The sequence below is a fragment of the Stenotrophomonas sp. NRRL B-14846 genome (genome assembly GCF_050473585.1).
Lineage (GTDB): Bacteria > Pseudomonadota > Gammaproteobacteria > Xanthomonadales > Xanthomonadaceae > Stenotrophomonas.
This window is the reverse complement of the sequence record NZ_JBFLUN010000022.1, coordinates 57,152-171,557: the sequence shown is the minus strand read 5'-3', so window position 1 is coordinate 171,557 and position 114,406 is coordinate 57,152. Positions and strand designations below refer to the sequence as shown.

General features: G+C 66.3%; 99 protein-coding genes, 12 tRNA genes and 1 other RNA gene (2 of these 112 cut by a window edge). 41 read left to right on the top strand and 71 right to left on the bottom strand.

Annotated elements, in window-relative coordinates:
- The 13 genes in view from AB1281_RS02880 to AB1281_RS02820 are tightly spaced (at most 15 nt apart) and all read left to right on the top strand, a layout consistent with a single transcriptional unit that may run on beyond the window.
- Positions 1-1,181, top strand: partial view of a pilus assembly protein TadG-related protein gene (locus AB1281_RS02880; protein ID WP_430345002.1) — the 3' portion only. The gene continues 349 nt to the left of window position 1, outside the view; the window shows 1,181 of its 1,530 coding nt (coding positions 350-1,530); the start codon falls outside the window, past its left edge; it ends in the stop codon at positions 1,179-1,181.
- A complete protein-coding gene (locus AB1281_RS02875; RefSeq protein WP_430345001.1) occupies positions 1,178-1,963 on the top strand; it encodes a hypothetical protein in 786 nt (261 codons plus the stop codon). The genes AB1281_RS02880 and AB1281_RS02875 overlap by 4 nt, the downstream gene beginning before the upstream one ends.
- A gap of 15 nt (positions 1,964-1,978) precedes the next feature.
- On the top strand, positions 1,979-2,794 hold the full coding sequence (locus tag AB1281_RS02870; protein ID WP_014036173.1) for a TadE/TadG family type IV pilus assembly protein: 816 nt from the start codon (positions 1,979-1,981) through the stop codon (positions 2,792-2,794).
- Positions 2,778-3,446 (top strand): hypothetical protein, encoded by a 669-nt coding sequence (locus AB1281_RS02865; RefSeq protein WP_430345000.1) that lies wholly within the window; start codon positions 2,778-2,780, stop codon positions 3,444-3,446. Before AB1281_RS02870 ends, AB1281_RS02865 begins: the two co-directional genes overlap by 17 nt.
- Before the next feature lie 10 nt (positions 3,447-3,456).
- Positions 3,457-3,642, top strand: a complete 186-nt coding sequence (locus AB1281_RS02860) for a hypothetical protein (protein ID WP_014036171.1) — start codon at positions 3,457-3,459, stop codon at positions 3,640-3,642.
- Positions 3,639-4,433 (top strand): Flp pilus assembly protein CpaB, encoded by a 795-nt coding sequence (gene cpaB, locus AB1281_RS02855; protein WP_014036170.1) that lies wholly within the window; start codon positions 3,639-3,641, stop codon positions 4,431-4,433. The genes AB1281_RS02860 and cpaB overlap by 4 nt, the downstream gene beginning before the upstream one ends.
- The gene (locus AB1281_RS02850) at positions 4,420-5,916 is read left to right on the top strand and encodes a type II and III secretion system protein family protein (RefSeq protein ID WP_014036169.1); all 1,497 of its coding nucleotides are present in this window, start codon (positions 4,420-4,422) and stop codon (positions 5,914-5,916) included. The genes cpaB and AB1281_RS02850 overlap by 14 nt, the downstream gene beginning before the upstream one ends.
- 13 nt (positions 5,917-5,929) lie before the next feature.
- Positions 5,930-7,654 carry an ATPase, T2SS/T4P/T4SS family gene (locus tag AB1281_RS02845; protein WP_014036168.1) on the top strand — a complete coding sequence of 575 codons (1,725 nt, stop codon included), beginning with the start codon at positions 5,930-5,932 and terminating at the stop codon, positions 7,652-7,654.
- A complete protein-coding gene (locus AB1281_RS02840; RefSeq protein ID WP_014036167.1) occupies positions 7,647-8,501 on the top strand; it encodes a type II secretion system F family protein in 855 nt (284 codons plus the stop codon). Before AB1281_RS02845 ends, AB1281_RS02840 begins: the two co-directional genes overlap by 8 nt.
- Positions 8,498-9,388: a type II secretion system F family protein gene (locus AB1281_RS02835; RefSeq protein ID WP_430344999.1), complete on the top strand. Its 891-nt coding sequence runs from the start codon at positions 8,498-8,500 to the stop codon at positions 9,386-9,388. Before AB1281_RS02840 ends, AB1281_RS02835 begins: the two co-directional genes overlap by 4 nt.
- A 10-nt stretch (positions 9,389-9,398) precedes the next feature.
- The gene (locus tag AB1281_RS02830; RefSeq protein ID WP_430344998.1) at positions 9,399-9,782 is read left to right on the top strand and encodes a DUF192 domain-containing protein; all 384 of its coding nucleotides are present in this window, start codon (positions 9,399-9,401) and stop codon (positions 9,780-9,782) included.
- A complete protein-coding gene (locus AB1281_RS02825) occupies positions 9,779-10,465 on the top strand; it encodes a TadE/TadG family type IV pilus assembly protein (protein WP_197586992.1) in 687 nt (228 codons plus the stop codon). Before AB1281_RS02830 ends, AB1281_RS02825 begins: the two co-directional genes overlap by 4 nt.
- 1 nt (position 10,466) lies before the next feature.
- On the top strand, positions 10,467-11,093 hold the full coding sequence (locus AB1281_RS02820; protein WP_188488043.1) for a hypothetical protein: 627 nt from the start codon (positions 10,467-10,469) through the stop codon (positions 11,091-11,093).
- 82 nt (positions 11,094-11,175) lie between these two features.
- Here AB1281_RS02820 and AB1281_RS02815 read toward each other — a convergent pair whose 3' ends face one another.
- On the bottom strand, positions 11,176-22,056 hold the full coding sequence (locus tag AB1281_RS02815) for an autotransporter-associated beta strand repeat-containing protein (protein WP_430344997.1): 10,881 nt from the start codon (positions 22,054-22,056) through the stop codon (positions 11,176-11,178).
- A 358-nt stretch (positions 22,057-22,414) separates the two neighbouring features.
- The gene (locus AB1281_RS02810) at positions 22,415-22,732 is read right to left on the bottom strand and encodes a DMT family transporter (RefSeq protein ID WP_010483859.1); all 318 of its coding nucleotides are present in this window, start codon (positions 22,730-22,732) and stop codon (positions 22,415-22,417) included.
- A 300-nt stretch (positions 22,733-23,032) separates the two neighbouring features.
- On the opposite strand from AB1281_RS02810, the gene ffs reads away from it, so the two are divergent.
- Positions 23,033-23,129, top strand: an RNA gene (gene ffs, locus AB1281_RS02805) — signal recognition particle sRNA small type.
- A gap of 87 nt (positions 23,130-23,216) precedes the next feature.
- Here ffs and AB1281_RS02800 read toward each other — a convergent pair.
- The 3 genes from AB1281_RS02800 to AB1281_RS02790 are packed head-to-tail and all read right to left on the bottom strand — an operon-like array spanning position 23,217 to position 25,119.
- Positions 23,217-23,606 (bottom strand): DUF4440 domain-containing protein, encoded by a 390-nt coding sequence (locus AB1281_RS02800; protein WP_430344996.1) that lies wholly within the window; start codon positions 23,604-23,606, stop codon positions 23,217-23,219.
- Positions 23,603-24,370, bottom strand: a complete 768-nt coding sequence (locus tag AB1281_RS02795) for an MBL fold metallo-hydrolase (protein ID WP_049446661.1) — start codon at positions 24,368-24,370, stop codon at positions 23,603-23,605. The genes AB1281_RS02800 and AB1281_RS02795 overlap by 4 nt, the downstream gene beginning before the upstream one ends.
- A complete protein-coding gene (locus AB1281_RS02790) occupies positions 24,370-25,119 on the bottom strand; it encodes a 3-deoxy-D-manno-octulosonic acid kinase (RefSeq protein ID WP_032958195.1) in 750 nt (249 codons plus the stop codon). Before AB1281_RS02790 ends, AB1281_RS02795 begins: the two co-directional genes overlap by 1 nt.
- Before the next feature lie 20 nt (positions 25,120-25,139).
- On the opposite strand from AB1281_RS02790, the gene AB1281_RS02785 reads away from it, so the two are divergent.
- Positions 25,140-26,186, top strand: a complete 1,047-nt coding sequence (locus AB1281_RS02785; protein ID WP_430344995.1) for a glycosyltransferase family 9 protein — start codon at positions 25,140-25,142, stop codon at positions 26,184-26,186.
- 18 nt (positions 26,187-26,204) lie between these two features.
- On the opposite strand, the gene AB1281_RS02780 is transcribed toward AB1281_RS02785, so the two are convergent.
- Together AB1281_RS02780 and AB1281_RS02775 are read right to left on the bottom strand one after the other, a co-directional pair.
- Positions 26,205-26,609, bottom strand: coding sequence for a DUF6165 family protein (locus tag AB1281_RS02780; RefSeq protein WP_430344994.1), 405 nt, complete (start codon positions 26,607-26,609; stop codon positions 26,205-26,207).
- A gap of 281 nt (positions 26,610-26,890) precedes the next feature.
- Positions 26,891-26,981, bottom strand: a tRNA-Ser gene (locus AB1281_RS02775).
- A gap of 164 nt (positions 26,982-27,145) precedes the next feature.
- Here AB1281_RS02775 and AB1281_RS02770 point away from each other — a divergent pair.
- On the top strand, positions 27,146-27,850 hold the full coding sequence (locus AB1281_RS02770; RefSeq protein WP_014036153.1) for a PP2C family protein-serine/threonine phosphatase: 705 nt from the start codon (positions 27,146-27,148) through the stop codon (positions 27,848-27,850).
- A 110-nt stretch (positions 27,851-27,960) separates the two neighbouring features.
- On the opposite strand, the gene dnaQ is transcribed toward AB1281_RS02770, so the two are convergent.
- From dnaQ to AB1281_RS02755, 3 genes are read right to left on the bottom strand one after another with little or no spacing between them, the layout of a single operon-like run.
- Complete coding sequence (dnaQ, locus tag AB1281_RS02765; protein ID WP_197587001.1) at positions 27,961-28,692, bottom strand: DNA polymerase III subunit epsilon; 732 nt, start codon at positions 28,690-28,692, stop codon at positions 27,961-27,963.
- Between the two features lie 4 nt (positions 28,693-28,696).
- On the bottom strand, positions 28,697-29,149 hold the full coding sequence (gene rnhA / locus AB1281_RS02760; RefSeq protein ID WP_046982837.1) for a ribonuclease HI: 453 nt from the start codon (positions 29,147-29,149) through the stop codon (positions 28,697-28,699).
- Between the two features lie 12 nt (positions 29,150-29,161).
- The gene (locus AB1281_RS02755) at positions 29,162-29,806 is read right to left on the bottom strand and encodes a methyltransferase domain-containing protein (protein ID WP_014036150.1); all 645 of its coding nucleotides are present in this window, start codon (positions 29,804-29,806) and stop codon (positions 29,162-29,164) included.
- An 11-nt stretch (positions 29,807-29,817) separates the two neighbouring features.
- Between AB1281_RS02755 and gloB the strand changes: the two genes are divergently transcribed.
- Together gloB and AB1281_RS02745 are read left to right on the top strand one after the other, a co-directional pair.
- Positions 29,818-30,582 (top strand): hydroxyacylglutathione hydrolase, encoded by a 765-nt coding sequence (gloB, locus tag AB1281_RS02750; RefSeq protein ID WP_430344993.1) that lies wholly within the window; start codon positions 29,818-29,820, stop codon positions 30,580-30,582.
- Positions 30,579-31,781, top strand: coding sequence for a transglycosylase SLT domain-containing protein (locus tag AB1281_RS02745; protein WP_430344992.1), 1,203 nt, complete (start codon positions 30,579-30,581; stop codon positions 31,779-31,781). The genes gloB and AB1281_RS02745 overlap by 4 nt, the downstream gene beginning before the upstream one ends.
- A 226-nt stretch (positions 31,782-32,007) precedes the next feature.
- Here AB1281_RS02745 and AB1281_RS02740 read toward each other — a convergent pair whose 3' ends face one another.
- From AB1281_RS02740 to AB1281_RS02655, 18 genes are all read right to left on the bottom strand, one after another.
- A complete protein-coding gene (locus AB1281_RS02740; RefSeq protein WP_430344991.1) occupies positions 32,008-33,963 on the bottom strand; it encodes a peptidyl-prolyl cis-trans isomerase in 1,956 nt (651 codons plus the stop codon).
- A 182-nt stretch (positions 33,964-34,145) separates the two neighbouring features.
- A tRNA-Asp gene (locus AB1281_RS02735) sits at positions 34,146-34,222 on the bottom strand.
- A 106-nt stretch (positions 34,223-34,328) separates the two neighbouring features.
- Positions 34,329-34,405 (bottom strand) — tRNA-Asp (locus tag AB1281_RS02730).
- Between the two features lie 87 nt (positions 34,406-34,492).
- Positions 34,493-34,569 (bottom strand) — tRNA-Asp (locus AB1281_RS02725).
- Between the two features lie 83 nt (positions 34,570-34,652).
- Positions 34,653-34,729: transfer RNA gene (locus tag AB1281_RS02720), tRNA-Asp, on the bottom strand.
- 26 nt (positions 34,730-34,755) lie between these two features.
- Positions 34,756-34,830, bottom strand: a tRNA-Val gene (locus AB1281_RS02715).
- Between the two features lie 11 nt (positions 34,831-34,841).
- On the bottom strand, positions 34,842-35,114 hold the full coding sequence (locus AB1281_RS02710) for an HU family DNA-binding protein (RefSeq protein ID WP_004146343.1): 273 nt from the start codon (positions 35,112-35,114) through the stop codon (positions 34,842-34,844).
- A 219-nt stretch (positions 35,115-35,333) separates the two neighbouring features.
- On the bottom strand, positions 35,334-37,784 hold the full coding sequence (gene lon / locus AB1281_RS02705) for an endopeptidase La (RefSeq protein WP_430344990.1): 2,451 nt from the start codon (positions 37,782-37,784) through the stop codon (positions 35,334-35,336).
- Between the two features lie 142 nt (positions 37,785-37,926).
- Complete coding sequence (gene clpX / locus AB1281_RS02700; protein ID WP_004154600.1) at positions 37,927-39,216, bottom strand: ATP-dependent Clp protease ATP-binding subunit ClpX; 1,290 nt, start codon at positions 39,214-39,216, stop codon at positions 37,927-37,929.
- 126 nt (positions 39,217-39,342) lie between these two features.
- The gene (clpP, locus tag AB1281_RS02695; RefSeq protein WP_004146318.1) at positions 39,343-39,969 is read right to left on the bottom strand and encodes an ATP-dependent Clp endopeptidase proteolytic subunit ClpP; all 627 of its coding nucleotides are present in this window, start codon (positions 39,967-39,969) and stop codon (positions 39,343-39,345) included.
- A gap of 76 nt (positions 39,970-40,045) precedes the next feature.
- Positions 40,046-41,341, bottom strand: a complete 1,296-nt coding sequence (gene tig, locus AB1281_RS02690; RefSeq protein ID WP_014036145.1) for a trigger factor — start codon at positions 41,339-41,341, stop codon at positions 40,046-40,048.
- 189 nt (positions 41,342-41,530) lie between these two features.
- Positions 41,531-41,615 (bottom strand) — tRNA-Leu (locus AB1281_RS02685).
- 139 nt (positions 41,616-41,754) lie between these two features.
- Positions 41,755-42,123, bottom strand: a complete 369-nt coding sequence (locus tag AB1281_RS02680) for a hypothetical protein (RefSeq protein ID WP_430344989.1) — start codon at positions 42,121-42,123, stop codon at positions 41,755-41,757.
- 415 nt (positions 42,124-42,538) lie between these two features.
- A tRNA-Lys gene (locus AB1281_RS02675) sits at positions 42,539-42,614 on the bottom strand.
- Between the two features lie 196 nt (positions 42,615-42,810).
- Positions 42,811-42,886: transfer RNA gene (locus tag AB1281_RS02670), tRNA-Lys, on the bottom strand.
- Between the two features lie 79 nt (positions 42,887-42,965).
- Positions 42,966-43,042: transfer RNA gene (locus AB1281_RS02665), tRNA-His, on the bottom strand.
- A gap of 162 nt (positions 43,043-43,204) precedes the next feature.
- Positions 43,205-43,281: transfer RNA gene (locus AB1281_RS02660), tRNA-Arg, on the bottom strand.
- A 39-nt stretch (positions 43,282-43,320) separates the two neighbouring features.
- Positions 43,321-43,397, bottom strand: a tRNA-Pro gene (locus AB1281_RS02655).
- Positions 43,398-43,577: 180 nt separating this feature from the next.
- Between AB1281_RS02655 and AB1281_RS02650 the strand changes: the two genes are divergently transcribed.
- Positions 43,578-44,336, top strand: a complete 759-nt coding sequence (locus AB1281_RS02650) for a Bax inhibitor-1/YccA family protein (RefSeq protein WP_049446684.1) — start codon at positions 43,578-43,580, stop codon at positions 44,334-44,336.
- Between the two features lie 130 nt (positions 44,337-44,466).
- Complete coding sequence (locus AB1281_RS02645; protein WP_430344988.1) at positions 44,467-45,087, top strand: flavin reductase family protein; 621 nt, start codon at positions 44,467-44,469, stop codon at positions 45,085-45,087.
- A gap of 11 nt (positions 45,088-45,098) precedes the next feature.
- On the opposite strand, the gene AB1281_RS02640 is transcribed toward AB1281_RS02645, so the two are convergent.
- The 6 genes from AB1281_RS02640 to grxC form a co-directional block, all read right to left on the bottom strand.
- The gene (locus AB1281_RS02640; RefSeq protein ID WP_430344987.1) at positions 45,099-45,851 is read right to left on the bottom strand and encodes a sulfite exporter TauE/SafE family protein; all 753 of its coding nucleotides are present in this window, start codon (positions 45,849-45,851) and stop codon (positions 45,099-45,101) included.
- Positions 45,852-45,876: 25 nt separating this feature from the next.
- The gene (locus AB1281_RS02635; protein ID WP_430344986.1) at positions 45,877-46,785 is read right to left on the bottom strand and encodes a LysR family transcriptional regulator; all 909 of its coding nucleotides are present in this window, start codon (positions 46,783-46,785) and stop codon (positions 45,877-45,879) included.
- 53 nt (positions 46,786-46,838) lie between these two features.
- Positions 46,839-47,582 carry a cysteine hydrolase family protein gene (locus tag AB1281_RS02630; RefSeq protein ID WP_430344985.1) on the bottom strand — a complete coding sequence of 248 codons (744 nt, stop codon included), beginning with the start codon at positions 47,580-47,582 and terminating at the stop codon, positions 46,839-46,841.
- A gap of 254 nt (positions 47,583-47,836) precedes the next feature.
- Entirely contained in the window at positions 47,837-48,841 is a 1,005-nt protein-coding gene (locus AB1281_RS02625) for an isocitrate dehydrogenase (RefSeq protein ID WP_014036138.1), read from the bottom strand.
- 319 nt (positions 48,842-49,160) lie between these two features.
- Positions 49,161-49,553: a carboxymuconolactone decarboxylase family protein gene (locus AB1281_RS02620; protein WP_032129080.1), complete on the bottom strand. Its 393-nt coding sequence runs from the start codon at positions 49,551-49,553 to the stop codon at positions 49,161-49,163.
- Positions 49,550-49,840: a glutaredoxin 3 gene (gene grxC / locus AB1281_RS02615; protein ID WP_004154541.1), complete on the bottom strand. Its 291-nt coding sequence runs from the start codon at positions 49,838-49,840 to the stop codon at positions 49,550-49,552. Before grxC ends, AB1281_RS02620 begins: the two co-directional genes overlap by 4 nt.
- Positions 49,841-49,928: 88 nt before the next feature.
- Here grxC and AB1281_RS02610 point away from each other — a divergent pair, with 88 nt between their 5' ends.
- From AB1281_RS02610 to lpxH, 9 genes are all read left to right on the top strand, one after another.
- Entirely contained in the window at positions 49,929-51,629 is a 1,701-nt protein-coding gene (locus tag AB1281_RS02610; RefSeq protein ID WP_430344984.1) for a M48 family metalloprotease, read from the top strand.
- 116 nt (positions 51,630-51,745) lie between these two features.
- Complete coding sequence (gene phoB, locus AB1281_RS02605) at positions 51,746-52,435, top strand: phosphate regulon transcriptional regulator PhoB (RefSeq protein WP_005408258.1); 690 nt, start codon at positions 51,746-51,748, stop codon at positions 52,433-52,435.
- Positions 52,436-52,541: 106 nt separating this feature from the next.
- Complete coding sequence (phoR, locus tag AB1281_RS02600) at positions 52,542-53,873, top strand: phosphate regulon sensor histidine kinase PhoR (RefSeq protein ID WP_005415460.1); 1,332 nt, start codon at positions 52,542-52,544, stop codon at positions 53,871-53,873.
- A 4-nt stretch (positions 53,874-53,877) separates the two neighbouring features.
- A complete protein-coding gene (ppk1, locus tag AB1281_RS02595; RefSeq protein WP_430344983.1) occupies positions 53,878-55,965 on the top strand; it encodes a polyphosphate kinase 1 in 2,088 nt (695 codons plus the stop codon).
- Between the two features lie 315 nt (positions 55,966-56,280).
- Positions 56,281-57,807, top strand: coding sequence for an exopolyphosphatase (gene ppx, locus AB1281_RS02590; protein WP_049446703.1), 1,527 nt, complete (start codon positions 56,281-56,283; stop codon positions 57,805-57,807).
- A gap of 317 nt (positions 57,808-58,124) precedes the next feature.
- Positions 58,125-61,067, top strand: coding sequence for a TonB-dependent receptor domain-containing protein (locus AB1281_RS02585; protein WP_430344982.1), 2,943 nt, complete (start codon positions 58,125-58,127; stop codon positions 61,065-61,067).
- A 172-nt stretch (positions 61,068-61,239) separates the two neighbouring features.
- Entirely contained in the window at positions 61,240-62,385 is a 1,146-nt protein-coding gene (locus AB1281_RS02580; RefSeq protein ID WP_075675256.1) for a glycosyltransferase family 4 protein, read from the top strand.
- Positions 62,366-62,905, top strand: a complete 540-nt coding sequence (locus AB1281_RS02575) for a phosphatase PAP2 family protein (protein ID WP_014036131.1) — start codon at positions 62,366-62,368, stop codon at positions 62,903-62,905. The genes AB1281_RS02580 and AB1281_RS02575 overlap by 20 nt, the downstream gene beginning before the upstream one ends.
- 93 nt (positions 62,906-62,998) lie before the next feature.
- A complete protein-coding gene (lpxH, locus tag AB1281_RS02570; RefSeq protein ID WP_075675258.1) occupies positions 62,999-63,745 on the top strand; it encodes a UDP-2,3-diacylglucosamine diphosphatase in 747 nt (248 codons plus the stop codon).
- A gap of 87 nt (positions 63,746-63,832) precedes the next feature.
- On the opposite strand, the gene AB1281_RS02565 is transcribed toward lpxH, so the two are convergent.
- Complete coding sequence (locus AB1281_RS02565; protein WP_430344981.1) at positions 63,833-65,086, bottom strand: zinc-dependent metalloprotease; 1,254 nt, start codon at positions 65,084-65,086, stop codon at positions 63,833-63,835.
- 225 nt (positions 65,087-65,311) lie between these two features.
- On the opposite strand from AB1281_RS02565, the gene AB1281_RS02560 reads away from it, so the two are divergent.
- Positions 65,312-66,769 carry a DUF2235 domain-containing protein gene (locus tag AB1281_RS02560; protein ID WP_430344980.1) on the top strand — a complete coding sequence of 486 codons (1,458 nt, stop codon included), beginning with the start codon at positions 65,312-65,314 and terminating at the stop codon, positions 66,767-66,769.
- Between the two features lie 68 nt (positions 66,770-66,837).
- Here AB1281_RS02560 and AB1281_RS02555 read toward each other — a convergent pair whose 3' ends face one another.
- The 7 genes from AB1281_RS02555 to AB1281_RS02525 form a co-directional block, all read right to left on the bottom strand.
- Positions 66,838-67,662, bottom strand: coding sequence for a ferritin-like domain-containing protein (locus tag AB1281_RS02555; protein ID WP_430344979.1), 825 nt, complete (start codon positions 67,660-67,662; stop codon positions 66,838-66,840).
- A 9-nt stretch (positions 67,663-67,671) separates the two neighbouring features.
- Positions 67,672-69,138: an amidophosphoribosyltransferase gene (gene purF / locus AB1281_RS02550; RefSeq protein WP_032129068.1), complete on the bottom strand. Its 1,467-nt coding sequence runs from the start codon at positions 69,136-69,138 to the stop codon at positions 67,672-67,674.
- 30 nt (positions 69,139-69,168) lie between these two features.
- A complete protein-coding gene (locus AB1281_RS02545) occupies positions 69,169-69,948 on the bottom strand; it encodes a CvpA family protein (protein WP_164119159.1) in 780 nt (259 codons plus the stop codon).
- Positions 69,949-69,994: 46 nt separating this feature from the next.
- The gene (locus AB1281_RS02540; RefSeq protein ID WP_430344978.1) at positions 69,995-71,032 is read right to left on the bottom strand and encodes an SPOR domain-containing protein; all 1,038 of its coding nucleotides are present in this window, start codon (positions 71,030-71,032) and stop codon (positions 69,995-69,997) included.
- Positions 71,033-71,112: 80 nt separating this feature from the next.
- A complete protein-coding gene (gene folC, locus AB1281_RS02535) occupies positions 71,113-72,384 on the bottom strand; it encodes a bifunctional tetrahydrofolate synthase/dihydrofolate synthase (RefSeq protein ID WP_430344977.1) in 1,272 nt (423 codons plus the stop codon).
- 41 nt (positions 72,385-72,425) lie between these two features.
- Positions 72,426-73,070, bottom strand: coding sequence for a histidine phosphatase family protein (locus tag AB1281_RS02530; protein WP_010483945.1), 645 nt, complete (start codon positions 73,068-73,070; stop codon positions 72,426-72,428).
- 250 nt (positions 73,071-73,320) lie between these two features.
- Positions 73,321-75,483, bottom strand: coding sequence for a S46 family peptidase (locus tag AB1281_RS02525; protein ID WP_430344976.1), 2,163 nt, complete (start codon positions 75,481-75,483; stop codon positions 73,321-73,323).
- Between the two features lie 432 nt (positions 75,484-75,915).
- Between AB1281_RS02525 and tdh the strand changes: the two genes are divergently transcribed.
- Positions 75,916-76,938, top strand: coding sequence for an L-threonine 3-dehydrogenase (gene tdh / locus AB1281_RS02520; protein WP_032955954.1), 1,023 nt, complete (start codon positions 75,916-75,918; stop codon positions 76,936-76,938).
- A 140-nt stretch (positions 76,939-77,078) separates the two neighbouring features.
- On the opposite strand, the gene AB1281_RS02515 is transcribed toward tdh, so the two are convergent.
- On the bottom strand, positions 77,079-77,774 hold the full coding sequence (locus AB1281_RS02515) for a TorF family putative porin (RefSeq protein ID WP_430344975.1): 696 nt from the start codon (positions 77,772-77,774) through the stop codon (positions 77,079-77,081).
- Between the two features lie 200 nt (positions 77,775-77,974).
- On the opposite strand from AB1281_RS02515, the gene kbl reads away from it, so the two are divergent.
- A complete protein-coding gene (gene kbl, locus AB1281_RS02510; RefSeq protein ID WP_005415440.1) occupies positions 77,975-79,183 on the top strand; it encodes a glycine C-acetyltransferase in 1,209 nt (402 codons plus the stop codon).
- Between the two features lie 84 nt (positions 79,184-79,267).
- Here the strand turns inward: kbl and AB1281_RS02505 are convergent, their stop codons facing one another.
- From AB1281_RS02505 to AB1281_RS02490, 4 genes are all read right to left on the bottom strand, one after another.
- On the bottom strand, positions 79,268-79,603 hold the full coding sequence (locus tag AB1281_RS02505; protein ID WP_049446728.1) for a hypothetical protein: 336 nt from the start codon (positions 79,601-79,603) through the stop codon (positions 79,268-79,270).
- An 84-nt stretch (positions 79,604-79,687) separates the two neighbouring features.
- On the bottom strand, positions 79,688-80,494 hold the full coding sequence (locus AB1281_RS02500) for a pseudouridine synthase (protein WP_014036119.1): 807 nt from the start codon (positions 80,492-80,494) through the stop codon (positions 79,688-79,690).
- Positions 80,495-80,514: 20 nt separating this feature from the next.
- Positions 80,515-81,021, bottom strand: a complete 507-nt coding sequence (locus AB1281_RS02495; RefSeq protein ID WP_049468334.1) for a hypothetical protein — start codon at positions 81,019-81,021, stop codon at positions 80,515-80,517.
- Positions 81,022-81,239: 218 nt separating this feature from the next.
- A complete protein-coding gene (locus AB1281_RS02490) occupies positions 81,240-82,331 on the bottom strand; it encodes an OmpA family protein (RefSeq protein ID WP_014036117.1) in 1,092 nt (363 codons plus the stop codon).
- A 357-nt stretch (positions 82,332-82,688) separates the two neighbouring features.
- Between AB1281_RS02490 and AB1281_RS02485 the strand changes: the two genes are divergently transcribed.
- The 5 genes from AB1281_RS02485 to AB1281_RS02465 all read left to right on the top strand — a co-directional run bounded on the left by AB1281_RS02485 (position 82,689) and on the right by AB1281_RS02465 (position 88,342).
- A complete protein-coding gene (locus AB1281_RS02485) occupies positions 82,689-83,726 on the top strand; it encodes a zinc-binding alcohol dehydrogenase family protein (protein ID WP_430344974.1) in 1,038 nt (345 codons plus the stop codon).
- A 128-nt stretch (positions 83,727-83,854) separates the two neighbouring features.
- Positions 83,855-84,484: a YczE/YyaS/YitT family protein gene (locus tag AB1281_RS02480; RefSeq protein ID WP_075675267.1), complete on the top strand. Its 630-nt coding sequence runs from the start codon at positions 83,855-83,857 to the stop codon at positions 84,482-84,484.
- A gap of 375 nt (positions 84,485-84,859) precedes the next feature.
- Positions 84,860-86,890, top strand: a complete 2,031-nt coding sequence (locus AB1281_RS02475) for an FAD-dependent oxidoreductase (protein WP_430344973.1) — start codon at positions 84,860-84,862, stop codon at positions 86,888-86,890.
- Positions 86,891-87,187: 297 nt separating this feature from the next.
- Positions 87,188-87,646, top strand: coding sequence for a cell wall hydrolase (locus tag AB1281_RS02470; protein ID WP_004154513.1), 459 nt, complete (start codon positions 87,188-87,190; stop codon positions 87,644-87,646).
- 84 nt (positions 87,647-87,730) lie between these two features.
- Positions 87,731-88,342, top strand: coding sequence for a glutathione S-transferase N-terminal domain-containing protein (locus AB1281_RS02465; RefSeq protein WP_014036113.1), 612 nt, complete (start codon positions 87,731-87,733; stop codon positions 88,340-88,342).
- Positions 88,343-88,465: 123 nt separating this feature from the next.
- Here the strand turns inward: AB1281_RS02465 and AB1281_RS02460 are convergent, their stop codons facing one another.
- The 6 genes from AB1281_RS02460 to AB1281_RS02435 form a co-directional block, all read right to left on the bottom strand.
- Positions 88,466-89,521 carry a suppressor of fused domain protein gene (locus AB1281_RS02460; protein ID WP_430344972.1) on the bottom strand — a complete coding sequence of 352 codons (1,056 nt, stop codon included), beginning with the start codon at positions 89,519-89,521 and terminating at the stop codon, positions 88,466-88,468.
- 46 nt (positions 89,522-89,567) lie between these two features.
- Positions 89,568-90,071 (bottom strand): hypothetical protein, encoded by a 504-nt coding sequence (locus tag AB1281_RS02455; RefSeq protein WP_075675270.1) that lies wholly within the window; start codon positions 90,069-90,071, stop codon positions 89,568-89,570.
- Between the two features lie 215 nt (positions 90,072-90,286).
- The gene (prpE, locus tag AB1281_RS02450; protein WP_430344971.1) at positions 90,287-92,167 is read right to left on the bottom strand and encodes a propionate--CoA ligase; all 1,881 of its coding nucleotides are present in this window, start codon (positions 92,165-92,167) and stop codon (positions 90,287-90,289) included.
- 701 nt (positions 92,168-92,868) lie between these two features.
- Positions 92,869-93,483, bottom strand: coding sequence for an RluA family pseudouridine synthase (locus AB1281_RS02445; RefSeq protein ID WP_430344970.1), 615 nt, complete (start codon positions 93,481-93,483; stop codon positions 92,869-92,871).
- A gap of 123 nt (positions 93,484-93,606) precedes the next feature.
- Positions 93,607-94,593 carry a malate dehydrogenase gene (locus AB1281_RS02440; RefSeq protein ID WP_004153634.1) on the bottom strand — a complete coding sequence of 329 codons (987 nt, stop codon included), beginning with the start codon at positions 94,591-94,593 and terminating at the stop codon, positions 93,607-93,609.
- Between the two features lie 117 nt (positions 94,594-94,710).
- Entirely contained in the window at positions 94,711-95,202 is a 492-nt protein-coding gene (locus tag AB1281_RS02435; RefSeq protein WP_004153629.1) for a peptidylprolyl isomerase, read from the bottom strand.
- A 272-nt stretch (positions 95,203-95,474) separates the two neighbouring features.
- Between AB1281_RS02435 and typA the strand changes: the two genes are divergently transcribed.
- Genes typA through AB1281_RS02420 form a run of 3 tightly spaced genes read left to right on the top strand, consistent with a single transcriptional unit; the run spans position 95,475 to position 99,465 of the window.
- Positions 95,475-97,322: a translational GTPase TypA gene (gene typA, locus AB1281_RS02430; protein ID WP_042358544.1), complete on the top strand. Its 1,848-nt coding sequence runs from the start codon at positions 95,475-95,477 to the stop codon at positions 97,320-97,322.
- An 11-nt stretch (positions 97,323-97,333) separates the two neighbouring features.
- Positions 97,334-97,801 (top strand): DUF2127 domain-containing protein, encoded by a 468-nt coding sequence (locus AB1281_RS02425; protein ID WP_005415426.1) that lies wholly within the window; start codon positions 97,334-97,336, stop codon positions 97,799-97,801.
- 41 nt (positions 97,802-97,842) lie between these two features.
- Positions 97,843-99,465 carry an amidase gene (locus AB1281_RS02420; RefSeq protein WP_430344969.1) on the top strand — a complete coding sequence of 541 codons (1,623 nt, stop codon included), beginning with the start codon at positions 97,843-97,845 and terminating at the stop codon, positions 99,463-99,465.
- Between the two features lie 56 nt (positions 99,466-99,521).
- Here the strand turns inward: AB1281_RS02420 and AB1281_RS02415 are convergent, their stop codons facing one another.
- Positions 99,522-100,709, bottom strand: a complete 1,188-nt coding sequence (locus tag AB1281_RS02415; protein ID WP_430344968.1) for a mechanosensitive ion channel family protein — start codon at positions 100,707-100,709, stop codon at positions 99,522-99,524.
- A 529-nt stretch (positions 100,710-101,238) separates the two neighbouring features.
- The gene (locus tag AB1281_RS02410) at positions 101,239-102,630 is read right to left on the bottom strand and encodes a class II 3-deoxy-7-phosphoheptulonate synthase (RefSeq protein ID WP_430344967.1); all 1,392 of its coding nucleotides are present in this window, start codon (positions 102,628-102,630) and stop codon (positions 101,239-101,241) included.
- Between the two features lie 217 nt (positions 102,631-102,847).
- Between AB1281_RS02410 and AB1281_RS02405 the strand changes: the two genes are divergently transcribed.
- Positions 102,848-104,968 carry a TonB-dependent receptor gene (locus AB1281_RS02405; protein ID WP_430344966.1) on the top strand — a complete coding sequence of 707 codons (2,121 nt, stop codon included), beginning with the start codon at positions 102,848-102,850 and terminating at the stop codon, positions 104,966-104,968.
- A gap of 105 nt (positions 104,969-105,073) precedes the next feature.
- Here AB1281_RS02405 and AB1281_RS02400 read toward each other — a convergent pair whose 3' ends face one another.
- The 16 genes from AB1281_RS02400 to rplX form a co-directional block, all read right to left on the bottom strand.
- Complete coding sequence (locus tag AB1281_RS02400) at positions 105,074-105,580, bottom strand: disulfide bond formation protein B (protein ID WP_005415421.1); 507 nt, start codon at positions 105,578-105,580, stop codon at positions 105,074-105,076.
- A 241-nt stretch (positions 105,581-105,821) separates the two neighbouring features.
- Positions 105,822-106,205 (bottom strand): 50S ribosomal protein L17, encoded by a 384-nt coding sequence (gene rplQ / locus AB1281_RS02395; RefSeq protein ID WP_005408217.1) that lies wholly within the window; start codon positions 106,203-106,205, stop codon positions 105,822-105,824.
- Between the two features lie 191 nt (positions 106,206-106,396).
- Entirely contained in the window at positions 106,397-107,395 is a 999-nt protein-coding gene (locus AB1281_RS02390; RefSeq protein WP_005408216.1) for a DNA-directed RNA polymerase subunit alpha, read from the bottom strand.
- Between the two features lie 56 nt (positions 107,396-107,451).
- The gene (rpsD, locus tag AB1281_RS02385; RefSeq protein WP_004145446.1) at positions 107,452-108,081 is read right to left on the bottom strand and encodes a 30S ribosomal protein S4; all 630 of its coding nucleotides are present in this window, start codon (positions 108,079-108,081) and stop codon (positions 107,452-107,454) included.
- A gap of 15 nt (positions 108,082-108,096) precedes the next feature.
- Positions 108,097-108,486 (bottom strand): 30S ribosomal protein S11, encoded by a 390-nt coding sequence (gene rpsK, locus AB1281_RS02380; RefSeq protein WP_004145443.1) that lies wholly within the window; start codon positions 108,484-108,486, stop codon positions 108,097-108,099.
- Between the two features lie 11 nt (positions 108,487-108,497).
- A complete protein-coding gene (gene rpsM / locus AB1281_RS02375) occupies positions 108,498-108,854 on the bottom strand; it encodes a 30S ribosomal protein S13 (protein ID WP_004154500.1) in 357 nt (118 codons plus the stop codon).
- 347 nt (positions 108,855-109,201) lie between these two features.
- Entirely contained in the window at positions 109,202-110,569 is a 1,368-nt protein-coding gene (gene secY / locus AB1281_RS02370) for a preprotein translocase subunit SecY (protein WP_049446762.1), read from the bottom strand.
- Positions 110,570-110,576: 7 nt separating this feature from the next.
- Complete coding sequence (gene rplO, locus AB1281_RS02365) at positions 110,577-111,020, bottom strand: 50S ribosomal protein L15 (protein ID WP_004154498.1); 444 nt, start codon at positions 111,018-111,020, stop codon at positions 110,577-110,579.
- Between the two features lie 6 nt (positions 111,021-111,026).
- On the bottom strand, positions 111,027-111,218 hold the full coding sequence (gene rpmD / locus AB1281_RS02360) for a 50S ribosomal protein L30 (RefSeq protein WP_004154497.1): 192 nt from the start codon (positions 111,216-111,218) through the stop codon (positions 111,027-111,029).
- Positions 111,211-111,753, bottom strand: a complete 543-nt coding sequence (rpsE, locus tag AB1281_RS02355; protein ID WP_004154496.1) for a 30S ribosomal protein S5 — start codon at positions 111,751-111,753, stop codon at positions 111,211-111,213. The genes rpmD and rpsE overlap by 8 nt, the downstream gene beginning before the upstream one ends.
- A 161-nt stretch (positions 111,754-111,914) precedes the next feature.
- Positions 111,915-112,268, bottom strand: a complete 354-nt coding sequence (gene rplR / locus AB1281_RS02350) for a 50S ribosomal protein L18 (RefSeq protein ID WP_005408212.1) — start codon at positions 112,266-112,268, stop codon at positions 111,915-111,917.
- A gap of 31 nt (positions 112,269-112,299) precedes the next feature.
- Positions 112,300-112,824, bottom strand: coding sequence for a 50S ribosomal protein L6 (gene rplF, locus AB1281_RS02345; protein ID WP_075675277.1), 525 nt, complete (start codon positions 112,822-112,824; stop codon positions 112,300-112,302).
- An 18-nt stretch (positions 112,825-112,842) separates the two neighbouring features.
- On the bottom strand, positions 112,843-113,241 hold the full coding sequence (gene rpsH, locus AB1281_RS02340) for a 30S ribosomal protein S8 (RefSeq protein WP_005408210.1): 399 nt from the start codon (positions 113,239-113,241) through the stop codon (positions 112,843-112,845).
- Between the two features lie 259 nt (positions 113,242-113,500).
- On the bottom strand, positions 113,501-113,806 hold the full coding sequence (gene rpsN, locus AB1281_RS02335) for a 30S ribosomal protein S14 (protein ID WP_075675278.1): 306 nt from the start codon (positions 113,804-113,806) through the stop codon (positions 113,501-113,503).
- 18 nt (positions 113,807-113,824) lie between these two features.
- Entirely contained in the window at positions 113,825-114,367 is a 543-nt protein-coding gene (gene rplE / locus AB1281_RS02330; protein WP_004154491.1) for a 50S ribosomal protein L5, read from the bottom strand.
- A gap of 11 nt (positions 114,368-114,378) precedes the next feature.
- Positions 114,379-114,406, bottom strand: the 3' end of a protein-coding gene (rplX, locus tag AB1281_RS02325) for a 50S ribosomal protein L24 (protein WP_004154490.1). The gene runs 290 nt beyond the window's last position; 28 of the gene's 318 nt are visible here — the last part of the coding sequence; its start codon lies beyond the right edge, outside the window; it ends in the stop codon at positions 114,379-114,381.

Here is a 114,406-nt window from a genome sequence, read left to right as displayed (position 1 = left end):
TGGATGTGCTCTCCGCCATTCCCTACATCGGCGTGGTGTTCAAGGCACTGGCAACCGCCTTCAAGGTCGCCGAACGCATTCTCAAGGGCACCCGCCAGGCGTTCCAGCCTGTCGCGCAGGCGGCCATCATCGCCATCGACAAGCTCAACATGATGTTCGCTGCTTCGGTGCAGCTCGTCATTGAAGGCGTATCGCGGCTGGACAGCTACACCATCGCCAAGGATGTGCTGCAGCGGAACTCACCGCAGGCGCAACTGGGCACCATCGGAACCGCGGTGCTGGGCACGCAGCTGGCCACGGCCGAGAACCGGCTGCTGCAGCGCTACAGCATTCCCCGCACCGCCAACGGTGGCTCGGCCACGCAGCGCCAGGGTGCCGACCGCTTCCGCAATGTGGTGATGCAATCGCGTGATGGCTTCAGCAAGAGCCGCAGCGATGATTTCCTCGGCTTCCTGGTGCAGTCCGGCGGCACCGACATGGTCGACTACAACCGATGGGCGGCGCTGGACACCATGGCGGTCGAGCTTCCGCTGCCATGGCCGCTTCCTGATATCGACATTCCGGTCGGCTGGGGCGGTGCGCAGGCCGTGGAAAGCTATCGCAACCAGCGCTTCCTCAATGGCTTCGGCAACGGCAACGGCTGGTACTCGGACTGGGACCGCCGCCGCTACCGCCCGTATGGCGAAGCGGTGCGCCGCAATCGTGGCGCGGCGTGGATTGTCGACCGCAGCCAGGATGCCAACGTGCGCTTAGCCAATGGCCAGCATCGCAAGGCCTTCTTCACCGGCTACAACGGCCTGCGCGACTATCACGACGTCAAGGCCGGGCAGGCGCTGCAGCCCTACGCCGAGAATGATCGTGACCGCGACAAGGTCGGCCCGGTCTTCACCATCTATGCCGAGACCGCCGGCACCAGCGCGCGCACCACCTCCGGCGCCGGCATCGGCACTCCGGCGGGCTCGCAGATGGAACTGCCGGACAAGATGGCCAACAACAAGATCGCCGCACTTTCCTCCGCGCAGGTGTTCTTCGACCGTCCGGTGCAGCTGCGCATGTTCAGCCGCGATGACCGCAAGCGTGAAACCGGAAACCTGTTCAGTCCTTACTGGCAGGCACGACTGGTCAAGACCGATGCCACCACCAAGGCTGCCCTGGCGGCAGCCGGAGCCCTGATGCCATGACGTTTGCTGTATTCAATCGCCTGCACCTGTCGATCGCCACACTGCTGATCAGCGGCTGTGGCAGCGCGGCGGACAACGGCGAGCCGGCCGCAGCCAAAAACATGCCCGGCATCCATCTTGACCAGATTGCCGAGACCCTGGTGGATGGCCGCAATGCGGCACGCACCAGCTACCAGCAAGCACTGAGCGACTGCCAGGCGGCCGGGCTGCCGACTCGCGCGCTGGATGACGCCGACGTCGCCCGCCTCGGGACCGTCCGTTACGAAGCCTGGCTTTCCAGCAAAGAGGAAGTGTTCCGTACCCGCGAGTGGCGCCTGCTCAACGATGGCCCGTCGACCAGTTGCCAGTTCCGGCTGGAAGCCACCGGCCTGCAGGAGACCCAGAGCGCCTCCGGCCTGGAGCAGGTCGATCTGGCAACGGGAGAGCGCAGCCAGTCCCCTGCCGACAGCGACGGGCTCGCCCGCTTTGCCGCCGAAGCCGACGAAGGCACCGCCTCGCCGGGCTTCCAGCGCGCGGGCAACCGCAGGGTCGCCGGCCAGCCGTGCAACGCGTGGAAAGACGAGAACGGACGGTTCAGCCAGTGCGTGTGGTCGGCCGGTGCCGGCTGGGGCTTCACCCCCGGCGCGCTGAACGACTACCGGCCAAGCCGCTACGCCATTGTCCTGGAACAGGAACCCCTGGACGGCAATGGCACCCGCCTGACCACGCAGCGCATGACGGTGGGCCAACCCTTTGAACGCGGCGACCTCGAGGTACCGCGCGAACCTTCCTCCCAACGATGACCTGCTGAGGTAGCCATGGACAGGGAACGCCCATTCCGAGGCGCGCGGCGCCAGCGCGGCCAGAGTCTCACCGAAGTCGCCGTGCTCTGCGCCGTGCTGGTGCCGATCTTCCTGCTGATCCCGATCCTCGCCAAGTACATCCACGCCCGCCAGGCCACCCAGCAGGCCGCGCGCGCGATCGCCTGGGAAGCCACCGTATCGCCGGACTACAAACTGCCGGCCAGCGGACGCCAGCGTGATCTCGCCGTCGACCGCTACTTCGGGCGTGCCAACGACCCCATCGTCAGCCAGGCGCAGACCGGCGCACGCGATGCCGCCGTCGGCGACGTACTGATGAACACCTTCTCCAACCAGCCGCTGGTGCGGCGCGGTGACCTTGCACTGGTCTCCTACACCAGCACGTCGGCAGGCGGCATGATGAAGAAGATCGGCGACGTGACCTCGATGTTCGGTTCGTTCCCGCCCAACCGCAACGGCCTGACCCAGGCCCAACTGCGGCTGGATGTGCAGGACCTGAAAAGTGCCAACGGCAGTGCGGCCGCGTACCTGGAACCCTTCGATTCCCTGGGCCTGAAGCTGCAGGCCACCCATGTGGTGCTGGCCGACCCCTGGAATGCCGCCGGTTCAGGGCTCAAGGTCAACTCGTCACGCTCGGTGATCGCGCAGGTCAAGCCGTTGGTGCCGTCCCAGCACATGGCGGGCATCGCCAAGGCCTTTGACGGCCTCTCCGGCATCCCGATGATCGGGACGCTGAGCAGGCTTGATCCCGGTTACATCGCACCCGACGTGGTGCCCGTCGACAAGTTGCCCGCCTATGCGCCGTCGCGTTGACCTGCTGGCGGCACTGGCCGCGCTGCTGTTCGCCTGGCCTGCGCTGGCCGCGTCCTGGCCCGACATCCCCGAGCCCGGGGGCGCGCAGAGCGAGTGGGTGGCCAAGGACATGCTCTACAACGGCCTGCCCATGCGCATCTCGCGCTTCACGTCCACGTTGCCGGTGTCGTCCATCGTCAGCTACTACAACCGCGAATGGCCCGGGCAGACCGTGATCAACGAGGTCGGTGGCAAGACCGTGATCGGCCATGCGCACGGCGAGTACTACGTGACCATCGAGGTATCGGCCAAGGGCAGTGGCAGCCAGTCGCAGATCGGCATTACACGCCTGCTCAAGCGCAAGCCCGATGCGGCGGCCGGCGCTGATTTTCCGAAGCCGTCCGGCACCCAGGTGATCAATGACATCTCCTACCTGGATACGCCCGGGCGCAGCCTGTCCATGGAAAGCACGCTGTCTCCGTTCCAGACCGATGCCTTCTACGCCAGCCGCCTCCCCGCGGACGGCTGGAGCCGCAGTTCCGGCCCTGCCGGGTGTTCGATGATCGCGCTGCAGTGCGTGGTCCGCTACAGCAAGGGCAACCAGGAAATGACCATGACCTTCAACCGGCACGAGCAGGGAACCTCGATTGTCGTCAACCAGTCGCAGCACTGAGACCACCGCCATGAGAAAACGCATTCCACCGTCCCTACGCCGCCAGCGCGGGGCCGCACTGATCGAGTACGCCGTGGTCGCTTCCGTCGGTGTCCTGGTCCTGGTCGCCGAGCCGAACATCGTGCTCGAGCTGATCGCTTCACTGCGCAAGGCGTACCAGGGGTTCACCTACATGCTGTCGATGGGAGTCGTATGAAGGCGCTCCCGCTGAAAGCCAACCGCAACGTCGTCTTCATCATCATCGCCCTCGCCCTTGGGCTGTTCGCGGCCCTGGTCGCCGTGCGCTACGTGCAGAAGGCGGTGAACGAGCGTGCCGCGCCGCCGGTGGAAATGGTGCCGGTGGCCGTGCCCAAGACCGACATGGAACCGGGCAGCATCGTCACCGTTGCCGACCTTGCAGTGCGCGAAGTCCCCGCCGACCTGCCGCCTGCCGATGCGATCACGCCGGACAATGTGTCCGAGTACAGCGGCCGCATGCTGCGCGCGCCGATCCGCGAAGGTGCACCGCTGGGTGCCAGTGCACTGGTACCGCTGTACGACCAGTTCTCACGCGTGATCGCCAAGGGCAACGTGGGCTACACCCTCCAGGTGGACGAGACGAACTCGATCTCCGGCATGATCGCCCCCGGGGATCACGTCGACATCCTGCTGACCGTCGAGCAGGAACAGACCGGCGCCCGGGTGCTGCCGCTGCTTGAGGACATCAACGTACTTGCAACCGGCAACCGCGTCGGCGAGACGCCGGCCTCGGAAGACCAGCAGGGCTATTCGAACATCACCCTGGAACTGACACCGGCGCAGGCGCAGCGACTCACGGTCGCCGCCAAGGCGGGTTCGATGCGGGTGATGCTTCGCCAGGTGGAGGATCGTGGTGCGTTCGGCCTCAGTGGCATGACGCAGAGGGAACTGCTCGGCAACGGCACGCAGGGTCGTGCTGGCGTGCAATTCATCATTGGGGGCAAAGGGTCGACGAATGCGCAGCAATAATGGAATCCGCAGCCTCATCGCCGCCACCGCGGCCATCGCTGTTGCCACCGCACCACTACTCGCCGTGGCACAGACCACTGGCACCCAGCTGACCCCGGTACCGATTACGGTCGCACCGCGCCCCGCCGTCCAGGCACAGCCGCAGGCAAGCACCAACCATGCACCGGTACCGGGCGGGCAGAGCGCCTTCCCGGCGCCGGTTGCCGATCCCGCCTATCGCACCAGCGCATCGGCCATGCCTGCGGTGCCGCTGCCCACCCGCGCCCGGATCTATGCCGGCCAGGCTGCGGTCTACACGCTGCCCAGCGGACTCAAGCGCGTGGCCGTCGGTAGTGGCGAGATGCTCGAAGTCACCAACGTCGGCCCGCGTGACCTGATCATGATGGGCATGAAGCCCGGCTCCACCACGGTTCACCTGTGGCTGCAGAACGGCAAGCAGCTGCAGGTGCAGGTGGACATCTCCGAGAACGATGCGGTCAGCCTGGCCGAAACCATCCGCACCCTGCTGGCCGATGTGGAAAAGATCAACGTGCATGCGGTCGCCGACCGTGTGGTCATTACCGGCCAGGACATCAACCCGGGCATCGGCAGCCGCATCGATGCGATCCAGAAGATCTATCCGACGGTGCTGAACTTCACCACCGCCGACCCGGTCGGCATGCGCCCGATGGTGCAGATGGACGTGAAGATCATGGAGTTCGACAGCAATGCGCTGGAAGAACTCGGCATCCAGTGGGACAACGTGATCCGCGGCCCGGTGGCCGGCATCGTCAAGGATTTCACCAACAACAACTACTACCGCATCAACCCCGAACAGAGCCCGGCCAACGGCGTGCTGTTGCCGAACAAGCTGCAGGGAACCCAGGCCTTCTTTGGCATCGCCACGCAGATCGGCTCGGCGATCAACCTGATGATGAACAAGGGCAAGGCGTTCCTGCTGGCCTCGCCTCAACTCAGTGCGCGCAGCGGCGGGCAGGCGAAGTTCCTGGCTGGCGGCGAAGTGCCGATCCCGGTTCCGCAGGGCTTCGGCCAGGTCACCGTCGACTACAAGGAATACGGCATCAAGCTCGACATCGAGCCACTGGTCAACTTCAACGAGGACATCTCCACCCGCATCCTGGCCGAGGTCAGCCGTGTCGATCCGACAGTGACCGTGCAGGGCGTTCCGGGCTTCACCACCCGCCGCACCGAGTCGGAAATCAACGTCCATGCTGGGGAAACCATCGTCATCTCCGGGCTGATCGACTCCAGCGCGCAGCAGGATGCCAAGCGCCTGCCGCTGCTGGGCGATATCCCGATCCTGGGAAAGCTGTTCCGCTCCGATGGCTTCCGCGGCAACCGTACCGAGCTGGTGATGTTCGTTACTCCGCGCGTTGTGACGCCGGGCTCGCAGGAAAACCTCGATGGCCTGGAGCGTGCGCGACAGATCCAGGAACGCGGCCAGCAGGCCATGCCGCGCCGGAACAAAGATTTCGTGCAGTAACCGGAGCCGTCGCATGTTCAACATCCTCATCGACACACCCAACCGCGACCAGCGACGTGTCCGCTGCCTGCACCGTGAATGCGGGATCGGCCGTGGCGACGGCAACCTGGTGGTGCTGCAGGGTTGGAGCATCGCCCAACGCCATGCGGCGCTGAAGCGCGAGGACCAGGGCATCTTCATCGAGAGCCTGGGAGGCCGCTCGCCGGTACTGGTGAATGGCGAACAGGTCAAAGGCAGCCGTGGCCCGCTCACCAGCCGTGACCGCGTGCAGATCGGCGACTACCTGCTGCAGGTGGTGGACGACGACCCGCCGGCCGAGCCCACCGCCGACGCCGGCAGTTTCAATGCGGGCGCGGCCAACGATGCGCCGGTGGACTCCACGCCCGCACCGGCACCCGCACCGGCGCAGCCATCCAGCGAACGCCAGTTGGCACGACCGGAGCAGCTGCCGCCGGACATGGCCGTCTATCGTGCAAAGCTGCATGCCTCGCTGGTCAAGCAGATGGACCTGCGCCGGCTCGACGTGCGCAGCATGGACGATGAGTCACTGCGCAACGCCACCATCAAGCTGATCGATGAAGTGATGCAGCGGGAGTTCTCTGAGCTGCCCAAGACGATCAACCCGCGCAGGCTGGCCAAGGAAGTGCTCGATGAGGCCATCGGCCTGGGCCCGCTGGAAGACCTGATCGACGATGCGACGGTGACCGAAATCATGGTCAACGCGCACGATCAGATCTTCATTGAACGTGCAGGCCGGATCGAACGGTCCCCGATTGTTTTCACCAGTGACCGCGCGGTGCTGTCGGCCATCGAACGCATCGTGACGCCCCTTGGTCGCCGCATCGACGAAAGCTCGCCGATGGTCGATGCGCGGCTGAAAGATGGCTCCCGCGTCAACGCCATCATTCCGCCGGTGGCGCTGCGCGGCCCGAGCATCAGCATCCGAAAGTTCGCCAAGCGCAAACTGGAAGGAAAGGACCTGCTCACGTTCGGCTCGCTCAGCCAGCCGATGCTGGAGTTCCTGATCGTTGCGGTGCGCGAACGGCGCAACATCGTCGTTACCGGCGGCACCGGCTCCGGCAAGACCACCCTGCTCAACATCCTTTCCAACTTCATTCCCGATACCGATCGCATCGTCACCATCGAGGATGCGGCCGAACTGAAGCTCGTGCAGCCCAACCTGGTCGCCCTGGAAGCGCGTCCTCCCAACATGGAAGGCAAGGGCCATATTTCCATCCGCGACCTGGTGCGCAACGCGCTGCGCATGCGCCCGGACCGCATCGTGGTCGGCGAGTGCCGCGGCGGCGAAGCACTGGACATGCTGCAGGCCATGAACACCGGCCACGAAGGATCGCTGACCACCGCCCATGCCAACAATCCACGCGAGGCGCTGTCGCGCCTGGAAGTGATGGTCATGATGTCCGGCATGGAGCTGCCGATGACGGTGGTGCGCGAACAGATCTCGTCCGCAGTGGACCTGATCGTGCACCAGAAGCGCTTCCCCTGCGGTTCGCGCAAGGTCAGCCACATCACTGAGCTGACCGGCATGGAAAGCGGCACCATCCAGCTGCAGGATGTGTTCCTGTTCAAGGCCCGTTCCAGTGCCGGACGCGATGGCAAGGTGGTGGGCGAATTCGTCGCGACCGGTGCAGTGCCGGAGTTCTATGAAGAGCTTGCCGAGCGCGGCGTCGCGGTTGACCTGGACATCTTCCGCACCGGGGGACGGCGGAATGAGTGACATCCTGCTGATCGCCCTGCTGTGTTTTGCCTGCGTGACAGGCTCGGTACTGCTGCTGGCGCGTGCCAGCTCCGGCTTCATGGACCGCTACCGCGCCAACTTCATGGACCAGGCGCGGGTCAATCTGGCCGACATGTTCCTGTTCGTCGATCCGCGCGTGCTGTTCAGGACCAATGTCCTGATGCTGCTGGCGATTCCCGTGCTGCTGTGGATCGTCACCGGCGGCAACCTGCTGCTGCCGATCCTGGCCCTGATCCTGCTGGCCGTAGCGCCCCGCAAGATCTACCTGTGGCTGAAGCAACGCCGCCTCGACCAGATCCAGCAGCAGTTGCCCGACGGCCTGCTGATGCTGGCCGGCAGCCTCAAGGCCGGCGTCGGCTTCAATCCCGCGCTGGAAGCACTGGCCCATGATGGCCTGCCTCCGCTGGCCCAGGAGCTGGCACTGGTGCTGCGCGAGCAGCACATGGGCGTGCGCACGGAGGAGGCGCTGGACAACTTCGCCGCCCGTGTACCCATCGCCGACGTGAAGCTGTTCGTGGCCGCCGTCAGCATTTCGCGCGAGGTCGGTGGCAATCTCGCCGAAAGCCTGTCCACGCTCGCCGAAACGCTGCGGCGCAAGCTCATCATGGAAGGCAAGGTCAAGGCGCTCACTGCGCAGGGGCGCCTGCAGGGCATCGTCATGGCGATGCTGCCCGCCGGCCTTGTCGGCTTTCTCGTGCTGTTCTATCCGGAAACGATGAACCCCATGTTCCACACCTTCATCGGCTGGTGCGTCATGGGCCTGATCGGGGTACTGGAATACCTCGGCTACCGCATGTGCCGCAAAATCATGACGATCGACATATGAACGCCCTGCTCATCCTGGTCGCACTGCTTGCCGCTGCCGCTGTAGGGCTGCTTGCATTCGCGCTGCGCGGACTGGTGCAGTCGGTCGAGGTGGACCAGCGCAACTACCAGGATCCGCTGCCGCTGCTGCTGCGCATCCTGTGGCCATTGATCACGGTCGCTACGCGCCTGGCCGGGCCGCGCCTGTCCTCGGCGCAGCTGGAGCGCGCGCACCGCAGCCTGCAATCGGCCGGCCAGGACTTCGTGCTGTCGCCGGAAGAACTGTATGGCGCGCGCATCGTTTCCGCCGCCGTGGCCAGCTCATTCCTCTTGTTCACCATCATCCTGCTGGGCCGGTTCGGATTCGGCTCCGTGCTGATGGCCCTGGCGTTCGGCGCGCCCTTCGGTTGGATGTATCCCACGTTGTGGCTGGGCGAACGGCGGAAGGCACGCTCCAAGCACGTGGTCCGCGACCTGCCCATCTTCCTCGACTTCATCACCATGGCCGTCGAGGCGGGCCTGAACATCACCGGTGCGATCGAGCAGTCCGTCGACAAGGGGCCGCCCGGACCACTGTCACAGGAGTTCTCGCGCATGCTGCGTGATCTGCGTGCGGGTCTTCCGCGCGCCGAAGCACTGCGACGCATGTCCGATCGCGCCGACATCTCCCAGTTGACCAGCTTCACCAGCGCCTTGATCCAGGCCGACCGGGTGGGTGCCAGCCTCAGCGACACACTGCGCTCGCAGGCCATGCAACGCCGCGAAGAGCGCTTCCTCCGCGCCGAGAAGCTGGCGCTGGAAGCACCGGTGAAGATGATGCTTCCGCTGGTGCTGTTCTTCTTCCCGCTGATCTTCGTCGTCCTGGCCTACTTCATCTTCCTGCAGATGAAGCAGCAGGGAATCCTGTGAGGCCCCGCGCATGAGAACCGGCGCCCTGATCCGCGACCAGCAGCAACTGCTCAGCTGCGTCTGGCATGCCGATCGCTGGCACCAGCGGCTGCGCGGCCTGCTGTTGCGCGCGCCACTCCAGCCCGGGCAGGGCCTGCTGATAACCCCCTGCTCGAGCGTGCACACGCTGGCGATGGGGTATCCGCTCGACCTGTTGTTCCTGGACCGCGATCAGCGCGCCGTTGGCTGGCGCGAGGCCGTGCGCCCCTGGCGCGGCGCCTGGTGTCGCGGCGCCTACTCCACGCTGGAAATGCCGGTGGACAGCCTCAGGCATATCGCTCCGGCGCTGGGCGAAACGTTCCAATGGTGCCCTTCTCCACCTGCGGCACCGCCACCCACGAGGGCGTTGCAATGAAGCACATTCGCTCGTCCATCCGCGGTCAGCGCGGCCAGTCGCTGCTTGAGTTCTGCATCGTGGTTCCGGCCTTCATCTTCCTCATCCTGGTCATCTTCCAGTTCGTCCTGATCTATCGCGCCAAGTCGCTGCTGGATTTCGCCACGCTGCAGGCCGCACGTGCCGGCGCGGTCAGTGGTGTCAGTCATTCGGAGATGCGCAGCGCGCTGGAAATGGCAATGGCTCCGTTGTACGCCACCTCACCGGATGCCGCCGGTGCCGTCGCCGCCCGCGCCAAGGTCGCCCTGCTGTGGAAGAACCCGTTGCTGTCGCCGAAGATCGAGGTCATCTCGCCCAGCCGCGCCGCGTACAACGAATTCCGCGAGCGCCAGTTCGATGGGCGCTATGCATTGCCGAACGACAACCTTGCCTTCCGCGATGCGCGCGTCGGCAGCAGCCGTGTCAGCGTGCAAGACGCCAACATCCTCAAGATCAAGGTCACCTATCCGATGCCCCTGATCGTTCCCTTTGCCGACCGGGTGATCGCCGGTCTTTCGGATCTGGTCAGCGAAGGCGACAGTTTCCGCCCGGCCTCGATGCTGATCGAGGACCCGATCACCGGCCATCGACGCATGCCGATCGAGTCCTATGCGATCGTCCGCATGCAGAGCCCCGTGCATGACAGCAACAACCTGGCGCGCTGACATGCGGATGCTGCTGGCCAGCCTGTTGATGGCAGCAACCTGGACCACGGCCGCGCAGGCCACGGACGCAGCAGACAGCGAACCTCCACAGGCGCGATTGCTGGCGCGCGCCTACGGCCTGGGCCCGCTCGGTCCCAGCGCGCCTGGCGGTGAGGTCGAGGTCGAGATCCGCTTGCGCGGGCCGGCCATCCGCATCGACTTCCGCGGCAGCAATGCGCCTGATGCATGGCTGACCACTCAAGGCCAACGCGGCCGGGCATGGTTGGTAAGCGAACGTGGCAACTACACGCTGCCGGTCGCCGACGCCAGTGGGCCCTACTGGTACGACCCCGCCGCCCCATGCCAGACGATCGGCGGGCGCTGCTCACCGGCTCCGGGCGAGTTCATCCTGGGCCGCCTCGCTGCCGGCTGGCGCTATGACAACGCGCACGGCCCCGATGGCACCACCTCCGGCACGTTGTGGATCGATACCCGCACGGGCCTGCTGCTGGGCTACCGCGGACGCACCGGCAACCAGCGTACCGAGCGCGGCCTGCGTGTTACCGAGGTCGCTTTCGATGAAGTGCCCTCGAGCCTGTTCGACCCGCCCGCCGGGTTGCGTCGACGCAAGCAGGATGCGGCGAACTGAGTGGCCTGAGCGACGCGGCGGCACCGTCGCGCCGCAACGGTAGATCCACGCGGCGCGTGGATCTACCGCTGGCCCGCTCCCCTTAGAAGCCTACCCGCAGGTTGATCTGCCCACCCACATCGCGGCGGCCATCACCATGCTGGCCCTGCACGAACATCGACAGCTGGCTGTTGCGACCCAGGCCGACCGCCACACCCACCTGGCTGACCAGTGCGTTGCGTGCCATCACTGCGCTGTAGACATCGAAGGCATCGCCACCGACCGCGAAGCGGTTGCGGCTGGCCACATCGGTGTCACCCGACGCATGCTGCCAGCCCAGGCCGACGGTCAGCTGCGCCGGGAAGCGCTCGCCGCTACCCACGTCCCAGCGGCCGCGCACGCCCACCGTGCTGACGTTGAGCGTGTCCTTGCCGCCTTCCATCACCAGTGCGGCACTGCCGCCCTGCTCCAGCGCACGATCACTGTCGACCCAGTGCTTGGTGAACTGCACGTACGGCTGCAGCTGGGTCCTGCCGTGGGTCCAGGTCCAGCTGCCCTCCACCTGCGCGATGGTCACGTCCGAATCCTGGCGGCTGTACAGGGTCTGGCCCAGCAGTGGCACTTCACGCGTGGTGCGCGTGCGGTAGTCGCCGCGCGACACGCTGCCACCGACCGCGAAGCCGTTGTTCCACTGTCCCTGTGCATACAGGCCGAACGTGTTGCCACGCAGGCGGGCGCGCGAACTGCGATCGTACAGGCGCGTATCCAGCCGTTCGTTGCCGGCCGCTGCACCCAGCACCACGTGTTCACCCAGCTGCCAGTCCACGCCCGCCATCACCGCATTGCGGTTGGAACGGATCTCATCACCGTTGCCATCGCCATCCTGCTTGAACACCTTGCCACTGCCGGCCAACCAGGCCGAGGCACGCTCGCCACGCACGGTCGGCAGCTCACTGCCCAGGCGCTGGCGGATGCCCTCTTCCAGGTAGTTGTCGTACAGCAACACCGCGCGACTGGCCGCGTGCACTTCACCGGAGAGCTGGTCGAATGCGCTGCGCGCAGTGCCGGCGTCATACATCAGCACCGTGTTGTACAGGCCCAGCGCCGCACCACTCTGCGGCAGGCTGTCCAGCGCCGCAGCAGTGTTGTACTGGTTGCGCGTGTTGGCCACGGTGGTGAACGCTGCGGTCTGCGCCACGTCGATCTGCAGGTTGGCCGTGTTGGCGGTGTAGACCGGGGTGATGGTCAGGAAGGCCGACGGCGAGGTCGCCGAGGCGAACTGCCCGCTTACGCCACCGCCCGCATTGACCACGGTGTACTGCTGGCCCTGCTGGTAGCTGGTACTCGGCGAAATGGTGTTCACCTGCACCGTGCTGCCACCCACGTTGGCGCTGCCGCCCACCTGCACCGTGTCGCTGCCGGTGGCGCCCAGATCAATGCCCAGCGTGCTGCCCGGCGACAGGGTCAGGTTGCCACCCACCGTGATCGTGCCGGTGCCATTGCCTGCGCCGCTGCCGTTGCCCGGACCATTGCCCGGCGACAGCACGCCACCACTGGACACCGTCACGCCGCCGCCGGTGCCACCAATGGTGCCGGTGCCGGACAGTGTGGTACCGCTGCCGATGGTCCACTGGCCGCCGATGGTGCCGGTGACATTCAGGCCACCACCGGTGACCTGGCCGGTGCCGTTGAAACCACCACTGTTGCCGCCGAGATTCAGGCCACCCGGGCCGGCCTGCACGATGCTGCCGCCGCCGCTGATGCTGCCGCCCAGTGTGGTGGTGCCGCCGGTGTTGATCACCAGGCCACCGTTGTTGGTGATGTTGCCGGTGATCGAGCCGCTGGCCCCGCCGTTGCCGACCTGCACGGTGCCACCGGCATTGATGGTGGTGCCGCCGGTGTAGGTGTTGTTGCCGGTCAGGGTCACGGTGCCGGTGCCGGCCTGGGTCAGGCCGCCGCTGCCGCTGATGGTGCCCCCCACCGTGGTGTTGCCACCCACGTTGAACACCAGGCTGCCGTTGTTGCTGACGTTGCCGGTGATCGCACCGCTCGCGCCACCATTGCCGACCTGCAGCGTGCCACCGGCGTTGATGGTGGTACCGCCGGTATAGGTGTTGTTGCCGGTCAGGGTCACGGTACCGGCGCCGGCCTGGGTCAGGCCGCCGCTGCCGCTGATGGCGCCACCGACGGTGGTGTTGCCCCCCACGTTGAACACCAGGCTGCCGTTGTTGGTCACACTGCCGCCGATCGCACCGCTGGCGCCGCCATTGCCGACCTGCAGGGTGCCACCGGCGTTGATGGTGGTCGGGCCGGTATAGGTGTTGTTGCCGGTCAGGGTCAGCGTGCCGCTGCCGGCCTGGGTCAGGCCGCCACTGCCGCTGATGGTGCCGCCCAGCGTGGTGTTGCCGGCCACGTCGGACAGCAGCGTGCCATTGTTGGTCACATCGCCGACGATCGAGCCCGTCGCACCGCCATTGCCCAGCTGCAGCGTGCCGCCGGCATTGATGGTGGTACCGCCGGTGTAGGTGTTGTTGCCGCTCAGCAGCAGCGTACCGCTGCCGGCCTGGGTCAGGCCGCCACTGCCGCTGATGGTGCCGCCCAGCGCGGTGTTGCCGGCCACGTTGGAAATCAACGCACCATTGTTGGTGATGTCGCCGGCGATGGCGCCGGTCGCCCCGCCATTGCCCACCTGCAGCGTGCCGCCGGCATTGATGGTGGTACCGCCGGTGTAAGTGTTGTTGCCGACCAGGGTCAGCACGCCGCTGCCGGCCTGGGTCAGGCCACCACTGCCACTGACCGCGCCGCCGACGGTGGTGTTGCCGGCGACGTCGAAGACCAGGCTGCCGTTGTTGGCGACATTGCCGGTGATCGCACCGGTCGCACCGCCATTGCCCACCTGCAGCGTGCCACCGGCATTGATGGTGGTACCACCGGTATAGGTGTTGTTGCCGGTCAGGGTCAGCGTGCCACTGCCGGCCTGGGTCAGGCCACCACCGCCGCTGATGGTGCCACCCAGCGTGGTGTTACCGGCCACGTTGGACACCAGCGCGCCGTTGTTGGTGATGTCGCCAACGATCGCACCGGTCGCACCACCGTTGCCGACCTGCAACGTGCCGCCGGCATTGATGGTGGTGCCGCCGGTGTAGGTGTTGTTGCCGGTCAGCACCAGCGTCCCGCTGCCGGCCTGGGTCAGGCCGCCGCTGCCACTGACCACCGCGCCCACGGTTGCCGTCGTGCCCAGGTTGTAGACCAGGCTGCCATTGTTGGTGATGTCGCCCAGCACCGAACCGGTGCTGCCGCCGTTGCCGATCTGCAGCGTGCTGCCACCATTGATGGTGGTGCCGCCGGTATAGGTGTTGGCGCCGCTCAGGGTCAGCGTGCCGGTACCGCTCTGCACCAGGCCGCCGGTGCCACTGAGCACGCCGCCGAAGACGGTGTTGCCATTGTTGCCGCCGGTGGTCAGGGTTGCACCGCCCAGCACCACGCTGGATCCGGTCACACCCGCCAGGCCGCCGATGCTCTGGCTGCCACCTGCGCTGATATCCAGCGTACCGGCACCGGTCAGGTTGACCGTGCTGGCAGCGGACAGGCTGCCACCGGCCGCCACCGCCAATGTACCGCTGTTGATGGTGGTGGTGCCGGTGTAGGTGCTGGCACCGCCCAGGGTGACCGTTGCTGCGCCATCCTTGAGCAGGCCGCCGGCACCGCTGATTGCACCATTCAACGTCAGCGGATTGCTGCCCGCCAGGGTCAGCGTGCCGCTGCTCAACTGCACGGTGTTGGCCAGCGTCAGCGCGCTGGTGGCGTCCAGGCTGGCGTCGCCGCCCACGATCAGCGTGCCGGTGCCCAGTGCAGCATTGTCGCCCAGGGCAAGGCCACCGGCGTTGAGTGCCACGCCGCCGCTGAAGGTGTTGCTGCCACTCAGGGTCTGCACACCTGCGCCGTTCTTCACCAGTCCACCCGTGCCACCAATGGTGCCGGCGAACGTCGTATTGCCGACGCCGCCGAGGGTCAGCGTGCTGGTGCCCAGCGCCACGGCCGAGCCAGCCACGCCGGCCAGTGAACCGATCGTCTGCGCGCCCCCTGCGCTGATGTCGAAGGCGGTACCGGCATTGGCCAGGTTCACCGCGCCGGTTGCCGCCAGGCTGCCGCCTGCACCGATTGCCAGCGTGCCGGCGTTGATGGTGGTACCCCCTGTGAAGGTGTTGGTGCCGGTCAGCGTCTGGGTCCCCGAACCTTCCTTGATCAGGCCGCCGGAGCCGGCCACCGAACCACTGAACGTGCCGTTGGTGGCGTCTCCGATCGTCAGCGTGTTGGCGCCCAGGTTCACCGTGCCGTTGCCGATCAGGGTGCCGAACTGCTGCGTGCCGCTGCCCGCCGACAGGTCGAAGGTCGCCCCCGAAGCCAGGTTGACGATGCCGCTGGCGTGCAGGCTCGCGCCCGCGCCCAATGCCAACGTACCGGCATTGATGTTGGTGCCACCGGTGTAGGTGTTGATGCCGTTCAAGGTCAGCGTTGCGGCACCCTCCTTGGTCAAGCTGCCGGTGCCACTCAGGCTGCCGTTGAGGGTGAGGTTGTTGCTGCCGAGCACGGTCAGCCCGGCGTTGAGGACGAAGTTGTTGGCCAGCGTCACCGCGGTGTTCGAATCGAGCGTGGCATTGCCACCCACCGTTACCGCGCCGGTGCCCAGCGCAGCATTGTTGCCGACCACCAGGCCACCGGCATTGAGCGTTACCCCACCACTGAAGGTGCTCGCACCATTGAGCGTCTGCACGCCGGCGCCGTTCTTGATCAGGCCACCGTTGCCGCTGATCGCGCCGTTGAAGCTGCTGTCCACCGTGCCGCCCAAGGTCAGCGTGCTGCCACCGAGTGCCACCGTGCTGCCGGCCACGCCGGCCAGCGAACCGATGGTCTGGTTGCCCGCGGAGATATCGAGGGTACCGGCACCTGCCAGGTTCACCGCACCGGTCGACGCCAGGCTGCCACCGGCGCTGATCGCCAGCGTGCCGTTGTTGATGGTGGTACCACCGGTGTAGGTGTTGGCACCGCTCAGGGTCACGGTGGCTGCACCGTCCTTGATCAGGCCGCCGGTACCGGAAATCACACCGCCCAGCGTCAGCGCCTGGCTGCCGAGCAGGTCGAGGTTGGCGCCCGCTGCAAGCCCGATGTTGTTGGCCAGGTTGACGCCTGTCGATGCATCCAGCGTCGCGTTGCCGCCCACCGTCAGCGCACCGCTGCCGAGCGCAGCGTTGTTGCCGACCACCAGGCCACCGCCGTTGAGTGCAACGCCACCACTGAACAGATTGGCACCACCCAGCGTAAGGATGCCGGCGCCATTCTTGACCAGGCCACCGGTGCCGGAAATCGCACCGTCGAACACGCTGTTGGTGATGCCGCCGAGGATCAGCGACTGCGCGCCCAGGCTGACCGTGGAGCCGCTCACGCCGGCCAGCGAACCAATCGTCTGGCTGGCGCCGGACGACGAGATGTCGAAGCCGGTTCCCGCCGCAGTGAGCGTCACCGCCCCGTCCGCAGCCAGGCTGCCACCCGGACCAATCGCCAGCGTGCCGGCGTTGATGAAGGTGCCGCCGGTATAGGTATTGGTGCCGGTCAGCGTTTCGATGCCCGAACCGACCTTGGTCAGGCCACCCGTGCCTGCGATCGAGCCACTGAACGTGCCATTGGTGGCACCGCCGACTTCGATCGAGTTGGCACCGAGGTTCACCGTACCGTTGCCGACCAGGGTGCCGAACACCTGCGTGCCGCTGCCGGCAGACAGATCCAGCGTGGCACCGGTGGCGAGGTTCACGGTACCGCTCGCCGCCAGGCTGGCACCGGCACCCAGCGCCAGCGTGCCGGCGTTGATGTTGGTGCCACCGGTGTAGGTGTTGATCCCGTTCAAGGTCAGCGTCGCGACGCCATTCTTGGTCAGGCTGCCAGCGCCGGAAAGGACACCGTTGAGTGTCAGCGCATTGCTGCCGAGTACGGTCAGCCCGGCATTGAGGGCGATGTTGTTGGCCAGCGTTGCCAGGCCGGTGGTGTCCAGCGTGGCGGCACCGCCGACGGTCAACGCCCCCGTACCCAGCGCCGCGTCATTGCCGAGCACCAGCCCGCCTGCGTTGAGCGTCACGCCGCCACCAAACGTGTTGGCACCGGACAACGTCTGCACCCCGGCGCCCACTTTCACCAGGCCGCCGCCACCACTGATCACGCCATCGAACGCGGCGTTGCTGGCGGTTCCGAACGTCAATGAATTTCCGCCCAGCGCCAGCGTGCTTCCGCCCACGCCACTGAGTGCGCCGATGGTCTGGCTGCCACTGGCACCGGAGATATCGAAGCCAGCGCCTGCACCCAGCGTGACATCACCCGCCGCAGCAAGGCTGCCACCTGTTCCCAGTGCCAGCGTACCGGCGTTGATGGTGGTACCGCCGGTATAGGTGTTGGCACCGGACAGCGTCAGCGTGGTGGCACCGTTCTTGATCAGGCTGCCGTTGCCACCGATCACACCCGACAGCGTCAGCGCATTGCTGCCCGGCAATGTCAGTGCGACACCCGAGCCCAGCGTGACCGCGTTGCCGAGCGTCGCTGCAGCACCCGCGTCCAGCGTGGTGCTGGCATTCACCGCCAGCGCGCCGGTACCGAGCGCACCATTCGCGCCGACCACCAGGCCACCACCGTTCAAGGTCAGGCCGCCGCCGAAGGTATTGGTGTTGTTGAGGGTCAGCAGGCCCACACCATTCTTGATCAAGCTGCCGTTACCAGCGATCACCCCGCCCAGCGCGACGTCATTGCTGCCGCCCAGCGTCAGCTGCGTACCGGCACCGAAGTTCACTGCGTTGGCCAGGTTCAGCGCCACGGTGCTGTCCAGCGTGGTGGTGCCGCCGATGCCCAACGCACCGGTACCGAGGGCGCCTGCATTGCCCAGCACCAACCCACCCGCATTGAGCGCTAGGCCACCACTGAAGGTATTGGCTCCGGACAGCGTCTGTACGCCAGCACCGACCTTGATCAGCCCACCGCTGCCATCGATGACACCGGCGAAGCTGCCATTGCTGGCGCCACCGAAAGTGAGGGTCTGCGTGCCCAATGCCACATGGCTGCCGGCGATGCCGTTCAACGCGCCGATCGTCTGCCCGGCCCCGGCCGCGGAGAGGTCCAGCGTCGCTCCGGCACCGGCGAGGTCCACCGCACCGGTTGCGGCAAGGCTGCCACCGGCGCCAAGCGCGAGCGTGCCGGCATTGACCGTGGCACCGCCCAGGAAGGTGTTCGCACCGGACAGCGTCAGCGTCGAGGCGCCGTTCTTGATCAGGCCACCGGTTCCTCCCACCACACCGGTCAGGGTGAGGTTGTTGCTGCCCGGCAGGGTCAGCGTGTTGGCGCCCAGGTTCACCGCATTGGCCAGCGAAACCGCGGCGCCCGCATCCAGCGAAACATTGCCGCCGATGTTCAGCGCCCCCGTGCCGAGCGCACCGTTGGCGCCGACCGACACGCTGCCCGCGTTCAACGCAAGGCCACCGCTGAAGGTATTGCTGTTGTTCAATGACAGAACGCCGCTACCGGTCTTGACCAGGCCACCGGTGCCGGTGATCAGTCCACCCAACGCGACGTTCTGGTTGCTGACCAGGCTCAGCTGCGCACCGGTGTCGAGATCGATGGCGTTGCCCAGGTTCAATGCCACCGAACTGTCGAGGGTGGCGTTTGCACCGACTGCAAGCAGTCCGGTTCCCAGCGCGCCGGCATTGCCCAGCATCAGGCCGCCGCCATTGAGCACCAGGCCGCCGGTGAATGCATTGGCACCGTTGAGCGTGAGCGTGCTGGCACCGTTCTTGACCAGGCCGCCCGCACCGGAAACCACCCCGCCGAGCGTGATCGCCTGCGACCCCGGCAGCGACAACACGGCCCCACTGCCCAGGGTCACGTTGTTGGCCAGGCTCAGCGCCGCGCTGCCATCAAGCGACGCACTGCCGCTCACGTTCAGCGCACCACTGCCAAGCGCGCCGCCATTGCCAAGCAGCACCCCGCCCGCGTTGAGATTCACTCCCCCGCTGAAGGTGTTGGTGCCATTCAAGGTCAGCAGCGAGGCACCGTTCTTGGTCAGGCTGCCGGTGCCGGTGATGTTGCCGCCCAGGGTGAGGTTCTGGGTGCCCGGCAAGGTCAACGCCGCCCCCAGATTGATGGCATTGGCCAGGTTCAATGCCGCGCTGCCATCGAGCGAACTATTGCCGCTGACCGTCAACGCCCCGCTGCCGATTGCACTGTTGTTGCCCAGCAGCAGGCCGCCCGCCGTCAGATTCACGCCGCCGCTGAAGGTGTTGGTGCCGCTCAGGGTCTGGATGCCCGTCCCCTGCTTGACCAGGCCGCCGGTACCACCGATCACGCCCGCGAACGTCTGGTTGGTGGCATCACCAAAGGTGAGCGTGCTGCTGCCCAGTGTCACCGTGCTGCCGGCGATACCGGACAGCGCGCCGATGGTCTGGTTGCCGCCGAGCGAGATGTCCAGGTCCGCGCCAACGCCGGCCAGGCTGACCGCACCGCCGGCCGCCAGGCTTCCGCCGCTGCCCACCGCAACCTTGCCGGCATTGATCGCCAGGCCGCCGGTGAAGGTATTCGCGCCCCCCAGCGTCAGCGTGGCGGCACCGTTCTTGACCAGGCTGCCGGTGCCACCGATGGCGCCGCCCAGCGTCAGTGCATTGCTGCCCAATACATTCAGCAGGCCACCTGCACCGAGGTTGATGCCATTGCCCACGCTCAGCGCCGCGCTGGCATCGAGCGTTGTCGCACCGCCGACATTCAGCGCGCCGGTTCCGAGCGCGCCGGCATTGCCCAGGACCAGGCCACCGGCATTGAGCGCCAGCCCACCACCAAAGGTATTTGCACCGTTGAGTGTCAGCGTGCTCGCTCCACTCTTCACCAGGCTGCCGGTGCCACCGATCACGCCGTTGAACGTCAGCGCCTGGTTGCCGAGCAGATTCAGGCTGGCACCCGAACCGAGGTTGACTGTATTGGTCAGCGCCAGCGCCGTCGTGCCGTCGAGTGTCGTGCTGCCCCCAACGGAGAGCGTACCGCTGCCCAGCGCAGCAGCATTGCCCAGCAGCAGACCACCGGCGTTGAGTGCTACGCCGCCACTGAGGTTGTTCACGCCCGACAAGGTCTGCACGCCGGTGCCCAGCTTGACCAGGCCCCCCGTGCCTGCGGCGAACGTGCCGCTGTAGCTGGTATTACCCAGTCCGGCGAGGGTGAGCGTGTGGCTGCCCAAATTGACCGAACCGCCGAGGCCCGCCAGCGAACCGATGGTCTGGTTGGCGGCTGCCGAGAGGTCCAGGGTGGTGCCGACGCCGACCGTGATCGCACCGGTGGGCGACAGGCTGCCGCCCGCGCCCAGCGCCAACGCGCCTCCGGCCAGGTTGAAGTTGCCGGTCAGCGAATTGGCGCCGTTCAAGGTCAGCGTGCCGGCACCGTTCTTGGTCAGGTTGCCGGCACCCGAGATCGAACCGTTCAAAGACAACGCGTTGCTGCCCAGCAGGTTCAGCGAGCCCCCGCCATTGATCACCAGATTGTTGCCCAGGGTGAAGCCCGCCGTCGTATCCAGCGAAGCGCTGCCACCGACGGTCAGGTTGCCGCTACCGAGTGCACCGGCATTGCCCAGCACCAGGCCGCCAGCATTGAGGTTGACGCCACCGGAGAACAGGTTCGCACCGCCGAGAGTAACGATGCCGGTGTTGTTGACCGTCAGCCCGCCGGTACCGGACAGCACGCCCCCCAGGCCGAACGCATTGGTCCCTGCCAGGGACAGATTGCCACCGAGGCTGAAAGCGTTGGCCAGGTTCAGACCCGCCGTGGAGGAGGCAATGGCACCGCCGTTGGCGGTGAGCAGCCCTGTGCCGAAGGAAGCGGCATTGTTGAAGTTGATCAGACCATCGTTGAGCGTCGTCGGCCCGGTTCCGCCCCATGCACCCTGCAGGTTCCACGTACCGCTGTTGACGGTCAGCCTCTGGAAGTTGAGGTACTGGTTCCAGCCCAGCGTGGTCACTGCACCGCCGGTACCGGCCCCCGGACCGCTGACCACGTTCTGCAGCACCAGCGTGTTGCTGGCGGCGCCGGCGCCCACGCCGGCATTGACCGTGCCTGCGGCGGCGAGCGAAACCGAAATACCACCCAGTACATCAATTCCCGCCGAGGCCCCGGCCCCGTTCGCCACACTGGACCCGGACACGGCGGTAAAGGTATTCCCCTGCGCTGAATCACCGAGGTAGACACTGCCGGTGATCGTGCCACTGTTGTTGACCGAGTTGCCCAGCGTCGAGCCGGCCAATCCGACCCGCCCGGTAATCCCGCCGCTGTTGCTCAGGACCGTCTGTGCGCCACCGTAGCTGACGATGGCCGGCGCGTCGGCCGTGCCGAGCCCGCCCAGCAGGAAATTCATGTTGACGGTGCCGGCATTGTTGATCGTGGTGACACCGCCTGCGCCATTCTGCACGGACAGCGCGCGGCCATTCGCGCCCAGCAGGGAGCCAATATCAATGAAGCCCTGAAGCGTGCCGGTCGCGCTGTTGGTAACGCTGATCGCCTGGCCACTGGCATTGCCCAGCACCGCGCCGGAGGCAGCAAAGAGGCCGACATTGGTGCCGATCGTGCCGTTGTTGGTGAGCTGGATGCCATTGCCGCTCAACGTCATCGAATTCCCCAGGCCAGCGGTACTTCCTACGTTCGCGCCAGGTGCCACGGTCACCTGGACACCATTGGTGGCGTCGACGAAATTGTTGGTGGTTCCGGTGCAGGTGATGGTCGGGCCCGGTGTCGTGCACGCCGCGAATGCCGATCCACTGGCCAGCGTGGCCGCCAGTGCCACCGCCAACTGATGCGCCCGCAGTCGCGGTGGCCGCTTCGCGGTAGCCGCACTTCCGCCGGGATTCTGGGCGACCTCCGAAGCAACCTGCATTACGCCGAGGGCGCGATTGAAAACCAGACGGTAAATGCGGTTCATCGGTAAATCTCCCTGAAAAGACCGGATGGCACTGCGGGCAGTTTTTTTGGAGACGATGCAGCCCATCCCGGCTCCCGACACGGAAACAAGGCCTGGCGGCATTAACTCCTGAAAATCTTCACATCTTCACGCGACGCCCCTTGAAAAGGGTGCGCCGGCGTGTCCGTCAGAGCGAAAACTCCCCGGTTTCGCCTGACGAATGGCGGCACTGTGCGACCGATGGCGCCAGCGGCATGTGAATCACGCTCGTTATTTTTATGACGTACGTCAAATAAAACCGGCGGACAAAATGGTTTTGCCGAAAATGCATATACCTGCAGCAAGCGGAGATTCCCTTCCCCGCCATAAGTAAATGGATTCAGCTGCTGGAGAGTTTCATCAGCACCAGGCCGGAAACGATCAATACCGCTGCACCGATCCGCATCGGGCTGACCTGCTCGCCGAGAAACACGATGCCAACCACGAACGCCCCGACCGCGCCGATGCCGGTCCAGATCGTATAGGCGGTGCCCAGCGGCAGGCTGCGCATGGCCACCGCCAGCAACCAGAAGCTGGCGATCATGCCGATGATGGTGACCACGGTGGGAGTGAGCTTGGTGAAGCCTTCGGACTGCTTCATGGACACGGCCCAGACGATTTCCAGCAGGCCGGCGAACAACAGATAGATCCAGGCCATGACGGCCCTCCTCTTGGTAGGGCCAGGCCGTCCTGGTCTTTGATTCCCGATGTGGGGGAGGTCGTTCCTCCTGGCCGGCATTCTAGCAACGGGGGCAGCCCCCGGCCGCCGCCGCCGGCAACGGGTTACAGCCGATTCAGTGCGCGAAGCTGGCGTCGATGGGCCTGCCTGCGCTAGAATGCGCGTCTGCCATCGGCCAGCCGATGTGCAGTCCGGCTGTGGTCTCCGGCGCAACGCGCGCTGCTTCCCCTGATCCGTGAACTGGCCGCCCAATGGGCGGCCGACGTCTCTATGGTGGCCCCGTCGGCCCCTCGCGACGCTAGGTCGAAAACCCCGCCAGGGCCGGAAGGCAGCAACGGTATCGATCGACGCGGGCGCCGAGGTCAGCCGGCGGGGCCACCGCCTTTTCCGCGCTGGGGTCAGATCCCTTTGCCCGGCAAAGGGCTCTGACCCTTATGCCGTTCGTACCGGGCAACGCCCGCCGCTACCCTGCCTCTGGCGTGCCCTGGTGGAACACCATGCGCCATCCCTCCCCGTGCCGGCGCCACAGCGAACTGCGCAGCACCCAGCGTTGCGGCCGCCCATCGAGGTGATGGCGACTGCGATAGCGCACCTGGGCCAGGTCCTGCGACAGTAGCCAGATCGCGTACTGCTCCGATTCGATCTGCACCTGCGCACGCTCCAGCGGAATCTCCTCCAGCGCGGTCGCACGGCCATAGCACTGCCCTGAACTGCCGATCTCGCTGAAATCCTCATCCAGCAACGCCGCCAGGTGCTCACGGTCGACCCGCACGTTTGGCGCATGCAGTGCACGCTCCAGCGCCTCCAGTTCGGCAGCCAACGCCGCATCTGCGGGCTGGCCGGCACCGCTCACGGCGGGTCCTGGGCCAGCACGTGCGGGGCGGTCGGGCTCGCCAGCGGCACGCACTGCCCCGGCTGCGCCACGCGGTGCCCACGCGCAGCCAGCGCCAGGCCATCGGCCGCGCTGGCGTAGTGGTACAGCATCATCCGTGCCTGCAGTTCGGCGCTGTACTCACGCTCCAGATCGTCCACGCCGGTATGCGACGGATTGCCGTGCAGGCCGCAGTCGTGGGCGATCAGTTCGTTGTCGTTGGCGAAGCGGGCCAGCATCTCCGGAATCGGCCGGGTATCGCCGCTCCAGGTCAGCGCGCCCTGCAGGCGCAGGCCATAGGCCGTCTCCGGCCAGTGGTGGCGCACCGGGAACACTTCCAGGCGCACGCCCTCGTGCCAGAACGCCTCACCGACCACGATCAACTGGAAGGCATCCCAGAAGTTCGCACCGCCCTCGGCCAGCACGTTCGGGTAATCCCCGATGCGCTTGTGCAGCAGCGGCACCACCGTGGCGGGCACGTACAGGCGCACCTTGCCGCGCCGGTGCGCATTGAAGAAGGTATCCACGAACAGGCGCTCGAAGCCGGCCACGTGGTCCAGGTGCACATGGGTGACGAACAGCGCCTGCGGCATGTGCCCGTAGTGCGCCTTGAACGCGGTCAGGCCTTCACCACCACAATCGATGGTCAGCCACGGGCGCCCCTCCCGCTCGATCACCGACATCGGCGACCCCAGCTCGACCGCGGACGCATTGCCGACGCCGAGGAAACGCAACGACCAGTCCATCAGGTGCCCCGGTTCCAGGCCATGTCATAGGCGCGGCGCAGCCGCGCGTAGTCCTTCTGCACGTCTTCCACGCTGCGCTCGCCGCGCAGCTTGATCAGCGAGCGCAGCAGGCGCTTGAGGTTGCGCTCGCGCCAGGCGGTCGCCGGGATGCGGATCACGCCGCGATCGAAATCGATCAGCCAGCCATGGCCGCTGCCATCGAACAGGATGTTGTGCGCGTTGAGGTCGGCATGGTCCAGCCCGGCACGGTGGAAGCGGGCGATCAGGCGCCCGGTCTCCTCCCAGGGAGCACCCCGGCCGGCCACCAGTGCGCGGTCGGCCAGCGAGCGCACGCCCTCGATCCGCTCCATCAGGATCGCCGCCCGGTAGCGCAGGCCCTCGCGCATGTAGAACGCGGCGATCGGCCGTGGCACCGGCAGCTTTTTCTCGCGCAGGGCGCGCATCAGCCGGAATTCGGCGAAGCTGCGGGTCCGGTCCGAGCCGCGCCAGAGGTACTGGTCATGGCTGATACGGGCCGCCATGCCGCCGCGCAGGTAGTGGCGCAGCACGCTGGCACCGAACGGCGCATCGACGAACCAGGCACTGCCACGGCCGCCCTCGCCCACCGGCCGGGCCCTGCTGCCCCAGTGCTGGGGCGAGAACAGGCCGATCTCTGCTTGCCGCAGCCGCTCGCGGTCGAACAGAATGGCCCCGATGCCGCGACCCTCGCGGCATGGCGTCAGCGCTTCATTGGCGTCGAATGCGACCATTTCATTGAGTCTAACAACACATGGCATCAGCGTCCTCCTCCTTGTGCCTCCTGCGCCTGTCCGCACTTGGCGATGTCACCCACGTGGTGCCCCTGGTGCGTACCCTGCAGGCCGCGCGCCCGGACACGCCGATCCACTGGATCATCGACAAGGTCGGCCACAAGCTGCTCGACGGCCTGCCCGGCGTCACCTTCCATGCCTACGACAAGAAGAGCGGCATGGCCGGGGTCAAGGAACTGCGCAGGCAGCTGCCGCCGGGGCGCTTCGAAGCGCTGCTGCAGATGCAGGTCGCGTTCCGCGCCAACCTGCTGTCGGCCTTCATTCCGGCCGAGCGCCGCATCGGCTACGACCGCAGCCGCTCGAAGGACCTGCATGGGCTTTTCATCAACGAACGCATTCCCGACCGTCCCGGCATCCACGTGCTCGATGCCATCGGCAGCTTCTGCGAACCGCTGGGCCTGCGCCAGACCGAGGTCAGCTGGGACCTGGCCGTGCCGCAGTCCGCATATGAGTGGGCCGCCGCGCAGTGGCAGGACGATGGTCGCCCGGTGCTGATGATCTCGCCGTGCTCCAGCCACGTGCGCCGCAACTGGTATGCCGACCGCTACGCCGCAGTGGCCAACCACGCGGTCACGCGCGGCTGGCAGGTGGTGCTGTGCGGTGGCCGCAGCGAACTGGAGCGCAGCATGGCCGACGCCATCCAGGCGCAGCTGCACACGCCGGCACTGGACCTGGTCGGCAAGGACACGCTCAAGCAGCTGCCTGCCCTGCTGGCCCGCGCCAACCTGGTGATGACACCGGACTCGGGCCCGATGCACATCGCCAACGCGATGGGCGCCAAGGTGCTGGGCCTGCATGCGGCCAGCAATCCGAACCGCAGCGGTCCGTACTCGGACCGTCGCTACTGCGTGGACCGCTACGATGATGCTGCACGCAAGTACCTCGCCAAGCAGGCCGCCGATCTGAAGTGGGGCACCAAGATCGAGTTCGACGATGTGATGGAACTGATCACCGTTGAAGACGGTATCGCTGCCTTCGAACGCTACGTCGCCGACCATCTGGGGTGAGCGGCAGGCTGCCCGGGATTACGCGCGCTGCGCGTAATCCTGATACGACTTCTCTTCCACGTACGCCGAACCCAGCGCCAGGTTGATCGCCTTCTTGATGCGCGCGCGTTCGTCGTTGCGCAGGTAGACGCTGCGCGCCAGGTCGATGAAGCCCTGGTCGAACGCCTGCGCCTTCTCCTTCAGCCGGATGTCGTCCTCGATCTCCCACAGCTGCTCGTTGACCGTCTTCAGCTCGGCACGCAGCTTGGCGATGTCCTTGACCGCGGCCGGGTGTGCCATCCAGGTCTGCTCCAGCGCGGACAGCTCCTTGCGCACATTGGCCAGCTTGCCCTCGTCGCTGATGCGCTCGGACTTGATCTGCAGGATCGAGATCTTGTCCAGCAGCTCGCCGAAAGATACGGGGACGAGGATTTCAGCGGTCATGGGGAAAGCTCCAGCAGGTGATGCGTACATGGTAACCCGCAGCGTCCGGACGGATATGCCGGGTAGATCCACGCCATGCGTGGATGAGCCTGCCAGCAGGAACAGCATCCACGCATGGCGTGGATCTACTGATGCACCTGCCCCAACAGGGGCGGGGAGAGGCCGGCAAAGGGAGGGGCCCACGCGTTGCGCAGCAACGTGTGGGGCGACGCGCAGAGCGCGGCGCGTCCCGCGCCAGATAAAGAAAAAGGGCTGCCTTTCGGCAGCCCTTTTTCTTTATCTGGCGGAGAGGGGGGGATTCGAACCCCCGAGGCGCTATAAACGCCTGCCTGATTTCGAGTCAGGTACATTCAACCACTCTGCCACCTCTCCGGGTGGTCCCCGGCGGACCGGGGACGCGCATCATACGAGGAAGTGAGGCCGACGACAAGTCATTCCGGTCAATGAAGTGAAAATTTCCTGGGTGCATGCCTTGCCGGATGCCTGCAGCCCCCCGATGATGCCTGTCTCCCCAGCAATACCCCGCCCCGCACACCATGATCGAATTCGGACACCTCACCCACCCCGGCCTGCGCCGCGAGCTCAACGAAGACACCTACTACGGTGACAGCGAGCTGGCCCTGTGGCTGGTGGCCGATGGCATGGGCGGCCACGCCTGCGGCGAGGTGGCCAGCGCGCTGGCGCGCGAAACCATCGTGCGCGAGATCCGCCGTGGCGCGCCGCTGGCCCAGGCCATCCGTACCGCCGACGAAGAGATCATCCGCGCCTCGCGGCGGCGCAACGACACCCTGCCGATGGGCACCACCGTGGTCGCCGCACGCGTGCAGGGCAATCGCTATGAAGTGGCATGGGTCGGCGACAGCCGTGCCTATCTGTGGCGTGACGGCCAGCTGGCCCAGCTCAGCCAGGACCACAGCGTGGTGCAGGAACTGGTCGCGCAGGGCAACCTGACTGCCGAACAGGCACGCGCGCATCCGCATCGCAACGTGGTCACCCAGGCGCTGGGCGTAACCGATCCGGCACATCTGAACGTGGCCACCACCAGCGGTGAGCTGCGCCCCGGCATGCAGCTGCTGCTGTGCAGTGACGGCCTGACCGAGGAAGTGGACGACCGCGGCATCGCCCGCACCCTGGCGTTCGAGGATGCAAGCGCGCAGGAATGCGTGGACACCCTGGTCGCCGCCGCGCTCGACGGCGGTGGCCGCGACAACATCAGCGTGATCCTGGTGCGCTGCCATTAACCCGTAGATCCACGCCATGCGTGGATGCGGCAGTGCCGGCCGCTGGCCGGCTCACCGGGAAACCGCGTATCACGCAGAGGCCGGCCAGCGGCCGGCACTACCCCGGTGTATTACGCGCTGGCGGCTTCTTCCGCCTTCGGGCCATCCCACAATGCGTGGCCGGCCTTCTTGCGCAGCCGCTCCAGCCGCGCGGCATGCGCTTCCAGCTCCGACGGCGTCGCCACCACGCGCGGGCGCGGCAGCAGCTTGCTGGTATCGAAGGCCTGCAGCGCCGCACCGGCGCCACCGCCATCGTCATCACCCAGGCCGAATCCGATCTCTTCCTGCCCCGAGGTCAGCGCGATGTAGACGTCGCCCAGGATCTGCGCATCGAGCAGGCCGCCGTGCAGCGCACGGTGCGAGTTGTCCACGCCCAGCCGCTTGCACAGCGCATCCAGCGAATTGCGCTGGCCCGGGAAGCGCTCGCGCGCCATCACCAGGGTATCGATCACCGTGCAGCGGTCAGTGATCTTCCCGTACTGCGGGCCCAGCAGCGACAGCTCGTTGTCGAGGAAGCCGAGGTCGAATGCCGCGTTGTGGATGATCAGCTCGGCGCCATCGATGAACGCCAGGAACTCATCGGCGATCTGCGCGAAGTCCGGCTTGTCAGCCAGGAACTCCAGGGTCAGGCCGGTGACTTCCTGCGCGCCCTGTTCGAACTCGCAGTCCGGCTTGATGTACTGGTGGTAGTTGTTGCCGGTCGGGCGGCGCTTGAACAGCTCCACACAGCCGATTTCGACGATGCGGTTGCCCTTCTTCCATTCCAGGCCGGTGGTTTCGGTATCGAGGATGATCTGACGCATGGGCTCAGTTTACCGGGCTCGAGTCGCGGATCTGGATGGCTGCGTTGCGCGCCAGCGTATCCACCCGTTCGTTGTCCGGGTCACCGGAGTGGCCCTTTACCCAGCGCCAGTCGATCTGGTGCCGCAGCGTCGCCGCCTGCAGGCGCTCCCACAGCTCGCGATTCTTCACCGGGTCGCCACCGGCGGTCTTCCAGTTCTTGCGGATCCAGCCGGGCAGCCACTGGGTCAGGCCCTGCCGCACATACTGCGAATCGGTATAGAGCACGATGTTGCATGGCTCGGTCAGCGACTCCAGGCCGGAGATGGCTGCCATCAGCTCCATCCGGTTGTTGGTGGTGTGCGCTTCGCCGCCGCTCAGTTCACGCTCGTGGCCCTTGTAGCGCAGCAGCGCAGCCCAGCCGCCGGGGCCGGGATTGCCAAGGCAGGAACCGTCGGTGTGGATTTCGATGGTTTTCAATACAACTCCAGATCAGGTAGCAACGGTGCCGTGCCAACGCACCGGCAACGGTTTCGGCCCGGGCAGGGCCAGCGTGCGCTTTTCAGCATGGAACAGGCAGGCCGCACGCAGCGGCGCCCAACCGCCCGGGCGGCGGCTGCCGGCGCCGCGCCAGAGCGGGCCGAGGTAACGCATATCGTCGCACTCCAGCCCGTGGCGGCCGAGCAGCAGGCGGATCCGCTGTGGCGTGCGCACTACCAGTCCGTGCTGGCGCCAGTGCGTGCGGTAAGGGCTGAACGGGTTGAGGCTGCTCAGCCACAGGTGGCCACCCGGCATCAGCACGCGTTCGCACTCGTCCAGCAGCTGGTCGGCATCACCCGTGGTGACATGCTGCAGCACGACCGCGTTGACGCTCTCGTTGGCCAGCGGCAGCGGCAGCGCACAGCGGGTGTCACCGGCATAGCCCTGCCCCTGCCGGAACAGGCGCAGGCCACGCCCGCCCAGCTGCGCATCGTCCAGCCAGGCCGCACTTGGCGCGATCCACAACCAGGGCTGCGTCGGCAGCACCGACAGCTGCGGCAGCAGCAACTGCCGCTCCAGCACGCGCAAGGACTCCGCCGGTTCAGTGTCGAACCACGGGGTCTGGCTCGCTTGACGGGTGCTCTGCAGCGCGGGCATGGTCCAATTCTATGCGACTGACTGCCCTGCCCGCATTTGCGGACAACTACATCTGGACGTTGATCGACGACGCTGACGCCGCCGTGGTCGTCGATCCCGGCGATGCCGCGCCGGTGCTTGCGCTGGCCGATCAGGGCCTGCGCGTGGACACGATCCTGCTCACCCATCACCACGATGACCACATCGGTGGCGTGCCCGCGCTGCAGGCACGTTTTCCCGGCGTCCGGGTCATCGCGCCGGTCGAAGAGCGCATCCCCACGGCAACCGAGCGGGTCAGCGAAGGTGAACGCGTTCAGGCACTGGGCCGGACGTTCCACGTACTATCCGTGCCCGGGCATACCCGCAGCCACATCGCGTTTCACACTGCTGAACATCTTTTCAGCGGAGATTCGTTGTTCAGCCTGGGCTGTGGACGCCTGTTCGAAGGTACGCCGTCCCAGCTTCTGGCATCGATGCGCAAGCTGGGTACCTTGCCCGCGCAACTGCTGCTTTGTTGCGCCCATGAGTACACCGTGTCAAATGCCGTCTTCGCGCGGCATGTCGACCCCGCCAACGCTGCCTTGTGGCAGCGCCAAGAGGAGGCTTTGGCCATGCGCCGCGATGACCGTTCCACCCTGCCGGTAACCCTGGCCAACGAATTCGACTGCAATCCGTTCCTGCGTGTGCACACTGCGCCGATCCGCGCAGCAGTGTCGGCGCACCTGGGTCGCGACGTCGTTGACGACGTCGACGTCATGGCCGGCCTCCGGCACTGGAAAGACGGCTTCCGCGCATGATGCGCCGAAGTCTGCCGCTGGCCCTGGGCCTGGTCCTGGGGCTGGCCGGAACCGCCGGTGCCCAGTCGCTGGGCGCCGGCATCAGCCAGAACCTGACCGCCGCCGCGGCCCTGCCACTGGATCCGGCCGCGTTGCCGGCTGCCTCGGTGCGCAATGGCCAGGAGATCTTCTCCAGCTTCCGCGACGGCCTGGCCGAGCCCACCTGCGACGCCGAGGCCACCAGCCCGCGCTGGCAGAAGCAGTTCGCCCACGCTCCGTCGCGCCTGGCCAACCAGGATGACGATGCGCTGGTGCTGTTCGGCTACGTGGTCGAAGAGCTGCGCAAGGCCAACCTGCCTACCGAATTCGCACTGATTCCGTTCGTGGAAAGCGGCTATCGGCCCAACGCCCGCAACGGCAGCGGCCCGACCGGCCTGTGGCAGTTCATCGCCACCACCGCACGCAACCACCGCGTGCCCATGGCCAACGGCTACGACGGTCGCCTGTCGGCGGTCGATTCGACCCAGGCCGCAGTGCGCTACCTGAAGACCCTGCACGGCATGTTCGGCGGCGACTGGCGCCTGGCCACCATGGCCTACAACGCCGGCGAGTACCGCGTGCTGCAGTCGCTGCGCAAGGCCGGCATGAACGCACAGAACGCCAAGCCGTCGGCGCTGCCCGGCCTGTCGCCGGTCACCTACGCCTACGTCGAGAAGCTGCATGCCCTGGCCTGCGTGCTGGAAGACGTGGAAGACCAGCCGGGCGTGATGGCCTCGCTGGACCGCACCGTGCCGGTACTGAAGGACCACACCCTGCCGGCTGGCACCAGCGTCCAGCAGTGGGCCGCACAGCGCGCCCTGGACCCGGCCAGGATCGCCCGCCTGAACCCTGCCCTGGCGGGCGGTGGCCGCGCCTCGTCGGGCACCACCCGCGTGCTGGCGCCGGTCTCGGCCGCCAATGCGACAGTCGCGGAAGCGGCCACTGTGCTGGTGGCCAGCGCCGCACCGGCTGCCGCCGCCACGCCAACGCCGCAGGTCGCCAAGACCGTCGCCGCGATTGCCGATCGTCCGCGCAGCCGCCGCCACACCGTGCGTGATGGCGAGTCGGCCTGGACCATTGCCCGCCGCTACGGCATGCCGGTCAAGGCCCTGCTGTCGCTGAACGGCCTGAGCGGCAGCAGCGTGCTGAAGCCGGGCGCCGTGCTGCGCGTGGAAGACTGAGTCAGGCGCGGCACCACCGCGCCCTGCCCTGTTTCCTGTAGAGCCGAGCCCATGCTCGGCTTTTTCATGCCTGCGCCCAGCAGACGCAGTCGAGCATGGCTCGACTCTACAAAAGGCGGTCGAGCAAGCTCGACCACTACCAAAGCTCAAGCGCGCCACAAACGAGGCGAAGGCACAAAAAAGGCCCGGCATTGCCGGGCCTTTTCGTACCTGCTGCCGGCGAGGCTTACAGGTTCGCTTCGGTGGTCTGGACCACGAACTTCTTGCGCATCGCCTCGATGTAGGCCTTGGCCGCTGCCATGCCGTCGATCTGGCTCAGCTGTTCCTTCAGCTGCTTCTGCTGCTCGGCGGTCACTTCCTTGACGTCGCCTGGATTGACCTTGTTCACCGCGAACAGCAGCGCGTGGCCATTGACGTCGACCTTGCCATAGCTCGGCTTGCCTTCGGCCGGCACCGGCGCGCTGAAGATCGCGCGGTTGATTTCCGGGGTCGGCACCGGCTGGCTGCGCGGCAGGCCCGGCATCGGGCTCAGTTGCAGCTTCTCGCTGGCAGCCAGCGACTGCAGGGTGGCGCCCGCCTTCAGCTTGGCCAGGATGGCATCGGCGGCCTTGTCGCTGGCCTGGCGCTGGCGGTCAGTGCGGATCGCGGCGATCACCTGCTCACGGGCCTTGTCCAGCGGCAGGGCCTGTTCCGGAGTGTGCGCAGCCACGCGGATGACCACGCTGTGGTTGGTCGCGCCACCCAGGGCGATCGGGTCGCTGGCGGTACCGTCCTGCACCAGCACGTCGGAGAACGCAGCACGCAGCACAGCCGGGTCAGCGGCGATGCCACTGGCGGTCGCGCGGGTGATCGGGCCCAGCGTCTGCAGCGGCAGGTTCACTTCCTTGGCCGCAGCGGCCAGGTCGCTCGGGCTCTTGTTGATGGCATCGACCAGGCGGCCGGCCAGCTCGTTGAAGCCACGCTCACCGTCAGCCTTCAGCTGCTCGGCGGCCAGCGTGTCACGCACTTCCTCGAACGACTTGCCCTGGCCACCGCGCACAGCGGCCACCTTGATGATGTGGTAGCCGAACTCGGTCTTCACCGGGCCGATCACGTCACCGGCCTTGGCCGCAAACAGCGCGTCCTCGAACGGCTTCACCATCGCACCGCGCTCGACCCAGCCCAGGTCACCGCCCTGGTCCTTGGAGCCTGGATCTTCCGAATTGGCCTTGGCCAGCGCGCCGAAATCGGCACCGGCAGCCTTGGCTTCGGCAGCGATCTTGTTCGCCTTGGCTTCGGCGCCGTCACCGGTGATCAGGATGTGCGAGGCCTGGCGCTGCTCCGGCGAGGTGAACTTCGCCTTCTCGTCTTCATAGCGCTTGCGCAGGGTCGCTTCATCGGCCGCGGTCGGTGCCGGCAGGTTCGCGCCGTTGATCTCGACGTACTCCAGCGACACGCTCTCGGCCTGGCGGAAATCCTTGCCGTGGCTGTCGTACCACTTCTTGATCTGCTCATCGGTGACCGGCGCGGTATCGGCCGGTACGGGCGGCAACGCGGCCAGCTCGACGTCGCGGGTTTCGCCCAGCAGCTTCAACAGGCGCTCGGTCTCGGCCTGGGTGACGAAGCCGGAGCTCTGCAGGCCCGACGGGATCACCGACTGCTGCAGGCTCTCACGCACCAGTTCCTGGAACTGGGTCGGCGTACGCGGCGGGTTGCTGCCGGCCAGCGCCAGGCGATAGTTGTTCTCGTTGAACTTGCCGTTCGAATCGAGGAACGCCGGCATGGTCGCGATGTACTCGCGCACCGCGCCGTCGCCGATCACCACGCCCGCCTGTTCTCCGACCAGGCGCACGACCTGCTCGTCGATCAGCTGGTCGAGCACGGCCATCTTGTTCTCGGTGCTCTCGAACGCGCGCGGGTCGAAGTTGTCGCCCTGCTGCTGGCGCTCACGCATGCGCTCCTGCTCGAAACGCGTGCGGAAATCCTGCGAGCTGATCTCGTGGTGCTGCCACAGCATGCGCACCGGCCACCACGACGGCGCCGAACGCCACCAGGTCGGCGGCGCGGAAACCTTGGCCACGTTCTGTGCGCCAACGCCACCGAGGTAGCTGTTGTCGATCACGAACAGGAACGGAATCATCAGCAGCCCCAGGATCACGGTGACGATCCAGCCTGAGGTCTTGTCGCGGAGTTTCTGCAGCATGGTGAGGAATCACAAGGCCTGATTGGCGAGCCCGGCAGTGTAACCCGCTTCGCCGCAGGGACCAAAAGCAGCACCGGCGCGGCCTGCGCCACCTCCGCCGGCGATGTGCCACGCACGGCATCGGCAACGTTCGGCGCGCCACAAAGAAAAAGCCCCCGGCTTGCGCCGAGGGCTTTTGAAGTTGGCGGAGCGGACGGGACTCGAACCCGCGACCTCCGGCGTGACAGGCCAGCATTCTAACCAGCTGAACTACCGCTCCGCGCTGAAACTTTGCAGGCGCCCAGTATATCCGAAGATTCCCTGGAAACCCAGCCCGATGAACACTTTTTTCAAAGTTTTTTCACAGGGACTTAAGAATTCTGCAATGGCGGAGCGGACGGGACTCGAACCCGCGACCTCCGGCGTGACAGGCCAGCATTCTAACCAGCTGAACTACCGCTCCGTTCTTGCAAAAACCTTTTCGTCTTCCTCCCGAACCTGTCGGTGAGAAGACAAGGCCCCCAGCTTTAGGCCGGGGGCCTCGATGTAATGGCGGAGCGGACGGGACTCGAACCCGCGACCTCCGGCGTGACAGGCCAGCATTCTAACCAGCTGAACTACCGCTCCGCGTTGTTGCTTTTTTTGCTTTCAGCCGGCCTGGACCGGGGAGAAAACAAAGCCTCCAGCTTTTGGCCGGAGGCCTCGTTGAATGGCGGAGCGGACGGGACTCGAACCCGCGACCTCCGGCGTGACAGGCCAGCATTCTAACCAGCTGAACTACCGCTCCACACTCAAACTTTTACCGCGGTGCTGTGGTGGGTGCTGAGGGTTTCGAACCCCCGACCCTCTCCGTGTAAAGGAGACGCTCTACCGCTGAGCTAAGCACCCCAGCGAGCCGCTTAGTTTACAGCATCCTTCAGGGCCTTACCAGCCTTGAACGACGGATTCTTCGAAGCAGCGATCTTGATGGTGTCGCCGGTCTTCGGGTTGCGGCCGGTGCGGGCAGCACGGTCGCGGACCTGGAAGGTACCGAAGCCAACCAGGGTGACCGCATCGCCGTCCTTCAGCGCCTTGGTGACGGCAGCAACGACGGCATCGACAGCGCGGCTGGACTCGGCCTTGGTCAGGTCTGCAGCTTCAGCAACGGCATCGATCAATTCGGTCTTGTTCATTCTCTACAACTCCTTTGGCGGTGGGTTCCGCTTATTCGACAGGGAAGCAACCGCACGCGCTCTGCATGCGGCCGCCATGTGGAAACGGTTCGCCGAATTCAGCGATCGCCAGACTGCGATCACTCATTCGCGAGTGCTGCTTTTATACCAGCGGCCCTACCCCCACGCAAGCTGGAAAGCCAGCAACGACGCGGGTTTCGGGCCATTGGACAGCGCGCGTCAATGCTTGACGCGCGCGTTTCCACTCGGTTTGGCCTTGCTGCGCACCGTGACACGTTGCGCACTCTTGCGCGCCTTCTTCGGTGCCAACGGACGCTCCAGCGCCAGGTCCAGGACTTCTTCAATGTACTTCACCGGCACGATCTCAAGATCGCGGGTGACGTTGGCCGGGATGTCGGCCAGGTCCTTGCGGTTCTCTTCCGGGATGATGACCGTGCGGATGCCACCACGCAGTGCAGCCAGCAGTTTCTCCTTCAGGCCACCGATGGCGGTGACGCGACCCCGCAGGGTGATCTCGCCGGTCATCGCCACGTCGGCGCGCACCGGCACCTTGGTCAGCATCGACACCAGCGACGTCACCATCGCCGCACCGGCACTCGGGCCGTCCTTCGGCGTAGCGCCATCGGGCACGTGCAGGTGCACGTCGTGCTTCTGCAGGAAGTCGCTGTCGATGCCAAAGCCCACGGCGCGCGAACGCACCACCGACAGCGCCGCCGACGCCGATTCCTTCATCACGTTGCCGAGCTGGCCGGTCAGGATCAGCTGGCCCTTGCCCGGCACCAGCGTCGATTCGATCTGCAGCAGATCGCCACCGACTTCAGTCCAGGCCAGGCCGGTGACCAGACCGATCTCGTTCTCTTCCTCGGCACGGCCGAAGTCGAAGCGACGCACGCCCAGGTACTTGTCCAGGTTCTTGCTGGACACGCTCACCAGCGCCTTGGACTTCTTCGCGCCCTTCTTCGCCTTCACCGGCTGCGGCCCGGCCAGCGCGATCTCCTTCACCACCTTGCGGCAGATCTTGGCGATCTCGCGTTCCAGGTTGCGCACGCCCGATTCGCGCGTGTAGTAGCGCACGATGTCCTGGATCGCATCACTGCCGATCTCAAGCTCTTCCGGCTGCAGGCCGTTGGCCTTGATCTGCTTCGGCACCAGGTAGCGGGTGGCGATGTTGAGCTTCTCGTCCTCGGTGTAGCCGGGGATGCGGATCACTTCCATGCGGTCCAGCAGCGGGCCCGGAATGTTGAGCGAGTTCGAGGTCGCCACGAACATCACTTCGGACAGGTCCAGGTCCACTTCCAGGTAGTGGTCGTTGAACGCGTTGTTCTGCTCCGGATCGAGCACTTCCAGCAGCGCCGAAGACGGATCGCCACGGAAGTCCATCGACATCTTGTCGATCTCATCGAGCACGAACAGCGGGTTCTTGCTGCCGACCTTGTTGAGGTTCTGCACGATGCGGCCCGGCATCGAACCGACGTAGGTACGACGGTGGCCACGGATCTCGGCCTCGTCGCGTACGCCGCCCAGCGACATGCGCACGAACTTGCGGTTGGTGGCCTTGGCGATGGACTGGCCGAGCGAAGTCTTGCCCACGCCCGGCGGCCCGACCAGGCACAGGATCGGGCCCTTCATCTGCTTCACGCGCGACTGCACCGCCAGGTATTCAAGGATGCGTTCCTTGACCTTCTCCAGGCCGTAGTGGTCGGCATCGAGGGTGTCCTGCGCGGCCTTCAGGTCCTTGCGCACCTTGCTGCGCTTCTTCCACGGCACGCCCAGCAACCACTCCAGGTAGTTGCGCACGACGGCCGCTTCGGCCGACATCGGCGACATCTGCTTGAGCTTGTTCAGTTCGTTGCGCGCCTTGGCTTCAACGGCCTTCGGCATGCCGGCTTCGGCGATCTTGCGGGCCAGTTCTTCCAGCTCGCCCGGCGCGTCGTCCAGGTCACCCAGTTCCTTCTGGATGGCCTTCATCTGTTCGTTGAGGTAGTACTCGCGCTGGCTCTTCTCCATCTGCGACTTCACGCGGCCGCGGATGCGCTTCTCCATCTGCTGCACGTCGATCTCGCCGTCGACCAGGCCGACCAGCATCTCCAGGCGGTCACCGACGGCCAGCGTTTCCAGCAGGCGCTGCTTGTCGGCCAGGCGCACGCTGATGTGCGCGGCGATGGTGTCGGCCAGGCGCGCCGGCTCATCGATGCCCGACAGCGTCTGCAGCAGTTCCGGCGGCAGCTTGCGGTTGGTCTTCACGTACTGCTCGAACAGCGACATCAGCGAGCGGGCGATCGCCTCGACCTCGCGCGCTTCGCGCTCGTCGCTGGTGTCGATCTCCACGGCCTGGCCGTGCAGCGAGCCGTTGCGCTCGTCGACGTGGGTGACCTGCACGCGCGACAGGCCTTCGACCAGCACCTTGATGGTGCCGTCGGGCAGCTTCAGCAGCTGCAGCACCTGCGCCAGCGTACCGACCTGGTAGAGGTCGGCCGCATGCGGGTCGTCGGTCTCGGCCGACTTCTGCGCCAGCAGCAGGATGCGCTTGTCCGCTTCCATTGCCTGTTCGAGCGCGTGCATGGACTTGTCACGGCCGACGAACAGCGGGATGACCATGTGCGGGAACACCACTACGTCGCGCAGCGGCAGGACCGGCAGGTCGAGGGTTTCACTTGGGGAACGGGCCATGGGGGCTCCAGGGAAGGGGAAAACCGCCTCCGGGAGGGCATCTTCCGGAGACAAAAAAAGCCGATGGCCCCGTTATGGGGCCATCGGCTTTCAGATGCAAGGCATTCCTTGAAAATCCTTTCCAATCAACAACCTGGAAGGATCACTCGGCGCCTGCGGCCTTCTGTTCAGGGGCCGCCGGGGTCTGGTAGATCAGGTACGGCTCGGACTTGTGCTCGATCACCGACTCGTCCACCACCACCTTGCTGACGTTTTCCTGCGACGGCAGATCGTACATGGTGTCCAGCAGGACCGATTCGACGATGGTGCGCAGGCCACGGGCACCGGTCTTGCGCTTGAGCGCCTTCCTGGCGATGGCCGACAACGCGTCCGGACGGAACTCCAGTTCCACGTTCTCCATCTCGAACAGCTTCTTGAACTGCTTGGTGATGGCGTTCTTCGGCTCGGTCAGGATCTTGATCAGGGCCGGCTCGTCCAGCTCCTCCAGGGTCGCCACCACCGGCAGGCGGCCGACGAACTCCGGAATCAGGCCGAACTTGATCAGGTCTTCCGGCTCGACTTCGGCCAGCACCTTGCCCACTTCCTGCTTGCGCTCGCTGCTCTTCACCTTGGCGCCGAAGCCGATGCTGCCGACGTCGGTGGAACGGGCCTGGATCACCTTGTCCAGCCCGGCGAACGCGCCGCCGCAGATGAACAGGATGTTCTTGGTGTCCACCTGCAGGAATTCCTGCTGCGGGTGCTTGCGGCCGCCCTGCGGCGGAACGCTGGCCACGGTGCCTTCGATCAGCTTCAGAAGGGCCTGCTGCACGCCTTCGCCGGACACATCGCGGGTGATCGACGGGTTCTCGCTCTTGCGCGAGATCTTGTCGATTTCATCGATGTAGACGATGCCCTGCTGTGCCTTCTCGACGTCGTAGTCGCACTTCTGCAGCAGCTTCTGGATGATGTTCTCCACGTCCTCGCCCACGTAACCGGCTTCGGTCAGCGTGGTGGCGTCGGCCATGGTGAACGGCACGTTGAGCAGGCGGGCCAGGGTCTCGGCGAGCAGCGTCTTGCCCGAACCGGTCGGGCCGACCAGCAGGATGTTCGACTTCGCCAGTTCGACGTCGTCGTTCTTCTGCCGGCTCTCGATGCGCTTGTAGTGGTTGTACACGGCCACGGCCAAGGTGCGCTTGGCGCGGTTCTGGCCGATCACGTACTGGTCGAGGACCTCGAGGATCTCGCGCGGCTTGGGCAGCGAACTGCGCGCCGACTGCGCCTTTTCCTCGAGTTCCTCACGGATGATGTCGTTGCACAGCTCCACGCACTCATCGCAGATGAATACGCTCGGACCCGCAATCAGCTTGCGCACTTCATGCTGGCTCTTGCCGCAGAAAGAGCAGTAGAGGATCTTGCCGGTGTCCGTGGAACGACCTTGGCGGTCTTCGCTCATGCTTCGCTTACCCAGTTACCCCACCCGCTGAACGGGGGTTCGATTCGAGAATAGCACAGGGCCGAGGGGACGCCAGTCCCGCCCGACCCTGCAGGAACGGGGCCTCCCTGGCCCCGTGAAGGCCGGTCAACCGGCCTGGATCGACTCATCCGGACGACGCTCCAGGACCTGGTCGACCAGACCGTAGGCCTGCGCCTCGAAGGCGCTCTTGAAGTTGTCGCGCTCGGTGTCACGGGCGATCGTCTCCAACGACTGGCCGGTGTGCTTGGCCAGCACCTCGTTCAGGCGCGAACGCAGGGTCAGGATCTCGCGCGCGTGGATGTCGATGTCGGTGGCCTGGCCCTGGTAGCCGCCCAGCGGCTGATGGATCATCACGCGCGAGTTCGGCAGCGCATAGCGCTTGCCGGCTTCGCCCGCGGCCAGCAGCAGGGCGCCCATCGAGGCGGCCTGGCCGATGCAGGTGGTGCTCACATTCGGCTTGATGTACTGCATGGTGTCGTAGATCGCCATGCCGGCGGTGACCACGCCACCCGGCGAGTTGATGTAGATGTTGATGTCCTTTTCCGGGTTTTCCGATTCCAGGAACAGCAACTGCGCCACCACCACGTTGGCCATGTGATCGTCGATCGGGCCCACGAGGAAGATCAGGCGCTCCTTCAACAGGCGCGAATAGATGTCGTAGGCACGCTCGCCGCGGCTGGTCTGCTCGACCACCATCGGAACCAGGTTCAGGGCTTTGGTTCGGTTGTCCATTACGTGAGGTACCTATCTTGGGGGGCAACAACCCCGCGCCGGCAAAGGCGCGGGGCATCCGGTGATCCGCCCGGGCTTACTGGCGGATCGCGTCCTGGAACGACAGCTTCTCTTCGGTGTGCTGGGCACGCTCGGCGATCCAGTCGATCACCTGCTCTTCCATCACGCGGTTCTGCAGGCCAGACATCAGCTGGGGGTCGTTGCGGTACATCTCAATGACCTGTTCCGGCTCTTCGTAGGTCGAAGCGATCAGACGCATCGTTTCGTTCAGGCGCTTGGCTTCCAGGCGCAGGTCGTTGATGCGGGCCACTTCACCGACCAGCAGGCCGACCAGCACGCGCTTGGCGGCGGCGTCCTTGAAACCTTCATGGGCATCTGCCGGGATTTCGCCGACGTTCTGGCCATTGCGGCGGATCTGCTCGACCTGCTGGGCCAGCATGGCGCGGGCTTCGTTCTCGACCAGGCGCGGCGGCATTTCCACCGAGGCGTAGGCGGCGATCAGCTGCTCGCCCACTTCACGGCGCAGGCGGTTCATCAGCGCGCCCTTCAGCTCGCGCTCCAGGTTGGCGCGGATGTCGCTACGGAACTGTTCGACGTCGCCGCCCTTCACGCCGAAGCTCTTGATGAAGGCTTCGTCGACCGCCGGCACGACCGGCTCGGACACTTCGGCGACCTTGACGGTGACCTGCACGGTCTTGCCGGCCAGCACCGGCACGCGCCAGTCAGCCGGGAACTCGACGTCCAGGGTCTTTTCTTCGCCCTTGGCCAGGCCGACCAGGCCCTTCTCGATGGTGTCGAACATCATGCCCTGGCCGAGCACGATCGAACCCTTCTCGGTGCCTTCGGCCGGCAGGCGCTCTTCGCCGGCCTGCGACCAGGTTTCCACCGCGACCAGGTCACCGTCCTGCGCGCCACGGCTGACCGGGGCCCAGGTACGACGCTGGTTCTGCAGGTTCTCGATCATCTGGTCGATGTCGGCGTCGGTGATCTCGGCGCTGTGGCGCACGACGGTCAGCTTGCTGACGTCGATGTCGCCGAAGTCCGGCACCACTTCCACGGTGGCCACGAAGGAGAACTCACCCTCGTCGCCCTTGTCAATGCGCGGGCTGCCGACGATGCGCAGGTCGTGCTCGCGCACGGCGGCATCGAAGGTCTCGCGCAGCAGGCCGTCCAGCGCCTCGCCACGGACCTGCGCGCCGAAGCGCTGCTCGATCACCTTGGCCGGCACCTTGCCAGGACGGAAACCCTTGATGCGGGTGGTACGGGCGATTTCGCCCAGGCGGCCGACGATGTGGCTCTGCAGACGCTCTTCCGGCAGCGAGAAGCTCAGGCGGCGTTCCAGGTTGCCGGTGGATTCGATCGAAGCTTGCATGTTGACTCCTGCCACCGGTGGCCCAGGCCCCCGGCTCGATGATTGGGATGAAACGGTTGTAAGGACACGACGTCTGGGACGCGCCTGCTTGCCGCAGCCCTTTAGTTTCGCCCAATTCGGCCTGCACTGCCAGCGCGTGCCGGTCAAGGGGGCGCCGATGGCCCGATCAGGGCGGGGACAGGCCGGCACTGGTGCGAAAGGGGGGACTCGAACCCCCACGCCTTGCGGCACTGGAACCTAAATCCAGGGCGTCTACCAATTCCGCCACTTTCGCGTGGCCGGCACAGGTGTTCATTGTCGCAGGCGGCGACTGGAATCGGAAGGCCTGCACAAAGCTGAATCCACGACGCTCCGCGCCATCGCTGCGTCGCAGCCACCCCGGCGGGCGCGCGGCCCGCCGGGGCGACTGCAGCTCACTGCTGCGGGACGGCGCGGGCCGGTGCCACGCCTGCGCCAGAGTCGACGGCCGCATCCACCTTCCGGACCTCCACGCCCCCATCGTCGGTACGACGCAGGGCCACCGACTCCGGCGCAGCCTTGCGCACATCCACCGAACCGTCCGCATTGCGCTGCATGTCCACCGCATCGGGCAGAACCTCCCCCTCCGCGGGCTGGGCCGGCTTCATCTGCATGGCGTCACCGACCGGGCGCGCCGGAATGCTCTCCGCGCCCGCATCGCGCTCGACGGTCTGCGCGGGATCATCGCCCGGCGTGCAGGCCGCCAGTGCCATCAACGCGAAGGGAACCCACAGCGTGCGGTGCAATCGAGTGATCTCAGCCATCAACATCTTCCTTCGTGCATGCGCCATCGGCGCGGAAGGTCCATTGGGTGCGATGCAGGACGCGTGCGGTGAGAAGCAGCGCACAGCATTGAAAACACTGATGACGCGTATGCCCCTGATTTCAGCACCGCTTCAGTAGATCCACGCCATGCGTGGATGACGCGCAACCCGGCGCACAGGCAAGAAAAAAGCCACTTGGCGAACCAAGTGGGAAGCTGCCGCGCATTCGCGCCGCAGCCCCACGCTTTGCGCGGCAAAGCGCGGGCCCCACTTCATCAGCCCCCACATCCCCGCGGCTTCGCCGCGCCCCCTTGACTCAAGGGGGCTCCACACCAGCCAGCGCACTGACATCCGCACGCTCAACCCGGCGCGCAGGCAAGAAAAAAGCCACTTGGCGAACCAAGTGGCTTTCGTCTGGTGGGCTGTCAAGGATTCGAACCTTGGACCTATTGATTAAGAGTCAACTGCTCTACCAACTGAGCTAACAGCCCGAAATCGGGGCGCGAATTATGACCCGATCCGCTCGGTGGGTGCAAGCACTTTCTTCAACATCGTTGAAACCAGCACTGCGATCCCGATACGTTGCAGATCCACGCCAGGCGGGGCCCTGCAACGTGTGACCCATCGAAACGAAAGGGTCACACTTATAAGAAAAAAGCCACCTGGCGTACCAGATGGCTTCCATCTTGGTGGGCCGTCAAGGATTCGAACCTTGGACCTATTGATTAAGAGTCAACTGCTCTACCAACTGAGCTAACGGCCCGTGAAACTCAGACGCACATTGTAGCGTGCTTTCTGCTTATTGCAATACCGTTTCGGCTGCGCCGATGCGGTTGAATCAGTGGGGTGGCTGAGGGGATTCGAACCCCCGACCACCGGAATCACAATCCGGTACTCTAACCAACTGAGCTACAGCCACCACTGAAACTTTCGTTCCCCGCCGATGCCGCTGGCGATGGAACCTCAAACCTTTGCCTGGAGACTGTCACCGAAGTTCCGGTCCGCCGAAGCGAGTCCGATATTCTGGTGGAGTCTTTACGCTTTTGCAAGCACTTCTTCACATCCGCCGATGCGATCCCGATGGCGCGCCCGACAGGAATCGAACCTGTAACCGCCGGCTTAGAAGGCCGGTGCTCTATCCAGTTGAGCTACGGGCGCCCGAACCGGAACGGTGTCCAATCCGACGTGACGTGGGATTGGTCGGGGTAGAGGGATTCGAACCCCCGACATCCTGCTCCCAAAGCAGGCGCGCTACCAGACTGCGCTATACCCCGGTCTTGCAATCCCCTCGGGCCAGGCCCGGGGAGTCGTTCATTGTCGCCAAGCACATCGCGAACTGTCAACGCGGGCGGCTACAACCTGAAGTCTGCCACAGCGCCGTGCGTGGTCATCCGCTATGCTCGCGGTCATCGGCCGGATGGCCGTCCCGACAATCATTCGCACGGAGAACACGCATGCGCAGCGGCAACCCGGCTCTTTCCGAGTCGACCTTCCTCGACCTCGCCAGCGGTTCGGTGGTGACCAGCCCCGACCAGGTGATGACCCTCAACGGCACCGCCAACAAGACCGGCATCCTGCTGCTGTTGACCGTGCTGACCGCGGCGTTCGCCTGGAGCCAGTCGGTCGACGAGTACGGCCAGATTTCCGGCAGCGCGAGCCTGTACGCCATTGGTGGCGCGATCGGCGGCCTGGTGCTGGCGCTGATCACCATCTTCAAGAAGGAATGGTCGCCGGTCACCGCGCCGATGTACGCGCTGGTCGAAGGCCTGTTCCTGGGCGCCGTGTCGGCCCTGTTCAACATGAAGTATCCGGGCATCGTGTTCCAGGCCGTGCTGCTGACCTTCGGCACCCTGGCCGCACTGCTGTTCGCATACCGCAGCGGCGTGATCAAGGCCACCGAGAACTTCAAGATGGGCGTGGTCGCTGCCACCGGCGGCATTGCCCTGCTCTACCTGGCCTCGTTCGTGCTGGGCTTCTTCAACATCAATGTGCCGGTGATCCACGACTCCAGCTGGCTGGGCATCGCCTTCAGCCTGTTCGTGGTGGTCGTGGCCGCGCTGAACCTCGTGCTGGACTTCGACTTCATCGAAACCGGCGTGGCCCAGCGCGCGCCGAAGTACATGGAGTGGTATGGCGCATTCGGCCTGATGGTGACCCTGGTCTGGCTGTACGTGGAATTCCTGCGCCTGCTGTCGAAGATCCAGCAGCGCTGAGTCCAGCCACGCCGAAAACGACAAGCCGCGATCCACAAGGGTCGCGGCTTTTTTTGTGGGCCGCGCCTGCTCGGCTGTTTCAGGCGGTAGAGTCGAGCACGCTCGACGCTACGGAACGCGCCCCCCCCCCATGACCGACACCTTCCACAGCTACCGCCCGGCTGAAGGCCACCGCCTGCCGCATGACCCGTTCAACGCCATCATCGGCCCGCGCCCGATCGGCTGGATTTCCAGCTGCGACGTGCAGGGCACGTTGAACCTGGCGCCCTACAGCTTCTTCAACGCCTTCAACTACACCCCACCGATCATCGGTTTCTCCAGCCAGGGCCGCAAAGACTCGCTGCGCAACATTGAAGCCACCGGCGAGTTCGTCTGGAACCTGGCCACGTTCGACCTGGCCGTGGCCATGAACGAAAGCTGCCGCGCGGTCGCACCGGATGTCGACGAGTTCGCCCTCGCCGGCCTGACGCCGCTGGCATCCACGCAGGTCGCACCCCCACGTGTTGCACAGAGCCCGGTGAGCATGGAATGCCGCTGCACCCAGATCGTGCGCCTGCGCGATGCCGCCGGCCAGGACACCAACGGCTGGCTGGTGCTGGGCGAGGTGGTCGCGGTGCATATCGATGCACGGTTGCTGGTCGATGGCATCTATGACACTGCGGCGGCGGCGCCGATCCTGCGCGGTGGCGGGCCCGCCGACTACTTCCGCATTGGCGCCGAACAGCGCTTCCGCATGTTCCGCCCCGCCTGAAGTTCAACCGGTTACGGTCGCGCGAGCAGCACCGGCAGCGACGACACCAGCAATGCGATGCCCGAAGCGGTCAACAGGCTCAGCACGATCTGCCGGAAGCGCGCTTCGCTGATGCCGATGTAGACGCGCGCACCCAACAGGGTCGGCACCAGCATGGCCGGTGCCACGATGGCGAAGTACGGCAGCATCTGCCGGCTCACCAGGCCGCTGCCTACATAGGTGGCCATGGTCACTGCCAGCATCGCCAGATTGAAGTTCTGGATGACCGCGCGCTGCTCGTCCTTGCCGAAGCCACGCAGCGTGCGCCACAGCGTCGGCACCGGTCCAGCGAAACCACCGATGCCGCTGAGCACGCCACCTGCCATGCCGGCGATCGCGTCACCGATACGACCGCCCACGCGGATCGGCGGCAATGATCGCGCCATCAGCATCACCGGGCACCACAGCGCAAGGAAGCCGCCCAGCAGCGCCTTGAACCAGTCCATGTCCAGCTGCGGCAACACCATCACGCCCAGCGGAATGCCCACCAGCCCACCCAGCACGAACGGCAGCAGCAGGCGCAGATTGAATCCACGCCGCACGGTGAACACTGCCACCAGCTGACCGACCAGCGCGCCGAACACCGACAGCGTAGCCGCCAGGCGCGGCTCCAGCCCCCACGCCCAGAACGACATCGCCACCATCCCGAAGGCGAAACCGGACAGGCCCTGCACGAATCCGGCGACGATCGCGCCGAGCGCGACCAGCAGATACACCGACTCCATCACCACCTCGGCTGCAACCGCGCGACTACCCTGCCGCGCTCACCTGTGCAGCGTAGTGCGCCGCGAGATGCTCGACCAGCGCACGCACCTTGGGCGCCAGCGCACGTGCATGCGGATACAGCGCGAAGTAGCGCCGCTGGCCGGCATGCCAGGCCGGCAGCACGCGGATCAAACGACCGGCGCGCAGGTCCTCCTGCACGGTCAGCGCGGTGAACAGGCTGATGCCCATGCCGGCCAGCGCGGCGGCGTACAGTGCGGGCGTGGCATCCACGCGCAGGCGCTGCCCGGCTTCGATGCTCGCGGTTGCGCCGCGCGGCCCCTGCAACTGCCAGGGCGGCATTGATGCCTTGGGACTGAAACCCAGCAGCGTGTGCTGTGCCAGGCCCGCTGCCTGCCGCGGCAGGCCGTGGCGCGCCAGGTATGCCGGTGCGGCGACCAGGATGCGCGGGCAGCTGGCCAGTTCGCGCGCGACCAACTGGCTGTCCGGCAATGAAGCCGCGATGCGCAGGGCCAGGTCGAAACCACCGCCCACTACATCGACCAGCTGATCATCCGCCGACAGGTCCAGCGTGACCTCCGGGTAACGCTGCAGGAACGACGGCAGCCAGTGCGGCAGCTCCTGGCTGGCCACCACCTGCGGCACGCTGATCCGCACGCTGCCACTGGGCTGCGCCTGCCCGGCACGGGCACGGTCGTCGGCTTCCTGCAGGCGGTCCAGCAGCGTTGCCGCCTCGTGGTAGTAATCGCGCCCGGCCTCGGTCAACGACAGCCGACGGCTGTTGCGATCGAGCAGGCGCACCTGCAGGTGTTCTTCCAGCTGCCGCAGTTGCCGCGACATCGCCGAGTGGGTGGTCCCCAGGCGCTCGGCGGCCGCGGTGAAACTGCCCGCGTCGACGATGGCGCGCAGCGCACGCAGGGCGGCGAAGTGATCCATCGGCGGGCAGCTCCAGGCGGCGGGGCCCGCGGCATGCGGGCCCCGCCAGCTTATCAAGCGCCGTCGCCGGCCTTGCGCACCGGCAACGCCAGGATCGCGTCAGTCGTCATGACATCGCCAAAGGTGTCCTCGATCTGGGCCAGAGAGGCTTCATGCAGCGCGCGATGGCCGATGCGACGGCCACCGGCCAGATCCAGGTCACGGCTGGCGCTGGCATCGGACGCCACGATCACCCGGTAGCCACGTGGCGCAGCTGCGGCATCGCGCGCGGCACCGGCCACGCAGGCATGGGTCTGCAGGCCGGTGACGATCAGGGTATCGATGCCGGCATCCTTCAGCACCTTGTCGATCACCGCGGCCGAGTCGCCGGCGAACACGCTGACGTTGTCCTTCTGCACCACGGTCTCGCCCTGGCGCGGCTGCAGGTCGCGATGGAAGGCAGCATTGACGCTGCCCTGCGCGAACAGGGGTGCGCCGGCCGGCAGCACGTGCTGCACATGGATCACGCGGATGCCGTGGGCGTCGGCAAATTCGACCACCCGCTTCGCCTGCCGCAGCGCGGCCACGCCATCGGGGATGACCATGCGGCCACCGGCAAAGCCCGGTGCGGCCTTGGCATCGAAGTACTCATTCTGGAAGTCGATCACCAGCACGGCGGTCTTCGCCGCATCCAGCGAGGTCGCGACCGGCGCGCCGGCCATGTGGCGGATGGTGGGATGGGCCGGCTCGGCGGCGGCGACCGGGGCGGTGGCGGCCATGCCGATCAGGCTGGCCAGGCCGAAGGCGGTGAGGTTCATGTTCAAGCTCCTGTGCGGTGGAAAGTGGGCACAGGATGCGGAGCGCATGACGCACGAACCAGCCGCCTAGCGGCACATGATCTGTGCGAATTCTGGACAGACCGACGTTGTAGCGTCGAGCCATGCTCGACTGCTTTTCACGGCTACCCCGATCGAAGAGCCGTCGAGCATGGCTCGACGCTACAAGAGCGGGAAAACGCAACGGGGCACCCGAAGGCGCCCCGCTGTGGATCCAACCGAGGTCGGCCGGCCGCTTACAGGCGGCTGGCGATGGCCTGGGCAAAGCTCATGGTGGTGCCGGTGCCGCCCAGGTCGCCGGTCAGCGAATCCTTGGCTTCCATGGTCGCCACGATGGCCTTGCGCAGGCGCTCGGCGTTCTCCGGCTGGCCGACATGGTCCAGCATCTGCGCGGCTGCCAGCAGCAGCGCGCACGGATTGGCCTTGCCCTGCCCGGCGATGTCCGGCGCGGTGCCGTGCACGGCTTCGAAGATCGCCGCGTCCTTGCCGATGTTGGCACCCGGGGCCAGGCCCAGGCCGCCGACCAGACCGGCGCACAGGTCGGAGATGATGTCGCCGAACAGGTTGGTGGTGACGATCACGTCGAACTGTTCCGGACGCATCACCAGCTGCATGCAGCAGTTGTCGACGATCATTTCCTGGAACTCGATCTCCGGGTACTGCGCGGCCACTTCACGGGCGACGTTCAGGAACAGGCCCGAGGTCGACTTGATGATGTTGGCCTTGTGCACGGCGGTGACCTTCTTGCGGCCGGTGCTCTTGGCCAGCTCGAAGGCGTAGCGCACGATGCGCTCGGAGCCCTTGCGGGTGATGCGGGTGCCGGAGAAGGCGGTCTCGCCGTCGGCCGACACTTCCTGGCCTTCGGCCAGGTAGGCACCTTCGGTGTTCTCACGAACGGTGATCAGGTCGACGTTGTCGAAACGCGACTTGGTATTCGGGAAGGTGTGGGCCGGACGCACGTTGGCGTACAGGTCGAAGTGGCGGCGCAGGCTGACGTTGATCGAGGTGAAGCCACCACCGACCGGGGTGGTCAGCGGGCTCTTCAGCGCGACCTTGTTGCGCGCGATCGATTCCAGGGTCACCGCCGGCATCAGGTCGCCGTGCTTTTCCAGGGCCACCAGGCCGGCGTCGGCGTCTTCGTACTCCAGGCCAGTCTTGAGCTGGTCGAGCACGAACAGGGTGGCGTCCATGATTTCCGGGCCAATGCCGTCGCCGCGGATGACCGTAATTTTCTGCGTCATTGATCGATGTTCCGAACAGGGGGAAAAACGCCGTCCGGACGTGCCCGGAAACGCCGGCGCAAAGGAAGTTTCACCGGCAATTATGCCTTAGCCGGGGCCGGCTACCCAAGTAGACCATGGTCCTGACCCCGGCAAAGGCATAATTGCCCGCGCATTCTTCCTCTACCCCCGCCTGTCGGCGCGCCCCTTCAACAAGAAGGGGCTCCTGGGCTGTTGGATTGAGGGGAAAGCCTCTCGCACGTTCGGTAGTGCCGGCCGCTGGCTGGCAACCCCGGCCATGTCGGGTTCAGGGGATGCCGGCCAGCGGCCGGCACTACCCTCAATGCGCGTGCGCTTCCGGGGCGGCGGCGCCGCCTTCGAGCTGGTCGAGGAAGTCGACCGCGCGGCGCAGGTGCGGGATCACGATGGAACCGCCGACCACCAGGCCGACCGAGAAGGTCTCGAAGAACTCCTCGCGGGTCACGCCGGCGTCCTTGCACTGGGCCACGTGGTAGCTGATGCAGTCGTCGCAGCGCAGCACCATCGAGGCCACCAGGCCCAGCAGTTCCTTGGTCTTCACGTCCAGCGCGCCGGCCTGGTAGGTCTGCGTGTCCAGCGCGAAGAAGCGGCGCACCACCTGGTTCGGCTCACCCAGGATCCGCTCGTTCATGCGCTTGCGGAACTCGGTGAACTCGGCGATGCGGTCCTTGCTGCCGTCGTCGGCCGCGCTCATGCCTGGCCCTGCCCGGCCAGCAGCGGCTCGAGCTTGCCTTCACGGTGCAGGGCCATCATGTCGTCGTAGCCGCCGACATGGACGTCGCCGACGAAGATCTGCGGCACGCTGGTGCGGCGGGTCAGCGCCATCATCTTCTCGCGCTCGGCCGGGTCCAGGTCGATGCGGACCTCGGTCCACTGCTGGCCCTTGCTCTTCAGGAAGTTCTTGGCGGCCACGCAGTACGGGCAGACGGCGGTGGAATAGATGGTGATGGCGGGGGCACCGCCGGCGGTCTGGGCTGTCACGGGAAACTCCACGATGGATCGACGGTCTACATATGGTACCGGTGCGCTGGAATTTCCACGCCACGGCCGCAACACTGTGGATTAACGAATGGTTGCCCCCTGCCCTGCCACGCTTGGCGCGCCCCGCCCGAGGAACTCCTGCTTGCGAGCCCTGCTGCTGACTACCGCCGTCACCCTGGCCCTGGCCATGCCGCTGGCCCAGGCCCAGGAGAAGCTGCCCGACATCGGCTCCTCGGCCGGCGAGCTGCTGACCCCGGCCCGCCAGGCCGAGTACGGCGCGATGATGCTGCGCGAGCTGCGCAACTACGGCTACCTGCTGGAAGATCCGCTGGTCAACGACTGGCTGCAGACCATGGGCACCCGGCTCGGCTCCAACAGTGACCAGCCGCGGCAGCCATACACCTTCTTCGTGATGAACGACCGCCAGATCAACGCGTTCGCCACGCTGGGCGGCTACATCGGGGTCAACGCCGGACTGGTGCTGACCGCCGAGCGCGAGGACGAGGTCGCGGCGGTGCTGTCCCACGAAATCGCCCACGTCACCCAGCAGCATGTGCTGCGCGGTGTCGAACGCGCCCAGCGCGACCAGATCCCGATCCTGCTGGGCATGCTGGCGGCGGTGGTGGCCGCCCAGGCCAGCAACAGCACGTCGTCCGGCAACGCGACGATGGCCGCGATCAGCTCGGGCATGGGCCTGATGCAGCAACGGCAGATCAACTACACCCGGTCCAACGAGTCCGAGGCCGACCGCCTCGGCATCCGCACCCTGTCGCGCAGCGGCTACGACGTGGATGCCATGGCCGGCTTCTTCGAACGGATGTCGGCGGCCATGCGTGGCAACGAGGGGGGCTACAGCGTGCCCGAGTTCCTGCGCACCCACCCGGTCAACATCACCCGCATCAGCGAGGCCAAGGCCCGCGCCGAGCAGATGAAGAAGGATACGGTGCTGCTGACCACCAGCACCCCCACCGGCGAGCGCAAGGAGCGGGTGGACCCGGCCGATCCCAGCCTCGGCGAGCCGCTGCTGCGCGGCAACAACCCGCTGCTGCCCAGCAGTGTGCTGCGCCTGCCGATCGGCCAGCTCAACCGTGGCGCCAGCGGCGACTTCGACTGGGCGCGTGAGCGCCTGCGCGTGCTCAGCGCGGATTCCACCCCCGAGCTGGAACGCGAGTATGCCGACCTGGCCAAGCGGCAGAAGGACGGTCTCAACGATGCGCAGCGTTATGGCCAGGCACTGGCCGTCATGCGCGGTGGCCGCGCCGGCGCCGGCCAGGCCCGGCAGACCCTGGCCGGCCTGCTCCAGACCCATCCCGGCAACCTGTGGCTGGCGCTGGGCCTGGGCGAAGCGGAGTCGCGGGCGGGCCAGACCGCCCAGGCCAACAGCCGCTTCGAGCAGCTGCTGCGCGAACACCCCAACAGCCGCCCGGTGGCACTGACCTATGCCGAGATCCTGAACGAACAGGGCAACCGCGAGGCCGGCCAGCGCGCGCAGGCGATGCTGCGCCCCCTGTTGTCGCAAAGCGGTAACGATCCGGTCTTCCAGCAGCGCTTTGCCCGCGCCAGCGAGCTGGCCGGCGACAGCGTACGTGCCAGCGAGGCCTATGCCGAGGCGGCCTTCCTCAGCGGGCGGCCGGAACAGGCGCTGATGCAGCTGCAGGCGCTCAAGCGCAATCCGGCGCTGGATTACATCGGCCGCGCGCGGGTCGACGCCCGCATCGAATCGATCACCCCGACCGTGCTGGAGCTGCGCCGCCAGGGCGTGCAGGACCCGGACCTGGACCGCCGCTGAGCGCTGCATGACCGGCCGATGGCAATCCAGGCCGGTTCCGGCCGGGTAGTCACAAACATGTCATCAAACCGTAGTCTACTGGCACCACTCCAGTAACCGAGCCCTACGGTGTCCTCGTGCAGAAACGCATCCTGATCGTCGATGACGAGCCCGCGATCCGTGAAATGGTCGCCTTCGCCCTTCGCAAGGGCGATTACGAACCGGTCCACGCCGGCGATGCCCGGGAGGCCCAGACCGCGATCGCCGACCGCGTTCCGGACCTGATCCTGCTGGACTGGATGCTGCCCGGCACCAGCGGCCTGGACCTGGCCCGCCGCTGGCGCAAGGAAACGCTGACCCGCGAAGTGCCGATCATCATGCTGACCGCCCGTGGCGAAGAGAACGACCGCGTCGGTGGCCTTGAAGCCGGCGTCGACGACTACGTGGTCAAGCCGTTCTCGGCGCGCGAACTGCTGGCCCGCATCCGTGCGGTCATGCGCCGCGCCCGCGAGGATGACGAGGACGGCAGCGTGGCGGTCGGCCCGATCCGCATCGACGGTGCCGCGCACCGCGTGTTCGCCAACGACCAGCCGGTGCCGATCGGCCCGACCGAATACCGCCTGCTGCACTTCTTCATGACCCACCCGGAACGCGTCTATACCCGCGCGCAGCTGCTGGACCATGTGTGGGGCGGCAGCGTGTACGTGGAGGAGCGCACCATCGACGTGCACATCCGCCGCCTGCGCAAGACGCTGGAACCGTTCAACGCCGAGAACATGGTGCAGACCGTGCGCGGCGCCGGGTACCGCTTCTCTACTGCCACCTGAGTCTCGTCGTGCCGGCACCGCGCACCTGCGGGTGCCGGTGCCGGCAACTCTGCTATAACCCTCGGTTCACCCCAGTGAACCGCCGCACCTCAACGACGAGACCGCAATGCCCCGCCACATCCGCTCTGCCTGGTTGAAGACCCTGGCCACCGTTGCCGCGGTACTGCTGTTCGCCGGACTGGTGGGGTGGTTCACGGGCCATCTGTGGTTGTGCATCGCGTTGGGCGCGCTGGCCACCCTGGCCTGGCATTACTGGCGCCTGCGCAGCGTGCTGCGCCGGCTGACCGCACGCCAGCGCTGGGACACCGCCGAAGAAGGCACCGGCGTCTGGAACGAACTGGACCGCCTGCTGTATCGCAACCAGGTGGAAATGCGCGTGCGCAAGCGGCGCCTGCTGGACATGCTGCGCAGCTACCGCGCAGCCGCCGCCGCACTGCCCGATGCGGTGGTGGTGCTGGACCGCAACAGCCAGCGCGTGCAGTGGTTCAACGAAGCGGCCACCGCCCTGCTCGGCCTGCATCATCCCGGCGACCTCGGCGAAGCCCTGGTCGAACGCCTGCAGCCGATGCCGCTGGCCCACTGGCTGGCCGGGGGCCGCAACGCCGAACCGATCCTGGACGTGCCTTCGCCGGTCGACCCGGCGATCCGCCTGAACCTGCGCCTGATTCCCTATTCGTCGGATTACTGGCTGCTGATCGCCCGCGACGTCAGCAAACTGCTGCGCCTGGAACAGGTGCGCCGCGACTTCGTGGCCAACGTTTCACACGAACTGCGCACGCCGCTCACCGTTGTCCACGGCTACCTGGACATGATGGACCCGGAGGATTTCCCGGGAACCGGACCGATGCTGGAAGAAATGCGCAAGCAGAGCCAGCGCATGGCCCAGCTGGTGGAAGACCTGCTGACGCTGTCGCGCCTCGAATCGCAGGAACACAGCGAGGAAGAGACCGTGGCCATGCAGCCGATGCTGGCGACGCTGCGCCGCGAGGCCGAGGCGCACAGCCAGGGCCGCCACCAGATCAGCATCGACGACCTCGCCGGTGTCGACCTGCAGGGTTCGACCAAGGAACTGCACAGCGCCTTCTCCAACCTGGTCACCAACGCGGTGCGCTACACCCCGGCCGGGGGCCGCATCGCGGTGGAGTTCCGCCGCGAAGGCGACGGCGCGGTGCTGGCGGTGCGCGATTCCGGCTACGGCATCCCGGCCACCCACCTGCCGCGCCTGACCGAACGTTTCTACCGTGTGTCCAGCAGCCGCTCGCGCGAGAGCGGCGGCACCGGGCTGGGCCTGTCCATCGTCAAGCACATCCTCGGCCTGCATCACGCACGGCTGGAGATTGAAAGCGAAGTCGGCAAGGGCTCGGTGTTCTCCTGCCATTTCGATGCCGACCACGTGCGCCCGCGCGAGTCCGCCCCCCTGACCTCCATCGAAGAATGACGCCATGAGCAGCCTCGGATCCCTCCCCCTCCCCGTGAGCCCGGACAACGATCCGTTGCGCGACCCGGCGCTGTACATCAACCGCGAGCTTTCGCAGCTGGATTTCAACTTCCGCGTGCTGGCGCAGGCGATGGACCCTCAGGTGCCGCTGCTGGAGCGCCTGCGCTTCATGTGCATCTCCTGCACCAACCTCGACGAGTTCTTCGAGATCCGCGCCGCTGCCGTGCGCCACGCGCAGGAATTCGGCCTGCCGCCGGCGCCGGACGGCATGAGCCCGCAGACCATCCTCAACGCCATCCATGACCGCGCTGCGGAACTGGTGGACCAGCAGTACCGCTGCTGGAACGAGACACTGCGCCCGGCGCTGATGGACGCCGGCATCGGCGTGCTCGGCCGCCATTCCTGGACCGACCGTCAGAAGCGCTGGCTGCGTGCGTACTTCCGCAACGAGATCATGCCGGTGCTGTCGCCGCTGGGCCTGGACCCGGTGCACCCGTTCCCGAAGATCCTCAACAAGTCGCTGAACATCGTGGTGGTGCTGAAGGGCACCGACGCGTTCGGCCGCGCCGGCCACCTGGCCATCGTGCGTGCCCCTCGCTCGCTGCCGCGCATCATCCAGCTGCCGGAGAAGCTCGGCGGGACGCAGAACTTCGTGTTCCTGTCCTCGGTGCTGTCGACCTTCGTCGATGAGCTGTTCCCGGGCATGGAAGTCCAGGGCGCCTACCAGTTCCGCGTCACCCGCAACTCCGAGCTGGTGGTGGACGAGGAGGAAGTGGAGAACCTGGCGCTGGCACTGCGCGACGAGCTGGTCGACCGCGGCTACCGGCCGGCGGTGCGGCTGGAGATCGCCCACGACATGCCGCGCGAGATCGTGCGCACCCTGCTGCAGAATTTCGGCCTGACCGAGAACGCGGTGTATCGCATCGATGGCCCGGTCAACCTCAACCGCATCATCCAGCTGTACGACCTGATCGCGCAGCCGGACCTGAAGTACCCGCCGATGACCCCGCGCACGCTGCGCGACAGTGACGGCATCTTCGAGACCACGGCGCGCCAGGACCTGCTGCTGCACCACCCGTTCGATGCCTTCACTGCGGTGCTGGACCTGATCCGGCAGGCGGCGATCGACCCCAACGTGCTGGCGATCAAGCAGACCCTGTACCGCACCGGCAAGGATTCGCTGATCGTCGATGCACTGATCCAAGCCGCGCGCAACGGCAAGGACGTGACCGTGGTGGTCGAACTGCGCGCGCGCTTCGACGAAGAAGCCAACCTCGGCCTGGCCGATCGCCTGCAGGAGGCCGGCGTGCAGGTGGTGTACGGCGTGGTCGGCTACAAGACCCACGCCAAGATGCTGCTGATCGTGCGCCGCGAGGGCCGCAAGCTGCGCCGCTACGTGCACCTGGGCACCGGCAACTATCACAGCGGCACCGCCCGCGCGTACACCGACATCAGCCTGATCACCGCCGATGCGGACATCGGCAACGACGTGCACCTGCTGTTCCAGCAGCTGTCCGGGCTGGCCTCGAAGATGAAGCTCAAGCGCCTGCTGCAGTCGCCCTTCACCCTGCACACCGGCATCCTCGGCCGCATCGAGCGCGAGACGCGCATCGCCGCCGCCGGCCGCCCGGCGCGGATCATCGCCAAGATGAACGCATTGAACGAACCGCAGGTGGTGCGCGCGCTGTACGCCGCCTCGCAGGCCGGCGTGCAGATCGACCTGATCATCCGTGGCGCCTGCACCCTGCGCCCGGGCGTGCCGGGCGTGTCGGACAACATCCGTGTGCGCTCGATCGTCGGCCGCTTCCTGGAGCACAGCCGCGTCTACTGGTTCGGCAACGACGGCGCACCGGAAATGTACTGCGCCAGTGCAGACTGGCTGGAACGCAACCTGCTGCGCCGGGTCGAGACCTGCTTCCCGATCCTCGACCCGGAACTGGCCAAGCGGGTGTACCGCGAGGTCCTGCAGAACTACCTGGACGACAACCTCAACGCCTGGGAACTGGACGCCGACGGCGTCTACCACAAGCGTGCGCCGGCGCACGACGAAGCCCCGCATTCGGCACAGATGGCGTTGATGCAGGGTCTGTAACCCGGTGTGTCGACCAAGGTCGACACCTACCAGGAGCGGTAGGCACCCACCATCAGGTCGCAGAGAACTGTCGAAGGCGGGGTGGGTCCGGTTGAGGGGGCGTGAGCCGCATGGATGCGGCGACCGAGCTTACATGGACGTACTTGCAGCGTCCCCCTCAACCGGACCCACCCCGCCATCCCACGGATAGCCCGCTGTTGCTGTTGCCGTTGCTCTGGCCTCTGCGGGTGCAGGGCGCAGCCCTGCCGCACTCCCCTACAAAATGTGAAGGCCGCGCGGTGACGAGTACACCGCCCCTTCGGCTAACATTCGTCCATGCCGCATACCACCACGACTCCGCCCGCATTGCAGGATGGCGACCTGCTGGCCGCCATCGACCTTGGCTCCAACAGTTTCCACATGGTCATCGCGCGCTACACGCTAGGCCAGCTGCGGGTGATCGACCGCCTGCGCGAGACCGTGCGCATGGCCGATGGGCTGGATGGCAAGGGTGGACTCTCCGCCGCAGCCCGCCAGCGCGCGCTGGAATGCCTGGCCCGCTTCGGCCAGCGCATCCGCAATGTGCCGCCGCACCGGGTGCGCGCCCTGGCCACCAACACCGTGCGCCAGCTGCGCTCGCCGCAATCGTTCCTGGTCCCGGCCGAAACCGCACTGGGGCATGCCATCGAAGTGGTCAGCGGCCGCGAAGAAGCGCGCCTGATCTACCTGGGCGTGGCCCACGCGCAACCGCCCAAGCCCGGCCAGCGCCGGCTTGTGATCGACATCGGTGGCGGCTCCACTGAATTCATCATCGGCATGGGCATGCAGACCCTGGAGCGCGAAAGCCTGCAGGCCGGTTGCATCGCCAGCACCCGGCGCTTCTTCCCCGGCGGCAAGCTGAGCAAGAAGCGCTGGAAGGACGCGCTGGCCGAGATCGGCCGCGAGTTCCAGCCCTTCGCCAGCAAGTACCGCGCGCTGGGCTGGCAGGAAGCGCTGGGGTCTTCGGGCACGCACAAGGCGATCAGCGAGATCTGCGCGACGATGAAGCTGAGCAAGGGCGCGATCACCGCCGAGGCCCTGCCGCAGCTGCGCGATGAACTGCTGAAGGCCAAGAAGATCGACGACATCCAGTTGCCGGGCCTGTCCAGCGACCGCCGCCCGATCATCGCCGGCGGCATCCTGGTGCTGGAAGCGGCGTTCCAGGCGCTGGGCCTGCAGAAGCTGCTGGTCAGCAAGGCGGCGATGCGCGAAGGCATCCTGTATGACATCGTTGGCCGCGCCGGCGAGAACGACCTGCGTGATGAATCGGTGGCTGCGCTCAGCCAGCGCTATGGCATCGATACGGTGCAGGCCGACCGCGTGCAGGACACCGCCCTGTCACTGCTGGAGCAGGTGCAGGAACGCTGGAGGCTCGATGCCGACGATGCGCGCATGCTCGGCTGGGCCGCGCGCCTGCACGAGCTGGGCCTGATGATCGCGCACAGCGGCTACCACGTGCATGGCAGCTATGTGCTGGAACACTCGGATATCGCCGGCTTCTCGCGCCAGGAGCAGCAGATGCTGGCGGCACTGGTGCGCAGCCACCGCCGCAGCGTGACCAAGACCGCTTTCGACGCCCTACCCGAACGCCTGCTGCTGACCGCACGCCGGCTGGCGGCTCTGCTGCGCCTGGCGGTGCTGCTCAACCGCGCGCATGAGGACGACCCGCTGCCGGCGCTGGAACTGACCGCCGACGACAACCGGCTGTCGCTGATCGTGCCGCAGGCTTTCATCGATGCCCGTCCGCTGCTGCGCGCCGACCTGATCGGCGAGACCGACGGGATCGCCGGGCTGGGCATCCAGTTCCGTCCGTTCGTGGCCTGAATACGCTGTCCCCTGTTGTCCACAGGACAGCAGGGGTGACGCACTTCGCACCCCTACTTTGCGCAGTCTGGCGGTTTTTTGTGCTGCTTCGCAACACAACGGCGCGGGGCGGGGAGTCGTGACCATCACGTAAGCGCCTGCTTTTGTTCACGTTTCGTGAAGGGGAGCGGTGAGCTGTGACATAAATGGATACGAACCCTTTACAGAGCATTAACTAACGAGACTACTATCGGGTCACCGGCTCGGTCATCGACCCTGCTGGCTCCTTCGACGCCCACTTTGGCGTCTTGTGCACGACCTGAGAGAGAGAGCTCGCCATGACTTCACGCACCACCGCACTGGGGCAGGCCATCCGCTACGCCCTGGCTACCACCGCAGCGCTGGCCGCCCTGCCCGCGTTTGCCCAGGACGGCAGCAGCGCCACTCCCACCAACCTCGATCGCATCGAGATCACCGGCTCGCGCATCCGCCAGGTGGACGTGGAAACCGCCCAGCCGGTGTTCGCGATCACCCGTACGGCCATCGAGCAGCAGGGCTTCAGCTCGGTCGCCGACATCCTGCAGAACGTCACCGCGATGGGCAGCCCGGCGATCAGCCGCGCCAACGCGCTGACCGCCGGTGAGAACGCGGGTGGTTCGTATATCGACATGCGCAACCTGGGCACCCAGCGCACGCTGGTGCTGATCAACGGCAAGCGCCTGGGCATCAGCACCTCGGGTTACCAGGACATCTCCACGATTCCGGTCTCGGCGGTGGAGCGCATCGAAGTGCTGAAGGATGGCGCGTCGGCCATCTACGGTTCCGATGCCATGTCCGGCGTGGTGAACATCATCACCCGCTCGAATGTCACCGGTGTGACCGCCAACGTCTACCACGGCCAGTTCAGCCAGGGCGACGGCGCGCGCGACCGCTTCGATGTGGTGGCAGGCTGGAGCAATGACCGCATCTCGCTGACCGTCGCGGCCGAACATGCCGAAGAAAAGGCGGTGTGGGCCAAGGACCGCGGCTTCAGCGCCTACGGCCTGACCGACCGCCATGCCGACAACCTGACCAACTGGACCACCATCAGCCAGTACGGCCAGTTCACCGGCCTGAAGGGTCGCCCGGGCTGCACCAACGCGAAGGACGGCTGCAACTACTCGCTCAACCGTGGTGCCGACCCGACCAATCCGGCCAACTACCACATCACCGATCCGTCGGCGTTCACCGGCGACGTCAGCAACGCCAACGAGCAGATGCACCTGAACTTCCCGCTCAAGCGTGATTCGGTGTACTTCGACGGCCGCTTCAAGATCACCGACAACGTCAACTTCCGCACCGAGCTGGGCTACAACAAGCGCAAGGCCGTGCGCCAGATCGCCGGCTACCCGCTGCAGTCGAGCACCGCAGGCGTGGGTTCGATGTCGATCGACAGCTACTTCAATCCGTTCGGCCGCCAGCACGGCTACGCCACCCCGACCGCCGTGGCCTGGAACCGCCGCACCTGGGAAGTGCCGCGCGTGACCACCAGCGAGCTGAAGACCTACCGCGCGGTGGCCTCGTTCGACGGTTCGTTCGAGATCGGCAGCCGCTTCTTCGACTGGGAAGCGGGCTACCAGTACAACCGCAACGAGCTGGAAACCATCGCCACCGGCAACCTGCACAAGGCGCGCGTCGCCGGCGGCGTCGGCCCGTCGTTCTACAATGCGGCCACCGGCAAGGTCCAGTGCGGCACCGCTGCCGCGCCGATCTCCTATGACGTGTGCAAGCCGTGGAACCCGCTGGTGCCTTACGGCACGATCGATCCGAACGGCATCGATGGCAACGCCGACCTGCAGGCCTGGCTGTTCCCGCCGGAAGTCACCACCGGCAAGACCACCAGCAAGAACTTCTTCGCCAACATCGCCGGTTCCATCGTGACCCTGCCGGCTGGCGACCTGGGCTTCGCCTTCGGCGTGGAAAGCCGCAAGGAAACCGGTGAGTACCGTCCGGATCCGCTGGCGCAGGCCGGCGCCACCACCAACCTGGCCGCAGGCCCGACCGGTGGCGGCTACAAGGTCAACGAGGCGTACCTGGAAATCAACGTGCCGGTGCTGGCGGACCTGCCGGGCGCGAAGGAACTGACCTTCAACGGTGCCACCCGCTTCTCCGACTACGACACCTTCGGCAACACGCTCAACAGCAAGTTCGGCTTCAAGTGGAAGCCGTTCGACCAGCTGCTGGTCCGTGGTACCTGGGCCGAGGGCTTCCGCGCCCCGACCATCAGCGATCTGTACGGTGGTGGCTCGCAGACCTTCGCCCAGTTCAGCGATCCCTGCGACGTGCAGTTCGGCTCGTCGCGCACCAGCGCAGAAGTCCGCGCCCGCTGCGCCCGTGACATCGCCAACGCTGCAACCTTCCGCCAGCTGCGCCAGGGCAACCAGCCGGTCGCCACCTCCGTCGATGCGACGCCGGTGCCGTTCGTGTCGGGCTCCAACCCGACCCTGACCCCGGAAACCTCGACCAGCAAGACGCTGGGCCTGGTCTGGAGCCCGAGCTTCATCAAGAACTTCAACGCCTCGCTGGACTGGTGGAAGATCCGCATCGACAACACCATCGTTGCCGACAGCCCGACCCAGATCCTGATCGACTGCTACGAGCAGGGCATCGACGCACGTTGCCAGCGCTTCACCCGTGACAAGTCGACCGGCCCGACCGCCGGCATCGTCGATACCCTGCAGTTCGGCAGCCGCAATGCCGGCTTCATGGAAACCGAAGGCTACGACCTGGACCTGAACTACCGCCTGGACACCAGCGTCGGCAAGTTCAACGCCGGCTGGGCCACCACCTATGTCAGCAAGAGCGAGTTCCGCTCGACCAACGACAGCACGGTGGTGCCGACCGTCTCCAACGGCATCGGCAGCAACTTCCGCGTCCGTTCGAACCTGGTGCTGGGCTGGGACCTGGGCAACTTCGGCGTCAGCTGGACCGCGCGTTACTACTCCGGCGTGAAGGAGCAGTGCGTGGACATCCGCGCCTATCCGGACGAGTGCTCCGATCCGGGCGTGTACGCCCCGTGGTACAAGGGCGCACGCAACTACAACGAGCGTGGTTCGGTCACCTTCCACGACGTGCAGTTCCGCTACTCGCTGCCGTGGGATGCCACTGTCTCGGTCGGTGCCAACAACGTGTTCGAGAAGACCGGCCCGATCATGTACACCAAGCCGAACTCGGCCTTCTCGTACTACGGTGGCTACGACATCGGCCGCTTCGTCTACATGAAGTACCAGCAGCGCTTCTGATCCATCGCGCTGTGACGTGAAGCACGATGACCACGGCCCTTCGGGGCCGTGGTTTTTTTTGTGAGCGCCGGCCTCCATACGGTGGCTGGCGCCGCCGTCATCTGATGGTCGCAAAGCGGTCATGTCGGCTACATCGCCAGGCCCGAGCATGCCGGAAACCCGGAGGCCCGCCATGCGCTATGCCATCGTCACCGAGACCTATCCGCCGGAAGTGAACGGCGTCGCCCTCACCGTGCAGGGCCTGGAACAGGGACTGCGCAATTCCGGTCATGAGATCGACCTGATCCGGCCGCGCCAGTCCAGCGAAGCGCTGGACTCCGCACCTGGCACCCTGCTGGTTCCCGGCGCCGCCCTGCCACGCTACCCCGGGCTGCGCTTCGGCCTGCCGGCACCGATCCGTCTCGGCCGCCATTGGCAGCAACAACGGCCAGATGCCGTGTATGTCGCCACCGAAGGTCCGTTGGGCTGGTCGGCCGTGCGCACCGCACGGCGTCTCGGCATTCCGGTCGCCAGTGGCTTCCACACCCGCTTCGACGAATACCTGCCCGACTACGGCGTGGCCTGGCTCCAGGCAGCCGCGATGCGCTGGATGCGCCGCTTCCACAACCAGGCCGATGCGACCCTGGTGCCCACCCGCGAGCTGCAGCAGTTCCTCGGCGAGCAAGGCTTCGAACGCGTACGCCTGCTGGCACGTGCAGTCGACAGCCAGCAGTTCGATCCGGGCCGGCGCGATCCTGCGCTGCGCGAGGAATGGGGCGTGGATGGCAATGGCCTGGTGGCGATCTATGTCGGCCGCATTGCCGCTGAAAAGAATCTTGGCCTGGCAGTGAAGGCGTTCCGCCGGCTGCAGCAGATCCGGCCCAAGGCACGCTTCGTGTGGGTGGGAGATGGCCCGGCCCGCGAGAAACTGGCACATGAAAATCCCGACTTCATCTTCTGCGGCATCCAGCGCGGCGATGCGCTGGCCCGGCACTTCGCCAGCGGCGATCTGTTCCTGTTCCCCAGCCGCAGCGAGACTTTCGGCAACGTGACTCTGGAAAGCATGGCCAGCGGTGTAGCCACCGTGGCCTTCGACTATGGCGCCGCCCGTGAGTACCTGCGCAGCGGTGAGAATGGCGCGGCGGTGGACAGCGACGAGCAGTTCATCGAAGCCGCCGTGCAACTGGCGGCGGATGACGCGCAGCGGCAGATGCTGGGCGGCAACGCCGCGCGCGCGATGAAACGCCTGCATCCACAGCAGGTGGTGGCCGAGTTCGATGCCCTGCTGGCCGAACTGGCGCAGTCGCGGAGGAGCGGCCATGCGCACCACGCGGCTTGAGCTGCTGGCCGATCGCGAAGCACGCCTGTGCCGACGGGCCAACCACTACTGCCGGCGCCGTCGCGTGCGCCGCCTGTTCTCGGTCATCAGCCGGCTCGGCGATGGCGTGTTCTGGTATGTGCTGATGGGCGCGCTGGTGGTGCTGGACGGCTTCGATGGCCTGCGCGCCTCGGTGCACATGGCCGCCACCGGCTTGGCCGCGCTGCTGCTGTACAAGGGCCTCAAGCGCTGGACCCGGCGCCCGCGGCCCTATGCGGCCGACCTGCGCATCCGCGCCTGGGTGGCACCTCTGGACGAATTCAGCTTCCCCTCCGGGCACACCCTGCATGCGGTGTCGTTCACCATCGTCGCACTGGCCTACTACCCTTGGCTGGCGCCGCTGCTGGTGCCGTTCACCGCCGGCGTCGCGCTGTCGCGGGTGGTCCTGGGCCTGCACTACCCCAGCGACGTATTGGCCGCGACGGGCATCGCGGTGCTGCTGGCGTCGGCCAGCCTGGCCTGGCTGCCATTGCCGGTGTAGCCCGGGGTCAGATCCCTTTTCCTTCGGAACAGGGATCTGACCCCCACAATGCCGGCGGCGCTACCGTCATCGTTGATGGCCTAGAATGCGGGCATGACCACGCTGTTCATTTCCGACCTGCATCTGGACCCCAGCCGTCCGGAGATCACCGACCTGTTCCTGCGCTTCCTGCGCGAGCAGGCGCCCGGCGCCGATGCGCTGTACATCCTCGGCGATCTGTTCGAGGCCTGGATCGGCGACGACACGCCCTCGCCCGCCGCCGATGCGGTGGCCGATGCGTTGAAGGTGCTGTCCGACAGCGGCGTGCCGGTGTACTTCATCCGCGGCAACCGCGACTTCCTGCTCGGTGAGGACTACGCGCGCCGTGCCGGCCTGCGCATCCTGCCCGACCCGTGCATGATCGAACTGTACGGCCGCCCGGTGCTGCTGCAGCACGGTGACCTGCTGTGCACCGATGACATTCCTTACCAGCAGTTCCGTGCACAGACGCGCGACCCGGTTTTCCAGGCGCAGTTCCTGTCGCAGCCGCTGGCCGCACGCATCGCCTTCGCGCAGAAGGCGCGCGAAGCCAGCCAGGCGCGCCAGACCGAGATGAAGCAGGACGATCGCGCGCAGTTCGAGTCGGTGACCGACGTGGCCCCTGCCGAAGTCGATGCCACCTTCGTGCGCCATGGCGTGGACACCATGATCCATGGCCATACCCATCGGCCGGCGATCCACACGCTGCAGGCCGGTGGACGCGAGCGCACCCGCATCGTGCTGGGTGACTGGTACGAACAGGGTTCGGTGCTGCGCGTGGATGCCAGCGGCTGGACGCTGGATACCCTGCCGCGCGAATAATGGATCGCAAGGTGCCAACCAAGGTTGGCATCTACCAGAGCAGGTGCATCCGCCCGGGTAGACGCCGCCCTTGGTCGGCGCTTGGACTCAGCGGAAGGCCGCGATGGTGGCCTTGGTGTTGACCAGCACGCGCTGGTTGTCGGCGGTGCTGGCATTGCCCATCGGGATGCCGTTGTAGCTGATGTTCGGGTTGGACCAGTAGTTCAGGCGCGGGCAGCTGCGGGTGCAGTTGTAGGCCATGATCGTGCGCCAGCCGGTGCCGGTGGCCGGCTCGTAGCGGTAGCCGTGGCCATAGGCATACGGCGAGGTGCTCGAGTCGGTGGCGATGTCATGCCGCGCACTCTGCAGATGGCCGATCTCGTGCGCGAACGAGTAGTAGCCGGTCGCGCAATCCCAGTACACCGCCGCGAACGCGGTCGACGCCGTCGAGCCGATGCCCGAGGCCAGGCCGCAGTAGGCGGTGTTGTTGATCAGCAGCACGCCGACGTCGGCGGCGGTGTTGTTGCGGCTGGTATGGATGCTGTCCATGTAGCCATCGCTGGTGCCACGGAAGCGCGCCAGGTCGGTGTCGAAGCTGCCCGACTCGGTGTAGCTGGTGGTCTCGTAGCCGGCCAACTGCATGGTGATGCCAACGTTGCTGTTGACATAGCCCTGGTTGGATTCGGCCACCGCCAGCTGCACCAGCGACTGCATGTTGCCGCCATAGGCGGTGACGGCGGCATTGGTCGCCACCACCAGCACGCGGATGGTGGCCGGCGTGCCGGACGAAGCCTGGGCGATACCGAGGCGATCGTTGTTGCCCATCGGGATCTTCGGCAGCTGATTGTAATCGGCCGGATGGTCGGCCGGCATGCGCGACTCATCCACTTCCACCAGCACGTGGCGGTTGCCCAGCGGGCGCAGGCGGTACAGCTTTCCATCCTTGCGGATCGAGCCGGTGATGGTATCGCCCGAGCGCACCAGGATCAGCGAATTGGCGGGATCGTCCTGGCCGTTGGAGGTGGCTGCGGTCAGCTTGTCCGAGGGCGAACGGAACTGGCCGTACCAGATGCTGCCGCCATCGGGCAGGGCTTCCACCTTGCTGCGCACCGCCTGCACGCGCTGGCCAAGCAGTTCGAACTCCAGCTGCGGCTGCGCAGTGGCAGCAGCGTCGACACGCACTTCCTGTACCGTCGCGGTGGACGGGGTGGCCAGCAGCTTGCCCAGCGCGGGCTCACTGTTTGCCGATGCGCGGCTGATGACCGTCACCGGCTCGAACAACGGTGCCGCATGCGCGGCCGCCGCCACCGACAAACCCAACACCAGGCCACCTGCCGCTTTACCAATCGATCTGGACAACATTGCGTCGCTCCTTGAATGATGTGAACAGCGTTGATGCAGCACGACCCGGTTTGCCGGGTTTGGCCATATGGCCTGCGCGGGTCGTGTGAATTCAATAGGCGAGAGGAATGAAAGTCAGGATTTGTGATCGACCGCATCTGCGTTCAGTCAGGTCAAAAGCGTCACTACACTTCGCCAATACACCGCTTTCGCGCTACCGTGACGCAGCCACGACGGGGAATGCACATGGCACCACCGCTGGACACGGACGAAGATGTCGGCTTGCTGCGGATCGGCCTGTTCTTCGATGGCACCCGCAACAACGCACGCAACCTGGCGCGTGGTCGACCACAGCTGCCGCAGCCGCGCCCGGCGCAGCTGCGTGCCGATGATGATTCGACCTACCAGAGCCGGCTGACCAGCAGCTACGACAACGGCCTGACCAACATCGCGCGCCTGCAGCAGCTGTACCCGGACAGCCGCCGCGATGCGATCGCCGCGCCTTCGCTGTCGATCTATGTGGAAGGCGTGGGCACCCGCGATGACGCCGACGACGACCTGATCGGACTGGCGTTCGGTATCGGCGCCAGCGGTGTGCGCGCCAAAGTGCAGCGTGCGCTGCAGGTATTGCTTCCGGCTGCGCTTGCAGAACTGTCCACGCGTTGGCGGCAACCGCTGCGTCGCGTGCAGCTGGATCTGTTCGGGTTCTCTCGAGGCGCTGCCGCGGCACGTGATATCGCCAACCAACTGCAGGGCTGGGATACCGCTCGTTGGCGGCAACTGCTGCAGTCGTCCGGCCTGGCCTGTGCGGCGGACTTCGCCCCTGCCCTGCCGGTGCTGCGTTTCATCGGCCTGTTCGATACCGTGGTTGCGGTCAGCGGTGGCCGCGCCGACGAACAACCGCAGCTTGCCCTGCACAAAGGCATCGCCGCACGCGTGGTGCAGTTGACCGCGCGCGACGAACATCGCCAGCACTATCCGCTGACCACGGTGGCACCGCCGTTCACCGAGATCGCCCTGCCCGGCGTACACGCCAACATCGGCGGCGGCTACAACCAGCTGGAGGAAGGCCCCAAGCTGCTCAGCCGCCCACGCCGCCAGCAGCTGCGCCGCCCCGCCGTTGCCGACTACCAGATTCCCCCGCTGGCGATGCTGCAGGCCACCACCGCCTACGCTGAAACGCAGGCCGATGCCGAACGCTGGCGGCAGCAGCTGGGCGTGGACGAAAAGGAAGTCTGGGTGGATGTCTGGCACCAGTGGCAGCAGCAGCGCCGTGCCGGCAGCCGCAGCGTGCTGCTGTCGCCGGTGCTGTACGTCACCGCCGCCGTGGTGCTGCGCCGGCGCATCGATTGGCGCTACCAGTTGATCGCGCTGCAGGTGATGCAGCAACACGCACGCGATGCCGGCGTGCAATGGCGCACCGACGCCGCCGAGGTTCCCGGCTGGGAGCTGCCCGCCACCCTGCAGCCGATCGCACGGCGGCTGGTGGCCGGACAGGCGCTGACCCAGACCCAGGAGGCGCTGCTGCGCCGACGCTACCTGATGCAGTCGGCGCACTGGAATTTCGATGCACTGGGCGATACCGCACTGACCTACGCCGCCGATGCCGGCGTCAGCGAACTGCCCTACCGGCCCGGTCCCGGCCTGTTCTACATCAACCGGCCCACCGTGGATGGCAAGCGCGTGGTGTTGCCGAACGCATGAAAAAAGGGACGGAGGGGATTAAGTCGTTTATGCATAAACGACTTAATCCCCTCCGTCCCCTTTTTCTGTCAGCTGGCCTGTTCGACCAGGTTGGCGAGCTCGTCGGCATCGAAGCCGGCCAGCAGGCGCGCTTCGATGTTGAACGGCCCATGCAGGTAGCCGCCGGCGTATTCCACCAGCAGTTCCTTGAAGCGCGAACGCGGCTCGACACCGGCGCGATCGCAGTACCAGCGGTACCAGCGCGAACCGGCGGCAACGTGCGCCACTTCCTCGCGCAGGATCACTTCCAGTACGTCGGCGGTTTCGCCATCGCCGACATTGCGCAGCTTCTCGATCATGCCCGGTGTCACGTCCAGGCCGCGCGCCTCCAGCACGCGCGGCACCAGTGCCATGCGCGCCAGACCGTCATGCGCCGTCTTTTCGCACATTTCCCACAGGCCGTTGTGCGCGGGGAAATCGGCGTAGTCGTGGCCGTGCACCAGCAGCCGCTCGCGCAGCAGCATGAAGTGCCGTGATTCGTCGTCGGCACAACTGACCCAGTCGGCATGGAATGCCGGCGGCAGGCCGCGGAAGCGGTATACCGCATCCCAGGCCAGGTCGATCGCGTTGAGTTCGATGTGGGCGATGGCGTGGATGAAGGCGGCGCGTCCTTCCACGCCGCCCAGGCCGCGCCGCGGCACTTCGCGCGGATGCACCAGCACCAGCCGAGCCGGCCGGCCCGGCATGCGGATCGGTTCCGGCGGCGGCGCATCGGCGGCCACCTTCAGGCGACCGGCACGGAACGCGGCCGCATACGCCTGGGTCAGCGCGACCTTGCGCAGCGGGTCGGCTTCGGCCAGGCACTGCTGCGCCGCGCGCAGCAGGTCGCCTCCAACATCGGGCACCGCAACCACGCCTGGACCTCAGGCGCGGCGCTTGTGCTTGGCGTCGTCCGAACGCAGCTGCTGGATGCGCTCGAAGTAGCCCGGCTCGATACCCGTCGGGTAGTGGCCGTTGAAGCAGGACGAATCGAAGTTGCGCAGCGCCGGGTTGCCCTCGCTCACCGCCGCTTCCATGTCTTCCAGATCCTGGTAGATCAGCCAGTCGCAGCCCAGGTGGGCCTCGATCTCTTCCACGGTACGGTTGTGCGCGACCAGCTCTTCGGCCGCCGGCATGTCGATGCCGTAGATGTTCGGGTAGCGCACCGGCGGTGCCGCGCTGGCCAGGTAGACCTTGCGCGCGCCCGCATCACGGGCCATCTGCACGATCTGCTGGCTGGTGGTGCCACGCACGATCGAGTCGTCCACCAGCAGCACCACGCGGTTGCGGAACTCCAGGTGGATCGGGTTGAGCTTGCGGCGCACCGACTTCACGCGTTCGCCCTGGCCCGGCATGATGAAGGTGCGGCCGATGTAGCGGTTCTTGATGAAGCCTTCGCGGTACTTCACCCCAAGCACGTTGGAGATCTCCAGCGCGGCATCGCGCGAGGTGTCCGGGATCGGGATGATGGTGTCGATATCGTGGTCCGGGCGCAGGCGCAGGATCTTCTCGCCCAGCTTGATGCCCATGCGCATGCGCGCCTTGTGCACCGAGACGTTGTCGATCATCGAATCCGGACGCGCGAAGTACACGTATTCGAAGATGCACGGGGTGTGCTCGGCCGGCTCGGCGCAGATTTCCGAGAACAGCTCGCCGCGCGCGGTGATCACCAGCGCTTCGCCCGGCTGCACGTCGCGCACTCGCTGGAAGCCCAGCACGTCCAGCGCGGCCGATTCAGAGGCCACGATGTACTCGTCGCCCTCGGCATGGCTGCGCTTGCCCAGCACCAGCGGACGGATGCCATGCGGATCGCGGAAAGCGACCAGGCCCAGGCCCAGCACCACGCTGACCACCGCATAGCCGCCCTTGCAGCGGCGGTGCACGCCGGCCACCGCGCGGATCGCGGCTTCCGGGCTGAGCTGGCGCTGCTGTTCCAGCTCATAGGCGAACACGTTCAGCAGTACTTCGCTGTCCGAATCGGTGTTGACGTTGCGGCGGTCCTGTTCGAACACCTGCTGGCGCAGCGCCTCGGTGTTGATCAGGTTGCCGTTGTGGGCCAGCGCGATGCCGTACGGCGAGTTGACGTAGAACGGCTGTGCCTCGTCCATGCCTTCCGAACCTGCAGTCGGGTAGCGCACGTGCGCGATGCCGACGCTGCCTTCCAGGGTGGACATGGTGCGTGCATCGAACACATCGCGGACCAGGCCGGTGGCCTTCTGCACCCGCAGGCGGCTGCCACTGGCGGTGGCGATGCCCGCCGCGTCCTGGCCACGGTGCTGGAGAACGGTCAAGCCGTCATACAACTGCCCGGCGACGTTCTGGTTGCCGACGATTCCGACGATGCCACACATGGTGCGAGGTCTCCGCTGGGCTGTGCCCAGTTACAAGGAAGGTGGCCGTACCTGGCCGCGGTGGTCGCCGCGCCTGCGGTCGACATTGGCCGGATCGCCCGGCTCGATACTGTCTGGCAGTGCTGGGGCGTCCGGGCGCACTTCGGCCGGATCGTATGCGTCGCCCTGTTCCGCTTTCGCGGGCCGCAGCCATCCGCCGCCCGCCACTACCTGGTTGAGGATGCCATTATCGCCTGCCGCGCCCGGCTTTCCCAAATCGGCGCCGGCGCTCTTTCCCAGCTCCATCAATGCAGATGGGGACAGCATGTCGGTCGGCAAGGTCTTGGGCAGCAGATCGGCGCCAGGCACCTGCCAGTGCGGCAGCTTCCCGTTCATCCAGGCCACGGCCGGGTTCAGCACCGGGCGGACCGCCGAGCGCTTCCAGGAGGGTTCTGCGGTCAGCGGGGTGAAGCCGGCCAGCAGCACCAGGATCGCCGCGATCAGGCCGCCACGCACGGCTCCCAGCACCCCGCCCAGCAACCGGTCCAGGCTGGTCAGCATGCTGCGGTGGATCATCGCCTTGATGACCATGCCGATCACCGCGACCACGATCATCACGCCAATGCCGACGCCCAGGTAGCCGCCGACGAAGTGCTCGCCGCCGGGCGCGGCCGGGGCCGCCCACCAGCGTGCCGCATCGTTGCCGAAGGCGAAGGCCGCCCACGCGGCCAGCAGCCACGACAGCGTGCCGATGACGATTCCAACAAAGCCACGCAGCATCCCGAGCAGGGTCGAGGCGGCGATCACGATCAGCAGCACCACGTCGATCATGGCGCCCCGCTCCTTCGGCGGCGCTGGCAACGGGCCTGCGCGTGGGTCATGGGTGCGGTCGGACCATGCCGGCCACGCCGACCTTGGCGGCGACCTGCGCCTTCAGCTGCTCGGCGTCAGCGCGGTTGGCCACCGGTCCGACGCGGACGCGATGCAGGGTGCCCTTTTCCGTGCGTACCTGCTCGACGAAAGCACTGAAGCCGGCGGCACGGACCTTGTCGCGCAGCGCATCGGCATCGTTGGCCTGGCCGAACGCACCCAGCTGCACGGCGAAGCCGACGCCACTGGCCGCCGGTGCGGCCGGCGTGGCCGGGGCCGTCGCCGGCTTGCTGGCGGTGGCCTCCGGCTTCGGCTCGGGCTTGGCCTCCGGCTTCGGAGCCTCAGGCTTCGGCGCCGGCTTGGGCGGCTCCGGTTTGGTGGTCGTCGCCGTCGGCGTGCTTGGCGGCAGGCTTTCGCTGCGCACCGGGTTGCTGGTGGCCGACGGCGTGGTGGCCGCGGCCGGGGTGCTGGTGGTCGGCGCCGGCATGGCGGCGACCGCCGCACTGCTGCCCGCCGCCGCATCCAGGGTAATGACTTCGGCCTTCACATCGGCGCGGATCTTCACAGCCTGCAGCCGGGCAGCCTCGGCCTGGGCACGGTCGGCATACGGCCCGACGCGCACACGCCACGCCTGGCGCCCGCTGATGGTGGTGGTTTCGGCGAAGCCCGGCATCTGCGAGCGCTTCAGGTAGGCGATCACCGCGTCGGCGTCGGCCTTGCTGCCGTAGGCGCCGAACGTGACGGCGTAGTTGCCGGCGGCAACCGCCGGGGACGTGTCCACGGTCGGCGGCGTGGCCGGCGCGGCGGCCTCCTGCAGTGGCTTGGCCTGCCCGGTCTGCAGGCCGGTGGCACCACCGGCCGGAGCAACCAACGGCAGCTCACGGGTTTCGAACTGGCCATCGGCCGGTGCGTCCGGCGCGGCGATCGGCACCGAGGCCACACCGCTGTCCGGCGCCGGCCCCTTGACCAGCATCGGCAGGAAAATCACGGCCAGCGCCACCAGCACGATGGCACCAATCAGACGCTGTTTCAGAGGCGTATCCACGTGAGGCGGCAACTGTCCGGAGGTTGCGGTCGATTATACGGGTGCCGGACCGGACGGCGTCGGCATTGGCTGAACGCGGATCAGGCGGCGCCCTGCAACCACTGCAGCGCGGCCGCAGCGGTATGGAAGGAGCCGAACACCAGTACGCGGTCACCGCGCCCGGCCTGGGCCAGGACCTGTGCCAGTGCCTGTTCGACGGTATCAGCCCGCTGGGCCTTGGCCGCCGCCGTGCCGGCCAGGCGTTCCTGCAACTGGGCAGCGCTCTGCCCGCGCGGGCCGTCCAGGCCAGCCAGGGTCCACTCGCCGACCACGTCCTGCAGCGCCTGCACCACGCCCACCGCGTCCTTGTCCTGCAGTGCGGCGTACACCGCCAGGGTGCGCCCGGCCGACGCTTCGGACTTCAGCGCGCGCGCCAACTGGCCCGCCGCCTGCGGGTTGTGGCCTACGTCGACGCGGACCTGCACACCGTCACGCTCGAACGCCTGCAGGCGGCCAGAGATGCGCGCCGCCGCGATACCGGCAGCCCACGCCGCACGCGGCACCGGCTTGTCCAGCGCGCGCAGCGCAGCGATGGCGGCACCCGCGTTGGCCAGCTGGATCGGGCCGGCCAGCGCCGGTGTCGGTAGTTCCATGCGCAGGCCGACGTCACGCCAGCGCCAGCGCTGGGCATCGATCGGCTCGTAGAAATAATCGCTGCCGCCCCGGATCGCATTGGCACCCACCAGGTAGGCACGTGCGAGCACGCTCGACGGCGGATCGGTCTCGCCCAGGATCACCGGCTTCCAGCCACGGATGATGCCGGCCTTCTCGGTGCCGATCGCTTCGCGGTCCTCGCCCAGCCATTCGGCATGGTCGATGTCCACGGTGGTGATCACCGCCACGTCGGCATCGATGATGTTGACCGCATCCAGTCGACCGCCCAGGCCCACTTCCAGTACCGCCAGGTCCAGCTCTGCCTCGGCGAACAGCTGCAAAGCAGCGAGCGTGCCGTACTCGAAATAGGTCAGCGTGGTGTCGCCGCGTGCCGCTTCGACGGCATTGAACGCAGCAACCAACGCCGCATCGTCGACATCCTGGCCATCGATGCGCACACGTTCGTTGTAGCGCAGCAGATGCGGCGAGGTGTAGGCGCCAACCTTCCAACCCGCAGCACGGCCGATGGCCTCGATGAAGGCCACGGTCGAGCCCTTGCCGTTGGTACCACCGACCACGATGGTGCGCTGGGCCGGCGTACCCAGGCCCATCGCCGTGGCCACGGCGCGCACGCGCTCCAGGCCCATGTCGATGGTCGCCGGGTGCTGGCGTTCAATGTAGTCCAGCCAGTCGGCCAGGGTGGTCGGGGTGTTCGTCACGGCAGCAGTTCCAGCAGAAGCAGTTGATGCGAGGGGATGGATCAGAGAGCGCGGTGCTTGGCTTCGCCGAAGAACGGCGTGTGGTGGGCGCAGTCGTTCAGGCGCACCACTTCCAGGCTGTCCAGGTCGGCGCCTTCGAGCAGGTTGAGCGTGGTTGGCGCCTGGCGGAAGGTCCACAGGCGGGAAATCGGCAGGCCCAGCACCTTGCACAGGATCACGCGGTTGACCGCGTCGTGGGCGACCACCAGCAGGGTGTCGTGCTCGCCAAGGCCTTCGGTGGCGCGGGCCAGGCCGCGCCAGCTGCGCTCCAGCACCAGGCGCAGCGATTCGCCGCCGGGCATCAGCACGGTATCCGGCTCCTCGCGCCAGGCCTGAAGGCGCGACGGATCCTTCTCGTTGATTTCGCTGGCCAGCAGTCCTTCCCACTCACCGTGGGCAATTTCCTGCAGCTCCGGCTCGGTCAGCAGCATGTCGGCACGGGCGGCGCCGAGCGCCAGCTGCGCGGTGCGCTGCGCGCGCGACAGCGGCGAGGCGACGGCGCGGGTAATGTCGACCGAGGCCAGGCGGGCACCCAGTGCCTGGGCCTGGGCTTCACCGATCGGTGAAAGCGGAATATCGATCTGGCCCTGGTAGCGGCCTTCGGCGTTCCACGGCGTTTCGCCGTGGCGGGCAAGCAGGATGCGCATGCGTGCAAGGGGTCCTGGGGGGAGGAGGTTTCCGCGTTTCGTTCACATCCTGTGAAGTACGCGGAACAGGGATGATACCTGTTCGGCGCACCCGGCCGGGTCGGGCATGAAAAAACCCCGCGACCTGCGTCGCGGGGTTTCGGTACTCCCGGCCCTCGGGTCGGGTTTGCCGGCCAGCGGCCGGCACTACCGTCCGGTACAAGCAGTAGATCCACGCCATGCGTGGATGAACCGCCAGGGACCGCGAACCTTACTTGGCCAGGTTCAATTCCTTCAGCAGCTGCGGCGCCGGCGCCACTTCCTGCATGATCCACTGCATGTAGCGGCTGTCGACGGCGATCATGCGGGTCATCACCGGGTCGAACACCCAGTTGGAACTGACCGATTCCCAGTTGCCATCGAATGCCAGGCCGACCAGCTTGCCGTTGGCGTCCAGCACCGGCGAACCCGAGTTGCCGCCGGTGATGTCCAGGTTGGACAGGAAGTTGACCGGCACCGAACCAATGCGCTTGTCTTCCAGGCCGCCGTAACGCTTGGCCTTGACCGCGTCGAGCAGCGCCTTCGGCGAATCGAACGGATCTTCACCGGTTTCCTTCGCCGCCACGCCTTCCAGGGTGGTGAACGGGGTGTACTTCACGCCGTCCTTGCCATAGCCCATGACGTTGCCGAAGGTGATGCGCAGCGACAGGTTGGCGTCCGGGTAGACGAACTCACCCTGGCTCTTCTTGTAGTCGGCCACGGCCTGCAGGTACAGCGGACGCGCGGTCAGCGATTCGCCTTCGCGGATCTTCTTCTGCTCTTCCTGCTTCAGCAGTGCCGGCATGACGGCCACGGCGTACTGGATGGCCGGATCGCTGCTGGCTTCAAACGCGGCACGGTCGGCCTTGAACCACTTCAGGCGGGTGTCCAGGCTGCCCAGTTCGGTGCCGCCCAGCTTGGCCACCAGCGACTTCACCGCAGCGGCATCGCTGCCGGCCAGCCACTTGTTCAGCACTTCGTTGTCACGCTGCGCGGCCGGCAGGGCCACGTACTGGTCCAGCCAGTAGGTCTGCAGCTGCTGGTCCATCTTCGCCACGTAGCGGCGGTCCATCTGCTTCAGGCCACCTTCGATGGTGGTCAGGTCGCGTTCCTGGTAACCCGCTTCGCGTTCGGCATCCGGCTTGCTGCGCTCGATCGACAGGCGGTACAGGGTGATCGCCGCGCCAACGGCCGAGGTGTTGTTGAACTGGCCGACGAACAGGTCACGCTCGCGGGTCGACTTGCTGGTATCCAGATGCTTGAGCAGCTGCGCGTGTGCCGCCAGGGCCGGCTTGCCGGCAGCGCCCTGCTTCTTCAGCCAGGCCAGTACGGCGGCTTCCTCGGCCTGCTTCTGGCCGGCTGCGTCGATGCGCTTGAAACCTTCCAGCTGGCCCAGGTAGTTCTTGGCCACGTTGTTCATGCTGGCGGCGGTGGCGGCGTACTTCACCTTGACGTCGGCGTCGGCCTTGCCGGCGTCGGCGATCATCTTCAGCACCGCGTTGTAGTGCTTGGCGATGGTCGGGTAGGTGAAGCTGGCGGTTTCGTTGAATTCACCGGCCAGGGCGTAGCGGTTGGTGCGGCCCGGGTAGCCGGCCACCATCACGAAGTCGTCGGCGCCCAGCGGCTGGTCGGCGAACTTCAGGAAGTGCTTGGGCTGGTACGGCACGTTGTCGGCGGCGAAGGCCGCCGGCTTGCCGTCCTTGCCGACGTAGGCGCGGTAGAACGAGAAATCGCCGGTGTGGCGCGGCCACATCCAGTTGTCGACGTCGCCACCGAACTTGCCGACGCTGCCCGGGGGCGCGTAGACCAGGCGCACGTCCTTGATTTCCATGTTGCGGAACAGGCGATAGGTGTTGCCGCCGGAGAAGCTGTACAGGCGGCAGCGGAAGCCGGCATCGGCTTCACAGGCGGCGACCTGGGCCTTGTCGAAGGCGTCCAGTGCGCGGCTGCGGGCCAGCGGGTCGTTGCCGGCGCCGGCAATGGCGGCCTTGGCCTGGGCGGTGACGTCGGTGATCTGGTCGAGCACGTAGACGCGGGCGTTCGGGCCGGCACTCAGTTCATCGCTGTGCTTCGGCGCGTTGAAGCCGTCCTTGATCAGGTTCTTCTCGGCGGTCGAATTCAGCTGGATCGCACCGTAGGCGCAGTGGTGGTTGGTGACCACCAGGCCCTGCGGCGACACGAAACTGGCGGTGCAGCCACCGAGGGCGACGACCGCGCCCATCGGGTCGCCGGTGAGGTTGGACAGCTGCTCCGGGGACAGCTTCAGGCCAGCCTTCTGCAGCGGACCGGCGATTTCCGGCAGCTGCTGCGGCACCCACATGCCTTCAGCGGCATGGGCGACCTGGGCCAGCCCGAGGCTGGCGACGATGGAGAATGCAAGCAGGTTCGAGCGCATGGAGCGGCCCCTGGTAGTGGAACCCTCGATTGTAGCCCGCCGCCCTGCCCCGGCCCGAACCCCGGAAGTCATGCAATCAGGTGCTTCCACCGTTCAGCGTCTCCATTGCGATCGGTCAGAGGCGAGAGGCCAGGCCGATGCAGGACACGCCGTAAACCCATCCATGGGGGCTCGGTCGCGCCATCCATGGCGCTCACGGTCCTGCATCGGCCTGGCCTCTCGCCTCCCCACAGTCCCCTGGCCTCGGACGGTAGCGCCGAGCCATGCCCGGCGAGCGAAGCGACGCCGCTGTTCGCAGTACGTTCGAAACGCCGGCTGGCACACGCCTTTCGTTCCGCCACTGCACCCGCAGCGCAACATGGGAAATCCGCGCGGCACCCTATAATCCGCGCTTTCCCCCTGACGAGTTCCACCCCGATGGCGCAGCAAACGATGAAGGCCCTGGTCAAGCGCGAAGCGGCCAAGGGCATCTGGCTGGAAGAAGTTCCGGTTCCGACCCCGGGCCCGAACGAGGTCCTGATCAAGCTGGAAAAGACCGCGATCTGCGGCACCGACCTGCACATCTACCTGTGGGACGAGTGGAGCCAGCGCACCATCAAGCCGGGCCTGACCATCGGCCACGAGTTCGTCGGCCGCATCGCCGCGCTCGGCTCGGCGGTGACCGGCTATGAGATCGGCCAGCGCGTCTCGGCCGAAGGCCATATCGTCTGCGGCCACTGCCGCAACTGCCGTGGCGGCCGCCCCCACCTGTGCCCGAACACCGTCGGCATCGGCGTCAACGTCAACGGCGCCTTCGCCGAATACATGGTGATGCCGGCCAGCAACCTGTGGCCGATCCCGGACCAGATCCCGTCGGAACTGGCCGCGTTCTTCGACCCGTACGGCAACGCCGCACACTGCGCGCTGGAATTCGACGTGATCGGCGAAGACGTGCTGATCACCGGCGCCGGTCCGATCGGCATCATCGCCGCCGGCATCTGCAAGCACATCGGTGCGCGCAACGTGGTGGTGACCGACGTCAACGACTTCCGCCTGAAGCTGGCCGCCGACATGGGCGCGACGCGCGTGGTCAACGTCGCCAACCAGTCGCTGAAGGACGTGATGAAGGAACTGCACATGGAGGGCTTCGACGTGGGCCTGGAAATGAGCGGCAACCCGCGCGCGTTCAACGACATGCTCGACTGCATGTACCACGGTGGCAAGATCGCCATGCTCGGCATCATGCCCAAGGGCGCCGGCTGCGACTGGGACAAGATCATCTTCAAGGGCCTGACCGTGCAGGGCATCTACGGCCGCAAGATGTACGAGACCTGGTACAAGATGACCCAGCTGGTGCTGTCCGGCTTCCCGCTCGGCAAGGTGATGACCCACCAGCTGCCGATCGACGAGTTCCAGAAGGGCTTTGACCTGATGGAAGAAGGCAAGGCCGGCAAGGTGGTATTGAGCTGGAATTGACCCTTCGCCGAGCGCGATGGGTGGGTGCCGAGCTTGCTCGGCACACCTTGAAACTGAAAAAGGCGCCCGATGGGCGCCTTTTTCTTTGCCATCCCGATGTTGCCGGCCAGCGGCCGGCACTACCGGTAACGCCTGCGGCGTTACTTGCCGATGGCCACGGTCAGCAGCACGCGGCTGTGTGCCAGCTTGCCCGAGTTCTCGCGGCCATTGCCGTCGGTACCGTAGTAACCCAGGCCGACGTTGAACAGGCCGAACTGGCGGCTGACGCCGACGTTCCAGTCGGTGTAGTCCTTGGCCAGGCCCTTCTCGAAGCTGCTGCGGCCGACGTTGGCGTTCAGCGTGAAGTCCTGCGGCAGGCCCCACTGGCCGCCGACGCCGTAGTACCAGCCATCGGTGCCGCTGTTCCACTGGTCGTTGGTGTAGGCCACGGTCAGCTTGTAGGTGTCGTCGAGCGTGGTGGTGGTCACCAGCTCGTTGTAGTTCTGGTGGCTGGCACCGATGTAGATGTAGCGGTTCAGCAGCACGTCGAAGTTGACGCGCGAAGTGACGTCCACGCCGTAGCCGATCTGGTAGTCGATCTCGGTGTTCGGATCACCCGGACCGAAGTCCACGCCCGAACCCCAGACACCGGCATACAGGCCCACCGGCGAGGTGTAGGTGAAGCCCGCCTGCAGGGTCGGCTTCTCGTCGGTCTGCGACACGCCACGGAACAGGTAGTCGGAAACGGCGGTGACATTCCAGCTGTACGGCGATTCGTTCTCCTGCGCGCTGGCGGCGAACGGGGCGGCCAGGGTCAGGGCAGCGGCAATGGCGAGGCAGGCACGGGCGTGCTTCATGAGCGTCTCCGGTGGGGGCGGTGGCGTGGCGTGGAAGGCGGGTGCGGCCGGAGCGCGACAGCTCCGGTTCACGAATTCTTAACCACTTTGCTATTGCGATGCAACATGTGCCGGCCGTGGCGATGCCCCATCCGGCCCGGTTGGTGACCGACGATGCCCGGTAGAATCAGCGGTTTCCCGTTCAGAGCCGTGCCCACGCCATGACCGACGCCTCCTCCGCCCTGACCCGCCACTACGCCGAGGAACTGGACGCCATCCGCGCCCAGGGCCTGTTCAAGTCCGAGCGGATCATCACCAGCCCGCAGTCGGCCGAGATCACCCTCGACGACGGCCGCAAGGTGCTGAACTTCTGTGCCAACAACTACCTGGGCCTGGCCGACCATCCGGACCTGATCCAGGCCGCCAAGGACGCACTGGATACCCACGGCTTCGGCATGGCCTCGGTGCGCTTCATCTGCGGCACCCAGGACCTGCACAAGCAGCTGGAGAAGCAGATCGCCGATTTCTTCGGCAAGCAGGACACCATCCTGTACGCGGCCTGCTTCGATGCCAACGGTGGCCTGTTCGAGCCGCTGCTCGGCGAGAATGACGCGATCATTTCCGACGCGCTGAACCATGCTTCGATCATCGACGGCGTGCGCCTGTGCAAGGCCAAGCGCTTCCGCTACGCCAACTGCGACATGGCCGATCTGGAAGCCCAGCTGCAGGCCGCCGATGCCGCCGGCTGCAAGACCAAGCTGATCACCACCGACGGCGTGTTCTCGATGGACGGCTTCATCGCGCCGCTGGACGAGATCACCGCGCTGGCGAAGAAGTACAACGCGCTGGTGCACATCGACGAATGCCACGCCACCGGCTTCCTTGGCGCCACCGGCCGTGGTTCGGCCGAGGTCAAGGGCGTGCTGGAGAAGATCGACATCATCACCGGCACCCTGGGCAAGGCCATGGGCGGCGCACTGGGCGGCTTCACCTGCGCCAGCGCCGAAGTGATCGAACTGCTGCGCCAGCGCTCGCGCCCGTACCTGTTCTCCAACTCGCTGCCGCCGCATGTGGTGGCCGCCGGCATCAAGGCGTTCGAAATGCTGGCTGCCGCCGACGACCTGCGCAGCACCCTGGCCGAGAACACCGCCTACTTCCGCGAGAAGATGACCGCCGCCGGTTTCGACGTGAAGCCGGGCGTGCATCCGATCAGCCCGGTGATGCTGTATGACGCACCGTTGGCGCAGAAGTTCGCCGAGCGCCTGCTGGAAGAAGGCATCTACGCGATCGGCTTCTTCTTCCCGGTGGTGCCCAAGGGCCAGGCCCGCATCCGTACGCAGATCAGCGCCGCGCACAGCCGCGAGCACCTGGACCGCGCGATCGATGCCTTCACCCGCATCGGTGTCGAGCTGGGCGTGGTCAAGGGCTGATCATGGCCGGGGTCGGAGCCCTTTCCTGCGGAAAGGGGTCCGACCCTATCAAAGCGTGCCGACCAGGGTCGGCACCCACGGGCGTCACTTCTTTTTCTTCTTGCCCTTCGGCTCTTCCTTGCTGGCCACCACCACCGGCTTGGCGGCAGCGTCCTGGCCGTTGCCCTTGGCAACGCGGATGCCGTTTGCCTTCATCCAGGCATCGAACTCATCGGCGGTCATTTTCTTGTCGCCATCGCTCATCAGGAAGCGGTAGCTGCCGCGACCATCCAGCTCCGGGGTCTTCACTTCCACCACCGGGGTCTCGGCAGGCGTTTCCGCCTTGGCCACCTTCTTGTGGCCGCCACAGGCGGTCAGCAGCACCATCGGCAGCAGCAGGCCTGCACAGCGCAGGGTTTGGTTGAGGGTCGGGTGGTACATGGCAGGCTCCGTTCGGGAAATTCAACAACCAGGCGCCCCCTACGCCTGGAACGGTGGCCGGCAACTGCCGGCCGCGGGCGATGATCAGCCCGGTGCAGCGGCCCCCAGCCGCTGCTGGTCGCTGACCTCCAGCACCCGCCATTGCCCCTTGCCGAGATCGCCGAGCAGCAGCCCACCGATCGCGACCCGGACCAGGCGCAGCACCTGCAGGTCGAAGGCCGCCAACAGGCGGCGGATATGGCGGTTGCGGCCCTCGTCGAGGACCACCTCCAGCCATGCGGTCTTGTCGCCACTGCGCAGCACGCGCACGGCCTGGGCGACCAGGAACTCGCCCTCGTCCTCGACACCGGCGCGCAGCGCGGCCAGGGTGTCCTCGTCGGGCAGGCGATCCACCTGCACGTGATAGGTCTTCTGCGGGCCGGTCTCTGGATCGGTCAGGCGCGCCGCCCACTGCGGATCATTGCTGAACAACAGCAACCCTTCGCTGGCCTTGTCCAGGCGCCCGACCGGCGCGATCCACGGCAGGCCGGCACCATCAAAGCACCGATACACCGTGTCGCGACCACGCTCGTCCTGCGCCGTGGTCACCACGCCGCGCGGCTTGTTGAGCATCAGGTACAGGCGCTGAGGCGCATCCATCGGCTGGCCATCGACTTCGATCGGTGGCGCAGGCTGTCCAATCGGGAATTCGGGATCACGGACGATGCGGCCGGACACGCGCACGCGGCCCTCGGCGATCCAGCGCGCGGCCTCGCTGCGCGAGCACACGCCGGCCTTGGACAGCACGCGCGCCAGGCCATGGCGCACGCCACTGGAGACATTCGGAACCGCACGCCCACGCGGTGCGTGGGAGCGGGCGGCGGGGGCGGCAGGTGGGCGGCGCGTGCGCAAGCCTCTGCTCCCCGCGGCGCTTACTTCTTGTCGACCGGCTTGGTCTCAGCCGGTGCTTCGGCCGCAGCCGGAGTAGCGGCCGGAGCCGGACGCGCCTTGACCACGCGCACACCGCGCGCCTTCATCCAGGCGTCGAATTCTTCAGCGGTCATGCGCTTGCCGTTCTGGCTCATGTCGAAGCGCCACGGCGTGTTGTCGAACTCGGTCTGCGGCTTGTAGGCCGCCGGATCGTTCGGCTTCACTGCCGGCGCGCTCGGGATGGCCTTGGCGATGTTCTGGCAGCCATCGATGCGCAGGCGCTGCAGCACCTGGTCCAGCGACTGCGACGGATCGTAGTTGCTGCTCAACACGCCAGCCGGCATGCCCAGCTGGTTGCCACGGATGTACAGCTCGTCGGCCACCGGTGCGATGGTCGTGGCGGGCAACGGCAGCGGCGACGCGCTGGTGTTGACCGAGCAATCGACCGCAGCGTGGGCGGCGGGAACCAGGGCCAGCGCCAGGACGGCGGCCGATGCAGAGCGCAGCATGAGGGGCATCCACGGAAGGAAGTGACGCGGCGAGTTTAGCAATGCCGCGTCAGCTTTCAAGCGCCACTTTCAATGAATACGGCAACTCATTGGTTTTACGGGCAAAATCCTGACGAACGGTTGCCCTTGCGCATGAAACGCCGGCTTCCGGGCCGCAGAAACAACAAGACCCGGCCGAAGCCGGGTCCTGCTGTGTCCTACTGGCGGAGCGTCAGAACTTAGTTCTGGACGTTCAGCTCGGTACGACGGTTCTTGGCGCGACCTTCCGGGTTGTCCGAACCATCCGGGTTGGTGTTCGGAGCAATCGGACGGCTCTCGCCGTAGCCGATCGGGCCGACCAGACGACCGGCGTCAACGCCGTTCTTGGTCAGGTAGTTGTACACGGCGGTAGCGCGACGCTCCGACAGCTTCTGGTTGTAAGCGTCGGTACCCTTCGAGTCGGTGTGACCGGCAACTTCAACGCGCAGATCCGGGTAACGCTTCAGGATCTCGGTGGCTTCGCTCAGGATCGCCACGGCGTCCGGACGCAGGTTCGACTTGTCGAAGTCGAAGTTGACGCCCTTCAGGTCGATGGAGACCGGAACCGGGCAACCGTCCGGACCGATGGTCTGACCCGGCTGCGAGTTCGGGCACTTGTCGTCGCAGTTGTTGACGCCGTCACCGTCGTCGTCCAGGTCGGCGCAGCTCGGGGCAACCGGAGCCGGAGCCGGAGCAGCCGCGACCGGAGCCGGGCCCAGCGGGATCACGACGCCGACCGAAGCCAGCACGTCGCCGAACCAGCTTTCGTCCTTGGCGGCGATGCTCTGGTCGTCGAAGTCAGCGCGGTAGGCCACTTCGGCGCGGACAGCAACACGCTTCTCGAAGGTGGTCTGCAGGCCGACGCCCAGCTTGGCGGCAACGTTGCCGTCCTTACGCTTGCGCGGACCGTTGTTGTCCAGGGCAGCGTACTGCTCTTCCGACTTCTGGTAGCCCAGGCCACCGACGATGTACGGGTTCCAGCCGCGGCCTTCCTTGATGAAGTGGCGACGCAGGTCCAGCGAGACGCCGTACTGCGACCAGTTCAGGTCCTGGTTGCTGTCGAAGTTCGGGTTCTGGTAGTTCAGCTCACCGTCCAGCGACCAGTTCGGGCTGATGAACTTACCCAGGCCCAGGGTCACGAACGGAGCGTCATTGGTCAGACGGTCGCTGTCCTGGAAGTTGAAGCCGGCCGAACCGGTCAGGTACCAGCGGTCATCGAACTCCTGCGCCGAAGCTGCCTGGGCAAAAGCCAGGCCGCCCAGCAGCGCGGCAGTAAGGATCTTCTTGTTCATTGAGTACAGCTCCTATTTCGGGGGTATGAAACCGGTAGAGGCATGGGCCAGCACTAGTGCGTCGATGTACGACAGCCGATTCAGCACGCCACCGCCGCGAACATTATGCTCAGGCGGGTGAAGGCCATGTTAACAGTCCCGTAACATGTGAAGTGTTGCGCCCGACCGTCCACCGGTCCGACGTTGAAACCCTATACAGGATGATGAAAATCCGCAAGACCCACACGCTGCAAGGGTTTGACGGGGTTTAAGCGGCAAAAACGACATATTGCGCAACACACTGCATCACGCGGTTCAGCAGGTTTGCGGAAACGTGAGGAACCTTATGATGGGATCACGAACCCAGCCGGAGCCGTGATGAAAGCCGTCGCCCTGAGTCGTGAATACGCACCTGCCCTGCAATACGCACCTGCCCTGCGTGATGTCCTGCTGCCGCCTCCGCTGCCGCCACGCGGCCGCGACCTGCTGGTCCGGATCGAAGCGGTATCGGTCAACCCCGTCGACGGCAAGCAGCGGGCCGCCACCGATCCGGCCACCCTCGAGGTTCCCCGGGTGCTGGGCTGGGATGCCGCCGGTGTGGTCGAAGCCATCGGTGACGAGGCCAGCCTGTTCGCCTCCGGTGACGAGGTCTACTTCGCCGGCGACGTTACCCGGCCGGGCTGCAACGCCCAGTACCAGTGGGTGGACGAGCGCCTGGTCGCCCGCAAGCCGACCACGCTCGATTTCGCGGAAGCCGCCGCGCTGCCCCTGACCACGCTGACCGCCTGGGAGCTGCTGTTCCAGCGCATGCCGCTGCACCTGGATGATCGCCGCCATGGCGGCCAGCACCTGCTGGTGATTGGCGGCGCGGGCGGCGTGGGCTCGATGGCGATCCAGCTGGCCCGCCATGCCGGCTTCGAGGTGATCGCCACCGCCTCGCGCGAGGCCTCGATCGACTGGTGCCGGCAGATGGGGGCCACGCATGTGATCGACCATCGGCAGCCGCTGCAGCCCCAGCTGCAGGCGCTGGGCATCGATACGGTGCAGGTGGCGCTCAATCTGGCCGACACCGATCACTACTGGGACGAGCTGGGCCAGCTGCTGGCACCGCAGGGCCATGTCGGCCTGATCGTGGAGCCGCGTGGCGCACTGCGCATCGGCGATCCGTACAAGGCCAAATGCATCGGCATCCACTGGGAATTCATGTTCGCGCGCTCGCGCTTCGCCACTGCCGACCGCATCGAGCAGCACCGCATCCTCAGCCGCGCCGCCAGCATGATCGATGCCGGCCAGCTGCGTGGCACGCTCAGTGAAACGCTGGGCACGATCAATGCGGCCAACCTGGACATCGCGCATGAACGCCTGGCCAGCGGGCGCACGGTGGGGAAGCTGGCGCTGGTGGGCTGGGACGGCTGACGCTTCATGTAGCGCCCCACGTGCAGGATCGGCGCTGCCTGTACCGGCGGATTGACCGGCATCTGTATCTATGGATGAAGCTAAAACGGGGATACGGTGGAAACAGATTCCCTCCCCCTGTGCCCGCCATGCCTACCGCCCTGCCCCTGCGCCTGCTGCAACTGATCACCGGCCTGTTCCTGTATGGCTTCGGTGCCTCGCTGATGATCCGTGCCGCCATCGGTGTGGCGCCCTGGGACGTGTTGTCGCAGGGCATCGCCGCACAGACGCCGCTGTCCTTCGGCCTGGCGACCAATGTCATCGGTGCGCTGGTGCTGTTGCTGTGGTGGCCACTGCGCCAGAAGCCGGGCGTCGGCACCGTGCTCAACGTGATGCTGATCGGTCCCTCCGCACAGTTCGGGCTGTGGCTGCTGCCGCCGGCCGTCGGCGTGGGCTGGCAGCTGGCGATGTTCTGTGCCGGCATGCTGCTGGTCGCGCTGGCCACCGGCCTGTACATCGGCGCCCGCCTCGGCCCGGGACCGCGCGATGGCCTGATGACCGGCCTGCATGCCCGCACCGGCTGGCCGATCTGGAAGGTGCGCAGCCTGATCGAAGGCAGCGTATTGCTGCTGGGCTGGTGGCTGGGCGGGAATGTCGGCCTCGGCACCCTCGCCTTTGCCCTGCTGATCGGCCCGCTGTGCGGGGTCACGCTGGGCTGGTTCGGCATCGGCCGCACCCCGGTAGTGCCGGCCGCTGGCCGGCAGCCGCAGTCGCCCTGAGCTGGCCGCCATGCCGGCCAGCGGCCGGCACTACCGCCCCCGGAGTTCGGGGGCAGCGCCGCAGGCGCGGGGGCGTGGAGGCTGGTAAGTGGGGCCCGCGGTTCGCGCAGCGAAATGCGGGAGCGACAGCACGCATGTGCCGAGCGTACCCGGCCAGCAGCCAGCACTACCCCCGGAGTTCGGGGGCAGCGCCGCAGGCGCGGGGGCGTGGAGGCCGGTAAGTGGGCCCCGCGGTTCGCGCAGCGAAATGCGGGAGCGACAGCGCGCATGTGCCGAGCGTACCCGGCCAGCGGCCGGCACTACCCACCAGGCGGCCCTTGCCCCGGCCGCCGTTTCGCGGCACGCTTCGCGCTTCCGTACGCAAGCGTATCGACCATGTCGCCAGCCAACGAAAGCGCCTATCCCCATCTGTTCGCCCCGCTGGACCTGGGCTTCACCCAGCTGCGCAACCGCGTATTGATGGGCTCGATGCACACCGGCCTGGAAGATCGCGCCCGCGACTTCCCGCGGCTGGCGGCCTACTTCGCCGAGCGCGCCGAGGGCGGCGTCGGCCTGATCGTCACCGGCGGCTTCGCGCCGAACGTGGTCGGCTGGCTGAAGCCGTTCGGCGGCAAGCTGTCCTGGCCGTGGGAAGTGCGGCCGCACCGCCAGCTCACCGCCGCCGCGCACCAGCACGGCGCGAAGATCTGCCTGCAGCTGCTGCACGCTGGCCGTTACGCCTACCACCCGCTGTCGGTGGCGCCGTCGAAGCTGAAGGCACCGATCAACCCGTTCACCCCGCGCGCGCTGTCGGCCAGCGGCGTCGAGCGGCATATCGCCGACTACGCACGCAGCGCGAAGCTGGCCCGCGAGGCCGGCTACGACGGCGTCGAAGTGATGGGTTCGGAGGGCTACCTCATCAACGAATTCATCGCCCCGCGCACCAACAAGCGCACCGACCGTTGGGGCGGTGACGCCAGCCAGCGCATGCGCTTCGCGGTCGAGATCGTGCGCCGCATCCGCGAGGCCTGCGGCCCGGACTTCATCATCATCTATCGCCTGTCGCTGGTGGATCTGGTCGACGACGGCAGCAACTGGGAAGAGATCGTGCAGCAGGCGCAGGCAATCGAGGCGGCCGGTGCGACGATCATCAATTCCGGTATCGGCTGGCATGAAGCGCGCATCCCGACCATCGCCACCTCGGTGCCGCGTGCTGCCTTCGCCGGGGTCACCGCCAAGCTCAAGCCGCATGTGAAGGTGCCGCTGGTGGCAACCAACCGCATCAACATGCCCGAGGTGGCCGAACGCATCCTCGCCGATGGCGGCGCCGACATGGTGTCGCTGGCGCGCCCGCTGCTGGCCGACCCGCAATGGCCGAACAAGGCCCGTGCCGGCCGCGCCGAGGCGATCAACACCTGCATCGCCTGCAACCAGGCCTGCCTGGACCACGTGTTCGAGAACAAGCTGGCCAGCTGCCTGGTCAACCCGCGCGCCGCGCATGAGACCGAGCTGGTCTATCGCCCCACCGCCACGCCGAGGAAGGTTGCCGTGGTCGGTGCCGGCCCCGCCGGCCTGGCCTGTGCCACTGTCGCTGCCCAGCGTGGTCACCAGGTCACCCTGTTCGATGCCAACGAGGAGATCGGCGGCCAGTTCAACGTAGCCAAGCGCATCCCCGGCAAGGAAGAGTTCCACGAGACCCTGCGCTACTTCCGCCACACGCTGGCCGAAACCGGCGTGCAGCTGCGCCTCGGCACCCGCGCCGACGCCGCCACCCTGGCCGGCTTCGACGAGGTGGTGCTGGCCACCGGCATCACTCCGCGCAAGGTCGACTTCCCCGGTGCCGACCACGCCAAGGTGGTCAGCTACCTGGACGTGCTGCTGGGCCGGGTCGAAGTGGGTAGCAATGCGGCGATCATCGGCGCCGGTGGCATCGGCTTCGATGTCGGCGAGTTCCTCAGCCATGCCGGTGAGTCACCCTCCCTCGACCCGCAGCGCTGGATGGCCGAATGGGGCGTGGACAGCACCTTCGAGGCCCGCGGCTCACTGGCCAGGCCCGAGGTTGAAACCTCGCCGCGCCGGCTGTGGCTGCTGCAGCGCAGCCCGGGCAAGCCCGGCGCGCGCCTGGGCAAGACTACTGGCTGGATCCATCGCGCCACACTGAAGGCCAAGGGCGTGCGCATGCTCGGCGGCGTCGAGTACCTCGGCGTGGATGACGAAGGCCTGCGCATCCGCGTGGACGGCAGCGAACAGCTGCTGCCGGTCGACCATGTGGTGATCTGCGCCGGGCAGGAACCGAACCGCATGCTGCAGGCCGAATTGCAGGCGGCCGGCATCAACGCGCAGCTGATCGGCGGTGCCGATGTGGCCGCAGAACTCGATGCAAAACGCGCCATCGACCAGGGCAGCCGGGTCGCTGCCGCGCTCTGATGAGCGCCTGAATGGGGGACGGAATGTGATTTCCGTCACCCCCGTTGAACCTGAATGTCAAGCCGAGCGGTTCACGATGCGTTCGGCTATGCCCCCCTACCTTGCGCCATCTTTCCGCTCACCAGCCAGTTTCCGGTGAGCCGGCGCAGCCCCCACGGTCGGTACTGATCGTTTCTTTTGGGGCTGCCCACGGGGCGGCCCCGATGGCCGCCTCCCCATGACGCCAAGTCGTCCCCCGCCTCCTGTCGCCCCGCGGCCGGAACCGGAGGGTGCGGCCCATACGGAGCAAGGAGTTATATGAAACTGGCCTGGATTCTCTGGCTGTCGCAGTTGTTGCCGCAGCCGGCCGCTGATTCACTGTGTCTGAGCACCACCGTTTACCTGGAAGCCCGCGACCAGACCCTGCGCGGCCAGCAGGCCGTCGCCGAAGTCGCACTGCGCCGTCTCGACAGTGGCCTGTGGGGCGACTCGATGTGCCAGGTGGTCACCGCACGCAAGCAGTTCGCACCGACCATCGTCTCCCCCGGCACCCAGCTGGGCAACGACGCGGCGTGGAGCGAGGCGATGAACGTGGCCTTCGACGCCGAGCGCAACTGGGCGCTGCCGGCCGGCGAGCGCCGCGAGATCGTGCCCGGTGCCAGCCATTTCGCTGCGCTGTCCATCGCCAGCCCGAACTGGCGCAATGCCTACCAGGTGGCCACCATCGGCGATCACACCTTCTATAAGGTGCAGAACCTCAAGCCGCGGCAGTCGTAACGATCCGTGCTGGCGGCAGCGTTGCCGCCCGCCGCCAGGCTCTGGGATAGTGGGTGCTTCCCGCCCGCATCACCTGGAGTTCCCATGAAGCTGTACAGCAAGCCCGGTGCCTGTTCCACCGCCGACCACATCGCCCTGCAGTGGACCGGCCAGCCGTTCGAGGTTGAACTGCTGAACAAGGACACCCTGAAGGGTCCGGAATTCCTCAAGATCAATCCGGCCGGCGCCGTTCCCGCACTGGTCGACGGCGACTTCGTGCTGCTGCAGAACGCCGCGATCATGGGCTACATCGCCGACAGCTTCCCGCAGGCCGGCCTCGGCGGCGACGGCAGCCCGCGCCAGCGCGCCGAAGCCACCCGCTGGCTGGCCTTCGTCAATTCGGACGTGCATCCGGCCTTCTCGCCGCTGTTCGCGCCGGGCAAGTTCATCGCCGACGAAAGCCAGTTCGATGCGATCCGCGCCGCCGCGCACAAGCGCCTGCGTGGCCTGTTCGAGACCGCTGACAAGCAGCTGGCCGACAAGCCCTGGCTGGCCGGTTTCCGCAGCTTCGCCGACCCGTACTTCTACATCACCCTGCGCTGGGCCGCCGGCACCAGGGTCGACCTGTCCGGCCTGGACAACCTGGCCGCCTACAAGGCGCGCATGGACGCCGATGCCGGCGTGCAGGCCGCGCTGAAGGCCGAAGGCCTGGCCTGAGCCTGACCCGGGGTCGGAGCCGTTCGCGTGACGAACGGATCCGATCCCGACACGGCTGCCAGGGCGGGGTCGGATCCGTCTGCACAGCAGGCGGCTCTTACCCCACCGGTGCCATCGCCACACTCAGCCGATCTGGCGGATCACTTCGCCCTTGGCATCGCGCAGGTAGGTCGGCACCACGTCGATGCGCAGCGCCCCGGCCACCGGGTAGATCCCGCGCTCGGCACGCACGCCTGCCAGGGCCTGCAGGCCTGTCTCGTCCAGTACCCAACGCGCCCTGTCGGCCGATACCTCGCCGGCCTCACCGTGCCCGGCCGGAATGAATTCCCACTGCCGCTCGCGGCTGACCAGTTCCAGCGATTTGCCGTGGCGCAGGCGCAGCGGCAGCAGTTCGCACACGCTGGCGACCTGGCCGGCGCCGAGCACCAGCGTGGTGACGCCCGCCTCCTGGCGCCAGTCCAGGGTCTCGATGAACAGCATGCCGGTGCTGGAGCCCTCGCGCTCGCTGCCGGCCTGCACCTGTGCGGCCAGTGCCGGATCGTCCAGCAGGTTGCCGCGATGCAGATCGCTGATCCACAGCGGCATCGCCGGCAGGAGCGCCTGCAGCACGCCGCGCGTCGACCAGCGCTTGACCGCCTCCATCTCCCCATCGGTCAAGCCGACCAGCTGCAGGAACTGCAGGTGGCCGTTGGCCGTGTCCCGCGCCGGCAGCTGCGGGTCGGCAATGAAGGCCAGATGGCACAGCCGCGTGCCGGTCTCCAGCGCGATCGGGCCGTTGGCGTTGAGGTGATGGCCATCCTCGAACACGTTGCCACTGCCGAACACGTAGCGCGCGAGGTTCTGCAGCAGGTTCATCGGCCACACGGGTGGCGCGCTGCCGGCGTTCTCACCGGCGTCGGCAGCGAGGCGGAAGGTCAGCTCGAAACCATAACCGCTGGCATCTGCATCACTGCTCTCCTTGGCGTACAGCTCGGAGAAGCCGTAGGTGATGTAGTGCCAGTGCGGGACCGGCGTATCCGCCCAGTACACGCTGATGCCATCCAGCGGATCCTGGCCCCCCAGCGTATAGGGAAGCGCGGTGCCGAAGTGGCGCGGCTCCTGGCCGGCATACAGCGGCGCCAGCGCCGCATTGATCGCGTCCCAGCCTGGGGTGTCGGTGTCGTCGTGGTCGTCCTGCACGCGGGACTCCTTGTGGGGAAGTGAACCGATCACTTTACGCGGTGGCTCAGGCCTGCACGACCTCACTGCCAGCGTTCACTACGGCCGCCTGGGTTTCCTGCCACCAGCGCTGCGCCAATGCCGGGCTGCGCGCCTTGCCCACCGCCGCCAGCAGTTCCGGGCACAGGCGCTCCAGCGCCAGCGCATCGGTGCAGCGTTCGATCTTCAACTGCATGAAGTAGCCCTTCAGGCCCAGGTGGCGGCGCACCGCCTCGCTCATCGCGTCGTACAACTGCTGGTACAGCGCCGGATCCTGTTCGCGGCCGGTGCTGATGCCGCGCGCCGGTGCGGTTTCGGCACTTCCGCCGATCACTTCAATCAGGCCCTGCGCTGACAATTGCTCCAGTGCGTCCGGTGGTGCGCGCAGGCCTTCGAACAGGCCACGCAGTTCAGTGTCGTCGCGATGGCCATCGACCATCAGCAGGATTGAACGCAGTGCCGCCGGCAGGCGCCGGCTACGGTCTTCGATTTCCTGACGGCCAGCAGCCGTCTTGGCGTGCAGCAATGCCATTGCCTCCCCCTCCCTTGATGCGCAATGCCAGCGCACCCTCACGGGCACGCCCCCCTGGGTGCCATCCCCGGGCGGCACGCGCGTTCCCCGGCGCGCGCCGCGTGTTGCAGGTCGATGACAGGCCGAGCTTAGCGCAAGTGTGCAGGGTAGTGCCGGTCGCTGGCCGGCAACCTGGGGATTGATGGGGGTGCCGGCCAGCGGCCGGCACTACCAGGTCAACGGCCCAGCGCCCGGCGGATCTCCTCCAGCGCGCTGGGGTCGTCCAGCGTCGACAGGTCACCTGGGTCGCGCTGCTCGGCCAGCGCCTGCAACGAGCGCCGCAGCAGCTTGCCGGATCGGGTCTTGGGCAGCGCATTGACCACGTGCACGTGCGCCGGGCGCGCGACCGCACCGAGCGAGGTGGTCACCGTGGCCATCATCTCGGCCACCACCGGTGCCGGATCCTCGCCATCCAGCCCCTGCTTGAGGGTGACGAATACCAGCGGCACCTGTCCCTTCAGTTCATCCTTGACCCCGATCACCGCCGCCTCGGCCACGCGCGGATGGCTGGAGATGGCCTCCTCGATCTCGCGCGTGCCCAGCCGATGCCCGGCCACGTTGATCACATCGTCGGTGCGGCCGAGGATGAAGGTGTAGCCATCGTCGTCGCGGATCGCCCAGTCCAGCGAGCTGTACAGCAGTTCCTTGAAGTGGCTGAAGTAGCTCTGCAGGAATCGGTTGTCGTCGTTCCACACCGTGCTCATGCAGCCCGGCGGCAGCGGTGGCGACACCACCAGTACGCCCTTCTGCCCCGGCGCTACTTCCTCGCCGGTGTTCTCGTCGATCACCTTCATCCGGTAACCAAGGTTGGGGAAGCCCGGTGAACCGAAACGCACCGGCTTCATCTCCAGGCCCGGCAGCAGGGTCAGCGCCGGCCAACCGGTTTCGGTCTGCCAGTAGTTGTCGATGATCGGCTTGCCGAGCGCTTCGCTGATCCAGTGCGCGGTAGGTTCGTCCAGCGGCTCGCCGGCCAGGAACAGGTACTTCAGCGCGCGCAGGTCATGGCGATGGATGAAGTCCGCGTCGTGCTTCTTCAGCACGCGGATGGCGGTGGGCGACGAGAACATCGTGCGCACGTTGTACTGCTCGCACAACGCCCACCAGATGCCCGGGTCCGGGTTGGTCGGCAGCCCTTCGTACAGCAGCGAGGTGCAGCCGCCGATCAGCGGGCCGTACACATTGTAGGAATGGCCTACCGCCCAGCCGACATCGGACGTGGAGAACATCACCTGTCCCGGCCTGCAGTCGAACACGGTCTCCATCGACTGTGCCATCGCCACGGCGTAGCCGCCGACATCGCGCTGCACGCCCTTCGGCTTGCCGGTGGTGCCGGAGGTATACAACAGGTAGCTCGGCTCGCTCGCTTCCAGCCACTGCACCGGCACGTCGACTTCACCGATCTGCGCACGCAGCTCGGCGTACTCCACATCGCGGCCTGTCACACGTGGTTCGGCGGCATCCAGTCCGCGCGACACGATCAGCACGTGCGGCGGTGGCGAGGTGGCTTCTGCGCAGGCGGCGTCGACCATCGGCTTGTAAGGAATCAACTTGCCACCGCGCATGCCGGCATCGGCCGCGATCAGCAGCCTGGGCTTGGCATCGTCGATGCGCAGCGCCAGGTTGTGCGCGGCAAAGCCACCGAACACGACTGAATGCACGGCGCCGATGCGCGCACAGGCCAGCATCGCGAATACCGCCTCGGCCATGTTCGGCATGTAGATCACCACCCGGTCGCCGTGGCCGACACCCAGGTGCTTGAGCACGGCGGCGAAGTCATTCACCTCGCGATACAGCTGGCGGTAGGTGATCTCGCGGGTGCTGTTGGTCTCGGTGGAAATGGCAACCAGCGCGAGCTGGTCGGCGCGTTCGGCCAGATGGCGGTCGACGGCGTTGTAGCAGAGATTGGTTTCGCCGCCGACGAACCAGCGCCGGAACGGCGGATTGCTGTAGTCGAGCACCTGCTGCGGCGGTTTGTGCCAATGGATGCGCTTGGCTTCCTCGCCCCAGAAGGCCTCCGGCTCGTCGATCGAGCGACGGTAGGTTTCCTCGTAGTTCATGACGCAGCCCTCCCAGACAAAGTCATGGGTTCGAGGATAGTCCGGCGCTGCCGCGCGGGCCGCCCTACCTTGGTAGGGGGTGGGTTTTGTTCTGCAGGGCTTGCAGCCCTGCACCTGCGGAATCAACGTCAACGTCAACGTCAACATCAACGTCAAAAGCTGGGCTACTGGGGGATGGCGGGGTGGGTCCGGTTGCGGGAGACGCCGTAAACCCGTCCTTGGGGGCTTGGCCGCGGCATCCATGCCGCGGACACTCCCGCAACCGGACCCACCCCGCCTTCGACAGTTTTCCGCCATCTGTCGGAACGACGTATTGCCTTGGCGGGTGTCGACCTTGGTCGACTGCTCTGGTAGGTGTCGACCTTGGTCGACACGGTAGATCCACGCCATGCGTGGATGATTCATTCGATATCTGACAGAAAAATCGTGTCGACCAAGGTCGACACCTACCAACAGCGGCGCAGAACGACGGCCGCAGTTACCAACAGCCGCGGAAATCTGTCAGAGGTGGGGCGGTGTGGGTGGGCAGGACCGTTGGCGCCATGGATGGCGCCATCGAGCCCCCATGGACGGGTTTACGGCGTGTCCTGCCCACCCACACCGCCCCGCCCAACCCGCAGAATGCACGCTGTTGCTATTGCTGTTGCCGGCCAGCGGCTGGCACTACCGCAGGTGCAGGGCTGCAAGCCCTGCCGCCCCACCTAGAACGGCGTCGCGGACTCGAACGCGAGTGCTTCGCCTGTCACCGGATGGGTGAACCGCAGGCTGCGCGCATGCAGATGCACGCGCTGCGCAGGCGCGGCGTCATACAGCACATCGCCAACGATGGGATGGCCGAGACTGGCCATGTGCAGGCGCAGCTGATGGCTGCGGCCAGTAACCGGCTCCAGCGCCACGCGGGTGCGCTGCGCTTCAACATCACGCGCCATTACGCGCCAGCGCGTCAGCGCCGGCTTGCCGCGTTCATGGTCGATCATCTGCTTCGGCCGGTTCGGCCAGTCCACGATCAGTGGCAGGTCCACTTCGCCGGCATCGCCTTCAAGCAGCCCCTCCACGATCGCTTCGTAACGCTTGCCAACCTGGCGCTGCTCGAACTGCATCGACAACGCCACCTGCATGTCCTTGCCGCGCGCATGCAGCAGCAGGCCGGAGGTCACCTGATCCAGGCGGTGTACGGTCAGTGCATCCGGGTACAGCGCCTGCAGGCGCACGACCACGCAGTCCTGGTTCTCGGCGCTGCGGCCAGGCACGGACAGCAGGCCGGCCGGCTTCTCGGCCACCAGCAGCGCGTCGTCGATGTAATGCAGGTGGATCATGCGGCTCCGTATCCGTCCAAACAGAAACGGGGAAGCCGAAGCTTCCCCGCTTTCTGCGTACCGGCCAACGGCCGGTACCTACCTCGATGGAAGACGTACCGGCCAGGGCCGGTACCGCCTGCATCAGCCCAGCAGGTGGGCGACGCCGGCGCGCTCTTCTTCCAGCTCGGCCAGGGTCTTGTCGATGTACTTCTGGCTGAAGTCGTCGATCGGCAGATCCTTGACCAGGGTGTACTTGCCGTTCTCGGTGGTCACCGCGAAACCGAAGATCACGCCTTCCGGAATGCCGTAGGAACCGTCGGACGGCACGCCCATGGTGACCCACTTGCCGTTGCTGCCCAGCACCCAGTCACGCACGTGGTCGATCGCTGCGTTGGCGGCCGAAGCAGCCGAGGACGAGCCGCGGGCTTCGATGATCGCCGCGCCGCGCTTGCCGACGGTCGGGATGAAGGTGTTGGCGTTCCACTCCTGATCGTTGATCGCATCGGCGATCGACGCACCATCGGCGGTGGCGAAACGGTAGTCCGGGTACATGGTCGGGCTGTGGTTGCCCCACACGACCAGCTTCTCCATGCCACCGACCGGCTTGCCGAGCTTGGTCGACAGCTGGCTCAGCGCGCGGTTGTGGTCCAGGCGCAGCATGGCGGTGAAGTTTTCCGGCTTCAGGTCCGGGGCCGACTTCATGGCGATGTAGGCGTTGGTGTTGGCCGGGTTGCCGACCACCAGCACCTTCACGTCACGGCTGGCGACCTTGTTCAGCGCCGCGCCCTGGGCGGTGAAGATCTTGGCGTTTTCCAGCAGCAGGTCCTTGCGCTCCATGCCCGGGCCACGCGGACGTGCGCCAACCAGCAGGGCGATGTCGGCGTCCTTGAACGCGACTTCGGCGTCATCGGTGCCGACCATGCCGGCCAGCAGCGGGAAGGCGCAGTCTTCCAGCTCCATCATCACGCCCTTCAGGGCGGCCTGGGCCTTGTCGACCGGCAGTTCCAGCAGCTGCAGGATGACCGGCTGGTCCTTGCCCAGCATTTCGCCGGAGGCGATGCGGAACAGCAGGGCATAACCGATCTGGCCGGCGGCGCCGGTCACGGCAACACGAACGGGTGCTTTCATGGGGGTTTCCTCTTGCTTGCAAGCGTTTGATGGGACGCCGCGGGCATGGCCACGCAGGCCGGGCGGGCGGCGGGGAACAGGGAAACGGCCACCCGTGGGTGGCCGTTTCGAAGGGGATCAGGCGGCGAGGTGCTTGTTCCACTCCGCGACGCGCTCGGCCTGGGCGGCCAGCACGGCGTCGACGTCGCCTTCCAGGGTGATCGAATGGATCACGTCGCCCTGCTTGACCGAATCGACGATGGCCTGGCCTTCCAGGACCTTGCCGAAGACGGTGTGGCGGCCGTCCAGCCAATCGGTCTTGATGTGGGTGATGAAGAACTGGCTGCCGTTGGTGTTCGGGCCGGCGTTGGCCATCGACAGCGAGCCGACCTCGTGCTTCACGCCATTCTTCTCGTCTTCGAACTTGTACCCCGGGCCGCCGGTGCCACGACCCTGCGGGCAGCCGCCCTGGATCATGAAGTCGGCGATCACGCGGTGGAAGATCAGGCCGTCATAGAAGCCGTGCTTGACCAGGTTCACGAAGTTGGCCACGGTCAGCGGCGCCTTGTCGGCGAACAGCTCGACCTTGATCGGGCCCTGGGTGGTGTCGAAAGTGGCGATGAGGGACATGAAGATCCTTGATGCAAAGGGGAATGCGTCTAGCCACCTAGTTTACACCTGCCTCGTGGCAGCGGCGGCTTCGACCATCGGCGCAGAGCCCGGCTTCAGCCGCCGGAAGGGAGCCCCGCCGACCGGCGCTGGCGACCTCGGCCGGCGCGGCGGACAGCCAGCTGAATGGGCCCCGTGTCCGGCGTGAAATCGACCTTTTCGCGAATCGTCAAGTTCGACGTATAATGTTGGACTTCTTTTTCCAAATCCGGCGCCGACTGGCCCCCTTTCGTATGTCCATCGAAAATCTTCGCAACATCGCCATCGTCGCCCACGTCGACCATGGCAAGACCACCCTGGTCGACCAGCTGCTGAAGCAGTCCGGCACCCTGTCCGAGCGCACCGTCCTCGCCGAGCGCGTGATGGACAGCAACGACCAGGAAAAGGAACGCGGCATCACCATCCTGGCCAAGAACACCGCCATCACCTGGGAAGACAAGAAGACCGGTATCAAGAACCGGATCAACATCGTCGACACCCCCGGCCACGCCGACTTCGGCGGTGAGGTCGAGCGCGTGCTGTCGATGGTCGACACCGTGCTGATCCTGGTCGATGCGATGGACGGCCCGATGCCGCAGACCCGCTTCGTGACCCAGAAGGCCTTCGCGATGGGCTTCAAGCCGATCGTCGTGGTCAACAAGGTCGACCGCCCGGGTTCGCGCCCGGAGTGGGTGATCGACCAGGTCTTCGACCTGTTCGACAAGCTCGGCGCCACCAATGAGCAGCTGGACTTCCCGATCGTCTACGCCTCGGCCCTGAACGGCTACGCCGGCCTGGAAGACACCGTGCGCGACGGCGACATGACCCCGCTGTACGAAGCGATCATGCAGCACGCCCCGCGTCCGGAAGTGGACCCGGAAGGCCCGTTCCAGATGCGCATCAGCCAGCTGGACTACAACAACTTCGTGGGCGTGATCGGCATCGGCCGCATCCAGCGCGGCACCCTGAAGAAGAACATGCAGGTCGCCGTCATCGACCGTGAAGGCAAGAAGCGCAACGGCAAGGTCGCCCAGGTGCTGGGCTTCCTGGGCCTGGAGCGCATCGAGCAGGACACGGCCGAGGCCGGTGACATCGTGGCCATCTCCGGCATTCCGGAGCTGACCATCTCCGACACCCTGTGCCACCCGGAAAATCCGGAAGCCCTGCCGGCACTGACCGTCGACGAGCCGACCATCTCGATGACCTTCCAGGTCAACAACTCGCCGTTCGCCGGCAACAAGGACCTGTCCGGTGGCAAGTTCCTGACCAGCCGCCAGATCAAGGACCGCCTGGACCGCGAACAGGTCCACAACGTGGCCCTGAAGGTCGAACAGCTGGAAGACGCCGACAAGTTCCTGGTCTCCGGCCGTGGCGAACTGCACCTGTCGGTGCTGATCGAGAACATGCGTCGCGAGGGTTACGAGCTGGCCGTGTCGCGCCCGGAAGTGATCATCAAGGAAATCGACGGCCAGATGATGGAGCCGATCGAGCAGCTGGTGGTGGACATCGAAGAAGTCCACCAGGGCGGCGTGATGGAAAAGCTGGGCACCCGCAAGGGCCAGCTGAAGAACATGGAACCGGACGGCAAGGGCCGTGTGCGCCTGGAGTACCAGATCCCGGCCCGTGGCCTGATCGGTTTCCAGAACGAGTTCAAGACCCTGACCCAGGGCTCGGGCCTGCTGTTCCACGTGTTCGACCATTACGGCCCGAAGGAACAGGGCGCCATCGCCAAGCGCATCAACGGCGTGATGATCGCGAACGCCCCGGGCACCACCCCGGCTTACTCGCTGGGCCCGCTGCAGGAGCGCGGCAAGCTCTTCGCTGCTGAAGGCGACAACGTGTATGAAGGTCAGCTGGTCGGCATCCACTCCAAGGACAACGACCTGACCGTCAACGCGATCAAGACCAAGCCGCTGACCAACATGCGCGCTTCGGGCAAGGACGATGCGATCCAGCTGACCCCGGCGATCAAGTACTCGCTGGAACAGGCCCTGGACTTCATCGAAGACGACGAGCTGGTCGAGATCACCCCCAAGGAGATCCGTCTGCGCAAGAAGTTCCTGACCGAAAGCGACCGCAAGAAGGCTTCGCGCGGCGGCTGAGCCAGCACCTCGTGAACCAGAGCGGCTACAACCCGGATCCGCACCGGCATCCGGGTCTCCACGTCATCGCCCTGCTCGAAGCGAGCAAGGCGATGCTGGCGCTGTTGGCCGCCACCGGGCTGGAAGTGCTCGGACCGCAACCGCTGCGGCACGGCATCATGGTCCTGATCCGGCGTTTCAGCCTGGATCCGGACCATGGCACCCTGCCCTCGCTGCTGCACATGATCAGCCCCGACGCGGTGCACCTGGCCGCGGCGGGGATGATCGGCTACGGCCTGCTGCACCTGGTCGAAGCCTGGGGCCTGTGGCGGGCCAAGGCCTGGGCCTCCTGGCTGGGCTGCCTGACCGCCTCGCTGTACCTGCCCTTCGACATCTTCGCGATCATCCGCCACCCCGGCTGGCCGTCGTGGACGATCCTGGCGATCAACCTGATCGTGGTCTACGTCCTCGCCCGCGACCTGCGCAAGCGCCACCGCTGAGCACCGGCTACACTGGGGATTGGAGCCGACCAAGCCGCCCCATGCGCCCGTCCTTGCCGCCTCTGCTGACCTGCCTGCTTGCCGCGCTGCCTGCGCTGCTTTCGGCTGGCTGCAGCCCGGCCACGTCCAGCGCGCATGCGGCCGAACCCGCGAGCCGCAACGTGCCGTTCCCGTACGCCGAAACCGATGTCGCCGACCTGCAGGCGCGGATGACCGCCGGCGAGCTGGACAGCACCACCCTGACCCAGGCCTACCTGCAGCGCATCGCCACTCTGGACCGCACCGGGCCGCGCCTGCGCGCGGTGATCGAGCTCAACCCGGATGCACTGAAGGAAGCCGCTGCGCGCGACCGCGAGCGCCGTGATGGACGCCTGCGCGGCCCGCTGCACGGCATTCCGGTACTGCTGAAGGACAACATCAACGCCGCCCCGATGGCCACCAGCGCCGGCTCGCTGGCCCTGCAGGGGTTCCGCCCGGACGACGCCTACCTGGTGCGCCGGCTGCGCGACGCCGGTGCGGTGGTGCTGGGCAAGACCAATCTCAGCGAGTGGGCCAATTTCCGCGGCAACGATTCGGTGTCCGGCTGGAGCGCACGAGGTGGCCAGACCCGCAACCCCTATCGCCTCAGCCACTCGCCCTGCGGCTCCAGCAGCGGCAGCGCAGTGGCGGTCGCCGCCAACCTGGCCAGCGTAGCGATCGGCACCGAAACCGACGGCAGCATCGTCTGCCCCGCGGCGATCAATGGCATCGTCGGCCTCAAGCCGACCGTCGGCCTGGTCAGCCGCGAAGGCATCATCCCGATTTCCTTCAGCCAGGACACCGCGGGGCCGATGACACGCAGCGTCGCCGACGCTGCAGCCGTACTGACTGCGATCGCCGGCCGCGACGATGCCGACCCGGCCACGGCCACCATGCCCGGCCGCGCGGTGTACGACTACACCGCGCGCCTGGACCCGCAGGGCCTGCGTGGCAAGCGCATCGGCCTGCTGCAGACACCGCTGCTGAAGTACCGCGGCATGCCGCCGCTGATCGAACAGGCGGCCACCGAGCTGCGTCGGGCCGGTGCCATCGTGGTGCCAGTGGAGCTGCCCAACCAGGGCGCGTGGGCCGAGGCCGAACGCACGGTGCTGCTGTACGAATTCAAGGCCGGGCTGGAGCGCTACTTCAGCACCCATCGCGCGCCACTGCGCAGCCTGGCCGACCTGATCGCCTTCAATCAGGCGCACAGCAAGCAGGAACTGGGCCTGTTCGGCCAGGAGCTACTGGTGGAGGCCGACGCTACCGCAGGACTGGCCGACCCCGCCTATATCCGCGCACGCAGCGATGCACGCCGGCTGGCCGGCCCGGAAGGCATCGATGCTGCCCTCGCCGCCCACCAGCTCGATGCCCTGGTGGCGCCGACCACCGGTGCGGCATGGCCGATCCGCAGCGAAGGCGACGACTTCCCCGGCGAGAGCTACGGCGCCGCCGCCGTCGCCGGCTATCCCAGCCTCAGCGTGCCGATGGGCCAGATCGATGGCCTGCCGGTCGGCCTGCTGTTCATGGGCACCGCATGGAGCGAACCGAAGCTGATCGAAATGGCCTACGCCTATGAACAGCGCACCCGCGCGCGGCGCCCACCGCACTTCGACACCGACACCCTGATCGACGCCGGCGAGCCGTGATCCGGTAGTGCCGGCCGCTGGCCGGCAGATCCGGGGTCGCCGGCCAGCGGCCGGCGCTACCGTTCGGGTTCCGGCTCCACCGGCACGATTGCCGCCTCACCATCTTCCGCCCCCGGCGAACGCACATCTGCAGTGCGTGCACGTGGACCGCGCGGCATGTCCAGTTCGTCTGCATGCTGCAGCCGCGCACGCACCTGCGGCAGCGACTGCGGATGCTCGCGCGCCAGGAAATCAAGCATGCGTTCGCGTACCAGGCAGCGCAGATCGAAGGCATCGCCGGAGCTGCGCGCACTGACCAGCAGGCGCACCTGGATCGCACGCTCGCTGGTCTCGGTCACCTGGGTCACGCAGACCCGGCCATCCCACAGCGCTTCGCCACGGCAGATGCGCTCCAGCTCAGCGCGGATCGCCGCGATCGGGGCACGATAGTCCAGCCACAGGAACGCCGTGCCGAGCAGGTCCGCGCTGCGCCGCGTCCAGTTCTGGAAGGGGTTCTCGATGAACCAGGTCAGCGGCACCACCATCCGCCGCTCGTCCCAGATGCGCACCACCACATAGCTGCTGCCGATCTCCTCGATACGCCCCCACTCACCTTCGACGATCACCACGTCATCCAGCCGGATCGGCTGCGTCACCGCGATCTGCAAACCAGCGATCAGGTTGCCGAACACCGGCTTGGCCGCGATACCCGCCACCAGGCCGATCAGGCCTGCCGATGCCAGCAGCGCGGTACCGATCTTCTGCACCATCGGGAAGGTCAACAGCACCAGCGATGCGCCCAGCACGATGATGGCGCCCATCAGCACGCGGCTGAGCACCCGCGTCTGGGTCTGGATGCGGCGTGCCTCCAGGTTGTCGGAGACATCGATGGGATGGCTGCGCAGGATTGCCCGCTCACCCGCCGCCACCGCCCGCACCAGCAGCCAGATGAAACAGGCGGTCAGCGCGATGTGCAGCACGTGCTGCAGATTGCCCAGCAGCGGATCCTGCAGCGGTGTGGCCTGCAATGCAGGGATCAACAGCAGCAGCGGCCATGCGGTGGCCATCGGCAGCCCGAGCACACGGCCGATGCGCGCGCGCCGGCGATCACGCCCTTTCAGCCGATGGTAGATCCACAGGATCAGCCACGCGCCGATGCCGCCCACCACCACGGCCAATCCCAACGGCCATGCGTATGCCTGTGCGCTTTGCCAGTGCACCGTTGCCACCTCCACTTGAACAGCCAAGCGGACAGCCTCGCGCATGGCGCATGAGCGTCACGTCAGTCGTTCGTAAGGAGGGTGTTGCTCGGCAGGGCTTGCAGCCCTGCACCTGCTGCGTGCTGGAGCAACAGCAACAGCCGAAGCAGAAGCGGGTTTCCTGCGGGATGGCGGGGTGGGTCCGGTTGCGGGGGGCGCTGCAAGTACGTCCATGTAAGCTCGGTCGCCGCATCCATGCGGCTCACGCCCCCGCAACCGGACCCACCCCGCCTCCAACAGTTTCCCGCGATCTGCTGGAACAGATCTGACCCCATTTGTGTGTATCGATATCTGACAGATGTGCCGACCAACGGTCGGCACCCACCGACAGATCGCAGCAATCTGTCAGAGGTGGGGCGGTGTCGGAGTGCGGGGTGTCAGCCGCATGGATGCGGCTGCCAAGCCTACATGGACGTACTTGCGGCGTCCCCGCACTCCGACACCGCCACGCCAACCCACGGAATGCCCGCTGTTGACGTTGACGTTGACGTTGACTGCAGCAGGTGCAGGGCTGCAAGCCCTGCCGAAAAACCCCTTACCGCACCTGTTCCTGCTTGCGCACGATCGCCATCGCGATCTCCAGCGACTGCTCGTAGTTCAACCGCGGGTCCACGGTCGAACGATATGCACGCTCGAGGTCGCGCTCGGTCAGTTCGCGCGCGCCGCCGGTGCATTCGGTCACGTCTTCGCCGGTCAGTTCCAGGTGCACACCGCCCAGTCGCGTGCCTGCGGCCGCATGCAGATCGAACGACAGCTCCACTTCGCCACGCACGTTGTCGAAGCGGCGCGTCTTGAAGCCATTGGCGGTGCTTTCGGTATTGCCATGCATCGCGTCGCACACCCACAGCACGCGGCGGCCATCGCGCTTGACCGCGTCCAGCAGCGGCGGCAGCTTCTCGGCAATCTGCGCTGCACCCATGCGATGGATGAAGCTCAGTCGACCCGGCTCGTCATGCGGGTTCAGCACATCGATCAGGCGCAGCAGCTGGTCCGGCGTCACCGACGGGCCCACCTTGATCGCAATCGGGTTGCGCACGCCACGCAGGTATTCCACGTGCGCGCCATCGAGCGCGGCCGTACGCATGCCGATCCACGGGTAATGCGTGCTCAGGTTCAACCAGCCCTGCTGGCGCGGCACCTGCCGGGTCAGCGCCTGCTCGTAGGGCAACAGCAGCGCTTCATGCGAGGTGTAGAAGTCGATGCGGTTGAGGTTGTGCACGCGGGCCCCGGCCAGGGTTTCCATGAAGTGCACCGCATCACCGATCGACGCCACCATCTTCTGGTACTCGGCGGCCAGCGGCGAATGCCGCACCCACTCCAGGTTCCAGTACTCCGGATGGTGCAGGTCGGCGAAGCCGCCATCGATCAGCGCACGCACGAAGTTCATGGTCATCGCCGAATGTGCATGCGCCTGCAGCATCCGCTTCGGGTCCGGCAGGCGCGCCGCCTCGGTGAACGCCGGCGCATTGATCACATCGCCGCGGTAGCTGGGCAGGGTCACGCCGTCGCGGGTCTCGGTATCGGCCGAACGCGGCTTGGCGTACTGGCCGGCAAAGCGCCCAACGCGGATCACTGGCTGGCGCAGGCCGTGCACCAGCACCAGGCTCATCTGCAGCAGCACCTTCAACCGGTTGGAAATGGTGCCCGATTCGCAGTCGCTGAAGTTCTCGGCGCAATCGCCACCCTGCAGCAGGAAGCGCTTGCCTTCCTGGGCCTCGGCCAGCTGCTGCTTCAGTGCCAGGATTTCCCACGACGTGACCAGCGGCGGCAGCCGCTTCAGCTCGTGCAGGGCAGCGTCCAGCACCACCGGGTCCGGGTAGGTCGGCATCTGCAGCGCGGTCTTGCCACGCCAGCTCTCCGGCGACCAGGCAGCGCCAGCGGCGGTCGCGGCAGGATCGGGGACAGGCGAAACGGCGGACAGGCTCATTGCAAGCTTCCGGAGGTGGGGGACGATCATGGTCGCAGAGCCGACCGCTGTCGCAAAGGGCCGGGCGTCGTCTGCACATGGCTGAACGCCGGGAAAAGCGCGTCGCGATCGGCCACAAACCGCATGGCCACGCCCGCCCGGACAGGCGCATGATTCGCCCCGCACTGTTACGAAGTAACACTCCATCCCTACCGGCCCCTTCCACAGCCCATCCGCCATGAAGCCTTCCCTGCTCGCTACCGGCATCACCTTCGCCCTGACCCTGGCCAGCCTGCCCTCCCTCGCCGCGGCTGCCGATGCCACCCCGGTGAAGGACCTCGACACGGTCACCGTCAGCGCCCAGCTCGACCAGGCCCGCAACGCGCTGTCGCCGGACATCGGCAGCAGCCAGTACCAGATCACCGCCGAGGACATCCAGAAGCAGCCGCTGGGTGCCTCTGCGCCGCTCAGCCAGGTACTGCTGCAGGCACCCGGCGTCGTCCAGGATTCCTATGGCGGCGTGCACGTGCGCGGCGACCACGCAAATCTGCAGTACCGCATCAACGGCGTGTTGCTGCCCGAATCGATCTCCGGCTTCGGCCAGACCCTGGACGCCCGCACCATCAAGAGCATCCGCCTGATGGATGGCGCACTGCCGGCGCAGTTCGGTGAGCGCACCGCGGCGGTGGTCGACATCACCACCCGCAGTGGTGCCGAGCTCGGCAATGGCGGCAGCGCCGGGCTGACCACAGGCTCGTTTGGCAAGATCAATCCGAATGCCTCGTGGTGGGGCAACCAGGGACGCTGGAGCTGGTTCCTGACCGGCAACTACGACCAGAACGAGGTCGGCCTGGAGAATCCGACCAGTTCGCGCAAGCCGCTGCACGACGACACCCACCAGGGCAAGGCCTTCGCCGACCTGACCTATCTGATCAACGAGAACACCCGCCTGAGCGTGTTCGCCGGCTTCGCCAACAACCGCTTCCAGATCCCGGTCAACCCCGGGCAGACCCCGCAGTTCGGTTACCTGGACACCACCACCTTCGACTCCAGCCAGCTGGATGAAACCCAGCGCGAGACCACCCGCTTCGGCATGCTGGTGCTGCAGGGCACGCTGGGCAGCACCGCCTACCAGGTGTCCGCCGGGCAGCGCTACAGCGATGTAGCGTTCAACCCGGATGTCATCGGCGATCTGGTGTTCAGTGGCGTCGCCTCGCAGGTCCAGCGCAGCAACCGCGCCAACACCCTGCAGGCCGACTTCTCCACCCCTCTGGGCAACGACCACACATTGCGCTACGGCCTGTACGGCAACTACGAGAACGCGCGGGCCAGCAACAGCAGCTGGGTGTTCCCGGTCGATGACGCCGGCCAGCAGTCCAGCACCACGCCACTGCTGATTCCCGACCGCAGCGCCTTCCATGCCAGCACGCTGGCGTTGTACGTGCAGGATGAATGGAAGATCGGCGACGACTGGACCGTGAACTACGGCCTGCGTGGTGATCGCTACAAGGCCTTCGGCCACACCGAGGGCCAGCTCAGCCCGCGCGTGGGCGTGGTCTGGAATGCGAGCGACAGCACCACCGTTCACGCCGGCTATTCGCGTTACTTCACGCCACCGGCCAGTGAGCTGATCGCCAGCAGCGATATCGCCCTGTATGACGGCACCACCAACCAGCAGCCCAGTGGCGGCAACAACACCCCACTGGCCGAACGCAGCGACTACTACGACATCGGCGTCTCGCAGCAACTGGGTGACCACCTGACCCTGGGCCTGGACGCGTACGACCGCCGCGTTACGCGCCTGCAGGACGAAGGCCAGTTCGGCGCCGCCTACATCTACTCGACGTTCAACTACCGCCGCGGCCATATCCGTGGCCTGGAGTTCAGTGCCGACTACAGCAACGGTCCGTTCAGCGCCTACTTCAACGCGGCGTACAACAAGGCCATCGGCACCCAGGTCATCACCAGCCAGTACAACCTCGATCCGGACGCGCTGGCCTATGTGGCCGACCACTGGATCCACCTGGACCACGACCAGAAGCTGACGTCGTCGGGGGGCGTCAGCTACGCCTTCGCCGGGCACAACCGGATCGGTGCCAACTACGTGTTCGGCAGCGGCCTGCGTTCGGACATCGAGGGCGTGCCCAACGGTGGTGAGCTGCCGTCCTACCTGCAGGTGAACCTCAGCGCCGGGCACGATTTCAATGCCGACAGTGGCCATCCGCTGCACGTGCAGCTGGCGGTGATCAATGCATTGGATCGCAGCTACCAGCTGCGAGATGGCGGCGGTGTCGGCGTGTTCGCCCCGCAATGGGGACCGCGTCGCGGTGCCTACCTGAGCCTGCAGCAGGACTTCTGAGGAGACAGGGGTCGGATCCCTTTCCGCAGGAAAGGGCTCTGACCCCGCACCGGGAATGGGGTCAGAGCCCTTTGCGATGCAAAGGGATCCGACCCCGTTTCGCTCTCAGCGCTTGACCTTGCGCAGCGACACCACCAGCGCCCACAGCGCCAGCAGCACGAACCACACGCCCGACCACATCGGCATGGTCAGGCCCAGGAACGTCCAGTCGATGTTGCCGCAGTTGCCGGTGCCGGTCAGCACCGTGCGGAACACTTCCAGCGGCCCCATGGTCTCGCGCAGGAAGCTCAGCGGCGGGCCGCAGGTCGCGCCCATCTCCGGCGGCAGCATCTGCACGTAGACATGGCGTGCGGCGATGCCTACACCGACCGCTGCGGCAATGAAGGCCAGCACGCCGTAGGTCGCGCGGCCGGGGCGGTTGGACGGCCCATGCAACGCACCGATCAGGAACAGCAGGCCCAGCGCAGCGAACGCCAGGCGCTGGAAGATGCACAGCGGACACGGCTCCAGGCCCATCTTCAGCTGCAGGAAGATCGCGTAGCCGAGCAGGCCCGCGCAGATCAGGAAGCCCAGGAAGAACTGGGCGCGGAAGGGCCAGCGCAGTGGATTCATCGTCAACGCTCGAATGGATCAAGGCGCCAAGCGTAACCGAGAGTGCGCGCCATTCGAACCGCTACAGGTGACGCCTGTCGGAACGGTGCGGGTCAGATCCCTTTGCGCACGCATAGGGCTCTGACCCGCGATACCGCCTGCATGGGGTCAGAGCCCTGTCCTGCGGAAAGGGATCCGACCCCGAAAATGCAAAAGCCCGGCAGAGGCCGGGCTTTCGCTGTGTCGCGTTGGAGCGGTCCGATTACTCGGCCACTTCCTCGGCCACGACCGGACGGTCAACCAGCTCGACGTAGGCCATCGGCGCGTTGTCGCCGGCGCGGAAGCCGCACTTCAGCAGGCGCAGGTAGCCGCCCGGACGGTTCGCGTAGCGCGGGCCCAGGATGGTGAACAGGTTGCCCACGGCTTCGTTGTCGCGCAGGCGGGCGAAGGCCAGACGGCGGTTGGCGACGGAGTCGACCTTGGCCAGGGTGATCAGCGGCTCGGCAACGCGGCGCAGTTCCTTGGCCTTCGGCAGGGTGGTCTTGATCAGCTCGTGCTTGAACAGCGAGGCGGCCATGTTCTTGAACATCGCTTCGCGGTGGGCGCTGGTACGGCTGAACTTACGGCCAGACTTCTGGTGACGCATGGTGATATTCCTTGGTTAATGATGAGGCTGTGCGGATCGTTGTCGCCATCCTGGCGTTGCTGCGCGGACTGCGGATGGTCCTGGCCGTCCGTCCTGGACGACCTGCCCCGCGAACCTGCGGTTCGTCGTGGCATGGTGTGATGCGTTGAAGGCCCCACCGCGAACGGTGGAGCCTCCAGGCATTACCGATATCAGCCCAGCATGCCGTGGCTGGCGACGCCGGCCGGCGGCCAGTTCTCCAGCTTCATGCCGAGGGACAGGCCGCGCTGAGCCAGCACTTCCTTGATCTCGGTGAGCGACTTCTTGCCCAGGTTCGGGGTCTTCAGCAGCTCCACTTCGGTCTTCTGGATCAGATCGCCGATGTAGTAGATGCTTTCAGCCTTCAGGCAGTTGGCCGAACGCACGGTCAGCTCCAGATCGTCGATCGGGCGCAGCAGCACCGGGTCCACGCCGTTGTTGGCCGGCTTGGCCGCACCGCGGTCGCGGTGGGTGAAGTCACCGAACACCGACAGCTGGTCGCTGAGGATGTCGGCGGCGGTGCGCACGGCTTCCTCGGCGTCGATGGTGCCGTTGGTCTCGATATCGATGACCAGCTTGTCCAGGTCGGTACGCTGTTCGACGCGGGCCGCTTCCACGGCATAGGCGACGCGGCGGACCGGCGAGAACGAGGCATCCAGGACCAGGCGGCCGATGGCACGGGTTTCTTCGTCCGGACGACGACGCGCGGCGGCCGGCTGGTAGCCGAAACCACGTTCGATCTTCAGACGCATGTTGATCGCCGTATCCTTGGTCAGGTGGCAGATCACATGGTCGCCGTTCAGGATCTCCACATTGTGGTCGACCTTGATGTCGGCAGCGGTGACAACGCCCGGGCCCTGCTTGGACAGGGACAGGGTGGCGCTGTCGCCGGAGTGCATACGGATTGCCACGTCCTTCAGGTTCAGCAGGACTTCGAGCACGTCCTCCTGCAGACCTTCGACCGTGGTGTACTCATGCAACACGCCGTCGATTTCGACTTCCGTGATGGCGAAGCCCGGGATGGACGACAGCAGCACGCGACGCAGGGCATTACCCAGCGTATGCCCGTAACCCCGCTCCAAAGGTTCGATAACGACCTTTGCACGGGTGTCGGTAAGGCGTTCGATCTGCGGACCGCGAGGACGCAGAACCTGGTTGGCGGTAACCGTCATGTTGCGGGTTCTCCTAGTGAACCCCCGGCCGTCGCCGGGGGCTCTCCAATGATGAATTACTTCGAATACAGCTCGACGATCAGCGCTTCGTTGATGTCCGCAGGCAGATCCGAACGATCCGGAACAGCCTTGAAGATGCCGGTGAACTTGCCGGAATCCACTTCAACCCACGACGGGCTCAGGTCATGCTGGGCGGCGACGGTCAGGGCTTCCTGGACGCGCAGCTGCTTGGCAGCCTTTTCAGACAGGGCGATGGCGTCGCCAGCCTTGACCTGGTACGAAGCCAGGTTGACCGACTTGCCATTCACGGTGACGCCGCGGTGCGACACCAGCTGACGGGCAGCCGGACGGGTCACGGCGAAGCCCATGCGGTAGACGACGTTGTCCAGGCGGGTTTCCAGCAGCTGCAGCAGGTTCTCGCCGGTGTTGCCCTTCTTGGTCGAGGCCTTCTTGTAGTAGTTGCGGAACTGACGCTCCAGCAGGCCGTAGATACGCTTGACCTTCTGCTTTTCACGCAGCTGGGTGGCGTAGTCGGACAGCTTGCCCTTGCGGGCAGTGGCGCCGTGCTGGCCGGGCTTCTGCTCCAGCTTGCACTTCGAGTCCAGCGCACGCGCCGGGCTCTTCAGGGACAGGTCGGCGCCTTCGCGACGGGCGAGCTTACAGGTAGGACCGATATAACGAGCCATTTCTTATCGCTCCCTTTAGACGCGACGCTTCTTCGGCGGACGGCACCCGTTGTGCGGGATAGGCGTCACGTCGATGATGTTGGTGATCTTGTAGCCGACGTTGTTCAACGAACGCACGGCCGACTCACGGCCCGGACCCGGGCCCTTGATGCGGACTTCCAGCGACTTCACGCCGTAGTCCAGCGCAGCACGACCGGCCTTTTCAGCAGCCACCTGGGCAGCGAACGGGGTCGACTTGCGCGAACCGCGGAAGCCAGCGCCACCGGAGGTCGCCCACGACAGAGCGTTGCCCTGGCGGTCGGTGATGGTGACGATGGTGTTGTTGAACGAAGCGTGGACGTGGGCAACGCCGTCGGTGACGACGCGCTTGATCTTCTTCTTGGTCTTAGCAGCGGGCTTAGCCATTTCTCAGTCCCTTACTTCTTGATCGCCTTGCGCGGACCCTTGCGGGTGCGGGCGTTGGTACGGGTGCGCTGGCCACGCAGCGGGAGGCCACGACGGTGACGCAGGCCGCGGTAGCAGCCCAGGTCCATCAGGCGCTTGATCGCGATACCGATTTCACGGCGCAGATCGCCTTCCACGATGTACTTGCCGACTTCGGCGCGCAGGCGCTCGATTTCCGGCTCCGACAGATCGCGGATCTTGGTGGTCGAAGCAACGCCTGCGACTTCGCAGACCTTCTTCGAACGGGTACGGCCGATGCCGTAAATGCTTTGCAACCCGACCCAGACGTGCTTCTGGGCTGGCAGGTTGACGCCTGCAATACGCGCCATGACGCGGTTCTCCAGCTGAGTGATGGCCGACAGCGCGCCTCGGGCACGCCAATCCGGCAGGATGGATCAAAAAAGTGAACTAGCGATACTAACAAGGTTCCGGTTTACATGGAAGCCCGTGAAACCATTGGTTTCATGAACCCGGCCTGGGGAGTGTGCCCAGGCTCCGGCGCCGGATGGGGTTGGACCTGGGGTTTCCCCCGGAGCCGCCCGCGCTACTCCAGCGCGGGACCACCTCATCACACCCCCACCCGGAACCGCTGCGGGGGCCGCCCTTCGTTTGTGTGGCCGGAGTCCGCGAAGCGGAGGGACCATCACGTCAGGAAGACGAAAGTATAACAGGCCTATCAGCCGCGGGCAAAACCGCCGCGGTTGCCACCCTTCAGGTTGGCCTTCTTCAGCAGGCTCTCGTACTGGTGGGACATCAGGTGCGCCTGCACCTGGGCGATGAAGTCCATCACCACCACCACCACGATCAGCAGCGAAGTACCACCGAAGTAGAACGAGGCGTTCAGCTGCGTGCGCATCAGTTCCGGCAGCAGGCAGACGATCACCAGGTACGCCGAGCCGGCCGCGGTCAGGCGGGTCAGCACGCCGTCGATGTAGTCGGCGGTCGCCTTGCCCGGACGGATGCCCGGAATCAGCGCGCCGGACTTCTTCAGGTTGTCGGCGGTTTCCTGCGAGTTGAACACCAGCGCGGTATAGAAGAACGCGAAACCGGTAATCAGCGCAGCGAACACGATCATGTGCAGCGGCTCGCCCGGGCCCAGGGCGTTGGCGACCTTCTGCAGGATCTGGCCGAAGCTGCTCTGGTTGGCGGCCTGGCCGGACCACATGGCCAGGGTGGCCGGGAAGGCCAGCAGGCTCGAGGCGAAGATCGCCGGGATGACGCCGGCCATGTTGAGCTTCAGCGGCAGGAACGAGGTCTGGTTCATGTACGCGTTGCGACCGCCCTGGCGGCGCGCGTAATTCACCGTGATCCGGCGCTGGCCACGCTCGACGAACACCACGAAGAAGGTGAAGGCGAGCACGACGATGGCGATCAGCAGCAGCTGGATGAACTGGATGTTGCCGTCGCGGTAGGCGTCGAAGGTGTGGATGACCGCACCCGGCAGGCCCGCCACGATACCGGCGAAGATGATCAGCGACACGCCGTTGCCGATGCCGCGCTCGGTGACCTGCTCACCGACCCACATCAGGAACATGGTGCCGGCGGTCAGTGCGACCACGGCAGTGAGCACGAAGCCCATGCCCGGCGCATACACGACCGGAGCGCCCGACGGCGAGACCTGGCCCTGCAGGGCCAGCGCGATCGAGCCGCCCTGCACCACTGCCAGCAGCACGGCGCCGATGCGCGAATACTGGGTGATCTTGCGGCGACCGGACTCACCTTCCTTCTGCATCGCCTTCAGGGCGGGGAAGATGTGCACGGCCAGCTGCATCACGATCGATGCCGAGATGTACGGCATCACGTTCAGCGCGAAGATGCTGAAACGGTGCAGGGCGCCGCCCGAGAACATGTTGAACATGTCCACGATGCCGCCGCCCTGCGTTTGCATCATGGCAAGCATGGCATCGGGATTGACGCCCGGCACCGGCACGTAGCAGCCGATGCGATAGACGATCAAAGCCCCGACGACGAACAGCAAACGTTGGCGAAGTTCAGTGAACTTGCCCATTCCGCCCGCGAGGTTACCGATGCCAGCTTGCGCCATGATTTTCTTACTCCGTTACGCTGCCGCCGGCAGCTTCGATCGCGGCCTTGGCACCAGCCGTGGCAGCAATACCCTTCAGGGTGAACGCCTTGGTCACTTCGCCCTTGACGACGACCTTGGCCTTCTTGGCAGTGCTCGGGACCAGCTTGGCAGCACGCAGGGCGGCGAAGTCGATCTCACCGGCCGGCAGCTTGTCCAGCGCGTACAGCAGCACTTCAGCGGTGTCCTTGGCGATCGGCGAACGGAAGCCGATCTTCGGCAGACGACGCTGCATGGGGGTCTGGCCGCCTTCGAAGCCAGCCTTGATCTTGCCGCCACCCTTACGGGCGAACGAACCCTTGTGGCCGCGGCCGGCAGTCTTGCCCAGGCCCGAGCCGATACCGCGACCGACGCGGGTGCGCTCGGTGCGGGCGCCCGGTGCCGGGCTCAGTTCATTGAGACGCAGAGTCATGATCGATTACTCCTCAACCTTGACGAGGTAGTGAACGGTGTTGATCAGACCGCGAACCTGCGGGCTGTCCTTCAGTTCACGCACATCGTTGAGCTTGTTCAGGCCCAGAGCACGCACCGACAGGCGGTGACGCGACTGAGTACCACGCAGGCCACGCACCAGGCGGACCTTCACAGTCTTGTTGGACTCATTAGCCATGGTTGAGTTCCTCCACCTTCTTGCCGCGCTTGGCCGCGATGCGAGCCGGCGACTGCGCAGCAGCCAGGCCCTTCACGGTGGCACGCACCAGGTTGATCGGGTTGCGCGAACCGGTGGCCTTGGCCAGCACGTTCTTCACGCCAACGGCTTCCAGCACGGCGCGCATGGCACCGCCGGCGATGACGCCGGTACCTTCCGAAGCCGGCTGCATGAACACGCGGGCTGCGCCGTGACCATCCTTGATGGTGTGCCACAGGGTGCCGTTGTTCAGGTCAACGCTGACCAGGTTCTTGCGGGCCTGTTCCATCGACTTCTGGATGGCGACCGGCACTTCGCGGGCCTTGCCATAACCGAAACCGACCTTGCCTTCGCCGTCGCCGACAACGGTCAGGGCGGTGAAGGTGAACTGGCGGCCACCCTTGACGGTCTTGCTGACGCGGTTGACCGCGACCAGCTTTTCGATCATGCCGTCGTCGATCTTCTCTTCGCGGTTACGGTCGCGATCGCGACCCCGCTGCTGACGCTCTTCTGCCATGTTGATTCCTTGGTTGTTTGGGTATGTACGGCTCGGGGCCGCTTATGGTTGTGGAGTGACGCGTCGTTCCGGTGGACCGCTGCAGAAGAGCGGCGCCGTCCAGCCTCACTCAGGCTGGCGAGCAGGCGGGCAGGAGGCCATCGGCCCCCTGCCCTTATCCCTTAGAACTGCAGGCCGGCTTCGCGGGCGGCTTCTGCCAGGGCCTTGATGCGGCCGTGGTAGCGGTAACCCGAACGATCGAAGGCAACCTTCTCGACGCCGGCGGCCTTGGCGCGCTCAGCGACGATGCGGCCAACCTTGGCAGCGGCATCGGCGTTCTTGCCGTTCTTCAGGCCTTCCATGACGTCGGTCTGGGTGGTGTTGGCAGCAGCCAGCACCTTGGAACCGTCGGCGGTGAAGACCTGGGCGTACAGGTGCTGGCCGGTGCGCAGCACCGACAGGCGGGCGACGCCGAGCTCACGGATGTGGGCGCGGGTCGACTTGGCGCGACGCAGGCGGGCGATGTTCTTGTTCATGATGTTTTTCCCTTGAAAGCGGAAGCGCCTATTAGGCCTTCTTGGCTTCCTTACGGATGATGACTTCGTCGGAGTACTTCACGCCCTTGCCCTTGTACGGCTCCGGCTTGCGGAACGCACGGATCTTGGCGGCAACTTCACCGACGACCTGCTTGTCAGCGCCCTGGACCAGGATCTCGGTCTGGGTCGGGGTGGTGATGGTGATGCCTTCCGGCGCCACGAACACGACCGGGTGCGAGAAACCGAGCGACAGGCTCAGGTCCTTGCCCTGCATGGCAGCACGGTAACCCACGCCGACCAGCTCCAGCTTGCGCTCGAAGCCTTCGGACACGCCCTTGACCATGTTGGCCAGGATCGCACGCACGGTACCGGTCAGCGCGACCAGGTCGGCGCTCTCGGTGCTCAGGGTGGCAACGCCGCTGTCGACGTTGATGGCAATACCGGCCGGCTTGACCAGCGACAGGGTGCCCTTCGGGCCCTTGACGGTGATGCTTTCCGACTGGACGTTCAGTTCGACCTTACCCAGGGTGACGGGCTTCTTGGCTACGCGGGACATAGTTCTACTCCTTTCGCCTTAGGCCACGAAGCACAGGACTTCGCCGCCGACGCCCAGCTGGCGCGCCTGCGCATCAGTCATGATGCCCTTGGAGGTGGAAATGATGGAGATACCCAGGCCATTCATGACCTTCGGCAGCTCGCTCTTGCCGCGGTACTGGCGCAGGCCCGAACGCGAGAAGCGCTTCAGGGTCGCGATGACCGGCTTGCCTTCGAAATACTTCAGCACGATTTCCAGCTCGGACTTGTTGTTTTCCAGCTGGGTCACGCGCAGGTCGGTGATGTAACCCTCGTCCTTCAGGACCTGGGCGATCGCAACCTTGATCTTGGACGACGGGGCTTTCACCGTCTGCTTGCCAACCGCGGCCGCATTCTTGATGCGGACCAGCAGGTCGGCGATGGGATCAGTCATGCTCATATGAGTACCTTTGAGTGCACCGATATCCGCTTTCGCGAAAATCTGTTGTCTCCTGGAAACGGGCCAGGTCCCTTGATGCAGCGGGCCGAGGGCCCACTCCTACAACCCCGTCTGCACAGGGCAAGACGCGGGAGTATACGCCAAAAGAGCCCGACTTGCGTCGGGCTCTTCGGGTTTTTTCACAGAAAGGAAGCTGAACGCCTCCCCTCCCCGGTTCAGCGGCCCCCACAGGGGCTGCTGATCGCAGGGCCGGCTGGGATTACCAGCTGGCCTTGCGCAGACCCGGGACGTCGCCACGCATGGTGGCTTCGCGCAGCTTGTTACGGCCGAGGCCGAACTTGCTGTAGACGCCACGCGGACGACCCGACAGCTCGCAACGGTTGCGCTGGCGGCTCGGCGACGAATCGCGCGGCAGCTTGGACAGCTTGGTTGCGGCGTCGATCTTCTCTTCGTAGGTCGCGTCCACGGAGGACACGATCTTCTTCAGAGCCGCACGCTTTTCAGCGTACTTCTTTGCCAGCTTTTCCCGCTTGATGTCGCGGTTGACCATGGAGGTCTTTGCCATTTCGGTTTCCTCGACAGATCAGTTACGGAACGGGAACTTGAACGCTGCCAGCAGCGCCTTCGCTTCCGCGTCGGTCTTCGCAGTGGTGGTGATGGCGATATCCATACCGCGGATCGCGTCGACGGCGTCGAAGTCGATTTCCGGGAAGATGATCTGCTCCTTCACACCCATGTTGAAGTTGCCGCGGCCGTCGAAGGAACGACCGGAAACACCACGGAAGTCGCGCACGCGCGGCAGCGAGATGTTGATCAGGCGATCCAGGAACTCGTACATCTTGTGGCGACGCAGCGTGGTCTTGCAGCCGATCGGCCAACCATCGCGGATCTTGAACGACGCAACCGACACACGCGACTTGGTGACAACCGGCTTCTGGCCGGAAATCTTGGTCATGTCGCCGACGGCGTTTTCCAGGATCTTCTTGTTGGTGGCCGCTTCGCCGACACCCATGTTCAGGGTGACCTTGACCAGCTTCGGCACTTCCATCGGATTGGTGTAGCCGAACTGCTTCATCAGCGCCGGCACCACTTCGTCCTTGTAGAACTTTTCGAGACGGGAACTCATCTTCTCATTCCTCAGGCGTCGAGCGCCTCACCGCTGGAG

What these genes read in the sequence shown, in the direction of transcription:
- AB1281_RS02575 (WP_014036131.1), top strand. Translation starts at nt 62,366, where the DNA reads ATGCGCACCACGCGGCTTGAGCTGCTGGCCGATCGCGAAGCACGCCTG.
- rplF (WP_075675277.1), bottom strand. Translation starts at nt 112,824, where the DNA reads ATGTCCCGCGTAGCCAAGAAGCCCGTCACCCTGGGTAAGGTCGAACTG.
- AB1281_RS02495 (WP_049468334.1), bottom strand. Translation starts at nt 81,021, where the DNA reads ATGCTGCGCTCTGCATCGGCCGCCGTCCTGGCGCTGGCCCTGGTTCCC.
- rpsM (WP_004154500.1), bottom strand. Translation starts at nt 108,854, where the DNA reads ATGGCGCGTATTGCAGGCGTCAACCTGCCAGCCCAGAAGCACGTCTGG.
- AB1281_RS02475 (WP_430344973.1), top strand. Translation starts at nt 84,860, where the DNA reads ATGTCGCCAGCCAACGAAAGCGCCTATCCCCATCTGTTCGCCCCGCTG.
- AB1281_RS02505 (WP_049446728.1), bottom strand. Translation starts at nt 79,603, where the DNA reads ATGTACCACCCGACCCTCAACCAAACCCTGCGCTGTGCAGGCCTGCTG.
- AB1281_RS02790 (WP_032958195.1), bottom strand. Translation starts at nt 25,119, where the DNA reads ATGGTCGCATTCGACGCCAATGAAGCGCTGACGCCATGCCGCGAGGGT.
- clpP (WP_004146318.1), bottom strand. Translation starts at nt 39,969, where the DNA reads ATGGACAACCGAACCAAAGCCCTGAACCTGGTTCCGATGGTGGTCGAG.
- AB1281_RS02645 (WP_430344988.1), top strand. Translation starts at nt 44,467, where the DNA reads ATGACCGACACCTTCCACAGCTACCGCCCGGCTGAAGGCCACCGCCTG.
- AB1281_RS02545 (WP_164119159.1), bottom strand. Translation starts at nt 69,948, where the DNA reads ATGATCGACGTGGTGCTGCTGATCGTGATCGCCGCCTCGACCCTGCTC.
- AB1281_RS02860 (WP_014036171.1), top strand. Translation starts at nt 3,457, where the DNA reads ATGAGAAAACGCATTCCACCGTCCCTACGCCGCCAGCGCGGGGCCGCA.
- AB1281_RS02420 (WP_430344969.1), top strand. Translation starts at nt 97,843, where the DNA reads ATGCGCCCGTCCTTGCCGCCTCTGCTGACCTGCCTGCTTGCCGCGCTG.
- AB1281_RS02770 (WP_014036153.1), top strand. Translation starts at nt 27,146, where the DNA reads ATGATCGAATTCGGACACCTCACCCACCCCGGCCTGCGCCGCGAGCTC.
- AB1281_RS02835 (WP_430344999.1), top strand. Translation starts at nt 8,498, where the DNA reads ATGAACGCCCTGCTCATCCTGGTCGCACTGCTTGCCGCTGCCGCTGTA.
- AB1281_RS02410 (WP_430344967.1), bottom strand. Translation starts at nt 102,630, where the DNA reads ATGAGCCTGTCCGCCGTTTCGCCTGTCCCCGATCCTGCCGCGACCGCC.
- secY (WP_049446762.1), bottom strand. Translation starts at nt 110,569, where the DNA reads ATGGCGCAAGCTGGCATCGGTAACCTCGCGGGCGGAATGGGCAAGTTC.
- phoR (WP_005415460.1), top strand. Translation starts at nt 52,542, where the DNA reads ATGCCCCGCCACATCCGCTCTGCCTGGTTGAAGACCCTGGCCACCGTT.
- AB1281_RS02470 (WP_004154513.1), top strand. Translation starts at nt 87,188, where the DNA reads ATGAAACTGGCCTGGATTCTCTGGCTGTCGCAGTTGTTGCCGCAGCCG.
- AB1281_RS02810 (WP_010483859.1), bottom strand. Translation starts at nt 22,732, where the DNA reads ATGGCCTGGATCTATCTGTTGTTCGCCGGCCTGCTGGAAATCGTCTGG.
- ppk1 (WP_430344983.1), top strand. Translation starts at nt 53,878, where the DNA reads ATGAGCAGCCTCGGATCCCTCCCCCTCCCCGTGAGCCCGGACAACGAT.
- tdh (WP_032955954.1), top strand. Translation starts at nt 75,916, where the DNA reads ATGAAGGCCCTGGTCAAGCGCGAAGCGGCCAAGGGCATCTGGCTGGAA.
- AB1281_RS02435 (WP_004153629.1), bottom strand. Translation starts at nt 95,202, where the DNA reads ATGTCCCTCATCGCCACTTTCGACACCACCCAGGGCCCGATCAAGGTC.
- AB1281_RS02875 (WP_430345001.1), top strand. Translation starts at nt 1,178, where the DNA reads ATGACGTTTGCTGTATTCAATCGCCTGCACCTGTCGATCGCCACACTG.
- lpxH (WP_075675258.1), top strand. Translation starts at nt 62,999, where the DNA reads ATGACCACGCTGTTCATTTCCGACCTGCATCTGGACCCCAGCCGTCCG.
- AB1281_RS02740 (WP_430344991.1), bottom strand. Translation starts at nt 33,963, where the DNA reads ATGCTGCAGAAACTCCGCGACAAGACCTCAGGCTGGATCGTCACCGTG.
- AB1281_RS02780 (WP_430344994.1), bottom strand. Translation starts at nt 26,609, where the DNA reads ATGACCGCTGAAATCCTCGTCCCCGTATCTTTCGGCGAGCTGCTGGAC.
- rplQ (WP_005408217.1), bottom strand. Translation starts at nt 106,205, where the DNA reads ATGCGTCACCAGAAGTCTGGCCGTAAGTTCAGCCGTACCAGCGCCCAC.
- tig (WP_014036145.1), bottom strand. Translation starts at nt 41,341, where the DNA reads ATGCAAGCTTCGATCGAATCCACCGGCAACCTGGAACGCCGCCTGAGC.
- AB1281_RS02525 (WP_430344976.1), bottom strand. Translation starts at nt 75,483, where the DNA reads ATGCGCTCGAACCTGCTTGCATTCTCCATCGTCGCCAGCCTCGGGCTG.
- rpsN (WP_075675278.1), bottom strand. Translation starts at nt 113,806, where the DNA reads ATGGCAAAGACCTCCATGGTCAACCGCGACATCAAGCGGGAAAAGCTG.
- AB1281_RS02530 (WP_010483945.1), bottom strand. Translation starts at nt 73,070, where the DNA reads ATGCGCATCCTGCTTGCCCGCCACGGCGAAACGCCGTGGAACGCCGAA.
- rpmD (WP_004154497.1), bottom strand. Translation starts at nt 111,218, where the DNA reads ATGGCTAATGAGTCCAACAAGACTGTGAAGGTCCGCCTGGTGCGTGGC.
- AB1281_RS02635 (WP_430344986.1), bottom strand. Translation starts at nt 46,785, where the DNA reads ATGGATCACTTCGCCGCCCTGCGTGCGCTGCGCGCCATCGTCGACGCG.
- AB1281_RS02840 (WP_014036167.1), top strand. Translation starts at nt 7,647, where the DNA reads ATGAGTGACATCCTGCTGATCGCCCTGCTGTGTTTTGCCTGCGTGACA.
- AB1281_RS02405 (WP_430344966.1), top strand. Translation starts at nt 102,848, where the DNA reads ATGAAGCCTTCCCTGCTCGCTACCGGCATCACCTTCGCCCTGACCCTG.
- rpsK (WP_004145443.1), bottom strand. Translation starts at nt 108,486, where the DNA reads ATGGCTAAGCCCGCTGCTAAGACCAAGAAGAAGATCAAGCGCGTCGTC.
- rplE (WP_004154491.1), bottom strand. Translation starts at nt 114,367, where the DNA reads ATGAGTTCCCGTCTCGAAAAGTTCTACAAGGACGAAGTGGTGCCGGCG.
- lon (WP_430344990.1), bottom strand. Translation starts at nt 37,784, where the DNA reads ATGGCCCGTTCCCCAAGTGAAACCCTCGACCTGCCGGTCCTGCCGCTG.
- AB1281_RS02585 (WP_430344982.1), top strand. Translation starts at nt 58,125, where the DNA reads ATGACTTCACGCACCACCGCACTGGGGCAGGCCATCCGCTACGCCCTG.
- AB1281_RS02640 (WP_430344987.1), bottom strand. Translation starts at nt 45,851, where the DNA reads ATGGAGTCGGTGTATCTGCTGGTCGCGCTCGGCGCGATCGTCGCCGGA.
- AB1281_RS02630 (WP_430344985.1), bottom strand. Translation starts at nt 47,582, where the DNA reads ATGAACCTCACCGCCTTCGGCCTGGCCAGCCTGATCGGCATGGCCGCC.
- AB1281_RS02400 (WP_005415421.1), bottom strand. Translation starts at nt 105,580, where the DNA reads ATGAATCCACTGCGCTGGCCCTTCCGCGCCCAGTTCTTCCTGGGCTTC.
- AB1281_RS02580 (WP_075675256.1), top strand. Translation starts at nt 61,240, where the DNA reads ATGCGCTATGCCATCGTCACCGAGACCTATCCGCCGGAAGTGAACGGC.
- AB1281_RS02465 (WP_014036113.1), top strand. Translation starts at nt 87,731, where the DNA reads ATGAAGCTGTACAGCAAGCCCGGTGCCTGTTCCACCGCCGACCACATC.
- AB1281_RS02870 (WP_014036173.1), top strand. Translation starts at nt 1,979, where the DNA reads ATGGACAGGGAACGCCCATTCCGAGGCGCGCGGCGCCAGCGCGGCCAG.
- rplO (WP_004154498.1), bottom strand. Translation starts at nt 111,020, where the DNA reads ATGACTCTGCGTCTCAATGAACTGAGCCCGGCACCGGGCGCCCGCACC.
- AB1281_RS02710 (WP_004146343.1), bottom strand. Translation starts at nt 35,114, where the DNA reads ATGAACAAGACCGAATTGATCGATGCCGTTGCTGAAGCTGCAGACCTG.
- AB1281_RS02815 (WP_430344997.1), bottom strand. Translation starts at nt 22,056, where the DNA reads ATGAACCGCATTTACCGTCTGGTTTTCAATCGCGCCCTCGGCGTAATG.
- rpsH (WP_005408210.1), bottom strand. Translation starts at nt 113,241, where the DNA reads ATGAGCATGACTGATCCCATCGCCGACCTGCTGGTCCGCATCAAGAAT.
- AB1281_RS02445 (WP_430344970.1), bottom strand. Translation starts at nt 93,483, where the DNA reads ATGATCCACCTGCATTACATCGACGACGCGCTGCTGGTGGCCGAGAAG.
- gloB (WP_430344993.1), top strand. Translation starts at nt 29,818, where the DNA reads ATGCGACTGACTGCCCTGCCCGCATTTGCGGACAACTACATCTGGACG.
- kbl (WP_005415440.1), top strand. Translation starts at nt 77,975, where the DNA reads ATGACCGACGCCTCCTCCGCCCTGACCCGCCACTACGCCGAGGAACTG.
- AB1281_RS02650 (WP_049446684.1), top strand. Translation starts at nt 43,578, where the DNA reads ATGCGCAGCGGCAACCCGGCTCTTTCCGAGTCGACCTTCCTCGACCTC.
- AB1281_RS02850 (WP_014036169.1), top strand. Translation starts at nt 4,420, where the DNA reads ATGCGCAGCAATAATGGAATCCGCAGCCTCATCGCCGCCACCGCGGCC.
- AB1281_RS02560 (WP_430344980.1), top strand. Translation starts at nt 65,312, where the DNA reads ATGGCACCACCGCTGGACACGGACGAAGATGTCGGCTTGCTGCGGATC.
- cpaB (WP_014036170.1), top strand. Translation starts at nt 3,639, where the DNA reads ATGAAGGCGCTCCCGCTGAAAGCCAACCGCAACGTCGTCTTCATCATC.
- AB1281_RS02415 (WP_430344968.1), bottom strand. Translation starts at nt 100,709, where the DNA reads ATGCGCGAGGCTGTCCGCTTGGCTGTTCAAGTGGAGGTGGCAACGGTG.
- AB1281_RS02745 (WP_430344992.1), top strand. Translation starts at nt 30,579, where the DNA reads ATGATGCGCCGAAGTCTGCCGCTGGCCCTGGGCCTGGTCCTGGGGCTG.
- AB1281_RS02625 (WP_014036138.1), bottom strand. Translation starts at nt 48,841, where the DNA reads ATGACGCAGAAAATTACGGTCATCCGCGGCGACGGCATTGGCCCGGAA.
- AB1281_RS02455 (WP_075675270.1), bottom strand. Translation starts at nt 90,071, where the DNA reads ATGGCATTGCTGCACGCCAAGACGGCTGCTGGCCGTCAGGAAATCGAA.
- rpsD (WP_004145446.1), bottom strand. Translation starts at nt 108,081, where the DNA reads ATGGCTCGTTATATCGGTCCTACCTGTAAGCTCGCCCGTCGCGAAGGC.
- AB1281_RS02830 (WP_430344998.1), top strand. Translation starts at nt 9,399, where the DNA reads ATGAGAACCGGCGCCCTGATCCGCGACCAGCAGCAACTGCTCAGCTGC.
- dnaQ (WP_197587001.1), bottom strand. Translation starts at nt 28,692, where the DNA reads ATGCGTCAGATCATCCTCGATACCGAAACCACCGGCCTGGAATGGAAG.
- AB1281_RS02785 (WP_430344995.1), top strand. Translation starts at nt 25,140, where the DNA reads ATGGCATCAGCGTCCTCCTCCTTGTGCCTCCTGCGCCTGTCCGCACTT.
- AB1281_RS02485 (WP_430344974.1), top strand. Translation starts at nt 82,689, where the DNA reads ATGAAAGCCGTCGCCCTGAGTCGTGAATACGCACCTGCCCTGCAATAC.
- AB1281_RS02515 (WP_430344975.1), bottom strand. Translation starts at nt 77,774, where the DNA reads ATGAAGCACGCCCGTGCCTGCCTCGCCATTGCCGCTGCCCTGACCCTG.
- prpE (WP_430344971.1), bottom strand. Translation starts at nt 92,167, where the DNA reads ATGAACTACGAGGAAACCTACCGTCGCTCGATCGACGAGCCGGAGGCC.
- ppx (WP_049446703.1), top strand. Translation starts at nt 56,281, where the DNA reads ATGCCGCATACCACCACGACTCCGCCCGCATTGCAGGATGGCGACCTG.
- rplR (WP_005408212.1), bottom strand. Translation starts at nt 112,268, where the DNA reads ATGAACAAGAACATCGCCCGCCTGCGTCGCGCCAAGTCGACCCGCGCC.
- AB1281_RS02440 (WP_004153634.1), bottom strand. Translation starts at nt 94,593, where the DNA reads ATGAAAGCACCCGTTCGTGTTGCCGTGACCGGCGCCGCCGGCCAGATC.
- AB1281_RS02480 (WP_075675267.1), top strand. Translation starts at nt 83,855, where the DNA reads ATGCCTACCGCCCTGCCCCTGCGCCTGCTGCAACTGATCACCGGCCTG.
- rpsE (WP_004154496.1), bottom strand. Translation starts at nt 111,753, where the DNA reads ATGGCAGAAGAGCGTCAGCAGCGGGGTCGCGATCGCGACCGTAACCGC.
- AB1281_RS02390 (WP_005408216.1), bottom strand. Translation starts at nt 107,395, where the DNA reads ATGACGGTTACCGCCAACCAGGTTCTGCGTCCTCGCGGTCCGCAGATC.
- AB1281_RS02845 (WP_014036168.1), top strand. Translation starts at nt 5,930, where the DNA reads ATGTTCAACATCCTCATCGACACACCCAACCGCGACCAGCGACGTGTC.
- AB1281_RS02490 (WP_014036117.1), bottom strand. Translation starts at nt 82,331, where the DNA reads ATGAACAAGAAGATCCTTACTGCCGCGCTGCTGGGCGGCCTGGCTTTT.
- purF (WP_032129068.1), bottom strand. Translation starts at nt 69,138, where the DNA reads ATGTGTGGCATCGTCGGAATCGTCGGCAACCAGAACGTCGCCGGGCAG.
- AB1281_RS02820 (WP_188488043.1), top strand. Translation starts at nt 10,467, where the DNA reads ATGCGGATGCTGCTGGCCAGCCTGTTGATGGCAGCAACCTGGACCACG.
- clpX (WP_004154600.1), bottom strand. Translation starts at nt 39,216, where the DNA reads ATGAGCGAAGACCGCCAAGGTCGTTCCACGGACACCGGCAAGATCCTC.
- AB1281_RS02565 (WP_430344981.1), bottom strand. Translation starts at nt 65,086, where the DNA reads ATGTTGTCCAGATCGATTGGTAAAGCGGCAGGTGGCCTGGTGTTGGGT.
- AB1281_RS02865 (WP_430345000.1), top strand. Translation starts at nt 2,778, where the DNA reads ATGCGCCGTCGCGTTGACCTGCTGGCGGCACTGGCCGCGCTGCTGTTC.
- typA (WP_042358544.1), top strand. Translation starts at nt 95,475, where the DNA reads ATGTCCATCGAAAATCTTCGCAACATCGCCATCGTCGCCCACGTCGAC.
- AB1281_RS02680 (WP_430344989.1), bottom strand. Translation starts at nt 42,123, where the DNA reads ATGGCTGAGATCACTCGATTGCACCGCACGCTGTGGGTTCCCTTCGCG.
- AB1281_RS02755 (WP_014036150.1), bottom strand. Translation starts at nt 29,806, where the DNA reads ATGCCCGCGCTGCAGAGCACCCGTCAAGCGAGCCAGACCCCGTGGTTC.
- AB1281_RS02610 (WP_430344984.1), top strand. Translation starts at nt 49,929, where the DNA reads ATGGTTGCCCCCTGCCCTGCCACGCTTGGCGCGCCCCGCCCGAGGAAC.
- AB1281_RS02620 (WP_032129080.1), bottom strand. Translation starts at nt 49,553, where the DNA reads ATGAGCGCGGCCGACGACGGCAGCAAGGACCGCATCGCCGAGTTCACC.
- AB1281_RS02795 (WP_049446661.1), bottom strand. Translation starts at nt 24,370, where the DNA reads ATGGACTGGTCGTTGCGTTTCCTCGGCGTCGGCAATGCGTCCGCGGTC.
- AB1281_RS02825 (WP_197586992.1), top strand. Translation starts at nt 9,779, where the DNA reads ATGAAGCACATTCGCTCGTCCATCCGCGGTCAGCGCGGCCAGTCGCTG.